Below are 113,830 nucleotides of genomic sequence, written 5' to 3'. Positions count from 1 at the left end.
CCCACACCGGTGGGTCGCCGAGATCGGCGAGCAGGCGGCCGGCGCCCTCGACGAGATGCCCGATGCGCCCGGTGTCCCCGAGTCGCACCGCGGCCAGCCACAACTCACCCAACGGCAGCAGCGAGAAGAGGTCGACCTCGGCCTCGGCGACCGTCGTCTGCGCGGCACGCCAGGCCGCACCGAGGGTGCCGGGATCACCGCGCCGACGGGCGACAGCAGCGCTGAGGGCATGGGCGAGGAGCAGATCGCGATGATGCAGCGGCGCGACGCCCCCGACGATCTCCGCGGTCTCGGTCAGATCGCCCGCCGCGAGCGCGATCCACGCCTCGAGCAGGCGCAGGCGGACCGACGGGGTCGGCTGGTCGATGCCGGCGCGGTCGACCACGGCGCGCGCACCGCCGAGATCCCCACTGTGCAGGTGCAGCAGCACCGCCAGGTCGGCGGCGTCCTCCACCGGGATCCCGACGTCGGTGCGCAGCGACATCGACCGCAACACCGACCCGACCGCCGCCGCTGCGGGGGAGTCCAGCGACTCGAGAACCCCCTCGGCGAGCAGGGCGTCGGCCGCGTTGTCGGTGGTGGGTGGCGCCGAGCGCGCGACGGTGGCGAAGTCCGTGGCGGCGGCTCGGTCCCCGGCACCGAGCAGTGCGACGACACCCGCGGCGGCCTGGGTCCCGGCGCGGTCGGCGCCGAGCCAGCGGAAGAGCTGTGCCGCACGGGAGTACGTTCCGCGACGCGCCGCGACCGCCGCTCCGACACGCACACCGAGCGCGACGACGTCGTCGTCGGTGGAGGCGAGGGAGTCGTCGGCGACCCGGGTCGCGACGGTGAGGTCGCCGGTCTCGAGGGCGGCGCGGGCGAGTTCGGGGTCCACCACCGCGTGATCGGCACCTGCGGCGCGCGCTGCCGACCACACGGTCATACGACGATGCCCGGTCGCGTCGCGCGCGGCGTCGACGAGGAGTGTGGCCAGACCGGGATCGGCGATGCCGGACTGCGCGGCCGCGATCGCGCCGTCGACGGTGAGAGTGTTGTGCGCCAGCCGGATCCGGACGACCGCCTCGCGGACCGCGGTGATCTGGTGTGCGCCGACCACCGCCGAGAGGGGGGAGACCGCGGCGGCGAGGAACCCGTCGGAGTCGCCCAGGAACCCCGACGCACGGGCCTCGTCGATGAGCGCGCGTGCGCGCGCGTCGTCGACCTCGCACACCGCGGACACAGTGTCGGGATCGAGGGTCGCGCCCGCGCCGGCGATCGCGAGGGTCCGCAGCACCAGACGGTCCAGGCGACGCAGGGCCTGGTGGTGGCGCGCGGCGACGGCCGCGGTCGCCAGGTCGGCGAGGACCCGCTGGTCTGTCTCCTCGGGATGGGTGGACAGTGCAGCCAGCCCGGCGTCGACGGCCGCACGGTTTCCCCCCGACGCGCGGACGACGGCGGCCGCCGCGGCGGTGAGGAGGCGACGGCGGGACCGTTCGACCACCCCGGCGACGGTGAGCGGTGCCAGGAAGACCACGCGTCCCCGTGCGGAGACCGCGGCGAGGGTGTCGTGCAGAGCGCGTCGGTGGTCGAGCGACCGGCCGCCGACGACGACCGAGATGTCCTGGCGCGACAGGAGTGTGGCGAGGTGTGCCAACGCGTCGTCGTCGAGGGTGTGGACGTCGTCGACCACCACGACGCGTCCGGGGTCGGGATCCACCGGGAGCCCGCGGACGATCCGGGCGGGGTCGTCGCCGGCCGCGGCGGCGGCGACCGCGGTGAGGACCGTGGACGTCCCCGATCCGGCCACCCCGACGACGCCGTAGGCGCACGGATGATCCGCCGACGCGGTCGCGTCGACCACCAACGACCGTGCGTCGGGCATGCCGGAGAGATCAGGCCCGGACGGACGCAGACCGGCGGTCACTGTCCGAGCAACCCGCCGACCGCGTTCCCGAGTCCGCCGACCGTGTCACGGGCACCGCCCACGATCGCGCCCGGCACATTGGTCACGCCACCGAGATTCGGCGGTGTGTAGGTGTAGGTGGGCAGGCTGGGCAGGGTCGGACGGCCGCCGGTCTCCGGCGGTGTGTAGCCGCCGCCCGAACCACCCGACGACGTGCCGCCACCGGACGACGTGCCGCCACCCGTGCTGCCGCCGCCCGAGGAGGTGCCCCCGCCCGACTGCGTCCCGCCGCCGGAGGACGAACCCCCGCCGGAGGAGGTCTGACTGCCGGACGACGTACCGCCGCCCGAACCCGACTGCGTCCCGCCGGATCCGCCCGACTGCGCGCCGCCGCCGGAGGTCCCCGCGGAGCCCGGTGTGCCGGGGTTCGTCCCGCCCGACTGCTGTTGCGGCGAGCGCTGACCCGCGCCGGACCCCGTCGAACCCTGCGATCCGGTCGGGTTCGTCGCGGATGCGGCAGGTGCGCCGGTCGAGGCGGACGGTGCGGTCGACGTCGTGGTGGGTGTGGTCGTCGAGCGTGCGGGCTCCTGGGTGAGCGCGGTGCCCAGTGACAGGCCGCCCGCGGTGAGCACCGCGATCGCGACGGCGGCACCGCCGATGATGGCCAGCCGCTTCGTCCGACCCATCGTGGTCTTCTCGACGACCGTCGTGCGCGGCGCCGGGGAGACGCGCGCCGAGCGGGCCGCGGCGAGCTCGGCGGCGGAGGCGGCGGCGTTGGCGGGCATGGCGTCGAGCGCGGCCGAGGCCGATGCGATCTCCGAGGCCAGCACCGCGGCGCCGAACGCCGAGGTGGTGACCGGGTCGGCGTCGGCGATCACCGGGACGCGCAGCGCGCCGGAGAGCACCTCGCTCACCAGCGGGATCGACGCGCCACCACCGGTCAGCACGACGGCGGAGAGGTCGCGCAGGCTGTGGTCGCTCGCCGCGACGGTCTCGCGCAGCAGCGTGAGCGAGGTGAGGATCGGTTCCCGCAGCAGGTCTTCGACCTCGTCGCGGACCAGACGGATGTCGGTGTGGACTCCGGGCAGGTCGACGCTGACGACGGTGTCCGTCTCGGAGGACAAGGCCTCCTTGGCCCGGGCGCACCGCTCGCGCAACTGCTCGAGGGCGGTCACCGTGCCGGGATCGAAGGGATCCATCGAGTCGGCGGCGTCGACCGACTCCACCACGTGTGCGAGGAGCAGCTGGTCGAACGCCGCGCCGCTGATGTCGTCGGTGTGCTGGGGGCGGCCGAGGATCTGCGACGCCTCGCCCGTCCGGACCAGGGTGATGTCGAGTGACGAGCCGCCCAGGTCGTAGACGGCGACGAGACCGGAGCCCGACGACGACTCCTCGGACGTCGCGGCGGCATGCGCGCCGTGTGCGGGGGCGGGGGCGTGGAACGGCTCGCCCCGCGTGGCCTCTGCGGCCGCGACCGCGGCGATCGCCTCGGGGACGAGGGTGAGGTCGGTCAGCCCGTGCGCGTCCGCCGCGGCCCGGAGGGCGTCGACGGTGTAGGCCTGCCATCCGTTGGGGCAGGCGACGACGACGGTGTCCGGATCGACGCCGGTCTCCGCGACCACACCGGCCAGGGCGATGGCGTAGAGGTCCTCGCCGGTGAACTGGCGGCCGTCGTCGGCGACGAGGGCCACCGGGTCGCCGACGCGGGCGGTGAACCCGGACAGCGAGGAGCCGGCCTCGGCCGACCCGCTGGTGGCGAGGGCCGGCTCTCGGCCGGGAGCGACCTCGAGCGCGGTCCGGCGGACCAGGGCGTCGTAGGTGCCCGACGGGGTGGTGCTGACGGCGACCGACGTGGTGGTCCCGACGGTGATCCCGAGTGCGGTGGGCATGGGGCGTCGCTCCTCATTGCGGATGGTGTCCATGGCGTTGTCGTCATCAAACACCCGTTCGTTACCGCACGTCACCGATGTGACGCGGAAAGGCGGGGGGATCCCCCGATCCCCTAACGACCCCCGGGGATCCCCTAATGCCCCCCATTCCCGGAGAAGGGGGATCGTCCCCGTTCACCCGGACACCCCGCCGGACCTAGCGTTCATCTCGACACCAGCGGTGCACCCCCCGGCACCCGGTGTCAGCCCCACGGAGCCCGCTCCCTGCCTCCCCCCTGCGGGGAGCGGGCCCGAACACTTGAGGAGTCCCGATGCCCACGAACGCCGTTCTCGATTTCATCCTGAACCTGCTCCGCGACGACAAGGCGGCCGCCGCTTACATGGCGGACCCGCAGTGCGCGTTGAACGACGCCGGCCTGAGCAACCTGTGCCACGCCGACATCGCGGCGGCGGCGCCGTTGGTCGCCGAGTCCGGCCTGTTCCCGGGCGGCTCGCGGCTCCCGCAGATCGTCAACGCCGGGGCGATCCCCGCGGCGGGCGGTCTCGGTGGCATCGGCGGCGGCGCGGGTGGCATCGGTGGCATCGGCGTCGGTGGCCTGGGCGGTGTCGCCGTCGGCGGGCTCGGCGGGATCAGCCTCGGCGGCTTCAGCCTCGGGGGCATCAACCTCGGTGGCTTCGGGGGCATCAACCTGGGCGGGCTCGGGGGCATCGACCTCAGCGGCATCGCGTTCCCGTCGCTGACGCTCGGCAACATCGGTCTCGGCCTGGGCGGCCTCACGCTCGGTGGCATCGCCCTCGGCGACCTCGGCGACCTCAACCTCTCCAACCTCGTCGGCCTCGGCCTGGGCAACATCGGCGTCGGTCTCGGCGACCTGGCGCTGGGGGCGCAGCTCTCCGCGGTCCTCGCCGCCGCTCTCGCCGGCGCGGTCCAGCTCGGTGGCGACATCGCCCTCGGGCTCGGCGCGGCGTTCGGTGCTTTCGTCGACGCGGTCGTCGCACTCGGCGGGAACATCGCGGCCGTCCTCGGCGTCGACGGCCTCCTGAACCTCGGGGCGACGGTCGCCGGCGTCTTCACCGGCGGCCTCGGTCTCGCCGCGGGCCTCGGTGCCCAGCTCGCCGGGACCATCAACGCCGCGGTCGACGCGGCCGGTGGCATCGGAGCGGTGATCGCCGCGAGCGGTGCCGCGACCGTCGGCGCCGCCCTCGGTGGCGCACTCGCCGTCGGTGGCTCGCTCGCCGCGAACGCGGGCGCCGCCCTGGGTGTCGCCCTCGGCGGGGTCCTCGCGACGGGTGGCGCGCTCACCGCGGACCTGGCCGCCGCACTCGCCGGGGGTCTCGGTGTCGCCGGGTCGCTGTCGACGGTCCTCGGCGGGGCACTGGGCCTCGGCGCCGACCTGACCGCCGGTGTGGTCGCCAACCTCTCGACGGCGCTCGGTGCGGCGCTCGGTGTGACCGGCGGCCTCGCCGGGACGCTGACCGGGTTGCTCGACGCCTCCGTCATCGCCGGGCTCGCCGGCGACCTGACCGCCACCCTCCAGACCGCCCTCGGCGGTGTGCTGACCGCCGGCGGGGCCCTGGGCGCCGACCTCGGTCTGGCCCTCGGCGCCACGCTCGGTGCCGTCGCCGGGCTCGGTGGCGCGCTCGACCTCGCCGGTGTGCTCGGGGCGGGCGGTGCGCTCTCGGCCGCCCTCACCGGTGCACTCGGACTCGGCGGCGGCGTCACCGCCGCTCTCGCCGGTGCCCTGGACGCCGCGCTCTCGGCGGCCGGCGGGATCGATCTCGCTGCCGTCCTCGCCGGCGGCGGCGATCTCGGCCTGGCCCTCGGCACCGCACTCTCGGGTGTCCTCGCGGCCGGCGGTGCCGTCGCGGGCAACCTCGGCCTCGCTCTCGGCAGCGTCCTCGGCGTCGCGCTCGGCGGAGGCATCGGCCTCACCGGCGCACTCGGGGCGCAGCTCGCCGGTCTGCTCGCCGGTGGCGCCGGTCTGGGTGCCGCCCTCGGCACCGTGCTCGGGGGCGCGTTGGATCTCGGTGCGGGCGCCGCGCTGCTCGGCACCGTCACCGGCGACCTCTCCGCTCAGCTGGGCGGTTCGCTCGCCGCGGTGCTCTCCGCCGGTGGTGTCCTGCCGGCCACGATCTCTGCGGTCCTCGACTCGACGCTCTCGGCTCAGCTGTCCACCGCGCTCGGTGGTGTCCTCGCCGCCGGCGGTGTCATCGGTGCCGACCTCGGTGCCGCGCTCGGCGGGACGTTGACCGCGCTCGTCGGCGTCGGCGGCGGACTGACCGCCATCCTCGACCCGTCGCTCGCCCTGGGACTGGGCGGGAGCCTCGCCGCCGCTCTCGGTGGCGCACTCGGACTGGACGGCTCGATCGTCGGTCAGCTCGGCGCGGCGCTGGACACCGCACTCGGTGGCGGCCTCGATCTCGCGGGCGTCCTCGCGGGGTCGGCCGATCTCGGCGCGGTCCTGGCCGCGACGCTGGGTGCGGGCGGCACGGTGGCCGCCGGTCTCGGCGCCTCGCTCGGGACGGCATTGGGGGCCGCCCTGAACGGCGCACTGGGCGCTCAGCTCGCCGGACTGCTCTCCGGCGGGCTGGGGCTGCAGGCCGCGCTCTCGACCGTGTTCGACGGTGCGCTCGGACTGGGTGCCGCCACCGGCCTGGCCGCCGATCTCGGCGGCGCCCTCACCGCGGCGCTCGGCGCGGGTGGTGTGCTCGGCGCCGACCTCGGTGCCCTGCTGAACGGTGGTCTCGCCGGCCAGCTGTCCACCGCGCTCGGCGCGACGCTCGCGGGCGGCGGATCGCTCGCCGCGGGCCTCGGTGCCGCGATCGCGCCGGTCCTCGGCGTCGCCGCCGGACTCGGCAGCACGGTCGTCATCGACCCGTCCCTCACCGCGAATCTCGGTGGCACGCTCGCCACCGGCCTCGGCGCCGTGCTCGGCGTCGACGGCACCGCGATCGGCGCCCTCGGCGCCTCACTGAACTCGCTGCTCGCCGGCAGTCTGGACCCCACGACCCTGCTGTCGGCGAGCAGCGACCTCACGGCCGTCCTCTCGGGCGCCCTCGGTGCGGGCGGCTCTCTCGCCGCCGGTGTCGGCGCGTCCCTCGGGACAGTTCTCGGCACGGCACTGTCCGGGTCACTCGGCACCCAGCTGGCGGGCGTGCTCGCCGGCGGTGCCGACCTCTCCACCGCGCTCACCGGTGTCCTCGGAGCCGCAGCCGGACTCGGTGGCGGACTGGGACTCGACGGGGCCCTCGGTCTCGCCGGCGACCTGGGCGCCGGCCTCGGGCTCGGTGGCGCTCTCGGCGTCCCGGACATCGGGGCCGCCCTGACCGGTGCCCTCGCCGCCGGTGGTCTCGGTGCCGCCGACTTCGGGGCCGCCCTCGGCGGTGTCCTCGGCGCCGGCGCCGGTCTGCAGACCACGCTCGCGGCCGCGCTCGGCTCGTCGCTCGCGGCCGGTGGAGACGTCGCCGGACAACTCGGTGCCGCCCTCGGTGGTGTCGCCTCCGGTGGGCTCGACCTCGGTGGCGCGCTCGGTGTCGGCGGTGCACTCGACCCGCTGGCGGTCGGCGGTGCCATCGCCTCCGGACTGACCGGTGCGCTGGACGTCGACCCCGCGCTGACCGCGCAGCTCGGCACCGCTCTCGGTGGTGCACTGGCGCTCGACCCCGGCGCGATCGGCGGCACGGCCGACCTCGGTGGAGCCCTGTCCACCGCGCTCTCGGCGGGCGGCCCCCTGGCGGGCGCCGTCGGTGCCGGCCTGGGTGCGGTGCTCGGCGGTGCGATCGCGGCCGACGGCGGTGCCCAGCTCATCTCGCAGCTCGGTGCAGGTGCCGGTCTCGGCGCCGCGCTGGCAGGCTCGGTGACCAACGCGCTCGCCCTGAACGGACAGCTCGGCGCGCAGCTCTCCGGCGCCCTCTCCGGTGCGATCTCCGGTGCCCCGGTGCTCGGCCTGCCCGATCTCGGCGGCCTGCCGAACGTCGGACTCCCGGACCTCGGCTCGCTGCCCGGTGGCGGTCTGCCCGGGATCGGCCTGCCCGACCTGCCGGCCCCGACCCTCCCCACCCCGGGTGTCCCCGACCTCGGTGGCGCACTGGGCGGTCTGATCGGCGGCCTGTCGCCGGAGTTGCCGTCGGGTCCCGACATCGTCGGTCCGATCATCAACGGCCCGAACATCATCGGCCCGGTGCTGAACGGCCCGGACATCGTCGGCCCGATCTTCCACGGTCCCGACATCGTGGGCCCCGTCTTCAACGGTCCCGACATCGTCGGTCCGGTGTTCAACGGCCCGGACATCGTCGGTCCGGTGTTCAACGGCCCCGACGTCGTCGGCCCGATCTTCCACGGCCCCGACCTCGTCGGACCCATCGTGAACGGCCCGAACATCATCGGACCGTCCGGCAGCGGACCCGACATCGTCGGTCCCTCGGGATCCGGGCCGCACATCGTCGGCCCGTCGGGATCGGGCCCGAACATCATCGGTCCCTCGGGATCCGGTCCGGACCTGATCGGTCCGTCCGGCTCCGGCCCGCACCTGGTCGGCCCGTCGGCCAGCGCGTCGGACCCGTCGGTCGCGCAGCACAGCACGGCCTTCCCGGACACGTCCGCGTCGCACTCCACCGGATCGGGATGGTCGGGACTGAACCCCGACAGCACCTTCGGCAGCACGACGGACCACTCGGACCTCTCGAGCGGCCTGCACAACGGGCTGACGAGCGGTCTGCAGGGTGGCCTGGGCGACCTCACGGGCGGTCTGTCCGATCTGGGCGGTGGCCACACCGACCCGTCGGCCGGCACGCACCACACCGACATCGGCCACGGCTGATCCCGCCGCCGGGCCCCTTCCCGGGCCCGGCGCCACAGAGCCGGTCACGGCCGAAGAGACGGTTGCCCCGAACTGCCGTCTCGAGGCCCTGTGACGGCATCGGCCCCGTACGCTGAGCGTGCGGGGCCGGTGTGGTTCCGGTGCCGCCCCAGCCGCCACCCGACGTCGTCGGAGCATCGCGCCGACTCGAGACAGGACCCCGCCGCGCCCACCATGCAGCCCACGCCTCCGCCCCACGGATCGTCCGCCCCACCGACCCCCACGGCCGGGGGTGCCGCCACATCGGGGCAGATGCCGGGTCAGCAGATGCAGGCGGCCGACCAGTCGTCGAGCCGCCAGCTGGAAGAACTTTTGCGGCAGATGTCCACCGTCGCCGCCGGTCTCGATCGCGAGGATCTCGTCGCCCGTCTCGACGGTGCCCGTACACGCATCATCGACCCGCGTCTGCGGATCGTCGTGGTCGGTCAGCTCAAGCAGGGCAAGAGCCAGTTCGTGAACTCCCTCCTCGACATGGAGGTCTGCTCGGTCGGCGACGACGAGACCACCGCCGTGCCCACCCTCGTGCAGCACGCGACGACGGCGTCGGCGCACCTCGTCCTCGACGAGCCCGGCGGTGAACCCGTCCGCGTCGAGATCCCGGTCGACGCCATCCGCGGCATCACCCCCGACACCCCGTACGCGGAGGGGCGTCCCGTGGTGCGTCTCGAGGTGTCGGCGCCCAACCCGCTGCTCGCCGACGGTCTCGTCCTCGTCGACACACCCGGGGTCGGCGGGCACGGCAACCCGCACGCGGCGTCGACCCTGGGTCTCATCCCGTCCGCCGACGCGGTGCTGATGGTGTCCGACGCGAGCCAGGAGTTCACCGAACCGGAGGTGCAGTTCCTCAAGCAGGTCACGTCGTTGTGCCCGACGGTGGCGTGCCTGGTGTCGAAGACGGATCTCTATCCCCACTGGCGCCGCATCGTCGACGCCGACCGCGCCCACCTGCAGCGCGAGGGCATCGACGTGCCGTTGCTGCCGATCAGCTCCCTGCTGCGCAGCCACGCCATCCGTCGCAACGACGCCGGCCTGATGGCCGAGTCGGGGTTCACCGACCTCTACGCGTTCCTGCGCGATCGCGTCGTCGCGCACGCCGAGCAGACCACCCGCGCATCCGTCGCACTCGACCTGCGGTCGGTGTCCGAACACCTCGCGCTCACCCTGGGCAGCGAACTCGCGGCGCTGCGCGACCCCGAGACGGCCGCGGTTGCGCTGGAGGGTCTGCGCCGGGCGCAGACCGCGGCCGAGGAGATGCAGCAGAAGTCCTCACGCTGGCAGCAGACCCTGTCCGACGGCATCGCCGACCTCGCCGGCGACGTGGACCACGATCTGCGGGACCGCCTGCGCGCGGTCACCCGCGAGGCCGAGAAGGCCGTCGACGAGGGCGACCCCGGCAAGGACTGGCCGCAGCTCTCGGAGTGGTTGGCCGACCAGATCGCGACCGCCGTCGGCGACAACTTCGTGTGGGCGCACGAGCAGGCCATCTGGTTGGCCGGCCGCGTCGCCGACCACTTCGCGGAGACGGCGAAGACCCACCTGCCCGATCTCGACATCGCCGACATCGACGGCGTCTTCGACCCGGTCACCGAACTGGCCGACCTCGAATCCGGTCGTCTCGGCATCGGACAGAAGGCGCTCATCGGTCTGCGCGGGTCCTACGGCGGTGTCCTCATGTTCGGTCTCATCACCACCCTGATGGGGTTGGCGTTGATCAACCCGATCTCCGTCGGCGCGGGTGTGCTGCTCGGGTCGAAGGCGTACCGCGACGACAAGGGCGCCCGCGTCGACCAGCGCCGGATCAAGGCCAAACAGGCCATCCACGCGTTCACCGACGACGTCAGCTTCCAGGTGGGCAAGGAGTCGCGCGACCGACTGCGGCATGTGCAGCGGGCACTGCGTGATCACTTCGTCGACGTCGCCGACCAGGCAGCCCGGTCGGTGTCGGAGTCGCTGCGAGCCGCCCAGGAGGCCGCGACGTCGGAGCACTCGCTGCGTGCGGCCCGCACCACCGAACTCGAACAGCAGCTGCGGGCGGTCGCCGCGCTGCGCACCGTCTCCGATCGCCTCGAGCTGGCCGCCGGACCGGTCCGCCCGGCGGTCGCGCAGGCGACGCCCACCCCGTCCGCCGCGACACCCGCGACGGGCCGGTCGGGTCGGCACGGCGCCGATCCGTCACCATGGCAGGCGTGAGGACGCTCGACCGCGCGCGGACGCTGATCGATGCGGCACTGCAGGCGCACGCCGACGACCCGACCACCTACGGCCGGTTGCTGGAGTGTTCCCGGCGCCTCGACGAGCCGCTGCGCATCGCCCTCGCGGGATCGTTGAAGGCGGGGAAGTCGACGCTGCTCAACGCGATCGTCGGGCAGGACATCGCCCCGACCGACGCGACGGAGTGCACCCGCGTGGTCACCTGGTACCGGCAGGGCCCCACCCCGTCGGTGACCGCCACCTACGACGAGAACCGCTCGACGTCCATCCCGGTTCTTCGTCCCGGTGGACGTCTGACCTTCGACTTCGGCACGCTCACATCCGATCGGGTGTCCCGTCTCGACGTCACCTGGCCGGCGTCGGCGCTGCGCACCACGACGATCATCGACACCCCCGGCACCGCGTCGCTGTCGCGGGAGGTGTCGGCGCAGACCGTCGACATGCTGACCCCCGAGGACGCGGAGTCCGGTGCTGATGCGGTCGTGTACCTGCTGCGCACGCTGTCCGCTGCCGACACCTCGATGCTGTCACGCATCAACGAGTCCATCGGCCGCGAGTCGGGACCCCTCGGTGTGGTCGGGGTGGTGTCCCGCGCCGACGAGATCGGTGCCGGCCGGATGGACGCGATGATGTCCGCGCGCGACGTGGCGGCCCGCTTCGCCGGGGAACTGGAACGGACCGGGCTGTGTCAGGCCGTCGTCCCCGTCGCCGGGCTCGTCGCCCTCGCGGCCCGCACCATGCGCGAGGTGGAGTACCGGGCCCTGGTCGCACTGGCCGGCGTCGCGCCCGAGGACCTCGATCTGGCGATGCTCTCCGTCGACCGCTTCGCCTCGGCGACGACGCAGCTACCGATCTCGCCGGCCGAGCGGTCTGGACTGCTCGATCGGTTCGGCATGTTCGGGATTCGTCTGGCGGTCACCCTGATCCGACTCGGAACACCTGATTCCCCCACGCTGGCAGCAGAACTCATCGATCGCAGTGGCCTCGACGAGTTGCGGTCTGTGATCGACGTGCAGTTCGGGCAGCGCGCCGAGCAGTTGAAGAGCCATTCCGCTCTCGTCGCGGTCGGGCGGATCCTGTCCGACAGTCGCGCCTCCGGAGCCGACGATCTCCGACACGACGCGGCGCGGATGCTGGCCGACGTCCACGGTTTCGCCGAGCTTCGTCTCCTCGGCCGACTGCGGTCGGGTCGTATCCATCTCCCCGAGGAGCACCTCGGAGACCTCACGCAGATCGTCGGCGGAATGGGCACCGATCCGGCCATCCGCCTCGGGCTCGCCGCCGAGAGCGACGAGGACGCCGTCCGCGCGGCCGCACTCGAGGCGGTCCGGATGTGGCGCGCCCGTGCGCGACACCCGCTCCTCGACCGGCCGACGGCACTCGCCTGCGAGGCTGCAGCCCGCAGCGCCGAGGGTGTTCTCGCCGGTCTGGCGCGCTAGGTCCGGACAGACCTCCGACGCCGACGAAACTCTGCAGTCAGCCGCCCGGCATGGACGTATCGTCCACGCCGACCTGGTGGGTGCAGAGTTTCGTCGCACCATGCTGCCGTCGGGATGACACGGCCGGCCGGTGACGTCGCCGGGCGACGACAGGGGCGAGATGGTGAATCGCGGAGTTCATCAGGCGGTTCACCGTTCGAAGCGAAGTCCCTGCGGAGGCACTTCGTACACCAGGAACTCGCCAGGGGTGTCGGTGACGACGGCGGCGAAGTAGATGGGGGCGCCGTCCACTGTTGCCACGCAGCCGGCGACGAAGCCGGGAGCGTCGGGTATCCACGGGATGATGGTCTGTGCATCCGTGACGCGCTCGGCACCGTACGTCGCTGCAGCAGAGTCCATCACGGCTCGCGACATGGAGTGGGTGTCGGCGCCGGGGTCGTCCGGTTCGTGGTCGGAGAGTGAGACCTCCGGGGAGTCGTAACCGGTGTGGATCACCACCGGTTCGAGTGGCGTAGGTGGCGGTGCGGCGTCGTGGGTGCCCTCAGGTAGCCAGTCGATGCGGCCGTCGACGACGCGCGGCTCCCAACCGTCGACGCTGGTCCTGTTCTCGATGCGCTGTCTCAGGTCGACCAGCATGGCGGTGATCGACTCCCAGGTGGGTTCGCCGTCGTCCGCTTCGTACTTGTCGTAGCTGCGGATGCACCCGTGTCGCGGTCCGGGACGGAGGTCGCAGAAGTAGAGGTAGCCGTCGCTTCCGCTCACCGGGATGTACTGGGGAAGGAAGGCCAAGGCCGACTGGCCGGCCTCGGGATACTCGACCGGCAGCGCGTCATAACCTCCCGCGTAGAGGACGGGATCGGCATCGGCCAGGCCCTGCCAGACCTCGATCATCATCGCGCGCTCGACGAGTGCGGCCTCGACGCCGAACAGGTCCTGAGCGGGCAGTACCTGTCCCGGGAGATCCGCGCCCTCGTCGCAGCCATCGTGCAGCGAGAAGTACTCGATCAGCTCGCGCGGCCAGTCCAGCCCCGTCGACGCCTCGGCCGAGGCGACCGTGTCAGGCGGGGGAGGTGGCAGAAGCGACGCCGCGGTCCGCGGCGCCTCCTCATGAAGCAGGGCGAGGAGGTCGGTCCAGGCCTCCGAAACGGACATGTCGGAACATTAACGAAGATGTGCGATCGCTGGGCCATTCCAGCGAATCGTGATGTGACGCCGAGCGGATGGGTCACCAGTTCCACAACAAACATTGCACAATGTGTCTTGTGCGAATACGGTGTACTCATGCCGCCCACTCCGAGGTCCGAGGTCTCGCGGATCACCAGCCCCGCGACGCTGAAGGCGATCAGTCACCCGCTCCGGATCCGGCTCCTCCACGCTCTGCGCGCACACGGGCCCATGACGGTGTCCGGGCTGGGCGATCTGGTCGACGAGTCGCCGGGGTCGGTCAGCTATCACCTCGGGCAGCTCGCCAAGCACGGGTTCGTCGTCGAGGCCGAGAACCCGACCGGCGACAAGCGTCAACACTGGTGGCGGTCAGTCGATCACGGGTGGGAGTGGTTCCCCGAGGACTTCGCCGGGGACCCTGAAGCCGCACAGGTCGCCGTGTCGGCGAAGCGGGCGATGCTCGACCATCACTGGTCGCGTCTCGTCGAGTTCGAGTCGACAGCGACGACGTGGGGGGACGACTGGTCCGCGGCAGCGTTCTCCGCCGACTTCGCACTCCGTCTCACGCCTGCGGAGATGCGAGCACTGTTCGTCGAGATCGACAGCGTCGTCGCCAGATACCGCACGAAGCCCGACGGCACGGCTCCTCGAGACGATGACGATGACCGCAAGACGGCGATGGTCCTGCTCCACGGCTTCCCGGTGGTTCCCTAGACCCGGTACTTCCCCAGAAAGGATCATCGTGCACCCTGATCCGCACGCCTGGTTGACCATCCACAACTTCGAGCGCGATCGACATCTGGAACACGTCGGCCGGTTGCGAACTGCATTGGCTCGCACGGAGATCGACCGAGACCGTCGCCGCGTCCTACGGCTGTGTGACGAGTTGGTCGACGCCGTGCGCGCACTCGAGGCCACGACGCGTGGCGTAGCTCATCGCTGAGGCGCCGATCGTCTCGCGCAGCGTCGAGTTCACCTCTCGAATCGCTGTCGTCGGAGTCGGCTGCCCCATGCCGGTCGGCCCAATGGATTCTGCCTGTCAGGCTCGGACGTGGTGGTCTACGAGTCTGCCCAGTGGACGACTGAGGCCGTGTCGGCGCGCTCGGTGCGGTAGGAGTTCGCCGGGTGGTCGTGGTCGGCCCAGCCGAAGGAGATGCCCAGCAGGACCGCACGGTCGGCGGGGATTGCGAAGTGGTCACGGACGAACGGGGAGTAGGTGGCCAGGGCTGCTTGCGGGATTGCCGCGACCCCGAGACTCTGCGCGGACAGGAGGAAGGCCGCGACATAGAGACCGGTGTCGAGTGCGCCGTAGGTTCCCTGTTCGGCGTCGACGGTGACGATTGCGCAATGCGGGGCGCCGAAGAGCCGGAAGTTCTGTGCTGCCTGGCGGGCTGACGCGTCGCGGTCGCCTCGCTCGATGCCCAGCGCGGAGTACAGCTGCCACCCGGCCGCGCGTCGTCGCTCCAGATGCACCCCGGTGTAGGCACTGGGCATCGGGATGTCGGGGTGCATGTCGTTGCCGTGACGCGCAGCGTGGTCGGACAGCGCCGCACGGAATCGTTCGGTCCCGGCGCCCTCGGTGACGATCACCTCCCACGGTTGGGTGTTGCACCACGATGCCGACCGCTGTGCCGTGGTGAGGATTCGCTGGATCGTCTCGTGCGGGACCGGTTCGGGCCTGTACGCCCGGCAGCTGTACCGGGAGCCGAGGAGGTCCTCCAGCACCGCGGCTGAGTGGGTGTCGTCGTACGTCATCGGTGTCCCCTTGTCGTCATGTCGTCAGCCTGCTCTGGTCATGCCACCCGGAACTGGGGCACGACGACACCGTTCGCCCGGGCCTCGAGGACGAGCTCCACCCGCCGGTCGATGGTCACCTTCTCCGGGACCGGGTCGATGATGTTGCACATCATCTGCGGGCCGTCGTCGAGACGCACGGTCGCCAACACATACGGCAGTTGCGTTGCGTAGCCGTCCATCGGCTGCAGGTACACCCAGGAGTAGGACACGATGTGACCGCCGCGTGCGGCCGGCACCCACTCCACCTCGACACCGGGTACGGCTCGTGTGGGAGACAGGAACTCACCGGTCGTCACATCACGCGGCAGCACGAACTCACCGCGACGCAACGCCTCCCAGTAGGGGACAGCGAACGGGTCGACCCGGGGGGCGGGCCGTTGAGGCTGGTTGATCGTCATCAGGCGTCCTGTCGTCCCAGGATGAGGGTGCAGTGCTCGGCCATCATCCCGCCGTAGCTGTGGATCAGAACGGTGTCGGCGGCGACCTGCCGCTCACCACAGTCGCCCATCACCTGGGCGGCCCCCTCGACGATCATCGACATCCCCGACGCGTCGCCGGTGTGTCCGTAGCCGATGAGGCCCCCGTAGGTGTTCACCGGGAATTCGCCACCGGGGGAGGTCTTCTCCGAGGTGAACCACCGGCCGCCCTCACCTGGGTCGGTGAAGCCGAGGTGTTCGAGCTGCACGATGGGGGCGAAGGAGAAGGCGTCGTAGAGCTGCGCATGGTCGATGTCGCCGTGAGTGATGCCGGCCATCGCGAATGCCGCTCGGCCGGACTCGGCCACCCCGGTGATCGCCATGCCGGGACTCTGGCTGACGTAGCCGTGCCCGTGATGCTGTCCGAAACCCAACACGTAGGCCGGCTGATCGGTGATCTCGCGGGCGAGAGCGCCGGAGGTCACGAGAACGGCGCCCCCGCCGTCGCACGGGATGGAGCAGTCGAGATAGTGGAACGGACTGGCGATCATGCGTGAGGCCAGGACGTCCTCGACGGTGATCGGTCCCTTGGCGTGTGTGATCGCCGCCGGGTTGCGAAGAGCCCACTGTCGCGCGGAGACCGACACCGCGGCGAGATCGTCCGGTGTCGTTCCCGTCTCGTGCATGTACCGGGTTGCGTACTGGGCGTACAGCGCAGGGATGACGGCGCCGTAGAGGAATTCGAAGTCCTCGTGACAGGCGTTGCGCACCATCTGTGCCGCCACGTCGGGCGCCATCTTCTCGAACTTGCCTGCACCGACACAGATCACGGCCTCGGCCATACCTGCCGCGACGGCCAACGATGCTTGTTGGACCATGTATCCGTAGGAGGCCCCGCCCGCGTTGACCATCATCGCGTACCGCGCGGTGATCCCGAGCTCTTCGGACAGCTTCTCGTGGAAGAAGGTGTCCGGGTGCGGGCCTCCCATGTCACGCGGCGGGGTGAGCAGCCCGTCTATCCGGGAGGCTGACGCACCGACCTGCTCGAGAAGAGCGGATGTCGCTGCCCGGTAGAGCTGGTGCGTGCTGAGATCGGGCCGACGACCGGGCGGTAGCTCGACCGCTGCCGCGATCGCAGGCGCGTTCGGGAGCGGGGAACGGTCACGGGTCGCCATGTGCGTCTGCCTCGGTCTCAGTAGGACTTCGGGAGGTTCAGTGCGTTCTGCGCGATGTGGCTGAGCACGATGTTGTTGTTCACAGGTGCCACCTCGTTCAGCTTGGCCTGCAGGAAGAACGGGATGATGTCCTGACCCATGTCGGCGAAGCCGCCGCCGAACACCGCTGCCGCGGCGTTGGTCGCCTGGCTGTAGGCGATGCTCGAGAGGTACTTGGCCATGTTCGCGTCGAGTCCGGCCTCGCCGCCGTCGTCGAAGTGGGCGGTGGCCTTGTAGAGCAACGCCCGTGCGGCCTCGATGTTCACCTTCGCGATGGCCAAGGGGTGTTGCACCGACTGGTACGCCCCGATGGGGGTGTCGAACGGGGCGCGGGTGTTCGCGTACTCCACCGCCCGGTTGAGCACGTACTCGGCCTGTCCGACGTTCGCGGCGGTGACCATCATGCGTTCGGGGTTGAGGCAGTCGAACATCACCGCCAGGCCGCGACCGTCGGTTCCCAGCATGCTGTCGGCCGACAGGCGTACGTCGTCGAAGGAGACGACGTAGTTGCGTTCGGCGAGATGGATCCCGATGTCCATCTGTGTCGCCGAGACCCCCTGCGCGTGCGGGTCGATCAAGAACAGGGAGATGCCCTTGGTGCGGTTGTCGGGGTCATAGGGTTGCGTCCTCGCGACCACGAGGCAGTCGGTGGAGTCGGCGAATCCCGTGATGTAGTGCTTGGTCCCGTTGAGGAGATAGGTGCCGTCCTCCTGCTCGATGGCCGTGGTGCGGATCTTGAACGTGTTGGTGCCGGCGTCGGGTTCGGTGATGGCGAACGAGAAGAGCACTTCGCCGGTCGCCGTCCCCGGGAGCAGACTCTTCTTCTGTACGTCGGTGCCGTACTTGACGAGCGGGATCCGGCACATGAAGTTGGGGACGACGTTGCCCAGGAACAGGCCGTCCTGTCCGAGCCAGTCGATGGCACTGGCGAGGTCGGTCATGTCGCCCCCGATGCCGCCGAACTCCTCGGGTAGGGCGATGCCGAGCAGTCCGGTCTCGGCCCACAGGTCCATGAGCTTCGTCGCCGGCTCGCGTTTGCGTCCCTGCTCCGCCATGTACGCGCGGTCGACACGCTTGGCGATGTCGGTGCAGATCTGACGGATGGCCTCGAGATTCTCGCTCATGATGTCCTCACTGTGGTGGCGGCGTCGTGCTGTCGGGATCGCGCCGGGTCTGTGTGTCGGTGCAGGTCGTATCGCTGTGCGGTCAGCTCGGCGGTGACCACGAGCCCTCGCGCCGTGCGTAGTTCGACACGTGCGTCGAGTTCCACGCCAGAGGTGGGTCGCCGCACCGCGAGGATCTCTGCGGCGGCGCGGATCTCGTCGCCGGGATAGACCGACCCGACCATCGTGATCTTTCGCCGACGGATCCATGTCTGTGCGCCCAGATGATCGGTGACGGTGCGGTCGACGAGTCCCTGCAGGGCGATGGTGTTGAGATAGATGTTCTCCTGGCCCTGCGCTCGGGCGTAATCCACCGAGTGGTGGCCGGGGAAGAGGTCCCAGGTCGACACCGGCACGAGGATGACCGTCAGTTCCGAGACCGCCAGAGACAGCTGCGGCAGCGTCGCGTCGGCCTCGAGTGTGTCCCAACTGAGGGTTGCGTCCGGATGGTCGACGCCGGCCGTGCTCATCGGCCCGCCTCGCCGAACCGGAACATGACGTTGGTGATGTCAGCGATCGCAGATCCGTCGCCCGCGCAGTAGTGGAAGACCGTGGTGATGAAATGGCCCGTGCCCAGACGCGTCGTCCGCTCCGGCGAGATGTCGACCACCTCGTCGTGATAGCTGATGGTCTCGCCGGCGAAGAAGGGACGGTGGTGGACCGCGTCGGTGCTGACGTTGATGAGCGTCTTTCCCGGCAGCGGGACCGCGAACACCGCGAGGGCCTGTACGGCGCCGCCGTCCGGTCGCCACGGCAGCGGCTGCACGGTCCCCTGGATCAGCGCAGGCGGAGCCACCGGCCCGCCGAAGCTCGCCTGTGCGACGTCGGTGTCCCAGTACGCGGGGTTCGGGTCCCCGATCATCGCGCAGTACATCGCGATCGCGCCCCGCTCGACGGGCACCTCCCCGGTGTGGATCTCGCTCCGGCGACCGAGATGTGTCAACGCCTCCTGATAGGTGCCGATCGCAGGATGGGCGGAAGTGTGGACACCCCGGGTGCCGGTGTGTGCCGTCGTGGATGACGGAGGCTCGGCGGTGGTCATGACGACGAGTCTGCGTCGTCGCACACTAGATTGTCAAGAACTTGACTATCTAGCTTTTGACTATCACGCCACTGTGATCATGAGTGTCCTGCAGGTGGCGGTCACCCGACCGTCCGCCGTGGACACTGCGCCGTCGACCCACATCTTGCGACCGGAGCTGTCGCCGACACGCGCCGTCACCGTCAAGGGTTCGCCGTACGGGGTGGCGTCGCGAAGATCGACGGTGATCGACACCGACATCGCCGGGATGTCGAGGCTGTGGACGGCGAAGCCGCTCGCGTGGTCGAGAATTCCGGCGACGACACCGCCGTGGACCCGCCCCGGGGGTCCCTCGAAAACCGGGGAGAGCGTGAACTGCGCCGTGTACAGGCCACCTGAGTTGTCCACCACGTACAGGGGGGCGGCGGTCGGGTTCTCCGCCGAGTCGTAGGGGTTGGCACTCCTCGCCCCGGTCTGCGTGATCCACGCTCGGTGCTCGGCCGCCGACCGGCCGTCGCCCAGGACGTCGAGTGCCTGATCGATCAGTGCTGCGGCGCGGCGGAAGGTCGCGTCGTCGGCGTCGTTCGTGACGGCGGATTCATGGAGTGCGCGGAGGCGATCGGCGAGTTCGACGCGGGCCGTCATGGGTTCTCAGTCCTGCGGGCTGATCGAGTTCAGGATGCGGCCGAGCCCGCGGACGTCCTTCTCTGCCAATCGGCTCAGCCCGAACTGTCGACGGGACAGTTCCGTCATGATCTCGTCGGCGCAGCGCGAGCCCTCCGCGGTGATCGCCGCCAACACGGACCGGCGGTCGTGCGCGCCGACGACGCGTTCGGCGAATCCGAGGTCGGAGAGGCGGTCGACCGCATTCGTGATGATCGTGCCGTGGACCTCGAGCGCTGTGGCGATCCGCCCCAGGGGGATCTGGTCCGCCGGCGCGAGATGGAGCGTTGTCAGCACCGACCATTGCGGGCGCGTCAGGCCGTGGGGGCGGAGGACGTCGGTGATGGTCGCGACCACATGGCGTTCGGCGAGCATGAGGTGAAGCGCAGCGGCGTAGCGTGCTCCGGATCCGTAGCGTGCCTGCACCTCGTCGCGATAGGCGCTGAGCGGGCCGACACCGCTGTCGGCAGATCGATCGGGGGTGCTCATGGCAGGTGGGTCCTGTTCGGTGGAGGGGGCGCCGGTCGTTCGAGCGTGAGTGTATCCCTGCGACCCGCGGTTCACCGGCATGCCGATACTCGCAACATTGATACTCGCGTTATTGATTAATTCGTCGTACTGTGTCTCGTACCACAGGGCCTTGGTGCCCGGAGAGGGAGGCCGCAATGGCGCAAACGGCAGCCGAGCTGGGGTACCCGACGGATGCCCAGGTCGACGGAATCGACGGAATCAACTCCGTCCCTGCGGCTTTCCAGCGCACAGCACACAGGTTCGCCGACGCGATCGCATATCGCACGGTCGACGACCGGATCCGGTGGACGTGGGGCGAGGTGCGCGAACAGGTCCGCACCTGGGCCTCGGCTCTGCACCAGGCCGGGGTGCGTCGACACCACACGGTCGGGATGTTGATGACCAACAGGCCCGAACATCTCGTCACTGATCTCGCGGCGTCGCACCTCGGTGCCGTGTCGACGAGCATCTACAACACGATGCCCGCCGTCGAGATGGCTTACGTCGTCGCGGACGCGGGGATCGACGTCCTGGTCACCCAGAGATCTCTCGTGGGCACGGTTCGTGACGCGGTCATCCGACACGGTCTGTCCCTCGATCACGTCGTGGTGTTCGACTCGCCGGCCGAGGATCTGCCGGCGATACCCGGTGTGGCGGTGTCCACCCCAGAGGACTTCACCCGCGCCGGCCGCGACGACGGGTTCGACTTCGAGGCCTCGTGGGCAGCGATCGGCCGCGAGGACATCTGCCACATCATCTACACGTCGGGCACCACCGGGACGCCGAAGGGCGTCGAACTGTCACACCGCTCGGCCCTGGCCGGCGCCGAGGTCTACCACGTCGTCGCGCCGGTCGCTCCGGGTCGCAGGCTGCTCAGCGCGTTTCCCCTCGCACATGCCGCCGAGCGTGCGGTCACCTACTACCTGCCGGTCGTGCAGGGGCACTGCGTCACCTTCTGCGACGACGTCCGCCAGCTCTCACACCACTACCTCGAAGTCCGGCCCGCCTACGTGTTCCTGACCCCCCGAAGCCTGGAACGGTTCAAGGGCATGATCGAACGCACCGTCGCACTCGAGGAGGACCCCGCCCGGCGGCGGGCGATGCGTGAGGCCGTTGACCTCGGCATCGAGGTCTTCACCGCAGAGCAGACCGGCACACAGGTCTCTGCGGACGTCCGCGCCCGGTGGCGTGCGGGAGAGAGCATCCGCCGCGACCTGCTCGCCGCCGTCGGCCTCGACGGCGTCGAGTACGCCGGGGTCGGATCGGCGCCGGTCACCCTCGAACTCATGGCGTTCTTCCACGGACTCGGTCTGCGCGCCCGGGAGGGCTACGGGCTCAGTGAGAGCGGCGGTACCACGGCTCTGGGCCGACTCGACCAGCCCTATCGCGTCGGTTTCGCCGGCTGCGCCAGCCCCGGCATGGAGATATCCCTGGCACAGGACGGCGAGGTCCTCGTGCGCGGCACGGGACTCATGACGCGGTACCGCAACAAGCCGGCCGAGACCGCGGCCGCCATCGACGAGCACGGCTGGTTGCACTCCGGCGACATCGGCGTCATGAACGAACTCGGGCAGCTGCGGATGGTCGATCGCAAGAAAGAACTCATCATCAACTCCAACGGCAAGAACATGTCGCCGGTGAAGATCGAGTCGAAGGTGAAGAACACCGGACTGTTGATCGGTCAGGTGATCGCTGTCGGTGACGCGCGGCCCTACGTGACCGCACTCATCACCCTGGATCCCGAGGGTCTGGAGGTGTTCCAGAAGGACCACGACATACCGGCGGACACGCCTCTGGACCGGCTCGCGAACAACCCCGATCTGCGTGCGGCGCTGCAGGATCAGATCGATCGGGCGAACGCCGATCTCTCTGATGCCGAACGGATCCGGGCGTGGGCCCTGCTCACCGAGGAGTGGCCGGTCGGAGGCGACGAGCTGACACCGACGATGAAGCTGCGTCGACGCTCCATCACCACCAAGTACGCCGATCACATCGACGGGCTCTACCGGTGAGCGACGGCCCTCTGCAGGGGCTGCGCGTGGTCGAACTCGCCGGCATCGGCCCCGGACCGTTCGCCGCGATGCTGCTCGCCGATCTCGGTGCCGATGTGGTCGGCGTCCATCGGCCCGGAACACCGGATGCGCCGGCGGCACACGACCTGCTCGCGCGAGGGCGCCGCCGCCTCGTCGTCGATCTTCGCACCCCTGCCGGACGCGAATCGGTGCTGACCCTCGTCGAGGTGGCCGACGTCGTGATCGAGGGCAATCGACCCGGTGTGGCCGAGCGGCTCGGAGTCGGTCCGGACGACTGCCTGGCGCGCAACCCCGGGCTCGTCTACGGACGGATGACGGGATGGGGACAGCATGGTCCTCGTGCTCACGCCGCCGGACACGACATCACCTATCTCGCACTGTCCGGCGCGCTGCACGCCATCGGTGCCGAGAACGGCCCACCGGTACCGCCCGTCAACCTGCTCGGCGACTTCGGCGGTGGATCGCTGTACCTGATCACCGGCATCCTCGCCGCGCTGGTGGAAGTGCAGCGATCCGGCCACGGCCAGGTCGTCGACGCCGCCATCGTCGACGGCGCCGCATCACTGACAACGCTGCTGCACGGCATGAACGCCGCGGGTGAGTGGTCCACGCGCCGCGGGACGAACATGCTCGACGGCGGCCGACCTTGGTACGACGTGTACGAGACGCTCGACGGTGAGTGGATGGCGGTCGGTGCCCTCGAGCCACAGTTCTTCGCCGAGTTCTGCCGACTTCTCCCCCTCCACGTCGACGACGCCGACCGGTCCGACGCAACCACATGGCCCGCGATGCGTCAGGCCATCGCCGCGACCTTCCGAACGCGGACGCGCGACGAGTGGGAAGCCGTCTTCGGTGACACAGACGCCTGTGTGGCACCTGTTCTCTCCCTGACCGAAGCCGCCGAGCACCCGCACAACCGGGCACGTCGGACATTCGTCGACGTCGACGGAATCCGCTGTCCTGCAACGGCGCCGCGCTTCAGCCGGACACCCGGATCGTCGGCGGAGGGCAGTCGGCCCGCCACGGTCGGCGAGATCGTCACCACATGGTCCTGATCGACGAGGTGGGAGTCGTGATCCCGTCCGGCGCCGATGTCTCCGCGGTCGCAGCGACACTGGAGCGGCTCGGATTCGCCCACGCGGCCGTCGACGGCGACTCGCCCACAGCCACGATCCTCGCTCTCGGGGCGACGCGCTCACTGCTCGTCCACGGCACCGTTCCCGCGGCCCTCGCCTCGACCCTGCCGCTCAACGCCGCCCAGCGTGTGCGCGAGAGAATCGACGACGACGTCGTGGATGTCACCACGGCCGACCTCGAGAACCCGGCGACGCTCCGGGAGAAGCTCTCCACCGCAGTCAGGTTCGTCGGAGACCGCCGTTGTACGCCGACCGTCCGCCTCCCCGCCGACAATCACCGCCGGGCGCTTCTCGCCCTCGCGCTCGACGTCCTGACCGACCGCGGACGCAGCCCCGACACCTGTTCGCTGGCTGTCGGTCAGGTCGTCGACCTCGGCACGCGCACCGTCACCGCAGAGGGCATTCTCGCGTTCGCCGAGCAATGGGACCCTCTGGACCTGCACCTGGACAGCGAGTTGGCCGAACGCACCGCACTCGGCACGTTGTGCGCCAGCGGAATCCAGACCCAGGCGGTGATGCAGGAGATGACCGCACGAGGACTTCTCCGGCACCTGCCCATCGTCGCCGGTCGCGGAATCCTCGGAATGCGACTGCGACGCCCTGTGGTCCCGGGGATGACCCTGCACGGCACGGTCGAGGTGATCGCGATCGAACCCCATCACAGCGGACAGACCCTCATCACCATCACCTCCCGCCTGCACGACCGCGGTGAACCGGTCCTCGAGCAGACCGGTCAACTCGTCGCCGCCCCGATACGAGAGGCCGAGAACCTGTCCTGAGACGACAGGATGTACTCACGCGGTGGATGCGCCGACTGCCCACAGATCGACGAAACCCTGCAGTCGCAGCGCCGGCGTGGACGTATCGTCCACGCCGACCCGCTCGATGCAGAGTTTCGTCACGGGCTCCACTCGTGAGTCGCGCGTGCAGGCTCGGAACGGAGGGTGACGGACGAGCGATCGGTNGCCGGCGTGGACGTATCGTCCACGCCGACCCGCTCGATGCAGAGTTTCGTCACGGGCTCCACTCGTGAGTCGCGCGTGCAGGCTCGGAACGGAGGGTGACGGACGAGCGATCGGTCTCGCCACCCGAAGGCGGGTTCGCCCGCGAGATCCGGGTGGCGAATCCGGTACTCGGTGGCGAGATGGTGAGGGCGCGGGCGAAACGTTCGTACCGCGCCGCGTCGACCTCACATCTTCGGCGCGGCCTCCAGCCAGCGGGAGACGGGTCGGAGGAAGAGGAGGACTGTCGCGATGACGGCGAGCGCTGCGACGGCGAACGGCAGGACGTTCAGGGCGGGGCTGACGTCGTCGCGAGCGGGGGACAGGACCGTCCAGAAACCGATCGACCCGACTGCGGTGAGCACACCCATCGTGGTCAGCGTCGTCCGCGATCCGCGCAGCCGTTCGCGGATGCGCACCGACCCGTAGACGACGAGCAGCGCGATGATCACCACCAGGGCGCCGGAGGCGATCAGGGTGATGTCGACCGCGGCTCGGATGTCGCCGGGCGCGGTCGTCGGATGGTCGTCCGTCAGGGACTTTCGCAACGTCGATCGCACCGTGTCCTGCCGCAGCGCGACGAGTACAGCGGACACGATCAGCCCGATCAGGGCGACAGCCCACAGTGCGATCGCCACATCGACGGGACGCGGTCGCGTCGGATCGACCGGGTCCCGCATCGGGGTGACGGACACCGGCGGCCGGGACGGGCGTGCGGGCGGCGGATCGGCGCTCATAGGACCCCGAGCCTAGACGCGCGACCTCTGCTCGGGGCCCACACCGGCGAGCCGGATGCCCCCGTGACCACGGCGGGCCGATAGTCTCGGGGCCGATCGGATGTCCGTGAGGAGGTGAGGCGCGATGAGCCAGGTGCTGGGTGTGTCGGTGACGGACCTGCAGGTCGCCTCCGTGATCATGGAGGCCGAGACCGGCAACGTGCTGGCGCGCAACACCGCCGACCTCGCCGACGCCACCCCCGATTCCGTCCTCGACGCCATCACCCAGCTCGCCGAGACGGTGCCGTTCGAGGTCGAGTCGATCACCGTCGCCTGCGCCGAACGCAGCACCCAGGTCGCGCTGCACAACACCATCACGGCCGGGAAATCGGGTGACCCCGAGTGGTACCGCCGGACGATCGTCACCGACACACCGTTCGCGTTCGCGAACGTCGCAGCCGCGCAGTCCGATCAGCGCGGGCAGGTCGTCGTCATCGATCTCGCCGACGACGCCGTCCCCTTCAACGAACTCTCCATCGCCGCCGTCGACACCGAGACCGCGACGGTCGTCGGCGCGGTGCAGCTGCCCGGCGGTGGGCAGCGTGAGCCGGTCACCGACCCGTCGGGTGCCGCGACCGTCGCCGAGGCGTTCCGACTGCTCCCGGTCACCGAGACCGGGCGGACCGGGGTATTCGTCGTCGGCCCCGGTGCGTCGATACCGGGTGTGGCGTCCGCGCTGGAGTACGAGACCCAGCTGCCGGTGCAGATCGCCGAGGCGCCCACCTATGCCGCCGCGCACGGGGCCGCGCTGCACGGCCGGACGCGACTGCGCTCGGGGTCGGCGCGGACGCGGTGGATCATGCTTGCCGCCGCCGCGCTCGCCGCACTGATCCTCGCGGTGGTCGTCGTGGTCGTGGTCCTCGTCGCCGACGCGGAGGACTCGCCGAGCCCGGCGAGCAACACGGCGTCCTCCAGCGCCACCCCGTCGACCACCACCTCCAGCCCGCGCACCACATCGTCGACACCCCGCCCGACGACCACGACGACGCAGGAGCAGGCCCCGGAGACCACCCAGGCCCCGGCCCAAGCGCCTGCCCCGCCGCAGACGGTGACCGTCACCCCGCCGACCCGGACCGTGACGCCGACGACGACCACGCCGCCGACCAGCTCGGAGCAGCCGGCGAGCAGCGGACCCTCGGACTCGCAGGCGTCGGGTGCGTCGTCGCCGGCAGCCGCATCCGTGACCAAGCCCTCGACGGGCGGCTGACGCAGCTCAGACGGGGTCGTGGTCGATGAGTCGACCCGGCACGCCGGCGATGATCAACGCTCGGCGGGTCGTCTCGATCATCGACGCGGACCCGGCCAGCAGCACCTGCCGCCCCGACCAGTCACCCGCGCGCACCACGACGTCGGCCAGTCGCCCGACGCGGTGGTCCGCACCGAGTGCCCGGACATCCACCGCGTCGCCCAACCACCACGGGTCGCTCTCCGTCTCCGACACCATCGTCACCGACAGCCACGGGTTCACGGCGGCGAGCTGCAGCAACCGCCGGGCGTCATAGAGCTCGCCGGGGTAACGCGTCCCCCAGAACAGGTGGGTGCGGCCCACGTCGACCCGACGGGCCAGGTCGTGCAGGATCGCCCGCAGCGGCGCGAGGCCGGTGCCCCCGGCGACCATGAGGGTCTCCTGGGTGCGGTCGACCCCGAGCGTGCCGTGCGACTGCGCGAACATCCATGTGTCGCCGACAGCGGTCTCGGTCACGATCGACGTGCTGACGCTGCCGCCCGGAACGGATCGGACGTGGAACTCGAGCTCCCCGTACGGGTTCGGGGGGATGGCGGGTGACAGGTGCCGCCAGATCCGGGGCCACTGCGGGATGGAGACCTCGAGGTACTGCCCGACGTCGAAGGCGCGAGCGACGTGGTCGTGGTCGTCGGCGACGAGGCGGACGACGGCGAGATCCCGGGACAGCCGGTACTTCTCGAACACCCGCGCAGACCAGGTCGGCGGGCCCGGCGCCGTCATCGCCGCACCGCGCATGACGCCGGTGACGAGGTTGGTCGCCTGCACGGTGACCGCGGCCGCGTCCTCGTCGGGCTCGATGTCGGCGACGGAGAGGAGCTGTGCCGCCAGCGCGCGCCCGAACAGGTCGTAGTGGCTGTCGGACACGCCGAACTTGCGGTGGTCGCGGCCGAGTTGGGCGAGTGTCTCGACGAGTTGTGGGTGGGTGGTGGTGTCGGGCAAGGACTCCAGCACGTGGTCGAGGATCCCGAACAGTGCGGCCCGCTGGTGGGCCAGGCTCACCGGGAAGAGGTCACGCAGGTCCGGGTCGACGGTGAACAGCCTCGTGTAGAAGTCGTCGACGAAACGATCGGGGTCCGCGCGGATCGCCTCGCGCACGGTCGCCAGTCCGTGACGTGCGTGACTCCCCATTGTGCGACCGGACCTCCTTCGCGCCGAGTACCCCGGATCGTAGAGGCCCACCGTACCCAGTCGCACTCAGCAGTTTTCCCCTCACCGCGAGCGCGATCGTCGTCGTCGCATCTCCACGACGGCCGGCGGGGGAGTGCGGTCGGGAGACGGTGGTCAGGCGGGAGGTTCCAGGTACGCGACGATCGCGTTGGTCAGTCCGCGGCGGGCGAGGTCGAGATCGTTGTAGGTGCCGAGCTGCTTCTCCGACGAGATGCCACGCATGGCACCGGGGATGAACGCGGCCACCTCGGCGAGCCTGTCGGGGTCGACGTCGAGCCCCGCGAAGGCGCGGGTGCACGTCGCCAACCAGGCGTCGCTCCACGAGGCGAACTCTGCGGCGGTGCGGGGGAACAGTCGCTCGAACTCGTCGCGGTCGCGCGGCATCGCGGCCCGCAGGGTCTCGATCGCCCGCGAATCCGTCCCGGACAGACCCTCGTACATGTTGTCGACGATCGCGGCCACCCGCTCCCGCAGGCTCGCATCCCGCGGTGCCGATGCCGGCAGATCACCCCGGCGCTCCGCCGTGTGGCGCAGCACGGCGGCCCACAGTCCGTCGATGTCCCCGAACTGATACTTGATCGCACCCCACGTCGCGCCGACCTCACGGGCGATCCGGTTGCCCGAGACGGCGCCGGGATCGCCGGACGCCAGTGCGCGGAGGGCGGCGTCGAGCATCGACCCGCGTGTGGCCTGACCACGTCTGTTCGGGCGCCGCTCCGACACTCCGGTGTCCACCATCGCACCGACTCTACGGCGCCTCGGATCGATTGACAGAACCCTCTGTCTTTTTATGACAGAGGGTTCTATGGTTGCCGCACAGGCATCGCAGGAGAGGAGCACGATGGCCAAGACGCCTCTGCCGATGCGGCCGACGGGATGGTTCCAGGTCGCCTGGTCGGCCGAGCTCACGGTCGGTGCCGTCCGCCGGATGCACTACTTCGACACCGAGATGATCGCGTGGCGGTCCGCGGCCGGGCACGTGACGGTGATGGACGCCTACTGCGAGCACCTGGGCGCGCACCTCGGTTTCGGCGGGACGGTGGACGGCGAGATCCTCCGCTGCCCCTTCCACGGCTGGGAATGGGACTCCGAGGGGCGCAACACCTGCATCCCGTATGAGAAGCGTCCGAACAGGGGCCGTCGGATCCGGACCTATCCGGTCGTCGAACACAGTGAGTCGGTCTTCATCTGGTACGACGAGCAGCGTCGTCCACCCCACTTCGAGGTGACCGACGTCCTCACCGGCTTCGACGACGGGAAGAGCGCCGCGGACTACTACCCGGCGTTCGGTCACTCGCATCTGTTCCGGCCGGGGTTGGAGATCCACCCGCAGTACGTGATGGAGAACGGGGTCGACTTCGCCCACTTCACGTACGTCCACGACACCCCGCTGGTCCCGGAGTTCACCAGACACGACTTCGACGCGCCGGTGTCCTACGTCGACTTCACCGTCGCGTTCGACGATGTGCCCGCCGACGAGATCAACAGCGGGGTCCAGGCGATCAACAGCGGGATCGGCGTGGCGGGGACGAAGAGCTGGGGGATGATCGACAACCGCACCCTGACGGCGGTGACCCCCGTCGACGACACCGTCTCCGACATCCGGTTCACGGTGTGGATCGGGCGCAAGCCCGGCGACGACAGCCCCGAGCCGACCAGCCGCGCGCTCGAGCACGCCGCGGGTGTCATCGAGCAGTTCGAGAACGACATCCACATCTGGGCGCACCAGCGTTACTCCGACCCGCCGGCCCTGTCGCCGCGGGAGTTCGCCGGGTTCACCGCGATCCGGCAGTGGGCGACCCAGTTCTACCCCGACGACTTCGATCCCGTCGCCGCAGCACGCAACCACCACGGTTCCCGCCCCTCCGCCACGAAAGGCACCCCATGAGCAGCACCCGCCCGATCCGTGTCTTCCAGGTCGCCACCGGCAACGTCGGGTCGGAGATGATCGGGCGCATCGGCGCCCATCGCGATCTGGAACTCATCGGTGTGCACTGCTATTCGCCGGACAAGGTGGGCCGCGACGTCGGCGAGCTGGTGGGCGGAGACCCGATCGGCATCACGGCGACCGGATCCGTCGACGAGATCATCGCCGCAGCACCGGATGTCGTCACCTTCCACGGTGTGTTCCCCGACGAGGACCTGTATGTCGCGGTGCTCGAGGCGGGCATCGACATCGTGACGACCGCCGACTTCATCACCGGCCACCACCGCAACGCCAACCACCGTCACCCGTCGGGGAAGCCGATCACCGAGGTCATCGAAGCGGCCTGTCGCACGGGTGGTTCGACGTTCTACGGCACCGGCATGAACCCGGGTCTCGCGCAGATCCTGAGCATCGTGCACACCGCCGACGTGGCCGAGATCGAGAACATCACCGTCACCGAATCGGTCGACGTGTCCTGTCATCACTCGGTCGAGACGTGGAAGGAGGTGGGCTACGGCACGCCCGTCGACGATCCGAGCATCCCCGGCTCGCTGTACAAGTACACCGCCGTCTTCGAGGACAGCGTGCGCTTGATGGCCGACGCGTTCGATCTCGAGCTCGACGACGTGGCCTTCTCGTACGAGCTGGGCGCGTGCACCAAGGATGTCGACCTCGGCTGGTACCAGATGCCGAAGGGCTCGTTGGGCGCCAACTACATCAAGTACCAGGGCATGGTCGACGGCGTGCCCCGCGTCGAGACCCACCTCGAATGGCAGATGACGCCGCACACCGACCCGTCATGGGACATCAAGGGCTGCTACATCACCCACATCCAGGGTGACCCGAACATCTACAGCAAGCACATGATCTTCCCGAAACCCGGTGTGCGCCTCGACGACCCCAGCGATTTCGCGTCGATCGGGATGACCGTCACCGGTCTGCCCGCCCTGAACGCGATCCGGTCCGTCGTCGACGCCCGCCCGGGCATCGTCACCAGCGCGGACCTGCCGCTGCGTGCGTTCGCCGGCCGGTTCGCCATCTGACCGCCACCGCGAGCCGCAGAGGCGCCGTCGATACCATCCCCCGATGAGCATCGACCCGTCGTGGGTGAGCATCGCCGAGCAGTTCCACGACCCCGCCGAGAGACGCTTCGCGATCGGACCGGCGCCCGACGCGTCGGCCGACGACCTGGTGATGCGGATGCCGATCGGGGACCTGCGCACCCCGTCGACCGGAACCGTGAGCGCGGGCCTGCTGGCCATGCTGATCGACTCCGCCGGAGGCACCGTCAACTTCCTGTCGTACGGCGCCGACCGGGCGACGGTCACGAGTGAACTCAGCATCGACCTCAACGTTCCGCTGCCCACCGTCGCCGACACCGCGACGTCGTCCGGCCGGACCGTGCTGCGCGACCGATCGACCGCGCTCGCACACGGCACGGTGTCGGTCGACGGGGAGATCGTCGGACACGGCAGCGTCCGGACCATGCCCGTCGGTGACGCCACCCCGCTCGACGCCGTCCCCGACGACGACCTCCCCGCCGACCGTCGATCCGACCTGCGGCTCATGCTCGGACTCGATGAGCCCTCCGACGACGGCGGGGACGTCGTCGCGGTACTGCCCGACCCCTGTCTGCAGAACGGCATCGGCATCGTCCACGGCGGGATCATCGTGGCCGCAGCCGAGACCGTCGCCGCCGCGACCATGAACCGCGGCCGGGCCACACCGTTGACGACAGGGGCCATCCGCGCGAACTACCTCCGGCCGATGGCCACCGGTGGGCAGGCCCGCTACGAGGCGACGATCGTCCGCGCCGGGCGTGGCACCGCCCTCGTCGACGTCGCCGCGATCAGCGCCGACGGGAAGACCGCCGCCGTCGTCCGCGTCACCGGATACGCCGCCACCCGGCCCTGACCGCCTCGCTCCCGGAGCGGGAGGGTCAGGTCCGGTGCGCGTAGGCCGCGCCGACGAACTCCATGTGCGCCTTCGACGGGCCTGCGAACATCGCCTGCGCCGACGGGTCGGCCTGCAGGTCGGCGTTGTCGTGCGCCACCTTGTAGAGCGACTCCTTCAGCCCGGGGTCGTTGCCGTGGAACTCCTCGAGCAGGCCCATCCACTCGACCGCCAGCGCCACCGCCCGCGGTGACGCGGGGTCGACCCCGTCGGCGATGGCCGCATCGACCTCGGCGATCAGGCTCGGCCACCTGTTCTCCACCTGCGCTATCCGCTCGTCGCCGACCGTCTCGCGCCGCTTGTTCAGCTCGCCGAGCTGGTCGGCGTCGAAGTACCGACTCATCGTCTCGTCCATCGTCATCACCTCTCTGATCACATCGAGGAGATCCGACGACGACCCACGGGCGTCCCGCACCGACGCCAACCCGATCGCGATCCGCGACCGCACGGCCTGCAACGCCGCGATCTGGTCCGCGACCGCCCGGTCGTGCTCGGCGAGCGTCGACGCCACCGACGACGCGTCGTCGAGCACGTCGGCGATCCGCTCCAGCGGCAGCCCCAGCGACCGCAGCGCGATCACCCGGTAGAGCCGCTCGACGTCGGACTCGTCGTACAGCCGGTACCCGGCAGACGTCCGACCCGAGGGCCGCACCAGTCCGAGCTCGTCGTAGTGGTGCAGCGCACGGACCGTGAGACCTGTCAGTTCGGCCAGCCGGCCCACCCGGTACGTCTCACCCGCGGTCATCTCGACATCTCCTCACCCGACGCACGGTGCGCCGGTGACATCGATCGTCGAGCCGCACGTCGCGTGAGGGTCAAGCGCGTGATCAGTAGATGAGTTTGCCGACCTCGGTCGGGCAGTAGGCGGTCACCGCGGCGCGGACGAAGCCGCGAGCCTTGGAGTCGTCGCCGTCGTACTTGTCCTTGACGTCGTTGCCGGCGTCGGCCGCGCTCTTGCCGTCCTTCAGGGACTCGCACACGTCGCGGGCCTCCGACGTCATGTCGGAGTCGCTGCCGAACTTCAGGTTCCCCACTCCGAGTGCGCCGATGAACGCGCTGTCGCGAGCTGAGGACGCAGCGTCGCCGACCGCGCCGGCCGCGCTGGAGGCGGCATCACCGATCGAGTCGGCCGCACGCGACGCCGACTGCGACGCGGAATCGGCGGAGGACGGGCTGCTGGAGTCGGAATCGGAACACCCGGCCAGGATCAGTGCCCCCGCCGCGATCGCTGCCATCACGAGCTTCTTCATGCCGCCCACTTCCTCCTTCGTCGACGCGGGTCGTCGCCGGCGTCCAGTATGACCGGTCCGGTGGTGCACCCGGGGCGACATCACGCATCGTTGATCGAGGCAAACCAGTGACGGAAGATTTTTCGTCGGCGATGTCGAGAACCGTGCGACGGTGACGTCCCAGGGGTACGAGCGACGCAGAGGGCGGCGCACGGGACGCGAGGAGACCACCATGAAGTACCTGATGCTCAAGCACTACCGCGGCGGACCCACCCCCGGCTTCCGCGGTGAACCGATGGACCGGTGGACACCGGCCGAGGTCGACGCCCACATGCAGTACATGAACGATTTCGCCGACAAGTTGAAGGAGACCGGCGAGTTCGTCGACGCCCAGGCGCTGTCGCCGGAGGGGACGTTCGTCCGCTACGACGGCCCGGGTCGGCCGCCGGTCACCGACGGCCCGTTCGCCGAGACCAAGGACCTCATCGCGGGCTGGATGGCGATCGACGTCGACTCTCACGACCGCGCACTGGAGCTCGCCGCCGAACTGTCCGCGGCGCCCGGCGCCGGCGGCGAACCGATCCACGAGTGGCTCGAACTCCGCCCGTTCCTCGAGAACCCGAGCCGCATCGACGAGTGAGACCCTCGGTGATAGGGGGCGACGCCTCGGGGGACGACGCGCTGCGCGCACTGGTGCCCGCGGTGATCGGTGTCCTCGTCCGGCGCGGTGCGGATTTCGCGTCGGCCGAGGACGCCGTCCAGGAGGCGCTGGTGAGCGCGCTCGCGTCCTGGCCCGACGACCCGCCGCGCGACCCGCGGGCGTGGTTGACCACCGTCGCGTGGCGGTCTTTCCTCGACGCGATCCGGTCGGAGTCGGCGCGGCGTCGTCGGGAGGACGTCGTCGCGGCCGAGCCCGAACCGGGTCCGGCCGCGGCCCAGGACGATTCGCTCGACCTCTACCTGCTGTGCGCCCACCCGGACCTGACGCCGGCGTCGGCGATCGCGCTCACCCTGCGCGCCGTCGGCGGGCTCACCACCCGTCAGATCGCCGAGGCGTACATGGTCCCGGAGACGACGATGGCGCAGCGGATCAGCCGAGCCAAGAGGACCGTCGCCGGCCTCGAGCTCGGTGGTGCGAGCGACCTGCGCACCGTCCTGCGGGTGCTGTACCTGGTGTTCAACGAGGGGTACGGCGGTGACGTCGACCTCGCGGCGGAGGCCATCCGGCTCACCCGCACCCTCGCGGGCATGACCGACGATCCCGAGGTCGCCGGACTGCTGGCGCTGATGCTGCTGCATCACGCCAGACGGGCGTCACGGACCGGCCCGAACGGCCGTCTCATCCCGCTGGACCGCCAGGACCGCAGCCGCTGGGACAGCACGCTGATCGCCGAGGGTGTCGCGATCCTCCAGTCGGCACTCGCTCGGGATCGCCTCGGCGAGTACCAGGCCCAGGCCGCAATAGCCGCGCTGCACGCCGACGCGCCCAGTGCCGGCGAGACCGACTGGCTGCAGATCGTCGAGTGGTACGACGAACTCGTCGCCCTGACCGACAGCCCGGTCGTGCGGCTCAACCGCGCGGTCGCCGTGGCGCAGGCCGACGGCGCACACGCCGGTTTCGCGGCCCTGGCCGATCTCGACCCGGGCCTGCCGCGGCACACCGCCGTGCGTGCGCATCTCACCGAGATGTCCGGGGACCGCGCGACCGCGGGTGATCTCTACGCGGCAGCCGCCGACGAGGCGACGTCCGTCGCCGAACGCGACCACCTGATCCGGGAGGCCGCGCGCGTGCGGTCGGAGGGTTAGTCGCCCTCGACGGCACGCACGCGGATGCGCATCGTGTGGTCGGCCTCGGCGACCACGGTCCCGCGGCCGTCGACGATCTCGACGTGGTGGACCACGTCGGTGGTGCCGTCCCGTTCGGTCGTCTCCCGCAGCGCGGCGGCCTCGTCGTGCGGCAGACGGACCGCGAGGGTGAGCGTGCCGGTGCCGGGTGCGTGGAACTCGATGGTCGCCGCCTTGGTCCACACCTCGAAACGTCTCCCGAGCTGCGCGGCGAGCATCATCCCGTAGAGGACGTCGGTGGCACTGAACAGCGCACCGCCGAACGCGGAGCCGTGTAGGTTCGCCGTCCACGGGCGGACCCGGACGGTCACCGTGCCCGCGGTCCAGTCGTCGCTGATGTGTGAGACACGCACCCCCGCTCCCAGCAACGGTGGATACAGACCGATGAGACGGCGGAAGCGCGACGGCTCGTACACCCATCGATGGAACGGTGTCTTGGTGCGACCGACCGTGGTCACCACGCGGGAGAGATCCACCGGTCCATGGAACCAGGCGTCCCGACGGGCACTCAGCTGAGGATGTTGATCGCGCGCGCCAGGACCATCGACACGGTCGCGAGGGCGATGACCGACTGCACCATCATCGCGAGCTTGGCCCATCGGGTCATCGGCATCGTGTCGGTGGGGCTGAAGGCCGTCGCGTTGGTGAACGAGACGTAGAGGTAGTCGGCGAAGCGGGGTTCCCAGTCGGGCGGGGCCATCTCCGGGGTGGCCATCTGCGGGAAGAGGAAGTCGGGGTGCTCGCGCACGCCTGCGGCGCGGGCCGCGGGTCCACCGCGATCGAGGTCCCAGAACCAGAGCCCGAACACGATGATGTTCGTCAGGTAGATCGCGGCACCCGTCCCGAGGAGTTCCGGCGCCTTCGCGTGGTGGGACGAGGAGACGATGTCGACGACGAGTCGCACGGCCGAGTACGCGTTCGCCAGGCTTGCGACCGCGATGAGACCGAGACTGACCACCCGGATCGGTCGGGAGCCCCGTTCGATGCGCAGTGGGTTGAACACCACCAGGGTCACCAGCAGCACGGCCTCGATGCCCGGCAGCAACCAGCGCGACGAGAGGTTGAGCCGTTCGGGCAGTGCGAGCTGCAGTGCGATCACCGCGACGACGGCGACCGCGGCGGCCCATCGCGGCTCACCGGTGGTGATGCGACGCCACGCGGGGAGCGCATCGTGTTCGACGCGGCGCAGGGGTGCGTCCGAGGAGGGCATGACGCTGATTGTGCCGGGAAGACGGCGCTGGACCGCGGCATCGAGGACGGCAGCTGTCCGGTATGCGAACCATGATCGGGATGTCCCGCAGAACGATTGAGGAGATCACATGACCGAGACCACGATCACCACCACCGACGACGGCCGTGCCGAGCTGCTGTCCGAACTCGCCCTGGCCCGCGCGACCCTCATCGGGACCACCGAGGGCCTCACGGACGAGCAGTTGGGACAGCGACCGACCGCCAGTTCGCTGTGTCTGGGCGGGCTGGTCAAGCACGTCGCGTCGACGGAGGCGGCGTGGGGCCGATTCGTCGTCGAGGGGACGGCGGCGATGGCGATGGAGTTGCCGGAGGGCGTCACCTGGCAGGACATCTTCGCCGGGACCGCGCGCACCTGGCCGCAGTGGGCGATCGACCGTCAGAACGACTTCCAGATGCTCGACGGCGACACGCGCGCGTCGATCGTCGAGCACTACCGGGACATCGCCGAACGAACCGACGAGATCATCGCCGGCGTGGACGACCTGTCACGGACGACGCCGCTGCCGGACGCGCCGTGGAACGAGCCGGGAGCGGCGCACAGCGTCCGCCGGGTGTTGATCCACCTCGTGGCCGAGACCTCCCAGCACGCCGGCCACGCCGAGATCATCCGCGAGAGCATCGACGGACGCACCACCATGTGATCGGGCCGGGCGTCGCCGGTCCGACGGTGCTCTCGGGTGTGCGCGAGGTGTTCGCGAACTGAACAATCCGCCCAGTTTCGGGAAGTCGAGACCGGACATCGGTGTTGCACCGCAGCGTGACCACTCAGCCCGCGACCGCAGCCACCGAGGACTACGAGCCCGATCCCAGGCGGTGGACCGCACTGTCCGTCTGCCTCGTGGTCGGGTTCATGACCCTGCTCGACGTGTCGATCGTCAACGTGGCGTTGCCGTCCATCGAGAAGGGGATCGGCGCGACGTCGGCGGACCTGTCGTGGGTGGTGTCCGGGTACGCGCTGGCGTTCGGGCTCTTCCTCGTCCCTGCGGGTCGGATCGGCGACGCCCGGGGCCGGAAGGTCACCTTCATCGTCGGGCTCGTCCTGTTCGTCGCCGCGTCGGCAGCCTGTGGGCTCGCGCTGGGGCCGTTGACCCTGGTGATCGCCCGTCTGCTGCAGGGCCTTGCCGGCGGAATCCTCAGTCCCCAGGTGTCCGGGCTGATCCAACAGCTCTTCCGCGGGGCGGAGCGCGCGAAGGCGTTCGGTCTGTTCGCCGCGACCATCGGCATCTCGACGGCGGTCGGGCCGCTGCTCGGCGGCGTGCTCATCCAGCTCGGCGGCGAGCAGCACGGGTGGCGGTACGTGTTCATGGTGAACGTGCCGATCGGCGTGGTCGCGTTCATCGCGGCGATCAAGCTGCTGCCGTCGGAGCCGAACGACGCGCGCCAGCCGCTGAAGCTGTCGTCGTTCGACCCGTTGGGCGTCGTGTTGCTGGGTGCCGGTGTCGTCGCCGTGATGTTGCCGCTGGTGCAGGAGCAGCAGTGGAAGGGCTCGGCGAAGTGGCTGTTGCTCCTCGTCGCCGCGGCCTTTCTGGGTGCCTTCTATCTGTGGGAGCGGCGTCAGGGTCAGCACGATCGGCAGCAACTTGTGGACCTGTCCCTGTTCCGTCTGCGGTCCTACTCGCTCGGCTGCATCATCGGTCTCGTCTACTTCGCCGGCTTCACGACGGTCTTCTTCATCTACACGCTCTATGTGCAACAGGGCCTGGGCTATTCGGCGCTCGCCGCAGGTCTGGCGGTGACGCCGTTCGCGGTCGGGTCCGCGGTGTCCGCTCGGATCGGTGGTGCGTTGGTCGGCCGGTTCGGACGGGCGCTGGTCGCCGTCGGACTGCTCATGGTGGTGCTCGGCATGGTCGGCGCCGTCGTGGCGTCGGTGTTCGTCCCCGGACACGGGGTCGGGTGGGCCGCCGCGTTCCCGCTGCTGATCGCCGGTCTCGGTTCGGGTTTCGTCATCTCGCCGAACATCACCCTCACCCTCGACGAGGTCCCGGTGAAGCGCGCCGGGATCGCCGGCGGTGTGTTGCAGACAGGCCAGCGCATCGGATCCGCGGCAGGGATCGCGCTCGTCGGCTCGGTGTTCTTCGCCCGCGTGGCCGCCAACCCCCGCGACTGGGCCCCGGCGTTCCAGGTTGGCCTGTCGGTGGCCGCGGCTCTCGTCACCGTCGGCCTGGTCATCGCCGTCATCGACGCAATCACGGCGCGCTCGAAGGAATCCCGCGAGACCGTCCCCGCGTGATCGGTAGCAGTTCGTGTCGCCGGACGACACGAACTGCTACGGAGGATCCGTCCACAGTTGTGCCGTAGCGGCGTTCGGCGGGCCGGTTGTCCACAGGGCCGGACGTCGGTGGCGGTTCTCTGACGGGTGTCGGCCCGACGCTGCGCACATGGGAATCCGCTATTACGCCTATCCGGTGCCGGCCGAGCTCATCGAGCAGGCACATGACGACCCGCGACTGTTCCTCTCGCACGATCCGCTGATGGATGCGTGGGGACCGGTCGACGAGCGACCGTTGATGCTCTACCTCGACAAGGCGTGGGGTCCGCTCCAGCAGCTCGTCGCCGGTCGGCGTGCCCTCGACCTCGTCGGCGGCCACGTGCGCTGGGTGGGCTACGAGTACGACCCGTACATCGCAGTGCTCGACCCCGACGAGGTGGCCGCCGTCGCCGACGACCTGCTGCTGGTGGAGGACGTCGACGAGGACACCGCCGCGAGGCTCGGCCCACACGACTGGTCGGCGGACCACATCAACCAGTACCTGACCGAGGCCCGTGCCTTCACCCGGGCCCTGTCGGACGCCGGCTGCGGCCTCGTCTACGTCATCGGATGACGGCTACGGTCGGAGGATGACGACACTCGGCCGGGGAGAGAACGTCCAGATCGACAGTCGCCGGTTCCCGGTGTCGGTGTCCGGCCCCTCGGCGGGGACCTGCGACCTGATGGTCTTCCAGGTGACCGCGGCCGGGCGGGTCCGCTCCGACGAGGACTTCGTCTTCTTCAACAACCCCGTCGCCCCCGAGGGCGGGGTGCGCCTCACCGGTCCCGACGGCGTCGACGTCGACCTCGCCGCAGTGCCCGCGGACGTCACCACGCTGCGCCTGGCCGTCGTGCTCGACGACTCGGCGTCGGGAACCCTCGCCGACGTGCGCGGACTCGCGGTGACGATCGGCGACGTGGCGATGCCCGCAACCGGGCTCACCACCGAGCGGGCGGCCGTGCTCGCCGAGATCTACCGGCGGGGCGACGCGTGGAAGGTGCGCAACGTGTCGGCGGGGTGGGACGCGGGCTTCACCGCCCTGGTGACCGAACACGGTGTGACCGTCGACGACGTGCCCCCGTCTGCACCGCCGCCACCGACCTCGCCGCCGAGCCCGGCTGTGCCGCCACCGGCCCCGATGCCCCCACCCGCCCCGGTGAACCTCGGCAAGATCACGCTGACCAAGGCGGCGCCGACCATCTCGTTGGCGAAGTCGCGGGACAAGCCCAGCGGCACCATGCGGGTGAACCTGAACTGGAGTCGGGGAGTTGCCGGCGGTGGTGGCCTGTTCCGCAAGAGGTCGTCCGGCATCGATCTCGACCTGGGGTGCCTCTATGAGCTGTCCGACGGCAGCAAAGGTGTGGTCCAGGCCCTCGGAAACAGTTTCGGCAGCCTCGGCGCACCGCCGTGGATCCTTCTCGACGGTGACGACCGCAGCGGGACGGTGTCGGGAGGCGAGAACCTCCTCATCGACCTCGCGCACCTCGACGAGTTCCGCCGGATCCTGGTGTTCGCCTTCATCTACGAGGGGACGCCGAACTGGTCGGCCGCGGACGGCGTGGTCACGCTGTTCCCACCGGGCGGTACCGAGGTGGAGGTCCGCCTCGACAGTGCCGACAACAGTGCAGTCACGTGCGCGATCGCGATGTTGGAGGTGCGTGCCGGCGATCTGAGCGTCACGCGGGAGGTGCGGTACATCAACGGCGGTCAACGACTGCTCGACGAGACCTACGGGTGGGGGATGAGGTGGGCGCGCGGCTCGAAGTGAGCCGGCTACGAGGGTGAGGGCGCGACGGAACGAACGTGCTTGCGCGGTTCGTCCGACTGACACATACTTGAGCGGAACAGACTCAACTGATACCGCGTTGAGTCTTGTGACGGGCCCCAAAACGCCCGGTACACGCCCAGACTTGTACGTCCCTCACTCAAGAAAGGTGAGCCCATGACCCAACCCACCGCCGGCGGGTTCAACCCGACCACCAAGACGCAGGCCGCGCTGTCTGCCGCGGTGCAGTCGGCGACCGCTGCCGGCAACCCGGACGTCCGCCCTGCGCACGTCCTCGTGGAACTCCTGCAGCAGCCCGACGGGATCGCCTCGCCACTGCTCAAGGCCGTCGGCGTCGACCCGCAGTCGGTGTTGACGCAGGCCCAGGCGATGGTGAAGCGGATGCCCTCGGCGTCCGGCGGTACCGCCGCGCCGCAGCTCACGCGCGAGACCATCTCCGCGATCACCGCCGCGCAGCAGTTGGCCGGCGAACTCGACGACGAGTACGTCTCGACCGAACACCTCGTCGTCGGCCTCGCCACCGGCGACTCCGATGTCGCGAAGCTCCTGCACGACGTCGGTGCGACCCCGCAGGCGCTGCGCGAGGCGTTCGTCGCCGTGCGCGGCACCGCACGCGTCACGTCGCCCGACCCGGAGTCGACCTATCAGGCGCTGGAGAAGTACTCCACCGACCTCACCGCGCAGGCCCGTGACGGCAAGCTCGACCCGGTCATCGGCCGCGACACCGAGATCCGTCGCGTCGTGCAGGTGCTGAGCCGCCGGACGAAGAACAACCCCGTGCTCATCGGTGAACCCGGCGTCGGCAAGACCGCCATCGTGGAGGGGCTCGCGCAGCGCATCGTCGCCGGCGACGTCCCGGAGTCGTTGCGCGGCAAGACCGTCGTCAGCCTCGACCTGTCGTCGATGGTCGCCGGCGCCAAGTACCGCGGTGAGTTCGAGGAGCGGTTGAAGGCCGTCCTCGAGGACATCAAGGGTTCGGCCGGTCAGGTCATCACGTTCATCGACGAGCTGCACACCATCGTCGGCGCCGGTGCCACCGGCGACTCGGCGATGGACGCGGGCAACATGATCAAGCCCATGCTCGCCCGCGGTGAGCTCCGCCTCGTCGGCGCGACCACGCTCGAGGAGTACCGCCAGTACATCGAGAAGGACGCGGCGCTCGAGCGCCGGTTCCAGCAGGTCTACGTCGGTGAACCGTCGGTGGAGGACACCGTCGGGATCCTCCGTGGACTCAAGGATCGCTACGAGGTGCACCACGGTGTGCGCATCACCGACTCCGCGCTGGTCGCCGCTGCGTCCCTCTCGGACCGGTACATCACCTCGCGCTTCCTGCCGGACAAGGCGATCGACCTCGTGGATGAGGCCGCGTCACGTCTGCGGATGGAGATCGACTCGCGACCCGTCGAGATCGACGAGGTCGAGCGCATCGTCCGTCGGCTCGAGGTCGAGGAGGTCGCTCTCGAGAAGGAGACCGACGAGGCATCCAAGCTGCGACTGGACAAGTTGCGCGGCGAACTCGCCGACCAGAAGGAGAAGCTGGCCGAGCTGACCGCCCGCTGGCAGGGCGAGAAGCAGGCGATCGACTCCGTCCGCGATCTCAAGGAGCAGCTCGAGACACTGCGCGGCGAGTCCGAGCGGGCCGAACGCGACGGCGATCTCGGCCGTGCCGCCGAGCTGCGCTACGGCCAGATCCCGGCGCTCGAGAAGCAACTCGAGGCCGCCGCGGACAAGGGCGCCATCGTGAACGAGGACGTGATGCTCAAGGAGGAGGTCGGCCCCGACGACGTCGCCGAGGTCGTCTCGGCGTGGACCGGTGTGCCCGCGGGCCGGATGTTGGAGGGTGAGACCGCCAAGCTCCTGCGGATGGAGGACGAACTGGGGCACCGGGTGATCGGCCAGAAGAAGGCCGTGACCGCCGTGTCCGACGCGGTTCGTCGCGCGCGGGCCGGTGTCGCCGACCCGAACCGCCCGCTGGGATCGTTCATGTTCCTCGGGCCGACGGGCGTCGGCAAGACCGAGCTGGCGAAGGCGTTGGCAGAGTTCCTCTTCGACGACGACCGTGCGATGGTCCGGATCGACATGAGCGAGTACGGCGAGAAGCACAGCGTCGCACGGCTCGTCGGTGCCCCTCCGGGCTACGTCGGGTACGAGGCCGGTGGTCAGCTGACCGAGGCGGTGCGGCGTCGCCCGTACACGGTGGTCCTGTTCGACGAGATCGAGAAGGCGCACCCGGATGTGTTCGACGTGCTGCTGCAGGTGCTCGACGAGGGCCGTCTCACCGACGGTCAGGGACGGACGGTGGACTTCCGCAACACCATCCTGATCCTGACGTCGAACCTCGGTGCCGGTGGTACCGAGGAGCAGGTGATGACGGCGGTGCGCTCGGCGTTCAAGCCCGAGTTCATCAACCGGCTCGACGACGTCCTCATCTTCGACGGGCTGAACCCGGAGGAGCTGACGCAGATCGTCGACATCCAGCTCGGCCAGCTCAAGGAGCGGCTCGCCCAGCGCCGGCTCGACCTCGAGGTGAGTGACAACGCCAAGAAGTGGCTCGCCGCACGAGGATTCGACCCGCTCTACGGCGCACGGCCGTTGCGTCGACTCGTCCAGCAGGCGATCGGTGATCAGCTGGCGAAGCAGCTCCTCGCGGGCACTGTCACCGACGGCGACGTGGTGCCGGTGAACGTCAGCGCCGACGGCGAGTCGCTCGTCCTGGGCTGACACCCGCACCTGTCACAAACGTCCGCCATACGTGCGTCGAGGGCAATGCTCCCTCAGTCGCCGTATGGCGGACGTTTCTGACCGCACCCCGTCAGTAGACGGGCCGGAAACCGCCGATCAGGGTCACGACGTTGCCGTCGGGGTCGGTGACGGGCGCGAGGCGGACACCTTTGTTCGCGTCGACGACGTCGCCGACCTCGACACCGCGCGCCGCCAGCGCGGTGATCTCGGCGTCCAGGTCGTCGACGGCGAGGTTCATCTGCGTCCCGCCGGCACGCTCGGGGTCGACATGCACCTGGACCCACGCCCCTGGCACCGGCTGCCATTCCACGAGAGACGGCATGGGGTTGTTGTCGGGCGCGCGACCCAGAAGGCGCGCGTACCAGTCGCGAGCTGTCGCGATGTCGCGGACGGGTACGGCTGCGAGCACATGCTGCACTGCCATCGGTCTCCACTCCTCGTCGCGGGGGTACACAGAGTCCGACCGGCTCGGGTCGCGAAACTCATCGTGGTCAGGAGAAGTCGCTGCTCGCGAGGTCTTTGTCGTCGCCGAGGAGCGCCTCGACGATGCGATCTGCGACGGCGTCGGGGTCTGCGCCGGACGGCATCTTCGGGGGGTCGCCCGCGATCGCGCGGTCGACGAGACCGGTCTCGGTGTGCGGCGGTCGGATGTCGACCACGCGGATCTTGCTCTTGCGCGCCTCCTTGGCGACTGCCGAGAACAGGGCAGCAGCAGCGGCTTTCACCGCGGAGTAGGTGGCCATGAAGGCGACCGGCTGCTCTGCCAGCACGGCACTGATGCTCGCGATGACGCCGCCCTGCTCCACGACCGGCAGCGCTGCGCGCGTGATGCGGAGCGGGCCGAGGAAGTCGATGAGGACGAGATCGTCGACGGTGTCGTCGTCGATGTCGGCGAGGGGGCCGAACGCTGCCACCCCCGCGGCGATGACCACACCGTCGATGCGTCCGTGGTGGTCGCGTGCCGCGTCGACGATCGCCTGACCGGCGTCGGGCTGACGAAGATCGGCGACGACGGTGTGCGCTCCGTCGACGTCGATCCGCCCCACCGACTCCTCCGACGAGCCGGTGAGCGTCAGCGCTACGCCCTTGTCGGACAGGCCTTTCGCGATCCTCGATCCCAGCGCACCCGTCGCGCCGACGACCACGAACACCTTCTCCTGTGCATCAGCCATGTCCCCATGGTGCCCGCCGAGAGCGGGTCCGAACCGTGTCCGGCGGATCGAACGGCGATCGTGACCGCGCCCGGCCCTCCGTGACCGTGCTGTTACCCCATCCCGTGGTGGGCGCGTGCGTTCGCCGCTTCGACGTCGGGGACGTGGGTCTCGGCCCACTCGCGGACGGCCGCGAGCGGCACCAACAGCGACCGCCCGAGCTCGGTCAGCGCGTACTCCACATGCGGTGGCTGGCCGCCGAGGTCGATGCGGTCGACGAGACCGTCGTGGTGAAGCGCCCGCAGCGTCTCGGTCAACACCTTCGGGGTGATGCCCTGGATGTGGGCCTTGAGCGCTGTGAAGCGCATCGGTCCGTCGGCCAGGGCGGTCACGACGAACACCGTCCAGCGCGCTCCGATCCGGTGCAGCACCACACGGCTGGGACATGTCGGTGCCATGACGTCATACGCGCGGGTGCTCATCGTCGCTACTCCTCGACGGTTTCGTTGTAGATACCGGTATGGAAACCATACCGTCCGGGTCGACAGCACACCGACTGCAGGAGGAAGCGACATGACACGACTCGACGGTTCGACCGTTCTGGTGATCGGAGGGGCGAAGAACCTCGGACTGGCCATAGCGCGACGGGCGGCCGACTGCGGCGCCGACGTCGTGATCGGTGCCCGCGACGGCGAGACGGCCGCCCGCGCCGCGAAGGGATCCGGCGGCACCCGGTCCGTGGGCATCGACGTCACCGACGAGGCGACCATCCGCGATACCGCGGCACAGCTCGGTGCCGTCGACCACGTCGTCGTCACGGCGGCGGCGCATCACAACGTCGCCGTGACCGACCTCGACCACGACGCGACCGTGCGTGCGTTCGAGGCCAAGGTGATCGGTCCGATGCTCGTCGCCAAGCACTTCGCGCCGTCGATGCCGGCCACCGGCTCCATCACCCTGTTCAGCGGCGTCGCGGCATGGAAGCCCGCGCGGGGACTCTCGGTCATGGGCATCACCAACGGAGCCGTGGCTCATGCCGCGAGTCACCTCGCCGCCGACCTCGCGCCGATACGGGTGAACGCCATCTCGCCCGGCATCGTCGACTCGGGCACCTGGGACGCCCGCCCCGACCGCGACGACTTCTTCTCGTCGGTCGCCGACGGTCTACCCGTCGGCCGGGTGGGCACGAGCGACGACATCGTCGACGCGGCACTCTGGGTGATGACCGCAGGCTTCGTCAGCGGCGAGACCATCCACGTCGAGGGAGGCGCACGCAGCGCATGAACACCGTCAACAGCTACGCAGTCGGCGAGAAGGTCGTGGTGGTGACCGGTGCGGGATCGGGGATCGGGCGGTCGATCGCCCGGGCCTTCCTCGCCAACGACGCGATGGTCGTCGTCACCGGTCGTCGTCGAGGACCGCTCGAGGAGACCGTCGACGGCGCCGACGAGGGCCGCGCCCTGGTGCTTCCGGGTGACGTCTCCCGCCGCGACGACGTCGACGCCATGGTCGCCGCGACCCTCGAGCGGTTCGGGCGGATCGACGTCGTCGTCTCCAACGCGGGAGTCCACGACGGCGGCGGCGACATCACCGAGCTGACCGACGAGAACTGGGCGCTGCTGCGCGGGGTCAACATCGACGGTTTCCTCCACCTCGCGCAGGCGACGTTGCCTGAACTCGTGCGTGCCGGCGGGAACCTCGTGGCCGTGTCGTCGGTGTCCGGGATCGCCGGGGACTGGGGCCAGGCAGCCTACAACGCCTCGAAGCACGCGATGACAGGGTTCGTGCGTTCTCTCGCCCTGGACTACGGAGGCCGTGGTGTCCGGATCAATGCCGTGCTGCCCGCGTTCACCCTCACCGACATGACATCGGGGATGGCCGACGACGACGAGGCGTTGGCGCCCTTCGTCAACCGGATCGCTCTCGGTCGACCCGGCGAGCCCGAGGACGTCGCGCCGGCGGTGCTGTTCCTCGCCTCCGAGGACGCGCGGTACATCACGGGCGCTCTACTTCCGATCGACGGTGGCACCTCGGCGTCGACGGGTCAGCCCCACGTCGAGTGAGGGCCTGCTGTTCGTCGCGCCATGGCGAGCAGCAGCACCAGTCCCACGGCGACGTCCCACACGATGATCGTGTAGACGCTGCCGCGTTCGACAGCACCTTCCACGCGGGTGCCGCGCCCGGCGATCACCAGCAGAGCGACGAAACACGCGAGCCCCACCACCCCGGCGACGCGACTGCCCACACAGAACCACCGCGGGCCACCGAGGTCCGCGAACAGGCCGGCGGCGACGATCATCACCGTGTTGCCGCCGACGATCGCGAGCAGCGCGCCGAACCCGTGCAGAGGTGAGGTGCCCGCGTGGAACGCGCCGACCAGGACGTTGCCGACGCCGTTCGTGACCGTCAGCGCGGGGAACACGATCCACGCCCGACCGCGCCGCCCGACGGACCGGGTCAGCAGCAGTCCGGCGATGGCGAAGAGGACGCCGTGCAGGACGAATGCGCCGGAGTTCATCAGCGTCGCCGACGGCGACCGGTCCGGGATCCCGAGTGCACTGATGTAGTCGCGGGCATAGTCGTATCCGGGACTCCGCTGCGCCGCAACGGTCTCGCAGATGATGTAGGCGACACCGGCGAGGAGCCATGCCCACCCGGCTGCCCGCACCGTCACGCGTCGTTGTCGGCGGCCGCGGCGAAGAACCACGCGACGACCAACGCGCCCGGGTCGACGACACCACGCGCCCGGTCGCCCACATAGCTCGCGCGACCTCGGGCTGCGACCAGCTCGCGGGTCGACTCCGCACCGTCGGCCGCTGCCGATGCCACGACCGAGAGCGACGATCCGGCCGCGAGGGCGTCCGCTGCCGGCGACAGCGCGTCGACGAGGGTGTTGTCACCGACCTGCGCTCCACCCAGTTCCTGGATGCGACGCAGTGCCTCGACGACCCCGGTGCGCAATGTGCCGACGAGATCGTCGGAGCCGGCCGCCGCGCGGGCGATCTCGTCGAAGAACACACCGAACAACGCACCGGACGTCCCGCCGGCGCGGACGAGGAACGACGTGCTGATCGCGCGCAGCACCTCGTCGTCGTGACCGCGCAGGGGCAGGGCGAAATGCCGCAGCGCCGCAGCCATGTTCGTGCCGAAGTCGCCGTCACCGGCTTGGCGGTCGAGGTCGGTGAGGTCGTCGACGGACTCCGTCACCCGGCCGACGAACGCACTGAGCCAGTCGGATTCGTCACCGGTCGCCGCGTCGTCGTCGGGTTCGGCGAAGCGCACGTCGACAGGCCGCGACCCGCCGCGAGCGGTCACCGCGGGCCACCCCGGGGCGGCCGTGGGGGCGTCGAACAGATCCAGCATCTCGTCGTCGCAGCCCAGCACGGTGATCGAGAACCCTGCCATGTCCAACGCCGTCACGAGCGAGGCGACGAGGTTGCGACGGACGGTGTACCCGCGGTCGGTGAGCGTACGGACGACCTGGTCGAAGACGACGTTCAGCTCCAGCGGGTGCGTCGCCCCCAGCCCGTTGACCACCACGACCAGATCCGCGCCGTCGGGCGGCTGCAACGACCCGAGGATGCGGTCCAGCATGCCCGCCACCAGTTCGTCGGCGGGTTGCTGCGGGATCCGGTCGACGCCGGGCTCGCCGTGGATGCCGACCCCGAACTCCATCTCGCCGTGGGGGAGATCGAAGCTGGGACGGCGTGCGCCGGGGACGGTGCACGGGGCGAACGCGACGGAGAAACTCCGTGCGGCGGCCGACACCCGACGGCCGATGTCGGCCACAGCGGTCAGGCTGTCGCCCCGTGCCGCGGCAGCGCCGCAGATCTTCTCGACGAGGACGGTGGCACCGGTGCCGCGTCTACCCGGTCCGTCGTCCCCGCTGTCGGTCTCGGTCGCCACGTCGTCGTCGACGAGGACGTACTCGGTGTCGACCTCGTCGCGCACCATCGTCCGCGCGACGCGGAAGTTCATGACGTCGCCGGTGTAGTTCTTCACGATGTGCAAAACGCCTGCACCCCGATCGACATGGCGTGTGGCCGCGGCGACCTGCAGCGCGTTGGGTGAGGTGAACACCAGCCCGGGGCAGGCGGCGTCGAGCATGCCCCCGCCGAGGAGACCGGTATGCATCGGTTCGTGGCCGGACCCGCCACCGGAGACCAGCGCGACGCCGTCATCGGTGCGATCGGTCCGGTACAGGAATCCGGGGTCGGGTTCCCAGGCGATGTGGTCGTTCGCGGCGACCAGGCCGGCGATCGCGTCGGTGAGGAAGCGATCGGGATCGACGGTGATCCAGGTGTGGGGCGCTCGGGTGTCGTCAGACACGCGTGTCCTTCCGTGTGTCGGTGGTGGTCCTGTCCCCTGTGTACTGGCGCCACACGCCCAGCGCGATGATCACGACCGCCGAGACGACGGAGAACCCGATGGCCTGCTGCTGACTCTTGTCGAACGCCATCAGGACGAGCACCGCGACGATGAACACGATGACCGCCGAGGTGAGGTACGGGAACAGCCACATGCGGACGGGTGGCCGCTCCCCGGACGCCCGGAGGGTCCGACCGAGACGCAGCTGACTGCAGGCGATCGCGAGGTAGACGAACAGTGCGACCGCACCGCTCGTCGCCAGCAGGTATCCGAAGATCTTGTCGGGCAGGACGTAGTTGCCGACGACGGCGAGGAACCCGACGACCATAGACAACAACACCGCGACCCACGGGACGCCGCGGCTGGTCAGCGACCGCACCACCGACGGGGCGTCGCCGCGGTCACCGAGGGAGAACATCATGCGCGACGCGGTGTACAGCGCGGAGTTGAGGCACGACGCGACCGCGGTGAGGATGACGACGTCCATGATCCGGCCGGACTGCGGGATCCCGATCGCCTCGAGGACCGACTGGTACGACCCGTCCTGCAACCGGTTGTAGGGAAGCAGCGCCACGACGACGAAGATCGAGCCGAGGTAGAAGATCGAGATCCGCCAGATCACCGAGTTCACCGCGCGGGTGATCCCGGCCTTCGGATCCGGCGACTCCGCAGCCGCGATGGTGACGATCTCGGTACCCATGAACGAGAACATCGTGACCAGCAGACCTGTGATCACCGCACCGAATCCGTTGGGCATGAATCCGTTCGGCTCCCACAACCCCTTCACGCCGCTGACGTCGGAGCCGGGGAACACGCCGACGATCGCGAGTACGCCGACGACGATGAAGGCGACGATCGACACCACCTTGATCAGGGCGAACCAGAACTCGAACTCGCCGTAGTTGCCGACGCTGACCAGGTTGGTCACCGTCAGCAGCAGGGTGACGGCCAACGCCCACACCCACTGCGGCCCACCGAGCAGATTCGCGAGGATCGATGCCGCCGCGGTCGCCTCGACGGGGATGACGAGCACCCAGAACCACCAGTAGAGCCAGCCGACGGAGAAGCCCGCCCAGCGGCCGAGGGCGCGCGTCGAGTACACCGAGAACGACCCCGTGTCGGGGTTCGCGGTGGCCATCTCGCCGAGCATCCGCATCACCAGGATGACCAGGGTGCCGGCCATGAGGTACGAGAGCAGGACCGCGGGCCCGGCCTTCTCGATGGCCGTCGCGGACCCCACGAACAGGCCCGCCCCGATGACGCCCGCGATCGAGATCATCGTGATGTGCCGGGGCTTGAGACCGGCGCCGAGCTGGGTGCCGGGAGTCGACTCGGTGTCCGACGTGGTGCTCATCCGATCGATCCTCGCGCATCCGTGGCGGCCGTGTGGCGTGAGCGGCGAACCGATCGGGCTCTAGGGTCGGTGCATGACGCCAACGAGGTACGACGACGTGCAGCGCGCCCGGGCCCGCACCGCCTACGAGACGCTCGAGCCCCTCAACGTGCTCGCCTACTTCCATCCCGGTATCGGGCAGGCGCAGTCCGACACCGGCCTCGACCCCTACGCCTGGTACGTGGGTGCGCGGGGCGCGCCGCTCGGTGACTGCGTCGGGTCGGTGGTGTCGGCGGCGTTCTTCAACTTCAACCCGGCGATCGTCGAACCGGGGTGGGCGGCCGCACGCCGGGTCGGACTCGACGTGGTGCACGCCCGCCGGGAGGAGATGCTCGCCGGTGCGCTCGGCGACATCTGGGGTGAGCGCGCCGCGAGCGACGAGGTCCGGGCGCTCGCCGACCGCCTGCTCGCCGTCGGCGGTTCGGTGCCGATGGCCGGTCGGACGCTGGCGTCGGCGTGGGCGGAGGCGACCCCGCCCGACGACCCTGCTGTCCGCCTCTGGCATGCCGTGTCGGTGCTGCGGGAGTGGCGCGGTGACGGCCACGTCGCGGCCCTGACTGCCGCCGGGTTCGATCGCGTCGAGGCGGTCGTGTTCCACGAGGCGTCGCACCCCGATCCGGCCGTCCGCAAACGCGGACTCGGCAAGAAGATCTCGCAGCTCACGCGCGGATGGTCGGACGGCGACTGGGACGCCGCGTCGTCGGCTCTACTCGATCGCGGTCTGCTTCGCGAGACCGGCCCCGACGAGCGCGACGCGCTGTCCGATGCGGGCGGGGCTCTGTACGACGAACTCGAGGTCATCACCGACGACGCCGCTGCGGCCGCGTGGAAGGACGTCGACGACTTCGACGACCTCATCCGCCGGATTCGGCCCTACATCAAGGCGGTCCTCGACGCCGGCGTGCTCCCGGGCACGAAGAAGAAATAGCCGACACCGTCACGAACGTCCGAAATCCGCCCCCTGAGTGGGCTCCGTGGTCGTGGTGACCACCCAGCCCGCTCTGGGTGCGGATTTCGGACAGGATGCGACCTCGTCGCCACCGGCTCCGGGAGTCAGGCGTCCTGGATGCGGGCGAATGGGGAGTCGGCCTCGAGTTCGTAGGCGAGCTCCAGCAGCGTGGCCTCGTCGCCGTGGTCGGCGGAGAGCTGGATGCCGAGAGGCAACCCCGTCGAGGTCGACGCCACCGGGAGGGACACCGCCGGTCCGCCGGTCGCGTTGTTCAACGGGGTGAAGGCGACCCAGCGGACGAGCCGGGGGAAGAGGACGTCGAAGCTGTTCGTCGGCGACAGATGACCCAGTTCCGGTGTCGTGTGGGCGACGGTCGGAGAGAGCATCGCGTCGAGGCCGCTGTCCCGGAAGACGCCGCGGTACTTCGCCTCCGAGGCGCGCAGGCGCCACAGGGCCGCCGGTGTCCGCCAGAAGTTGCGCTGGAACCGGCGGGCCAGTCCCGTCGTCAACGACTCCAACTCCGACGCCTCGAAGTCGGGGCTCATGATGCGTCGACCGAACTTCGTCAGGGCGAAGCCCAACAGTGACCAGTAGTGGACGAAGTCGTCCTTGAACGCCACGAGATCCTTCTCGGGCAGCGGCAGCCCGACGGGCACGACCTCGTGGCCCAGGGCCTCCAACCGTGCCGCGGTGGCGGTGACCGCGGCGCGTGTCTGGTCGTCGACGGGCAGTTCGCTGATGGACCGGTCGACGAGACCGATCCGCATACGGCGATCCGACGGCCCCTCCACGAGCCCGATCGGCCTCAGCCGCGGCGCCGGCCGGTACTTCTCCACCTGCGCGGCGAACGTGGCTGTGTCGCGGACGGATCGCGTGAGGGCGCCGTTGTTGACGAGGTTGATCGGCAACTGGCGCGCGTGGTCGTCGGGCAACTCCCGACCACGCGTGAACTTCAGACCGACGAGCCCGCACGCGGCGGCGGGGATACGGATCGAGCCGCCACCGTCGTTCGCATGGGCGATGGGGACGACCCCCGCTGCGACCAGCGCCGCGGACCCACCGGAGGAGGCGCCCGCCGAGAACCGCGTGTCCCAGGGGTTGGCGGTGGCCGGGGCGTCCTCGAACTCGGTACTGGCGTTCAGGCCGAACTCCGGCATCCGCGACTTGCCGAGGCTGATCACGCCGGTCGACAGGTACTGGTCGGTGACCGGCGCGTTCCGCGTGGCCGGCCGCGCGCGCACCGCGCGCGAGCCCTGATCCGACGGCAGCCCGGAGACGTCGGTGTTGTCCTTGACCACGCTCGGGACACCGGCGAACACGCCCTTACCCGGGCTGCGGGCGAACGCGCGGGCGCGATCGAAGTCGGTCAGCGCGAACCCGTGCAGGACGGTGAGGCGCTCGGCGCGGGTGATGGCCGCCTCGACGGCCTCGGCGGCCGAGATCTCGCCGGAGGCGATGCGCGCCGCGACTGCCGTCGCATCGTCGTCACCCAGGGCGTCGTCGGTGAAGGCGTGGACCCGGACATCGGTGTCGGGTGTGGCATCCGTCATCGTCCGACCATATCGGGCGTACGACGCCGACGGCCCCGGCCACATGGCTCGGGTTGGTCGGATTGTTGACAATCTACCGTGCTGCACCGCACCATCGGAGCACTGACCGAGACGACCATGGGGAGAGCACCCTGTCGACACATCTGAACGGGTACCGCCGCGGGGCGTGCGCATGAGCGAGACCGCCTCCGGCGCGCGCCGCCGTGTGCTGGCCCCACTGGTCCAGGAGTCGACGCCGGCGATCATCGCGCGGCAGCTCCGCGCAGCCATCGCCGACGGCGATTTCCCGCCGGGATCGCAGTTGACCGAGAGCGGACTCGCCGCTGACCTGGGCGTCAGCCGCGGCCCACTTCGTGAGGCGATGCAACGGCTCACGCAGGAGGGTCTGCTCGTCAGCCACCGCAACCGCGGACTGTTCGTCATCTCCATGGACGACGACGACATCAACGACATGTACGTGGCGCGCACGGCGATCGAGCGTGCCGCGCTGGCTCAGGTGGTGGCCGGCCACGACGACGCGGACATCGCGGTGCTGCGCGCCGCGATCCACCACATGCAGCAGTTCGCGGACGACCCCAACGGACGCGAGATCGCCGACGCAGACATGGCTTTTCACGCTCAACTCGTCGAATGTGCTCGTAGCCCGCGATTGTCGCGGATGCACGAGACGGTCCTCGTCGAGACGCGAATGTGCTTGGGCGCCATGCGCGGGACGTACGCGTCGGCGCAGGCGCGGATAGACGAACACGCGGAACTGCTGCAGGCCATCGAGAACGGCGACGCGGCGGCCGCCGACAGCTTGATGATCGACCACATGCGCGACGGGCTCTCGCGCATCATGCCCGACGAATCCACGGTCACCGCCCGCACCGTGCCGCCGCCCCACCCGAGCTGACCAGCGCAGGCGTCCGGATTCGACGCACGCATGGACCAAAGGGTCTACCGTCGAACAGTCAGAAAGTCCGGATCGAGACCGCGTCCGGCGAGTCGATGCCCCCGATGGCGGCGGAGGAATGATGACAACCAAGACAGCGTCCGACGGTCCGGCGCCGGACCTACCCGACTCCGATTCTCCGGAGGGGAGGAAGCTGCTGCGGAAGGCGATCGGTGCGTCCGCCATGGGCAACGCCACCGAGTGGTACGACTACGGCGTCTACGCCGCGACGGCGACCTACCTGACCCAGGCGTTCTTCCCCGGTGAACTCGGGACGATCGGCACGATGCTCGGATTCGCGGTCTCGTTCGCGCTGCGCCCGCTCGGCGGCATGGTGTGGGGGCCGATCGGTGATCGGATCGGTCGCAAGGCCGTCCTCGCGATGACGATCCTGCTGATCTCGATCGCGACCGCCCTCATCGGTGTCCTGCCCACCCACGCGGTCGCCGGTGTCTGGGCGCCGATCCTGCTGATCGTCCTGCGCGTCGTGCAGGGCTTCTCCACCGGTGGCGAATACGGCGGCGCGGCAACGTTCATGGCGGAGTACGCACCCGACGCGAAGCGCGGCCGCTACGGCTCGTTCCTCGAGTTCGGGACGCTCGCCGGCTTCGTCATGGGAACTGCCTTCGTCCTGTTCCTGGAGCTCGGCCTGACCGACGACCAGATGCAGACCTGGGGCTGGCGCATCCCGTTCTTCTTCGCGCTGCCGCTGGGTCTCGTCGGGCTGTACCTCCGCAGCCAGATGGAGGACACCCCGGTGTTCCGCGAGATGGAACAGAAGGGCGAGGTCGAGGGGACGGCGTGGAGCCGCTTCGTCGACCTCCTCCGCGACTACCGGCGTCCGATCATCATCATGTTCGGGATGGTCATCGCGCTCAACGTCGCGAACTACACGCTGCTCGCGTACTTGCCGACCTACCTGAAGAACACCATCGGACTCGACGGCAACAACAGCACCGTCACGATGTTGATCGGCCAGCTGGTGATGATGTCGCTCATCCCGTTCTTCGGTCGACTCTCCGATCGGACGGGTCGTAAACCGATGTGGTGGGGTTCGCTCATCGGTCTGTTCGTGTTCGCCCTGCCGATGTTCTGGTTGATGGGCAAGGGGTTCGGCTGGGCCATCGTCGGATTCGTCGTGCTGGGTGTGCTCTACATCCCGCAGCTCGCGACGATCTCGGCCACGTTCCCGGCCATGTTCCCGACGCAGGTGCGCTACGCCGGGTTCGCGATCTCCTACAACGTGGCGACAGCGGCCTTCGGTGGCACGGCGCCGTTGGTGAACGACGCTGTGGTGGAGAACAACTCGGGATGGGACCTGTTCCCGGCCGGGTACCTCATGATCGCCTGTGTGATCGGTATGGTCGCGATGCTCTTCCTCCGGGAGACCGCAGGCACGTCCCTCCGCGGGACCGAGATCCCCGGCGAGGCGACCGATGCCGAGAAGGCGCTCGCCTCGGCCTGAGATCCGCGCGACCGGTAGGAAATCCGCACCGAGAGCGGGTGCCGTGGACGTGTCGTCCACGGCACCCGCTCTCGATGCGTGTCTCGGACAGTCGTGACGGTCTAGCTCGGCCGCTCGAGATCGACGGTGGAACTCGGGAGTCCCCACTCCATGCGACCGAGACGGCTGACGGCGGCGAGCTTGGCGTAGTCGGGCATGCCGTCGTCGGCGAGGATCGCGGGGTCGATGCTCAGCGCGACGACCTCACCCATCACGACGACGCTGTTGCCGACCTCGATGCTCCGGTGCAACCGGCACTCGAACGCGATGGGGGAGTCCCGGACGCGGAGGCAGTCGACGACCGTGGCCGGGGCCGACGCGATGTCGGCTTCGACGAATTCGTCGATGTGCGAGTCGAATCCGGCTGAACTCGCGTTGGCCTTCTCCATCAGCGCCTGGGTGGCGATGTTGATGACGAAGTGCCCCGTCTCGATCGCGTTGCGGGCACTGTCCTTCGCACCCCCGACCGACGTGAACTGCACGACGGGCGGCGATGTCGACGACACCGAGAAGAAGCTGTACGGCGAGAGGTTGTCGACGCCGTCTGCACTGCGGCTCGACACCCATGCGATCGGCCGCGGCACGATCGAGGACGTCATCAGCTGATAGAAGCGGCCGGGATCGACCTCGGCGGGATCGTGGACGATGCGCTCGGTGGTCATGGGACCAGTCTGCCGCAGACCGGGATCGTCACGACGGGCGCGAGCGCCCTGTGAGCGCCGTCCCGATCGCCGAGAGCCGATACAGGACCTCACGACCGTGCCGTGAGCTCTCGACCAGGCCGTTCGCCCGCAACACCCTCAGGTTCTGTGACACCGCACTGGGCGAGACGCCGAACCGCTGGGCCAGGGCCGATGTCGACGTCGGTTCGGAGAGGGCCTGCAGGATGTCCGCTTTCGCGGTTCCGAGGAGTTCGCGGAGCGCGAGGTCGGGATCGACCGCGGGGCCGCCACCGGCCAGCGTGCCCTGACCGCGTGCGGGGTACGCGATCCACGACGTCCCGGTCCGGTACGACTGCCAACTCGCTGCCGCCCGTCGTGTGAACACGCTGGGCGTCAGCACGAGTCCCTGCCCGCCGGACACTCCCTCCGCCTCGACGTAGGACGTGAGGCTCACCTCGATGAGCCCCTCGTCGAGCCACCGGACGCTGTCGGTGAGTCCGTCGAAGAGCCCGACGGCACCGCGACGCACGAACTCGCGACCGCGGTACGTCACGTCGGATTCGAGGATGCGGGCGATGTCCGACCAGAACGGTGCGATCACGGCGGCGTGGTAGTCGCGCAGCGTGTCCGCGACCGTGCGGGCGAGGCGTGTGGGGTCGTCGGCCATCGAGGCCAGGGCGGGTGCGAGCGGTTTCCCCTCCGCCAGATCGACGAGGTCGCGTCTCACCTGGATCGGATCGGCGCGCGCGATGGACTCCACCTCGTGGTCGACCGACGGATGGGCTGACGTCGGCAGCGGGGTCACGAAGTCGGGGATCCGCTTGCCGGACGGCGAGACCAGGGCATCGACGATGTCGGCGTCGTAGGAGCCGGCCACCGAACGCACGTGCGCGTACCAGTCCGCGAGATGGGTGCGTCCCTCTGTTCCCCACCGGAGCGCCCACAGGCTCATCGAGGTCTCGAACATCGGTGAGTAGGCCAGGCGTACGCGCGCGAGGTCGTCGACTCCGAGGTGGTAGGTCAGCATGACGAGGACGACGCTAGGGCGCGCGACAGATCGGCGCCAGACCGTCGCATGCGACGCAGGAGCGATGCCAGGGACGACCGTCCCGGCCGGGCTGGTGTGCGCGCTGCGGCCACCCGCGTACGACGCGCCTCGTCATGGAGGTCCGCGAGGCGCGCGTACATCGCGGCGGCAGCGGGGTCGGCGGTCAGGTGGCCATGGCCTCGGTGGGGATCCATGCGCCCAGCGAAACGTGTGGTCGCGACGCGCGGAATGGATTTAGCGCCGGGCTACATGGTCCAGCGGGAACCCTGGAACCGGAGCGTCAGCCCAGGAGGCGCAGCGCGAGGACGGCGTAGGCGCGTGCTGCCGTGACGAGATCGTCGACGACGACGGACTCGTCGGGTTGGTGAGCCTGGCCGTTGATGTCACCGGGGCCCAGGACGATGCAGTCGACGCCGAGATCGCGGCTGACGAAGCCCCCGTCGCATGCGGCCGTCCAGCCGCCGATCGAGGTCTGCGCGCCGACGGCGGTGACAGCGTCGACGGCGGTGCGGACGAACCCGTGATCGGGTGCGGTCCGGAAACCGGGCATCGACATCGTGACGGTGACGTCGACCTCGATGCCGTCGGTGTCGATGCCACGGCGGCTCACCTCGGCGCGCAGGTCCGCGGCGATGGCCTCGGCGTCCTCGTCGGGCATGAGTCGACGGTCGATGCCGATGGAGCAGTTCGGGGCGACCGCCGAGATGCCCTGCCCGCCGGTGATGGTCCCGACGTTCCAGGTGCCCGCACCGAGGAGGGGGTCGAGGTCGGTCTGCATCGCGTCGTGGTCGGCGCGGATGATGTCGACGACCTTCGCCGCCGCGTCGATCGCGTTCCGGCCGTCCGCCGGTCTCCCGGAATGCGCTGCACGGCCACGGATCTCGACCTCGATGTACGACGCGCCGCGGCACGCGACGACGGTCTCCATCGCGGTGGGTTCAGCGACGACGCAGCCCGCGTACCCGCCGTCGTGCAGCGGATAGGAGGCCGGGTCGCCGACGAGATCCCGGACGCCGACGCCGTGTTCCTCCTCGTCGACGGTGCACACGAGTTGCACCGGTCCGGAGAGGGTCTCGCCCCGCAGGGCGTCCATGGCGGCGACGATCGCGGCGAGCCCGCCCTTCATGTCGGTGGTGCCGCGTCCGACGATCCGACCGTCGTCGAGCAGCGCCGTGAACGGGTCGCCCGACCATCCCGGTCCGGGCGGCACCACGTCGGAGTGTCCGAGGAACATCAGTCCCGGACCGGTTCCCCCGGGGAGCGTCGCGACCAGGTTCGGCCGTCCGGGGGCGACGTCACGGATCTCGACGGTCGCACCGGCACGCTCGGCGGCGGCCCGCAGGACCGCCACCGTCGCGGCCTCCGTGCCACCGGGGTTGACGCTGGGCGCCTCGACGAGGTCCGTGGTGAGCGCGACGATCCGCGCCCCGTCGACCCGGTCGCACACCGACCGCTCACGGTCGGTCACGGCGACGTCGGGCGAGGTCACGGCATCGGTCACGCGACCATCTTCTCAAGGCTCACCGTGAGCCGCCGGATACCCTCCTCGATGCGTTCGGGTGTGCTGGAGGCGAAGCAGAGCCGCAGGGCGTTGCGGAACCGGCCGCCCGGCGACAGCGCCGGACCGGGGATGAAGGCGACGCCGTCGGCGAGTGCGCGCTCGAACAACTCGCGCGTGTCGATCTCCCCGAACTCGCCGGTCAGCGTGAGCCACAGGAAGAACCCGCCCTCGGGGTTCGTCGTCGTCACGCGATCACCGAGGTGCCGGGCGATCGAGTCGAGCATCGCGTCCTTGCGCTCGCGGTAGAGGCCGCGGATCTCCTCGAGGTGGGCGTCGAGACCGCCGCGGGCGATGTACTCGGCCACGATGTGCTGGTTGGGCACGTTGGTGCACGTGTCCATCGCCTGCTTGCCGTTGATGAGCAACTGCCGCAGGGACGGATCGGCGTCGACCCATCCCACACGCCACCCGGGAGCCAGGATCTTCGAGAACGTGCGCACCGAGAACAGCAGCGGGTCCTCGGGGCTCAGGGTGCGGAAGGTCGGGATGTCGGTGCCGTGGAAACGCAGGAGCCCGTACGGGTCGTCGTCGATGATCACCGAGCCCCAACGATGGGCCAACTCCAGCAACGCCTTCCGTCGTTCCAGCGACAACGTCACGCCGGAGGGGTTCTGGAAGGTCGGGATGGTGTAGATCGCCTTCGGCGGTCGGTGGTGGTGCGCGACGAGGTCTTCCATGAGGTCGACGCGCATGCCCTCGTCGTCGACGGGCACCTCCAGCAGCTGCGCCCCGTAGGACAGCGCGGTGGCACTGCCGTTGGTGTACGTGGGCGATTCCACGACGACGAGGTCACCCGGGTCGACGAAGAGCTTGCACGCCAGGTCGAGTCCCTGCATCCCGCCGGTGGTGATGACGAGACGGTCCTCGCTCGACGGGTCCGGGGTGCCGGCCAGGTACTTCACCAGCAGCTCCAGCAGACGCGGTTCACCCTCGGTGGCGCCATAGGTGAACGACGAGCTGTCGAGGATGGACCCCGCGATCTCGCGGAACTCCTCCGACGGGACGGCCTCGTCGGCCGGCGAGCCCATCGCGAACCGCACGATGTCGTGCTTCTGCGCCGCGAGCAGGGACGTCGACGAGTCGATCATCGATCCGACGAGGTCCTTGGCCCGTCCGGCCAGGGGCAGTGTCGGACCCTGCCCCGTCAGGGGCATCTCTGGTCGACCGTGCGCCAGTTCGGTAGCGGTCATGGTCGCGCCTCCTCGATCTCGTACATGGTCGTGGTCACTTGCGGATCAGCTCGCGGGGTACCGAGGTGAACGTCTCGACGCCGGAGGCGGTGACGCGCACCGACTCCGAGACCTCGAAGCCGTACCCGTCCATCCACATGCCGCCGATCACGTGGAAGCACATGTTCTCCTCGAGCACCGCCTCGTCCTCGGTGCGGATGCTGATGGTCCGCTCGCCCCAGTCGGGCGGATAGGCGATCCCGATGGAATAGCCGAGGCGGGAGGGCTTCTCGAGTCCGTACTTCGCCAGCGTCCAGTTCCACGTCGATGCGAGTTCGCGGGTCGCGACGCCGGGACGGATGGTGTCGAGGACGTTGTTCAACCCCTCGATGGCCGCGCCGGCGACGTAGTCGACGTCGGGGTTAGGGGCCCCGATGGCCACGGTCCGCGCCAGCGGACAGTGGTAGCGGTTGTGGGCACCGGACAGCTCGACGACGACCGCCTCGTCCTTCTCGAACGTCCCCTGGTTCCAGGTGAGGTGGGGCGTGTCGGCGGCGGCACCGGTCGGCATCATCGGGACGATCGCGGGGTAGTCACCCCCGAACTGCTCGGTCCCGGTGATCTGGGCCTGAGAGATGACCGCGGCCGCATCGCATTGCCGCACACCGGCGTCGATGATCTCGACCGCCGCACGCATCGCCTCCGAGCAGACCATCCCGGCCTGCCGCATCAGCTGGATCTCGGCGTCGGACTTGATCGATCGCACCCAGTTGACGATCTCGAAGCAATCCACCAGCTTCCACTCGGGGATCGCGTTGAACAGTGCGCGATAGGCCTTCGGCGGGAAGAAGTGCGAGTCCATCTCGAGCCCGACGCTGCCCTGCTTGGACGCGGGGGCGATCAGGTGCCGTTGACGCAACGCCCAGGCGACCCAGTCGAACGGGTGGACGTGCGGGCGGTGCACATAGCTCTCCGGGTACCCGACGATCTGGTCCTCGGGCAGCCACGTGGTGCGGTGGGCGCCCTTGGCGTCCATCTCCCGCAGGAAGAACACCATCTCGCCCTCGATGGGGACGAACAGCATCTGCGGTGTGTAGAACGACCACGCGTTGTAGCCGATCAGGTAGAAGATGTTCGCCGGGTCGGTGACGATGACCGCCGAGAGTCCCTGGCGTTCCATGAGCTCCCGCACGCGGAGCAGTCGCTGGGCGTACTCCGCGTCGGTGAAGAGCTGGGATCCGAGGTACACGAGGCGCCCCTACGTCCGTGGGATCGCGAGGTACTTGGTCTCGAGGAACTCCTCGATCCCGACGCGACCACCCTCGCGGCCGAGTCCCGACTCCTTGATCCCGCCGAAGGGGGCGGCCGGGTTCGACACGAGACCGGTGTTCAGTCCGACCATGCCGACCTCCAGCTTCGACGACAGCCGCAGCGCCCGGTCGATGTCCTGGGTGAACAGGTAGCCGACGAGGCCCCACGGGGTGTCGTTGGCGAGACGGATCATCTCGTCCTCGTCGTCGAACGGCACGAGAGCGGCGACGGGGCCGAAGATCTCGGTCGCCATGAGGTCCGACTCGGCGCTCACGTCGGTGAGGACCGTCGGCGGGTAGAAGAAGCCGGGCCCGTCGGGCGCCGTGCCGCCGCACATCACCGTCGCACCGCGCGCGACCGCGTCGTCGACGAGCTCGCGGACCTTGGTGAGCGCCTTCTCCTCGACGAGCGGCCCCACCTGGGTGCCGTCGACGGCACCGTCACCGACGCGCAGCGCACTCATCTTGTCGGTGAGCTTGCGTCCGAACTCCTCGACGACGCTGCGGTGCACGAAGATCCGATTGGCCGCGGTGCAGGCCTCGCCCATGTTGCGCATCTTGGCGACCATCGCGCCGTCGACGGCGCGATCGATGTCGGCGTCGGCGCAGACGACGAACGGGGCGTTGCCGCCGAGTTCCATCGACGTGCGCATGACCGTGCCGGCAGCCTGCTCCAGCAGCAGTTTCCCGACGGCGGTCGAGCCGGTGAAGCTGATCTTGCGGGCCAGCCCGCTCGTCATCCACTCGGTGACGACAGATCCTGGGTCGTTGGTGGTGACGATGTTCAGGACGCCGTTCGGCAGACCCGCCTCGGTGAGGATCCCGGCGAGTGCCAGCGACGTGAGCGGGGTCAGCTCGGCGGGCTTGAAGACCATCGTGCAGCCGGCGGCGATGGCCGGACCGATCTTGCGGGTGCCCATGGCGAGAGGGAAGTTCCACGGGGTGACGAGCACGCAGGGCCCGACCGGCTCCTTCGTGACCACGATGCGGTTCGCGCCGTCGCCGGTGGTGGTGTGATCGCCGCCGATGCGGACGGCCTCCTCGGCGAACCAGCGGAAGAACTCGGCGCCGTAGGCGACCTCGCCCTTCGCCTCCGCGAACGGCTTGCCCATCTCGGTGGTCATCACCAGCGCCAGGTCGTCGGCGCGGTCCATGATCAACCGGTGTGCGCGGTAGAGGATCTCGCTGCGCGATCGCGGGGAGGTGGCGGCCCACGACTCCTGCGCGGCGGCGGCGGTCTCGATGGCGCGCCGGGCGTCGACCGCGCCGCCGTCGGCGACGGTCGCGATCTCCTCGCCGGTGGCCGGGTTGAGCACGCTGAACGTGGCGCCGGACTCGGCGGGGGTCCACTTCCCGTCGATGAACAGTCCGGTCTCCAGACCGCGGATCAGATCGGCTGCGGATCGGCCGGTGTCGCTCACGGTGTCTCCCTCTCGGTGCTCGTCGGGCTGGCGTGGTCTTCTCGTGCTGGGTCGATCAGTTCGGCGAGATGCGTACTGGTGACGGCGTCGATCGCGGCGTCGACCCCGGCGAGGTGGTCGACCGCCATCGCGCAGCTGAAACCGTCGGTGAGGACGGGTTCGCCGGACCGCCGGGATCGCAGCGCCGGCGCCAACGCCTGCTCGCCGACGGCCATCCCGACCTCGTAGTGTCCCCGCTCGAAGCCGAAGTTGCCCGCCACACCGCAACATCCGTCGGCCGAACGGACGTCGGCGACGCCCAGTCGGCGCAGGACCGAGGCCTGCGTGGACGGCCCGAACACCGCGTACTCGTGGCAGTGGGTCTGCACGGTGACGGCCGACGGCACCGGCGGGGGAGTCCAGCCCTCGTCGAGCATGACGCCGACGTGCGTGGCGAAACTGCGGACGCGGGCGGCGACCCGACGGGCGGCGTCGGTGTGCACCAGCTCGGGCAGATCCTTGCGCAGGGCGGCCGCACAGCTCGGTTCGGGGACGACGATCGGACGATCGGTGCCGTCGTCGAGGGCGTCAGCCGTGCGGGTCAACACCTTTCGGGCGCGGTCGAGCTGGCCCGTCGAGATCCAGGTGAGACCGCAGCAGTTGTCCTTCTCGCACCCGACCTTCTCGGCACCGCCCATGACGCGGGCTGCCGCCGCCGCGACCTCCGGTCGGAAGGCGCGGGTGAACGAGTCGACGAACAGCACGACGGGGGCGTCGTCGCGACGGACCAGTGCGGCCAGTGCGTCACGAACCCGCTTGCGGCGCGCGAAGCGCGGCATCGATCGGCGCGCGTCGAGACCGGCGACGCGGGCGGCGGGGACCGCGAGGCGCGTGCCCAGGACGGCGTTGATCACGGGAGCCGTCGCCGTCGCCATCCGCAGCCAGGCCGGCATCCAGCCGAGCGAGTAGTGCGACATCGGCCTCATGCGGCCCTTGTAGTGGTGGTGGAAGAACTCGGCCTTGTAGGTGGCCATGTCGACACCGGTCGGGCAGTCGGTCGAGCAGGCCTTGCACGACAGGCACAGCTCCAGCGACTCGCGGACATCGTCCGAGCGCCAACCCGATTCGACGTCCGGCGCCGAGCGCAACATCTCCTGCAGAACCCGGGCGCGGGCACGGGTGGAGTCCTTCTCGTCGCGGGTTGCCCGATAGCTCGGGCACATCACGCCGCCGGCGTGCGAGCGGCATCGGCCGACGCCGATGCACGCCTGGGTGGCATGCACGAACGGGTCGAGATCGGTGCCGGCCGGCACGTCGGTGCCGGGCGTGTGCGCCGACCCGGGGATACCGAGGTCGAAGGAGGTCTGCCAGGTGCGTCGCGGGATGCCGGCGAGCGCGAGGTCGTCGCCGATCGGCGCCGGGTCGACGATGCTGCCCGGGTTCAGCAGTGCCTCGGGGTCCCAGATGCCCTTGAACCGCTCGAACAGCCGGATCATCTCCGGCGAGTACATGATCGGCAGCAGCTCCGAGCGTGCCCGGCCGTCCCCGTGCTCGCCCGACAGAGACCCGCCGTGGTCGACGACGAGCTGCGCGGCGTCGCGCACGAAGGCCAGCATCGTCGCGCGACCGGACTCGGTGCGCTGGTCGAACGTGACGCGCACATGCATGCACCCGGCGCCGAAGTGCCCGTACATCACGCCGGTGAGGCCGTGGTGGGCGAGGAGGTCGCGGAACCCCTCGAGGTACTCGGGCAGACGTTCCGGTGCGACCGCCGAGTCCTCCCAGCCGGGCCAGGACTCGTATCCCGCGCCCGCGTCCGGGTCGTCGAGATCGACGAGACGCGACGACAGTCCGGCGCCGTCCTCGCGCACCCGCCACAACATCGCGCGCGCTGCCGGGTCGGCCACGGTGCGGGTGTCGACCAGTCGTCCGTTCGCACGCAGCTTGTCGGCGAGGTCGTCGAGGGCGCCGGCGATGTCGTCGACGCGTCCGCCGACGCTGTGCTCGTCGAGTTCGATGTAGATCCAGGCGTTCCCGTCGGGCAGCCCGTCCACCGACTCCCGCCCGCGGCGGGCGCGCATGGTGGCGACGATCCGCTCGTCGATGCCCTCGATCGCCGACGGCGCGAAATCGAGCATGGTCGGGACGTCGCGGGCGGCGTCGACGACGTCGCGGTAGCCCACGCACAGCAGCAGGGGGTGCTTCGACACCGGCACCAGCGCGACGGTCGCGGCGACGACGATCGCGCAGGTCCCCTCACTGCCCACCAGCGCGCGTGCGACGTGGAACCCGTGCTCCGGCAGGAGATGTGCGAGGTGATAGCCCGAGACCTGCCTCGGGATGCGCTCCAACTCCACACGCAGCGGGGCGAGGTTCTCCTCGGCGAGGTCGCGCAGCGACCGCTCGATCTCGGCGGCCCGCCGCACGGCGGCGGTGTCTGCGGTGTCGGCGGCGCGCAGGCCGGTCGCGGTGGCGACGAGAAGGTGTCCCTCGGCGGTCACGACCGTGACGTCGACGACGTGATCGGTGGTACGTCCGTACCGGACGGAGTGGTTGCCGCACGCGTCGTTGCCGATCGCGCCACCGAGGCAGGCGCGCGACTGGCTCGACGGGTCGGGAGCGAACGTCAGGGCGCCGTCGCTGGCCTCGCGGACGTGCTTCTGCAGGGCGGTGAGCACGAGTCCCGCCTGGGCGGTGGCGGTGGCGGACTCGGTGTCCACGTCGAGGACTCGCGTCATGTGCCGCGACAGATCGATGACGACACCCGATCCGATGGCGTTGCCGCCCATCCCGGTGCCGCCCCCGCGGGGGATCACCGGGACGTGGTTGCGGTGGCACCACGCGACGGCCGTGGCGACCTCGGCCTGGTCGCGGGGGAACACCACGCACAGGGGACGCAGCCGGTAGTTCGATGCGTCGTAGGAGTACTCGGCGCGGCGGCGCGACGAGTCGTCGGCGTGCAGGCCCAGCTCGCGCAGGGCTCTGCCGGCGGCGGCGGCGTCCACCGTCGTCGGCCCGGAGGTGGTGACGGTCATGCGCGCGGCGTCACGCCAGCGCGTCGTCGACGGCGTCGGAGAACCGTTGCAGCCCGGTCGTCATCTCGTCCTCGGTCACGACGAGCGCCGGGATGAGACGGACCACGTTGCCGAGCGGCCCGCACGTCAGCGTGAGCAGTTCGTGACCGATCGCCGCCTGCTGCACGGCCGCTGCCGCCGCCGCATCCGCGGCCGGAACGGCACCGGGGACAGAGGGATCGACGAACTCGACACCCCCCATGAGGCCCCGCCCGCGGACGTCGCCGATGCGGGGGTTGCGGGCCGCGATCTCCCGCAGTCCGGCGAGCATCTGGTCACCGCGCACGCGAGCGTTCTCGACGAGGTTCTCGTCGCGGATGACCGCGAGGGTCTCGACGCCGGCGGCCGCGGCGACCGCATTGCCGCCGTAGGTCCCGCCCTGCGAGCCCGGCCACGCCTTGCTCATCAGCTCGGTGGACGCGGCGATCGCGGAGATGGGGAAGCCCGAGGCGATGCCCTTGGCGGTGATGAGGATGTCCGGGACGACGCCCTCGGCGAACTGGTGGCCCCAGAACTTCCCGGTCCGACCGACGCCGGCCTGCACCTCGTCGACGATGAAGACGATGCCGTGCCGGTCGGCGCGCTCGCGCAGGCCCTGCAGGAAGGCAGGCGGGGTCGGCAGGTAGCCGCCGTCGCCGAGGACCGGCTCGATCAGCATCGCGGCGGTGTCGACCGGCGCCACGCGGGAGGCGAACAGGTAGTCCAGCTCGCGCAGGGCGAACTCCACGGCCGACGCCTCGTCCATCCCGTAGCGATAGGCGTACGGGAACGGCGCCATGTGGACGCCGCTCATCAGCGGGGAGAACCCGGCGGAGAACTTCGTCCCCGCGGTGGTGAGGCTCGCGGCGGCGACGGTCCGGCCGTGGAACCCGCCCTGGAACACGACGATGTTGGGTCGACCGGTGGCCATGCGGGCCAGTCGGATCGACGCCTCGACGGCCTCGGACCCGGAGTTGGCGTAGAAGACGGAGTCGAGTCCGTCGGGGAGTACCTCGCCGAGGGCGTCGGTGAGCGCGAGCAGCGGCTGATGCATCACCGTCGTGTACTGCGCGTGGATGATCTTGCCGCACTGCTCCTGTGCCGCGGCGACGACGCGGGGGTGGCAGTGACCGGTGCTGGTGACGCCGATACCGGTGGTGAAGTCGAGGTAGTCGTGGCCGTCGGTGCCGTGGATCCACGACCCTTTCGCGTGGTCGACGACGACGGGGGTGGCCTGTTTGAGCGCCGGACTCAACGTGGCGCGCGGCCGCTGCCCCGCAGCGTTCGTCGGGGCACTTGTCGAGGTGGAGCCAGAGGCCAACGTGGACGTCATGGGCACAGGGTGACCGCCCGATGGTCGGATTGTCAACAATTGGACCATCCGCCGGGTGCGGCGTCCGATCACCGCGATCCGCGGCCCGCTCTACGGTGGGCGCATGAGTGCCCGACCGGTGCGCCTGACCGTGCTCACCCGTGACGATCTGGACCCGCCGCACAATCTCGACGCCATCGCCGACCTCGCCGACGTGCGGCTCGCCACGGCCTCCACCCTGGCCGACGACCTGCGCGGAGCCGACGTCCTGCTGCTCTGGGACTACTTCTCCGCCGCACTGCGGGACGCGTGGTCGGGGGCCGATGCCCTGCGGTGGGTGCACGTGTGTGCGGCAGGTGTCGACGCGATGATGTTCGACGAACTGCGCGCCTCCGACGTCACCGTGACCAACGCCCGCGGTGTGTTCGACGGCCCGATCGCCGAGTTCGTCCTCGCCTCGATCCTCGCCCGTGACAAGCAGCTGCACCTCAGCCGGGCGCTGCAGCGGCGACACGAGTGGACGTGGCGGGAGACCCACCGGACGGCCGGGAGCACCGCACTCGTCGTCGGCACCGGCGGCATCGGGCGCGCCACGGCTCGCCTGCTCCGGGCGGCCGGACTGCACGTCACCGGCGCCGGACGCACCGCCCGCGACGACGACCCCGACTTCGGCACGGTCGTCGCCACCGACGACCTCGTCGAGCACGTCGGCGACGTCGACGCCCTCGTGCTCATCGCTCCTCTCACCGAACAGACCGCCGGTCTGGTCGACGCACGCGTCCTCGCCGCCATGAAGCCGACCGCCCACCTCGTCAACGTGGGGCGCGGCGCGCTGGTCGTCGAGAGCGACCTCGTCGACGCCCTGCGTGACGGGGTGATCGGCGCGGCCTCCCTCGATGTGGTCGAGACCGAACCCCTGCCCGACGACAGCCCGCTGTGGGACATGGACGACGTCGCGATCTCGCCGCACATGAGCGGCGACGTCGTCGGATGGCGCGACGAGCTCGCCGACCAGTTCCTCGAGCGACTGCGGTCGTACCTCGCCGGCGAGGAGCTCACCGGCGCCGTCGACAAGGAGCGCGGTTACGTGCACTGACGCTGTCGGGCGGGCGTCCGGCGCAGTTCACAGACGCATCTCAGGCTCGGCTCCTAGCCTCGGGAACCGAGCACGCCCGACGCGAACGAGGAGGTCGACGACATGCGCACACGCCTGCGTATGAAGACCTCGACATTCCTCTGCCTCGCAGGTCTGGTCGTCGCCGGACTCGGTCTCGCCTACTGCGTCCACCTCGGCGCACAGCGCGACGACTCCGAGGACTCGGAGACGTCCGCCGCGGCCCTCGAGTACCTCACCGCCAGCCCGTCCGAGAGCGCCGCCCCGGCCGCTCCGGGAGTGCCGCTCGCCACGGCCCCGGTGGAGGTCGCGCGGTCCAAGATGTTGCTCGGGACTGTCGACTCGGTCGGCGACTCCCACATCGTCCTGCAGATGAAGGACGGTCGGGTCCACACGATCGACCTGACCGAGGCCACCCACTACGAGTCGCCCCACACCGATTCGCCGGTCCCGGTGAAGGTCGGTGACCTCGTAGTGGTGCACGTGATGGTGACCGGCGACACCATGACCGCAGACCTCGTCGTCGACGGCCGTGTCCCCACACCGACCCCCTGACGGACGTGTCGTCCGCGCTCGCAGCCACCCGACACGACCCGCCGGATAGTCTGTAGCGCGATGACTGCCGTCTACTTCGTGATCGCGGCCCTCGCCGCCATCGGAGCCGCCGCCCTGCTGTGGCTCGATCGCCGCCGCATCGCGACCACACGGCGCGAGCGCGCCGTCTGGGGCGACGGCCACGGGTTCCGCTACGTCGCCGCCGAGGGCGACGGTGGGGAGAGCGAACCGCCCGTCCGCGAGCTGCTGCACCGCGCGACGATGGACCTCCCCGCCGACGCCGAGATCCGCGACCTCACCCACGGCCGCCACTACGGGGAGACCGCCGTCGTCTTCGACGTCGTCGACGTCGGGACCGTCGTCGCCGTCCGGCGGTCCTCCGAGTCGTCCGTCGTCATCGACGTGCGGCAGGAGAAGGTCCTCGCACCCGCCGAGGACGACGTGGAACTGCTCGGCGCGATGGGACGGCGGGTGATGTTCTCCACCCACCTCGACATCGCCCGCCGCGTCTGCGATCGCCGCATGGTGGCGCTGGCCACGAACGCGCCCGACTACATCGAGGTGCTGTGGAACGAGGGCCGGTGGTCGGCGGCCTCGATGCCGCTCACCAACGACCCCGAGCGCCTGGACACCGCGCTCGAGACGGTCCGACGGTTCACCGACCTGCTGCGGGTCCTCCCGCCGAGCTCCGAACTCGGCCCCCGGCCGGACCCGCGCGACCCGACGGCGCCCAGCGGGCGTGGCCGTCGCGGCCTGGCGGAGCCGAAGACGGAGTCGATCACCCGCGACCAGCTCCAGAACTCCCGCGCCGGCGCGCCGACACGCGAGCCGGAGCCCTCCGGGCCGCGCGCCGTGGCGCCGGCCCGCGACGTCCCGCCACCCCGCGCTCCCCGTCCGGGCCGGCCTGCCGGTCCCGAATCGGGTCCGCGGCCTGTCGGTCCTGACTCGGGTCCGCGGCCTGTCGGTCCTGACTCGGGTCCGCGGCCTGTCGAGGACGGTGCCCCGCGTCGGGGTGTTCAGCCGATGCCCGTGCGTCGTCGCGTCGACCGCCGCCCCGACATCGACCGCCGGCCCGACGAGGTCGACCGCCCGCGTGGTGAATGACACCCGCCCCCACCGAGAGGAACGGATGAGTCGAGAACGCCTGGCGGAGTTGGTGACCGACCTCGCCGTCGTCCACGGACGCGTCACCCTGTCCTCCGGCAAGGAGGCCGACTACTACGTCGACCTGCGCCGCGCGACCCTGCACCACGAGGCATCCCGTCTCATCGGCACCCTGATGCGCGAGCTGACCGCCGACTGGGAGTTCGACGCAGTCGGCGGACTGACGCTCGGGGCCGACCCCGTCGCCACCGCGATCATGCACGCCGACGGGCGTCCCATCGACTCGTTCGTGGTCCGCAAGGCGGCGAAAACTCATGGCATGCAACGCCAGATCGAGGGGCCGAGCATCGTCGGACGCCGGGTCCTGATCGTCGAGGACACCACCACCACGGGCAACTCGCCGCTCACCGCGGTGCGTGCCGCCCGCGACATCGGGGCCGAGGTGGTCGGGGTCGCGACGATCGTCGACCGCGCCACCGGTGCCGAGGACGTCATCGCCGCCGAGGGTATGCCCTACCGGTCGCTGCTCGGTCTCGCCGACCTGGGGCTGGCCTGAGCGGCTCAGACCTCTCCGATGGTCCGGGCGATCCCGTCGGCCCGACCGAATGGGTCACCGGCACATCCGAACCCGTCGGGGTCGGTCCCTGGTCGGACACGCACGACGAGCCGCCGCCCGACGACGACCGACTCGACCCCGAGCTGCTCGCCGACGGTGATCGGCGCAACGTCGTCGACCGCTACCGCTACTGGCGGCGCGAGGCGATCGTCGACGACCTCGACGTGCGCCGGCACGCCTTCCACGTGGCGATCGAGAACTTCACCCACGACGCCAACATCGGCACCGTCGTGCGCACGGCCAACGCGTTCGGTGCGGCGGCCGTCCACATCGTCGGCCGTCGTCGGTGGAACCGGCGTGGCGCCATGGTCACCGACCGCTATCAGCATCTCGAGCACCATCCGGACGTGGACACGCTCATCGCCTGGGCGCGTGAACGGGGACTGGCCGTGGTCGCCGTCGACAACACCCCCGGTGCACGCCGGCTCGAGACGGCCGACCTCCCGCGGGAGTGTGTCCTGCTGTTCGGTCAGGAGGGGCCCGGCGTCAGCGACGACGCCCACGCTCATGCGGACCTGACCGTCTCGATCGCGCAGTTCGGCTCCACCCGGAGCATCAACGCGGGCGTCGCGGCCGGTATAGCCATGCACGCCTGGATCCGGCAGCACGCCGATCTCGGTCAGGCGTGGTGACCCCGCGCCGCGACTGTGACCCCGCGCTGAGTGCGTCGCCCCGCACCGTGCACGACGCGGATCCGCGTGGCAGATGGGGTTCGGGGCGACCTCAGTCGCGCGGCAGTTCCGGCTCGGCGGCTTCCGGGACGCCGGCGGCAGCCGCGTTCGCCTTCTCGGCGCGACGACGCTTGTAGTACTCCCAGAAGATCGGGATGACCGACACGAGCACGATGAGGATGAAGATCGGCTCGATCAGCTTCTGGATGATCGCGAACTGGCCCAACCAGTAGCCGAGCAGCGTGATGCCGCAGCCCCAGACGATCGCGCCGATCACGTTGTAGGCGGTGAACAGGGCGAAGTTCATCCGCGCCGCGCCGGCGACGATGGGGGCCAGGGTGCGGACGATCGGGACGAACCGCGCCAGGAAGATGGTGACGGGCCCGCGACGCTCGAAGAACTCGTGCGCCTCGGCGAGGTACCGCTCCTTGAGGAAGCGGTTGCCCGGCTTGAACATCGTCGTCCCCGCGTAGCGCCCGATCCAGTAGCCGATCTGACCGCCGATGATCGCCGCGACAGGGATGAACACCAACAGTTGCCACAGCGAGGCGAAGCGGGCGACCTCGGCCGACTCTCCGGCGGCCACCAGACCGGCGACGAACAGCAGCGAGTCACCCGGCAGGACCGGGAACAGGACACCGGACTCGATGAGGATCACGGCGAGCAGGCCCACCAGTGCCCACGTGCCGAAGTACCCGAGCAGCGTGATCGGGTCCAGGAAGCCGGGCAGCAGGGCCTGGTTCACGGTGGTCGAGGCGGCCGCGTCGGCGAGGGCGCTGGAGGTCACGGGTACACACCCTAGACGGTTCGACCTGAGGAAACCCTGTGCGCGGGGCGCGCACACCCGTGCCAGCATGGTCGTCATGCCCGGCACCAATCTGACCCGTGACGAAGCCCGCGAGCGCGCCTCCGTCGTCTCCGATCCCGTCTACCGCGTCGAGCTCGACCTCACCCTCGACGCCCCCGAGTCCGGCCCGCATCGGTTCGGCTCGGTCACGACGCTGACGTTCTCCGCGACACCGGGCGCGTCGACGTTCGTCGATCTCGTCGACGCCGAGGTGGACAGCATCGTCCTGAACGGCACCGAGATCACGACCGACGCCTACGCCGACAACCGCATCGCGCTGACCGACCTGGCCGCCGACAACGAGCTGGAGGTGACCGCCCGCTGCGCCTACTCCCACTCCGGTGAGGGCCTCCACCGGTTCGTCGACCCCTCCGACGACCGCGTGTACCTCTACACGCAGTTCGAGGTGCCCGACGCCCGCCGTGTGTACGCCACCTTCGAGCAGCCCGACCTGAAGGCGACCTTCTCGTTCACGGTGACCGCGCCTGCGCACTGGCAGGTGGTGAGCAACTCCGCGACACCTGACCCCGACGTGATCGGCAACGGCAACGCCGTGTGGCGCTTCGACGAGACCAAGCGCATGTCGACCTACATCACCGCGCTCGTCGCCGGTGAGTACCACGTCGTGCGGGACGTCTACTCCGGTGAGTACGCCGACATCCCACTGGGCGTGTTCTCTCGGCAGTCCCTCGCCGAGCACCTCGACGCCGAGGAGATCCTCGCCGTCACCAAGCAGGGGTTCACGTTCTTCGAGAACGCCTTCGCCATGGGCTACCCGTTCGGCAAGTACGACCAGCTTTTCGTGCCCGAATACAACATGGGTGCGATGGAGAACGCCGGTGCGGTGACATTCCGTGACGAGATGATCTACCGCAGTCGGCAGACCCGCGCCGCCTACGAGCAGCGCGCGAACACGATCCTGCACGAGATGGCGCACATGTGGTTCGGCGACCTCGTCACCATGAAGTGGTGGGATGACCTGTGGCTCAACGAGTCCTTCGCGGAGTGGGCCGCCCACCACGCGTCGGCCGAGGCCACCGAGTTCACCGACGCCTGGACCGGATTCACCAACAACCGCAAGAACTGGGCGTACCGGCAGGACCAGTTGCCCTCGACGCACCCGATCGCCGCGGACAACTTCGACCTCCATGCGGTGGAGGCCAACTTCGACGGCATCACCTACGCCAAGGGCGCGTCGTCGTTGAAGCAGCTCGTCGCCTGGGTCGGCATCGACGACTTCCTGACCGGCCTGCGCGCGTACTTCACCCGGCATGCCTACGGCAACACCGAGCTGTCGGATCTGTTGCGCGAGTTGGAGACCGCGTCGGGACGGGAACTGGACGGCTGGTCGGCCGAGTGGCTGCAGACGACCGGCGTCAACACGTTGCGTGCCCGCTTCGACGTCGACGACGACGGGGTGTTCACGTCGTTCGCCGTGGACCAGTCGGCGCATCCGGACCATCCGACGCTGCGCCGGCACCGGATCGCCATCGGCCTCTACGACCTGGTCGACGGCGCCGTCGTGCGCACCGACCGCATCGAGACCGACGTCGAGGGCGAGAGCACCGACATCGCCGAGCTCGTCGGCCGGAAGCAGCCGGATCTGGTGCTGCTCAACGACGACGACCTCACCTACGCGAAGATCCGGCTCGACGAGCGCTCGCTCGCGACGCTCCTCGAGCACATCCATCACATCAGCGAGTCGCTGCCGCGTGCGCTGTGCTGGAGCGCGGCGTGGGACATGACCCGTGACGCGCAGCTGCCGGCCGCGCGATTCGTGGACCTGGTGCTGGCGGGCGTCGGGTCGGAGTCGGATCTGACCGCCGTCGCCTCGCTGCTGCGGCAGGCGCAGAGCGCGGTCAGCCTGTTCACGCCGGAGGGTGACATCGACGCGCTGCAGGCGCGGTGGGCGCAGGGTGTGCACGACCTCCTCCTCGCGGCGGAGCCGGGCAGCGACCACCAGCTGGCTCTGGCGCGGGGGTTCGCGGCTGCGGCGACGGAGGCGTCGGCTGTGCGGTCGCTCCTCGACGGCGGACTCGGCGGCCTCACCGTCGACCCCGATCTGCGCTGGACGTTCGTCGGGGCCCTGGCTCGCCTCGGCGACCTCACCGACGGTGAACTCGACGACGAACTGCAGCGTGACCCGACGAACTCCGGGGCCGAACGCGCGGCCGGTGTCCGTGCGATGCGTCCGACCGCCGAGGCCAAGGCCGACGCGTGGGAGAAGGCGGCGCTGGATCCGTCAACGCCGAACGAGACCCGCCGCGCCTACGCGGGAGGGTTCCAGATGGCGGGCCAGGCCGACGTGCTCGAGCCGTACGTCGAGAAGTACCTCGACCTCGCATCGACCGTGGTGCCCACGATGGGTGTGTGGATCGGTCGGATCGTGCTGGTCAGCATGTTCCCGCTGGCGAACCCGAGCCAGACGACCCTCGACAGGGTCGACGCGTGGCTCGCCGACACCTCCGCCGACGCGACCGCCCGGCGCTACGTCAGCGAGGGTCGTGACGACCTCGCCCGCGCACTCGCCGCCCGCGCCGCGGGGTGAGTCGTCTCGGCGCCGTTGTCGCCGAGATCCGCGTCGAGGAGTGGCGTGGTGGTCACCATGACCACGCCGGGTCGTGAGGATGCGGATTCAGACCACCGGGAGGCGACGCTCGCGATGAGCCGGAACGTCGTCCTGTCGGGATGTTCGGGTGGTGGCAAGTCCACGCTCCTCGCGAGCCTCCGAGCTCGCGGGTACCCCGTCGTCGAGGAGCCGGGCCGTCGGATCGTTCGCGAGCAACTCCTGACCGGTGGAACCGCGCTCCCGTGGCTCGACGGAGCCGAGTTCGCGCGTCGATGTGTCGCCTGCGCCTCCGACGATCTGGAGTCGACGTCGGACAGCCGCTGGACATTCTTCGACCGCGGTCTCGTCGATGCGGCGAGTGCGCTACGCCATTACGGCGGTACGACGGGGTGTGCGCGGGACCTGCTGACCCGATACCACCGTCAGGTGTTCCTCGTCCCACCCTGGGAGGAGTTGTTCAGCAACGACGCGGAACGACAGCTCGACTTCCACGATGCCGTCTCCGAGTACGACCGGCTGGTCGATGAGTACACGACGCTCGGCTATCAGTGCGTTGTGCTGCCTCGAGTCGGGGTGGACGACCGGGTCCGGTCGGTACTGCGGGCGCTGAACCTGCCTGTCGATTGACCTCGAGTGTGTCGACCCCGAGTCGGCGCCGTCGTCGCCGAGATCCGCGTCGAGGAGGGGCGTGGTGGTCACCATGACCACGCCGGGTCGTGAGGATGCGGATCTCGACCGCGTGCACCGGCACTGCGGAGTGGTCGTGACCCCGGGCCTCGGTAGTTGACATACTGGTCCCGACCAGCAGTCGGGGGCGGAGACCCCCTCCCCGCTGTTCACGGAATCGCCGACCGGTTGGAGGACCGTCACATGCCCATCGCCACCCCGGAGCAGTACGCGCAGATGCTCGACAGCGCCAAGAAGGGCGGCTACGCCTTCCCGGCCATCAACTGCACGTCGTCGGAGACGATCAACGCGGCGATCAAGGGTTTCGCCGACGCCGGGAGTGACGGCATCATCCAGTTCTCCACCGGTGGCGCGGAGTTCGGCTCGGGCCTCGGCGTGAAGGACATGGTGACCGGCGCCGTCGCGCTCGCCGAGTTCGCCCACGTCGTGGCCGAGAAGTACGACGTCTTCGTCGCGCTGCACACCGACCACTGCCCCAAGGACAAGCTCGACACCTACGTCCGCCCGCTGATCGCCATCAGCCAGGAGCGCGTCGACGCCGGCAAGAACCCGCTGTTCCAGTCGCACATGTGGGACGGCAGCGCGGTCCCGCTCGACGAGAACCTCGAGATCGCCAAGGATCTGCTGGCCAAGGCCGCGGCGGCGAACATCATCCTGGAGATCGAGATCGGTGTCGTCGGCGGCGAGGAGGACGGCGTCGAGAACGAGATCAACGACAAGCTCTTCACCACCGCGGAGGACTTCGAGAAGACCGTCGACGCGCTCGGCGCCGGCGACTCGGGCAGCCGCTACCTGCTGGCCGCCACGTTCGGCAACGTCCACGGCGTCTACAAGCCGGGCAACGTCAAGCTGCGTCCCGAGGTGCTCAAGACCGGCCAGGAGGTCGCCGTCCGCAAGCTCGGTGACGGCGCCGGCGACAAGCCCTTCGACTTCGTGTTCCACGGCGGCTCCGGCTCGCTGAAGAGCGAGATCGACGAGGCGCTCGGTTACGGCGTCATCAAGATGAACGTCGACACCGACACCCAGTACGCCTTCACCCGCCCGATCGCCGGCCACATGCTCGGCAACTACGACGGCGTGCTCAAGATCGACGGCGAGGTCGGCAACAAGAAGGTCTACGACCCGCGCAGCTACCTGAAGAAGGCCGAGGCGAACATGAGCGAGCGCGTCGTCGAGGCCTGCAACGACCTCAAGTCGGCCGGGAAGTCGATCGCGAACTAGTCCCTCGTCCCGGCCGGCGGGTTCCACCCATCGGCCGGGAACGGGTCACCCGGTGGGCCGGGTCCCTGCGGTCGAGGAACACACCTTCCACGTGCCGTCCTCCGACTGGAGCCGCAGCACGACGTTCGAGGTCTTCTCCGGCGAGCCGGTCAGCGCAGCGCTCATCTCGACGAGGGCGTTCGTGGGGTCCACCACCCGCGCCGCCGTCACAGCCTTCACCTGGATGAGCTGACCCGCAGTCTTCTGTGCCTGGTACTGCGCGGCGAACTGCGTCGGGTCGGTCGTGTCGAAGAACTGTTTGCGGTTGCCGCAGGTGATGTCACGCAGCGTCGTCAGGTCACCGTTCTCGAGCGCCATCGCGTACTTCTTGGCGGTGTCGGCGGCCCGATCGGCCTGGGGTTCGGCCGGCTTCCCACGGCTGGCGAGGACCGCGACCACGACGACGGCCACGGCGATCACGATGGCCGCGATCGAACTCACCCACAACAGCACCTTGCGGCGACGCGGACCCGCCGGCGACGACGACTCCGGCGCTGTGCCGGCGGTGACCGGCGGGATGTACTGCGGCGTGGCCTTCTCCGGCTCGGTCGCCTTCGGCGGGATCGAAGCCGGTTCGGCGCGGGCCGGTGTGGGTTCCGGCTCCGGCTGTGACTCCGGCTGCGACTCCGACGTCGGCTCGGGCGTCGGCTCCGGCTCCTCGGCGGCTGCCGCCACGGTGCTCTCGTCGTCCGCGTTCTCGTCGTCGGTGGTCTCTCCCGAGTCGTCCGCCTGTGGCGTCTCTTCACCGACCTCGGGCGTCTCGGTGTCGGCAGGGGTGTCGTCTGACGCGTCGTCGTCTGCTGCGGTGTCGTCGCCGTCGCCTGCGGTGTCGCCGGTCTCGGCGGTGTCGTCGGGGACGTCCTCGGCTGCCGTCTCGTCCGGCTCGGCCTCGGCTGTCTCCGGCTCGGTCGGCTCCGGCTCGGCGGTCTCTGATTCCTCGGGAACGTCCTCGGACGCTGTCTCGTCGGCCTCCGCCGTGTCACCCAGCGACTCGGTGTCGTCCGGCGACTCGGTGTCGTCCGGCGACTCGACGTCACCCGACGAGCCCGTGTCTTCCGACGGCTCCGTGCCCTCGGTCTCGGTCTCTGTCGATGTCGACTCGGGTTCGGACGGGGTCGCATCGGCGTCCGGTGCGGCGGCGGGTTCGGACGGCTCGGGGTCGGACTCCGGTCGCTGCGGCGACGCAGAAGCGTTCGCCGCGCCCTCGTCGGACGGGCTCGGTGTCGTCCTGCGGCGCCGCAGCGAGCGCGCCACGCGTCCGAGCGCGGAATCGCCGGCGTCGTCGGGATGCGACATCGTGTCTCGCCTTCGTTCGGTGTGGTGATCCCCGGTGCGTCCCCCGGCGCCCAGCCAGACTAACGAACTCCAGCTCCGGGTCCCGACGACGTCGTCGGCGACGTGCACAATGAGGCGGTGACGTCATTCGGAGACCTGCTCGGACCCCAACCGACCCTGCTGACCGGCGACGACGAGGCCGAGTCGGAGCTGTTGAACGGCACCGCCCCCGAGACCGTCGCCGCCGCGCACCCCACCGCGTCGATCGCCTGGGCGCAGCTGGCCGAGGACGCCCTCGCCGGCGGCGCGACCATCACCGCCTACGCGTACGCGCGGACCGGCTACCACCGCGGACTCGACCAGCTCCGTCGCCACGGGTGGAAGGGTTTCGGCCCGGTGCCGTGGAGCCACGAACCGAACCGCGGCTTCCTCCGCTGCGTCGGTGTCCTCGCCCGTGCGGCGCAGGCGATCGGCGAGCAGGACGAATACCTCCGGTGCCTCGACCTGCTGAACGACAGTGATCCGGCCGCGGCCGGCGAGCTCGGACTCGCCTGAGCCGGACCCCGCGACGCACTCGGCGTCGCGGGCGTCCCGTCGTGTGGACTCCGCCGCCGACTTCGTCCGGCGCCGCCACAACGCGCTTCCCGAACCGATCCGGACGCGGACCCGGCGGGTCTGGTACTCGCTGATACCGGTGGCCCAGTGCGCCATCGCCGCCGGTGCGTCGTGGGCGGTCGCAACCGACGTCATCGGCCACAAGCAGCCGTTCTTCGCGCCGATCGCCGCGGTCATCTCCCTCGGACTCTCCCTCGGCCAGCGGTGGCGGCGCGCGGTCGAGATGGTGGTCGGGGTGACCGTCGGCATCGGTGTCGGCGACCTGATCGTCAGCCTGATCGGCTCGGGGGCGTGGCAGATCTCGGTGGTCGTGGCGCTGGCGATGACCGTCGCTGTCGCCGTCGACCGCGGGCCGCTCGTCCCGCTCCAGGCCGGCAGCTCGGCGGTCCTGGTGGCGACTCTCTTGCCGCCCGGTGGCCCGGCCGGCGTCAACCGCATGATCGACGCGCTCGTCGGTGGCGTCATCGGAGTGGTGATCGTCGCGCTCATCCCCACCCACCCCGTCCTGCGGGCCCGCCGGGACGCGGCGTCGGTGCTGCACACGATGGCGCGCGTCGTCGACGGCATCGCCGACGGACTGCGCGCCCGTGACGTGGAGATGGTCTCCGACGCCCTGAGACGCGTGCGGTCGACGCAGGGCGCCATCGACACGATGCGATCGGACATGAACGGCGGCCGCGAGATCAGCCGGATCTCCCCGCTGTACTGGAACTCGCGCCGGCGTCTGAGTCGGTTGGAGGCGACCGCCGACCCCATCGACAACGCGGTCCGCAACCTGCGGGTGCTGGCTCGGCGCGCGGTGTCGGCGATCCAGGCCGACGAACCCGTGCGCGACGAGATCATCGAAGTGGTCGCCGATCTCGTCGGTGCGCTCGACATCCTGCGGTCCGTGCTCCTCGCCGACCCGGGGGAGTCGCCCGACGGCGCCGACGCGGCCCGGGTGTTACGCACCATCGCGCGCAAGGCGAAGCCGGAGTTGGTCGCCGGGGGAGGGCTGTCGGAGACGGTCGTCCTGGCACAGGTGCGCTCGATTGTCGTCGACCTGCTCATGGTCGCCGGCCTCAAGCGGGAGTCCGCGCTGGCCACGTTGCGCTGACGGTCCGGGTCTTGCGACACATGCGCGAATGCGCATATGTTGGGCGCATGGGACTCGGACACGACCACGGGCACACCGCCCCGGCGACCGATGCCGCGCGACGTCGGCTGTGGCCCATGGCTGTCGGCATGGCCGCCATCGGCGGCTTCTTCGTCGTCGAACTCACCGTCGGGATCGCGGTGAACTCGCTGGCCCTGATCGCGGACGCGGGGCACATGCTCACCGACGTCGTAGCGATGGCGATGGGCCTGACGGCCCTGCTCCTCGCCCGGCACGGTGGTACGGCGGGGGAGAAGACGTTCGGGTGGCACCGGGCAGAGGTGTTCACCGCTGTCGCCAACGCCGTCCTGCTCATCGGCGTCGCGGTGTTCGTGCTCTACGAGGCCGTCGAACGGCTCGGCACCGACCCGCAGGTGCCCGGGCTGACCCTGATCATCGTGGCGTCGGTGGGCCTCGCCACCAATCTCGTCGTGATGCTGGTGCTCCGCGCCGACGCCGAGGGGAGCATCGCCGTCCGCGGCGCGTACATGGAGGTCCTCGCCGACGCGGTCGGCAGCATCGGCGTGCTCGTCGCGGGTGTGATCGCACTGACCACCGGGTGGGGGTACGCCGACATCGTCGTCGCCGTGGTGATCGCGCTGTGGGTCGCACCGCGGGCCATCAAGCTCGCCGCCGATGCGCTGCGCATACTGAGCCAACGTGCCCCCGCGCACGTCGATGTCGACGCGGTCCGGGCCGACCTCGCCGCACTGCCCCAGGTCCACGACGTGCACGACCTGCACATCTGGACCCTCACCACCGGAATGGACGTGGTGACGGTGCATCTCGGCAGTGACGCCGACAACGCCGACGTGCTCAGCGCCGCACGGACGGTGCTGAGCGACCACGGTCTCGAGCACGCGACCGTCCAGATCGACCCGGTCGCCATGCAGAAGGACTGCCACCGCGACCTGACATGGTGAGGCGATAAGCGGTGGCATCGCGACGGCCGATCGCGTCAGGATGTGCCGCGTGACCGCCGAACTCGACCGCCTGCACCGCAAACCCGACCGGGCCGGTGACCGTGCCCTCCTCGACGATCTGCTCGACGAGGTGACCGTCGGGACCCTGAGCACCGTCGTCGACGGTCTCCCGTGGTCGGTGCCGATGCTGTTCGCCCGCGACGGCGATCGCGTCATCCTGCACGGCTCCACCGGCGCCGGCGCGCTCCGTCATGTCGCCGACGGCGCCCCGGCAACGTTCACGGTGTTCGCGCTCGACGGGATCGTCGTGGCCGACGTCCTCTTCGACCACTCCGCCAACTACCGGTCGGCGGTGATCCGCGGGGCGCTCGAGACCGTCCGAGACGAGGCCTCGTCGACGCTGGATGTGCTGAGCGACAAACTCATCCCCGGTCGGGTGGCCGAGGTCCGCGACCATTCGCGCAAGGAGATCGCCGCGACGACGACGCTGGTCCTGCCCATCGTGGACGGGCAGTGGATCGCCAAGGCCCGTAGCGGACCTCCCGGCGAGCCGGAGGACCCGACGTTCTGGACCGGCGTGGTGCCGGTCCGGACCGTCTACGACCCGCCGGTCACCGCGACCGGCGCAACGCCGCCCGACTCGGTTCGTCGGCTCGTCTCGGGCCGTGAGACGCGGACCACCGTCGAGGATCAGCGCCAGAACACGACAAGTTGATAGCCCAGCGAGGCCAATGTCGACGGCACACCCGAGCGGTCGAAGATCCAGTAGATGACGTCGAAGAAGGCGCGGTTGACGGGCGGCAGGATCAGCAGGACGAAGACGATGAGGAAGCCGTACTGGCCGATCTGCGCCATGGACCGTCGTGTCTGCGGTGACAGATACGGCTCGACGGCGCCGTACCCGTCGAGTCCGGGCACCGGCAGCAGGTTGAGCACGGCCGCCGTGATCTGGAGGAAGGCGAGCATCCCCAGGGCGGACCACAGATTGATGGTCCCGAAGTCGATGGAGTCGATCCGTGAGCGGAGCACGGCGAGCAGTGCCACCGCGAGGAGGATGTTGGCCGCCGGGCCCGCAAGGGACACCACGGTCCGCTGCCCCTTGCTCATGGCGGCGGTGTTCACGTAGACCGCCCCGCCGGGGAACCCGATGCCCCCCAACAGGATGAGTACCAACGGCAATGTGAGCGACAGGCCCGGATGGGCGTACTTGCGGGGGTCGAGCGTCAGATAGCCCCGCAGTTCGGCGTTCGCGTCACCGAACGCGAAGGCGGTGACGGCGTGGCCGAACTCGTGCAGGCACAGCGACACCACCCAGCCGCCGACGACGAGCATCAGCGCCCCGACGATCGACGTCGCGTTGCGACCCGGGTCGGAGTGCGCGAGCACGACGCCGCCGACGACGGTCACGGCGACGACGCCGAGGAAGACCGGGCCGGGCCGCACCGAGCGGGCGATCGCCGTCGCGGTGCTCACGGGCGCACCAGCGTCCAGTCGTCGGCGTGCCGGTAGACCGTCGAGCGGGGGACGGGTCGGGGCGCACGCACGCCGTCGCGGTCGACGACGATGTCGACGCCACCGGTCTGCACGGCGCGACCGGCGATCCAGCGTGTGCGGAGACGACGCGGGATCGCGCCCTCGACGCCGGGTTCGTGCGCGGTGGGCCGGATCCGCACCTCCCGTGTGCGGCCGGAGAACAGCCGCTCGCTGTCGACGTAGGTCTCGCCGGTGAACGGACCGTCCACCCCGTGCTGCGACACCTCGCCGACGATCACCACCGCGGCGTCGTCGCGGATGAGCGGGACCGTCGTCGCCGTGCCGGTGAGCGCGAGTTCCGCGGCCGCCTCGCCGTGGGGGAGGCCGTAGACGCGGGTCGCCGGCGTCGCGACGGGCGCCACGTACGCGACCTCGAGGTCGAGGCGCTCGGCGATCATCAGCCGTGAGAGCACCCCGGAGAGCACGGCGTCGGGCCGGTCCACACCGCCCACGACGACGACACGGACGACGTCGAGCGGGGCTGCCGCCTTCGCGACGGCCGCACGCATGTCGTCGCGGGCGAGGGTGGTGCGGATGACCGGGAGGTCGGCGAGGGACGCCGGCAGATCGGCGTCGGCGGCAGCGATCACCGCCGGTCGGGCGGGGCTCGGCGCAGTCATGGCCCGATCTCCGTCTCGTTCGTCTGCGCGGCCGCCGCGAGTCAGTGTGACCGGCGACGCACCGAGCCAGTAGGGTTGTCCCACGGTTCGGGTGACACCCGTGCCGGAAGGAGCACGATGCCTGCGATCGTACTGATCGGCGCGCAGTGGGGGGACGAGGGCAAGGGCAAGGCCACCGACCTCCTCGGCGAGAAGCTGCAGTGGGTGGTCCGCTATCAGGGTGGCAACAACGCGGGCCACACCGTCGTCCTCCCGAGTGGCGACCAGTTCGCCCTGCACCTGATCCCCTCCGGGATCCTGACGCCCGGCGTGAAGAACGTCATCGGCAACGGTGTCGTCGTCGACCCGGGTGTCCTGCTCACCGAACTCGGTGGCCTCGAGGAGCGATCGGTCGACACCAGTGGTCTGCTGCTCTCGGCCGACGCCCATCTGCTGATGCCGTACCACGTCGCCATCGACAAGGTGACCGAGCGCTTCCTGGGCAACAAGAAGATCGGCACCACCGGCCGCGGCATCGGACCCTGCTACCAGGACAAGATCGCCCGCGTCGGAGTCCGCGTCGCCGACGTCCTCGACGAGAAGATCCTCAGCCAGAAGGTCGAGGCCGCGCTGGAGATCAAGAACCAGATCCTCACCAAGATCTACAACCGGCGTGCGCTGGAGTCCGATCGTGTCGTCGACGAGGTGCTCGGGCAGGCCGAGGGGTTCAAACACCGCATCGCCGACACCCGACTGCTGCTGAACCAGGCGCTCGAGCGCGGTGAGACGGTCCTGCTGGAGGGGTCGCAGGGAACGCTCCTCGACGTCGACCACGGCACCTATCCCTATGTGACGTCCTCGAATCCGACCTCCGGCGGCGCGGCCGTCGGGTCCGGCATCGGTCCGACGCGCATCACCACCGTGCTCGGCATCCTCAAGGCGTACACGACGCGCGTGGGGTCGGGCCCGTTCCCGACCGAGCTCTTCGACGAGTGGGGTGCCTACCTCGCGAAGAACGGTGGTGAGGTCGGTGTGACCACCGGTCGCGCCCGTCGGTGCGGGTGGTTCGACGCGGTGATCGCGCGCTACGCGACCCGGGTCAACGGCATCACCGACTACTTCCTCACCAAGCTCGACGTGCTCTCCAGCCTCGACACCGTGCCGATCTGCGTCGCCTACGACGTCGACGGCGAGCGTGTCGAGGACATGCCGATGACGCAGACCGGGTTCCACCACGCGACCCCGATCTACGAGGAGATGCCCGGGTGGTGGGAGGACATCTCCGGCGCACGCACATTCGCCGACCTGCCGAAGAACGCACAGGACTACGTCCTGCGTCTCGAGGAGCTCTCGGGATCGCACATCTCGTGCATCGGTGTGGGTCCGGGACGCGACCAGACCATCGTGCGGCGCGACATCCTCTGACAGTCGGGCAATACGGTCGGGGTTCGGTCACCCTCGCCGTCAGACGGCTGCGCGACCGCGCTCGCCGTGCCAGAGTGGGAGATGGCTGCCGACGCCCCAGCCCGGCGTCGTCGCAGCCGTCGACAGCACCGTGTGGTGAGCAGAGTCCACACGGACACCACCGTGACCGCCTGCCCGCACGTCGGAGGTGCGGGCCGGACGTGCGCGCCGGCCCCAGGAGCGTCCGTGCCCGACGAACCCGATCGTCCAGTCGCCGAATCTTCCGCTTCCCGAGCCGATTTCCGGCCATTGTCGCAGGACGCGGCGGCAGATCCGCCCCGCGACGTCGAGATCGTGGTCGACGGACGCGTCATCCCCGCCGTGGCCGACCGGCCCGCGATCGAGGCGCTCATCGCCGACGCCGGTGAGAAGTGGCCCCGGGTCTGCTATCACCCCGCGCTGGGCGCACTGCAGACCTGCGACACGTGCATGGTCGAGGTCGACGGACAGGTGGTGCGTGCCTGCGCGACCACCACGACCGCAGGCCTCGAGATCGGCACCGAGGGAGAGTCGGCCGCGGCCCGTGAGGAGGCGGCGCAGCGGTTGATACGCAAGCACGTCCTCTACTGCACCGTCTGCGACCACAACGACGGTGCCTGTGAACTTAAGAAGGGCGTCGAGGCGTCGGGACTCACCCACGAACGGAACCCGTTCCAGCCGAAGCCGTATGAGATCGACGACTCGCACCCGTTCTACCGCTACGACCCCGACCAGTGCATCCTGTGCGGACGCTGCGTGGAGGCCTGTCAGGACGTGCAGGTCACCGAGACACTGTCCATCGACTGGGAGTCGGACAATCCCCGCGTGCTGTGGGACGGTGGTGCGCCCGCGGGCGAGTCGTCGTGTGTGTCCTGCGGCCACTGCGTGACGGTGTGCCCGTGCAACGCACTGATGGAGAAGACGATGCTGGGCAGGCACGGCCTGTTCACCGACTGGCCGGAAGAGACCCGCGAACCGGCGATCGACATCGTCAAGGGGGTCGAGCCGACCACCGGTTACCTGCCGCTGTACGCCCTGAGCGACGCCGAGGCGACCGCGCGTCAGGCCGTGACCTCGGTGACCAAGACGGTCTGCACCTACTGCGGTGTCGGGTGCAGCTTCGACGTCGAGACCCGCGGCCGCGAGATCCTCCGCATCCAACCGCAGTTCGAGGGACCGGCGAACTCCATCTCCACCTGCGTCAAGGGCAAGTTCGGCTGGGATCACATCAACGCCCCCGACCGGCTGACCCGCCCGCTCGTCCGGCGCGGCAACCGTTTCGCCGAGGTGTCGTGGGCCGAGGCGATGGACACCATCGCCGAGCGGATGACAGCGATCATCGATCGCGACGGATCCGACGCGGTGGCCGTCATCGGGTCGTCGAAGGCGACGAACGAGGAGTCGTACCTGACGCAGAAACTCGCGCGTCAGGTCTTCGGGACCCACAACACCGACAACTGTTCGCGCTACTGCCAGGCGCCGGCGACCGAGGGGCTGTGGCGCACGGTCGGATACGGCGGTGATGCCGGGTCGATCAGTGACATGGAACGCGCTGCGCTGGTGCTGATCGTCGGGTCGAACACGTCGGATTCACACCCGGTGATCGCCGCCCGGCTCCGCCGCGCACACAAGTTCTCCGACCAGCAGCACATCGTGGCCGATCTGCGCGAGCACGGATTGGCCCAGACCGCAGACGTCTTCATCCGACCGGAACCGGGTACCGACCTGATCTGGCTGTCGGCGGTGACCAGGCACATCCTCGACGAGGGCTGGGCCGACGAGGACTTCCTCTCCGACCACGTCAACGGTCTCGACGAGTACCGGGAATCGTTGGCGCAGTTCACCATCGCCTACGCCGAAGAGCGCACCGGCATCCCGGCCGAGAAACTGCGCGACGTCGCGCATCGGGTGGCCACGGCGGACTCGGTGGTCGGGTTGTGGGCGATGGGTGTGACCCAGCACCACATGGGGTCCGACACCTCGACGGCCATCTCCAACCTGTTGCTCGTGACCGGCAACTACGGCCGACCCGGCACCGGTGGGTATCCGCTGCGGGGCCACAACAACGTGCAGGGCTGCAGCGACTTCGGCACCATCAACTCGTTCTACACCGGGTACCAGCCCCTCGGGGACGACGAGGTGCGCGCCAAGTTCGAACGTGCCTACGGGCGTGAGTTCTCCACCGAACCCGGCATGGACAACCACGAGATGGTCGACGCCGCGCACGACGGTCGGCTGAAGGCGCTCGTCGTGGTCGGCGAGGAACTCGCCCTCGTCGACGCGAACATCCACTACGTGCAGGAGGCGATGGAGAAGCTGGAGTTCTGCGTCGTGTCCGAGCTGTACTTCTCCCGCACCTGTGAGTTCGCCGACGTGGTGCTGCCCGCGGCGGCGTCACTGGAGAAGGACGGGACGTTCACCAACACCGAGCGTCGGATCCAGCGGTTGTACAAGGCGATGGAACCCGTCGGCGACGCGAAACCCGACTGGCAGATCCTGCAGGACATCGCCTCGCACATGGGCTACGAGTGGGGGTTCACGCACCCGTCGCAGATCATGGACGAGATCGCCGGGCTCACACCGTTGTTCGCCGGCGTCCGCTACGACCGACTGGAAGGGTACGACTCGCTGCAGTGGCCGGTCGCCGAGGACGGCACCGACACCCCGCTGCTCTACACCGACGGCTTCCACTTCGACGACGGCATGGCCCGCCTGCACCCGGTGGACTTCCGCGAGCCGGTGGAGAAGCCCGACGACAAGTACCCGTTGCACGTCAACAACGGTCGGGTGCTCGAGCACTTCCACGAGGGCAACCTGACCCTGCGGTCGGCCGGGCTCACCCACATCGTCCCCGACACCTACGTCGAGATGAGCAGGCGGACCGCCGAGTCGTACGGCGGCCTCGCCACCGGTGACTGGGTGCGGCTGGTCTCGCGCCATGGCGAGATCACCGCGCGGGTGCTGCTGTCGGAGCAGGTCGCCGACGGGCAGCTCTGGGTGCCGATGCAGGCCGCCGAGATCAACTCACTCACCTCCAACGAGGTGGACCCGGACTCGCACACCCCCGCCTACAAGGAGATCGCGGTGTACCTCGAACGTGCCGACGGCCCGCAGGAGGTGCGCGGTGGGTCCCGCCGCGGGGCCGACCGGGGACGCAAGGGAGCCCGTGACCTCGAGGCTCATCCCGACGGCTCACCCCTGCCGCGCCATCACCACCGCTACGGGAACCCCACGCCGCAGGTGGGTGTGGAGGTCGAGCGGAAATGGGCACGTGCCGACTACGTTCCGCCACCCGAGCCCGAACCCGACGGGGCGACGGCGTGAGGAGGGATCACTGATGGCTCGCTCACTGGGGTACACCCCGCCCACACCGCCGGACACGGCCGCATCGGACGAACTCGACGACCTCGTCGAGGCATTGCACGACAGTGGACTGCTCCGCGCGCTGGCCGGCGGTGCACGGGCCTACCCGACACTGCTGAAGACGCTGCTCGACGCGATCGACGCCGACAGCCTGCGCGCGGTGCTCGCGGTCGCGGGCGGACTGCGTGACCTCGACCCGGACGAGGCCGAGCGTCTCGCCGGGGGGATCCGCCGGGCACGGTCGGATGCGGCGGCCGCCGCGACCGCGAAGCCCGAGGGCCCCGTGGCGCTGGCGCGTCGTCTCCGCGATCCCGACACACGTCGCGGACTGTCGGCCGCACTGGCCGCGTTGGCCGCCATCGGGGGCGCCCTGCGCGACGACAAGTGCTGAGGCCGCGGGCGGTCGTCCGCGGTCGGTACAGCTAGCCGAGACCGAGGACGAGCCCGGCGACGACGAGGACGACCGCGGTCCCGCCGTGCACGCTCAGGGCGTGGCGGCGGGTGCCACCGTTGGTGACGACGATGATCGCGTCGCCGATGGGGGTGACCGCCGCTGCGAGCAGGGCCCACCCGAACACATGCGTCCCGCCCGCGGCGAGGACGACCAACGGCACGAGGCCGGAGGTGATGTCGCGGACGCCCTTGATGCTGGTGAATGCGCGGCGGCGGTCCTCGGGGACACCGAACCCGGCGGTGGCGATCGCCGGCGCCACCAGGAAGCGGCCACCGATGAACAGGATGAACAGACATCCGAGGACAGCGACTATCAGTGCGGCGATGGTCATGACGTAACCCTTCGTTCGTTGTCTAACGTCGTTCTGTAACGACGTTAGACTCAGAGGCACGTCGTTGTCTACTGCTGTTACATAACCTGGCTATGTATCATCGGGGCATGAGTCCCCGGCCCGCACCCGACCTCGACCGCCGTCGCGAACAGATCACCCGCACAGCGCGCGCGGTGGCCGACGTCGAGGGATGGGACGCCGTCACCATGCGGCGGCTCGCCGCCGACTTGGGGGTCACCCAGCCCGTCATCTACTCGGCCTTTCCGGGCGGTCGGCAGGCGCTTCTCGACGCGGTCGCGCTGAGCGGTTTCGAGGCGATCGCGGACGCACTGAGCAGCGTTCCCTCCGAGCCGCGCGCGCGGATGCAGGCGTACCTCGAGTTCGCCACCGACCGACCCCGCCTGTACGAGGCGATGTTCCTGATGCCCTCTGGGCTGACATTCGGCAGCGACACGGGCCCCGATCCGCTGCGCCGGGCGTTCGCCGCGTTTCAGGACGCATTCCCCGGCCCGGATGACACCGAGGCGGAAGTCGCGTGGGCGACCGTCCACGGCCTGGCGACGCTCGAGATCGGCAAGCGACTTCCCGCCGTCCGGTCGCGCGACCGGCTCGACCACGCCTCCCGAGTGTTGTCCGGGAACTGAGCCGTCGATGGCCACAGGTGCCGCGCCTGCCCTACCGCGGAGGCACTGTCAGGGCCACCTCCACCCGCCGAGCACTCCCGCGCACCGAGTCTCGGGACACGACCGTGACCCGCCTGCACCGGATCGATACCCCCGAGAGTGCCGCCGTGACCGGGTAGGTTGCTCACGGGTACCCGGACGTGCCGGGTGGACGAGACCGGAGTGGGTGACGTGTGCGGCTGATCCGTCGCGACTACGACTACGGCTCGATGCTCCTGGGGTCGACGAGCGAGAACCGCCGTACGCAGCGGATCCGCATCCAGATCCTCCTCACCTTCTCCATCGTCGTGTCGAACGCGATCGGCGCCGTCATGGCCGTCGTGCTGGCGAGTGTCGGGATCCCGGAGCCGAGCGTCTTCCACGCCAAGTTCTGGTGGGTGAACTTCATCGCGCTCCCGGTGTACGTCGGTGCCGCACTCGTGGTGGGGGCCGTCACCGGGACCACGATCATCGTCCGGCAGTTGCGCTGGGCCATCCGCGACCAGGTCCCCACCCCGACGGAGGCGCGTCGCGCGCGGTGGATCCCGTGGAAGCTCACCGCACTGCAGGCCGTGTTCTGGATCGCCGCGGTCATCATGTTCACGATCTGCTACGGCGTGCTCGAGCCCATCCTCATCCCGAAGATCTTCCTCGTCGTCGGACTCTCCGGCACCGTCGTCTGCGCGATCTCCTATCTCCTCAGCGAGTTCTCGCTGCGTCCGATCGCAGCGCGGATCATCGCCGCCGAGGCCGGCTCCGCCCGTCGCCGTCGGGGTGCGCTGCGCACCCGGGCGTTCATCTCGTGGTCGGTGGGCTCGGGCATCCCGATCGTCGGGATGTTCCTGGTCGTGTCGTTCTCGCTGCTGCGCGACCAGACCACGAAGACCGACGTGTTCGTGGGCATCACGGTGCTCGCGGCGACGGCCCTGTTCACCGGTGTGTTGCTGACGGTCCTCAACACCACGCACGTCATCGCCCCGGTCCGCACCGTCGCCTCGGGGATGACGAAGGTCAGCCGGGGTGACACCGACGTGTCGGTCGTCATCTTCGACGACACCGAGCTCGGCGAACTGCAGGCCGGTTTCAACGCGATGGTCGAGGGGTTGCGCGAACGCGAACGGTTGCAGGACCTGTTCGGGCGTCACGTCGGTCGCGATGTCGCCGAGGCCGCACTCTCCAGCGACCCCGAGCTCGGGGGGACCGAACGCACCGTCGCGGTGGTGTTCGTCGACGTCATCGGCTCGACGACGCTGGCCACGGAACGCGAACCCGCAGAGGTGGTGCGGATCCTCAACCGGTTCTTCGCGGTCATCGTGACCGAGGTCGAGGAACGCAAGGGTCTGGTCAACAAGTTCGAGGGCGACGCGGTCCTCGCGGTGTTCGGCGCACCGATCGACCTCGACGACTCCGCGGGTGCCGCCCTGGCCGCGGCCCGCGCCATCTCGTCGCGCCTGGCGCAGGAGGTGCCGGAGCTCTCGGCCGGGATCGGCGTCGGCTACGGGCCCGTGGTCGCCGGGAACGTCGGCGCCATCCAACGATTCGAGTACACCGTCATCGGTGACACGGTGAACGAGTCGGCCCGCCTGAGTGAGCTCGCCAAACGTGATCCCACCCATCCCCTCGCCAGCGGTGCCGCGATCGACGCCGCCCACGACGAAGGGCGGTACTGGGAGGAGCAGGAGACCATCACCCTCCGTGGGCGTACCGCGGAGACGGTCGTCCACGTCGCGCGCTGACCGACGTCAGCTCCCCGATCCGCGCGAACCGCGATCCGAGAGCCCTTCGGCGAGGTCGAGTTGGCGCAGGACCCGTCGGAGGACCTCGTCGTCGATGCGCCCGGCGTCGCGCTCACCGATGAACACCTCGCGCTGGGTCTGCAACAACTCGGTGCGCAGGCGACTGAACACCATCGACGGACTCTCGCCGATCTCGTCCTCGCCGCGGCCGAGTTCCTCCCAGGCGAGGTTCTTGCGGGACTTCAGCCAGCGCCGCAGCACCTGCACCTGGTCGTCGTTGGCCTCGCTCGGCGGCAACTCCGCGGCGAGCTCGTCGAGACGCGCGCCGGCTGCGCGCCCGGCGCGGTCCTGCGCCGCGGCCAGCGCCAACAGGTCCGATCGGCGCTCGTTGCCGGTGACCCCGAGGCGACGGATCAGCCACGGCAACGACAGGCCCTGCAGCAACAGGGTCCCGACGACCACCACGAACGTCAGGAAGATGATCTCGTCGCGGGCGGGGAACGGGTCGCCGGAATCGGTGGTCAGCGGGATCGCGAAGGCCGCGGCGAGGCTGACCACACCCCGCATCCCCGACCAGGCGAGGACGAACACCGCCGCCGGGGTCGGCGGCGACTCCCGGTCGCGGATCCGCCGCGACAGCAGTCGTGGCACGTAGGTCGCCGGGAACATCCACACGATCCGCACCAGGATGACGGCCGCGAGAACCGCGACGGCAGTCCAGACGATCGCGCCGAGGGAGTGGCCTCGTAGCCCGCGGATCACCTCGGGCAGCTGCAACCCGATGAGCAGGAAGACGAACGACTCGAGCATGACGTCGATCGAGCGCCACACCGCGTTGTCCTGCAGGCGGGTGGCGTAGCCGTCGCGGGCCGATCGCTGCCCGAGGTACAGCCCGACGACGACCACCGCGATGACCCCGGACGCCTGGAGTTCCTCGGCGACGAAATAGGTGGCGAACGGGATGACGATCCCGACCGCGGTCTCCATCGGGGGATCGGTGAGCCACAGGCGGATCCGCGAGACGACCACACCGAAGGCCAACCCGACGACGACGCCGCCCACGGCCGCGAGGGCGAACAGTCCGATGCCGCCCCAGGCCGTCGTGGTGGCGCCGACCGCGGCCCCGAGGGCCAGTCGGTAGGCGGTGAGCGCGGTCGCGTCGTTGAGGAGACTCTCGCCGCCGAGCAGGGTGGTGATCTTGCGCGGCAACCCCAGTCGCCGACCGATCGCGGTCGCCGACACCGCGTCCGGGGGCGCGACGACGGCGCCGAGCACCATCGCGGCCGCGAGCGGCAACTGCGGCAGCGACCAGTACGCCACGAACCCGACGACGACGGCACTCACCAGCGGCAGGGCGACGGCGAGCAGGCCGATGGCCCGGGCGCTGCGGCGCAGCGCGACATAGGAGCTGTCCTGCGCCGCGGAGTACAGCAGCGGCGGGAGGATGACGAAGAGGACGACGTCGGGGTCGAGCACGAGCGTCGGCAGTTGCGGGATGAAGCCGACCCCGAGGCCGACGACGACCAGGATCAGCGGCGACGCCAGCTGGTAGCGACGGGCGAGTGCCGCGACGCCGAGCGCGATGACGGCGACGGCGATCAGGGAGGCATCCACGGGGACCTCTCGGTTCGGAGCGGACGGCGGGACGAGGATATCGCCGCGCCGGACCCGTGGCGTGCCGGTGTCTAGCGGGCGGCCCCGTTCATGGCGGGCTCGTCGGAGGGCAGCTGGTCGTCGTCGTGCATGGCCACCACCAGCTGCTGGACCGCTCCGCGCAGCGCAGCGATCTCTGTCTCCGACAGTTTCGTCCGGCAGGCGACGTCCGCGGCGATGCGGCTGCCCTCGTGCCGGAGTTCGTGACCGGCATCGGTCAATCGCATGCGGTGGACGCGGCGGTCGGACGGGTCGCGGTGCCGTTCCACCAGACCGGCCTTGGCGAGGCGGTCGAGAACGGGGGCGAGGCCGTTGGCGGGCAGGTCCAGTCGGTCGGCCAGGGTGCCGACGGAGATGTCGTCGTCCTCCCAGAGCACGATCATCACCAGGAACTGCGGGTAGGTGAGCCCGATCTTCTCGAGCAACGGGCGGTACGCGCGGACGATGGTCGCCGACGCCGAGTAGAGGGCGAAGCAGAGCTGGTCGTCCAGCCGCAGGTCGGTGGTCTCGCTCATGTGTTCTCCGAAACTCCCGTCGACGGGATCGTCGGACAAATCGCCGGTTTCTCGGATCGACCTGTTCTGATCCAGACCAGCGTACGACGTGTGTACTGCGGTGGTGGTATACGGCCCACCCGCGGGGCGGGTCGACGGCCGCCGGTGGCCGGGCCGCGCGCGGATACGGGACAATGCAGTGTGCGATCGATCAGGAGATCCGTCCGCCACCGGCTCATCGGCGACCGCGAGGTCGCCGGACAGCCCGTGGACGACGGCATGTGCGCCCACCTGCGGGATGCGCCCGCGTCGGAGTCCGATCTCGACGCGGAACGGCTCTGCCAGGGATGCGCCGAGGAGGGTGAGCAGCACTGGGCCCACCTACGGCAGTGCCTGAGCTGCGGCTACATCGGCTGCTGCGACTCGAGCCCACGTCGTCACGCGACCGCCCACCACATGTCCACCCACCACCCGGTGATGCGCTCTGCGGAGCCGGGGGAGTCGTGGCGCTGGTGCTACGTCGACGCGCAGATCGGATGAGGAACCGGACATGAGCACACCCGAGGACCGTCCCACCGGCGGCGAGCCGCCACGAGTCACCGGCGGCGAGCCGCCTCGTGTGGCAGGAGGCGAGCCGCCCCGTCCGGCGCCGTCCCGCCCGTCGACCGCGGGTCGACCGGTGCCGCCGCGCGCGCCTGCGGGGCGTCCGGTTCCCCCGCGTGGACCGGTACCGCCCCCGGTCGGCGGGCCGTTCCCGGGTGTGCCGCCGCGGTCGGGTGCACCGGCCCGGCCCGGTCCGCCGCCCCGCGGTCCCCGACCCGGCCCGCCGCGACCGCCGACATCTCGACCGCCGCTCGGACGCACCACCGCCGGCCCCGCACGGATCGGGACGCCGTTGTCGCCGTCGGCGACGCGGGTGATGCTGCTCGGCGCCGGCGAACTGGGCAAGGAGGTGGTGATCGCCTTCCAGCGGCTCGGCGTCGAGGTGATCGCGGTCGACCGCTATCACAACGCGCCCGGCCATCAGGTCGCCCACCACGGGTTCGTGATGGACATGACCGACCCGGACGCACTCCTCGCCCTCATCGAGGACCAGCGGCCGCACTTCGTCGTCCCCGAGATCGAGGCCATCGCGACCGGAGCGTTGGAGGAGGCCGAGCGACGCGGGATCACCGAGGTCATCCCGACCGCCCGCGCGACGGCGCTGACGATGAACCGCGAGGGCATCCGGCGGCTCGCCGACGAGCAGTTGGGCCTGCCGACGTCGGCATACGCCTTCGCCGACTCCGTCGAGCAGCTCACCGAGGCGACCCGCCGCGTCGGGTTCCCCTGTCTGGTGAAGCCGACGATGTCGTCGTCGGGCAAGGGGCAGTCGATGCTGCGCGGGCCGCAGGACATCCAGTCCGCCTGGGACACCGCGGCATCGGGGGCGCGGGTGTCCGGTGGGCGGGTCATCGTCGAGGGGTTCGTGGACTTCGACTACGAGATCACCCTGTTGACCGTGCGCGCCGTCGACCCCGCCACGGGCCGCCTCACGACGCACTTCTGCGCGCCGATCGGGCATCGGCAGGAACGCGGCGACTACGTCGAGAGCTGGCAGCCGCAGGCGATGAGCCCGGTCGCGCACGGCGCGGCCATGTCCATCGCCGCACGCATCGTCACCGCCCTCGGTGACGGCGGGCTCGGTGGTCGCGGCGTGTTCGGGGTCGAGATGTTCGTCAAGGGTGACGACGTCTACTTCAGCGAGGTGAGTCCCCGTCCGCACGACACCGGACTGGTCACCCTCGCGACCCAGCGCCTGTCGGAGTTCGAGATGCACGCCCGCGCGATCCTGGGCCTTCCCGTCGACGTCACCCTGGCCAGTCCCGGCGCCTCGGCCGTCATCTACGGCGGCCGTGAGGAGAAGGCGATCGCGTTCGAGAACATCGGTGCCGCACTGGCGATCCCGGAGACCGACATCCGACTGTTCGGCAAGCCGGAGAGTCACATGCGACGACGGATGGGCGTCGTGGTCGCGACCGCCGACGACGTCGGCGAGGCGCGTCGACGCGCGACCGAGGCGGCGGCCGCGGTCCGCCCCGTGAGCACCGCGCCGCCGGAGCCGGGCGATCGGCCGGCGGGACCGCCGGCCGAGGTGCCCCTCGTCGACCCCGGATCACCGGACTCGACGGGTCCGAGCACCGATCGGTTCCGCGACCGCAGTGTCCGCGCCGAACCCGTCGGCGAGGACGGGTCGGCCGTGCCTGCCGACGACGCGGAGACCTCGGACGCCGATCCGCCGACGACGGCGGCATTCGACGCCGCCGCGGCGGCCCGCGACGAGGAGGCCGCGACCGCCGACGGACGGTCGGACCGTGACGAGACCGGCTCCGCCACCGACCCGGTGAGCGAGGTCGACCTCCCGCGTGGCGACGAGGGGAGCTCCGACCGGACCGACTCCGGTCGCAGTGTGACCGTGGAGAAGTAGGTGCCCGTCTGGGGCGACCTCCTGGTCGCGGTGGTGATCGCGATCGGACTGGTCGGGACGGTCGTCCCGCTGCTGCCCGGTCCCACGCTGGTGCTGGCGGGGATCGTGGTGTGGGCGATCGTGACCGGTGGCGCGGCCTGGGCCGTCGTGGCGGTCGCCGCTGTGCTCATCGTGGGAGCGATGGGCCTCAAATACGTCGTCGCCGGCCGCAGCATGCGCCGGTCCGGCATCGCCGACCGCACCATCGTCGTGGGCGGGCTCGTCGGCATCGTCGGGTTCTTCGTGGTCCCGGTGATCGGGTTGCCGATCGGATTCCTGCTGGGTGCGGCGGTATCGGAGTGGGTGACCCGTCGGGATCCGCGCGCGGCCGGTCGGGGTGCGGTGGCCGCGGCGCGGGCGGCACTCGTCGCGATCGGGATCGAGCTCACCGCATCGCTGTTCGCCGCGGGCTCCTGGACGATCGGGGCCGTCGCGCTCTAGGTGCCGCGTTCCCGCGACCGATCCTGCCGTTCGCGCGACCGTTCCCCACTCCGGCGACCGTTGCGACGGTCGCGGGTGGTGATTCCGGTCGCGGGAGCGTCAGCGCCCGAGCGGCACCACGAGCGGCCCGTCGGTCACCGGGTCGCGGATCACCATCGACCGCAGCCCGAACGCCTTCTCCAGCAACTCGGGGGTGATGACGTCGCCGGGTGTCCCCTGCGCGAGCACCGCGCCGTCGCACATCACGACGATGTGATCGCTGTAGCGCACAGCGAGATTCAGGTCGTGCAGGACGGTGACGACGGTCTTGCCGTGCTCGGCGCTCAGTGTCCGCACCAGGTCCAGGACGTCGACGGCGTGGGCGAGGTCGAGGAAGGTCGTCGGCTCGTCGAGCAGCAGGATCTCCGTCTGCTGCGCGAGGACCAGTGCGATCCACACCCGACGCCGCTGCCCACCGGACAGCGCATCGACAGGCCGGTCGGCGAGATCGGAGACACCCGTCAGGGCCATCGCCTCGGCGACCGCGACGTCGTCCTCCGGTGTCGACTGCCGGTACCAGCGCTGGTGGGGGTGTCGTCCGCGTTCGACGAGTTCGGCGACGGTGAGGCCCGACGGGGCGATCGGATCCTGCGGGAGCAGCCCGAGGATCCGTGCGAGATCGCGGGGACGGTGATCGGCGAGGTCGGTGCCGTCGAGCCGGACGACACCCGCCCGCGGGCGCAGCAGGCGTGAGATCGACCGCAGCAGTGTCGATTTCCCGCACCCGTTCGGGCCGACGATCGTCGTGACGACGTCGTCGGGGATGTTCAGGGTGAGGCCGTCGAGGACGACGCGGTCGTCGTAACCGACGGTCAGCTCCTGCGCGGTCAGTCGGCTCATCGGGATGCCTTCCGTGACACGGCGATCATGAGGTAGACGAGGAACGGGCCGCCGACCGCCGCGGTGACGACGCCGACGGCGATCCCGCCCGGCAACACGCTGCGACACAACAGGTCTGCACCCGACACCAGGACGGCTCCCAGCAGAGCGGAGAGAACCGGCGGTGGTTGCGGTGTGCGGCCGAGCCGCAGCGCGATCTGCGGCGCGAGCAGCGCGACGAACGCGACCGGCCCCGCCGCGGCGACCGTCACCGCCGAGACGACGACGGCGACGGCGAGCGCGATCACGCCGACGCGGCCCGCGCGCACGCCGAGACCCCGCGCGAGGTCGTCGCCGAGCGCCAGCAGCGACAGGCCCCGCCCGATGCACGCGACGACCAACACTCCCACCGCCAGGACCGCGGCGAGGGTGATCACCGACGACCATGTCGCCGCCGACACCGACCCGACGAGCCACCGCTGTGCCCGCGCGACGTCGTTGATCTGCGCACGGGTCAGCCCGAACGAGACGACCGCCTGGAACACCCAGGTCAGGGCGACGCCGACGAGGACGAGGCGGAACGGCTCGATCCCGCCCCGCCACGCCAGCGCGTACATCAGGACCGCGCCGACGACCCCGCCCAGCAGCGCCGCCACCGGCAGTCCGAGGTCGGCGAGCCAGGCGCCCGACCCGGACCCCAGGGCGATCGCCATGACGGCCGCGGCGCTCGCCCCCGCGGTGATGCCGAGGATGTCGGGCGTCGCCAGCGGGTTGCGGGCGACCGTCTGCGTGAGCGACCCGGCCAGCCCGAGTCCCGCACCGACGAGCACCGCGAGCAGCGCGCGGGGGAGGCCCACGTCGAAGACGACGACGTTCTCGACGCGGGTGCCGCCGCCGAACAGGATCCGGAGGACGTCGAGGGGGCCGAGTGGGAAGTCGCCGACACCGAGCCCGACGACGAGCAACACCACGGCGAGCACACCGGCGACGAACGACGCGACGACGAGTCGGGGTCGGAGGACGACGGTGATCGGCCCGACGCGCGCCACCCGTCGCCGCGGCGGGGGTGTCGGCGTCGTCGAGCGGCGGTCGGCGACCGCGGTCGCGGTCACACCGACACCAGCCGACGGGAGCGGACGAGGTGGATGAGCATCGGCGCACCCACGACGGCCAGGACGATGCCGACCTGGATCTCCCCGGGGCGGGCGACGACGCGGCCGATCACGTCGGAGGTCAGCAGCAGGATCGCGCCGATGAGTGCCGAGTAGGGGACGATCCACCGGTAGTCGGCGCCGACGACGGCGCGGGCCAGATGCGGTGCGACGAGCCCGAGGAAGACGATCGGCCCGCAGGACGCGGTCGCGGCGCCGGCCAGCAGCGTGATGGCCAGTATCCCGACGATCCGCACGACGACGATCCGCGACCCCAGGGCACGGCTCATGTCGTCGCCGAGTCCGAGGACGTTGAGGAAGAAGCCGCTCCCGACGGCCAGGACGAGCCCTGCGGCGATGAAAGGCAGTGCAGCCCAGATGACATCGGGACCACGGCCGACGATGGAGCCGACGTTCCAGAACCGCCACGCATCGAGGGACGCCGTGTCGACGAGGACGATGCCGGACGTGATCGCCAACAGCAGCGCGGACAGTCCGGTGCCCGCCAGCACGAGGGTGATCGGTGAGGCGCCGCGCGTCGCGGCCGACGCGCCGAACACCGCCATCGCGGCGACCACGGCACCGAGCAGCCCGAACCCCATGTACTGCAGGGGCGTCGTGATGCCGAGCGTGTAGACGCCGATCACGACGGCGCATGCCGCGCCCGCGTTGACGCCGAGCAGTCCCGGGTCGGCCAGCGGATTGCGGGTGTGGGCCTGGGTGAGGGCGCCCGCAGCGCCCATCGCGAGCCCGACGAGCAGCCCGAGCAGGGTTCGGGGCACGCGGAGATCGCGGACGATGCCGACGACGTCCGGTGTCCCCTGTGCCGACCAGAGTGCGTCCCAGACGGCCCCGAGGCCGAGTGCACGGGAGCCGATCGCGACGGATGCCATCGCCGCGACGGCGAGCAGTCCGACCCCGCCGACGAGGCCGAGGAGACGTCGCCGTCGTCCCCGTGGGGCGGACGTCGTGCCAGGTGGCCGGTCGGTCCGAGGCGGTGAGAGGGCGGGCGAGGTCATTGGTAGGAAAGGATACCCTTACTTCACGATTCGATGACATCCGGTAACGAACGTCCCGCAAATGCGATGAAGTGGACAGTGCGGTGATTGATCCCACACCGCATCCATCACGAGGAAGTGAGTTCGAGATGTCGAATCGTGCACAGGTACTCCGCCGCGCCGCCGCCGGCACCCTCGCGGCCGCCGCCGTCGCCACCACCGGTTTCGTCGCCGCCGCACCGGCCAATGCCGTCGCCCCGCCGAACCTGCGACTCACCGGCGTCGTGTTCTGTGACCGGACGTTCTTCGTGCCGAAGCTGGTGCGTCAGATGACCGCGACGAACACCGGCGGCATCACGATGCGAAACGTGACACTGCAGGAGATCAACGGGCAGTCGCGGTTCTCGCCGAACCTCGCCCCGGGGGCCACGCTGCAGATCCGGACCGAGCAGCCGGGTTGCTTCGCGTCGTCGATCTCGGGCTACGTGATCTCCGACAACCGCGAGGACCTGCTCGACAACTACGGCTTCTACTACACCTTCGGCACGCCCTGACGCACTCGGTGACGTCGACAGACGCTCCACCTACACGAGGACGCTCCGCCTGCAGGCGGAGCGTCCTCGGGTAAGCGGAGCGGGAACCCTGGAAGCGGAGCGAGAACCCTGCAAGCGGAGCGGGAACCCTGGAAGCGGAGCGTCACCCCTGCAAGCGGAGCGTCAGGTCAGCGCTGGACCTTGTCCGGCTCGGCGGCGGCGAGCATGTCCTCGCGCTCGACGACCTTCACGCGCTCACGGCCCTGCGCCTCACCGAGCTTCCGCTCGTGCTCGTCGAGGCGGTACCAGCCGTCCCAGGTGGTGAACGGGATCCCGCGGCTCTCCAGCAGCGCGACCGCGTCGTCCTCGCCGGGCGACGTGGGCTCGTTGAGGAGCCCGTCCTTCATGTCGGTGAGGATGCAGTCGACGGTCTCGTTCGCGTCGCCCTTGGTGTGCCCGATGAGCCCGATCGGCCCGCGCTTGACCCACCCGGTGGTGTACAGGCCGGTGAGGTGCTCGCCCTGGTCGAAGATGCGCCCGGCCTCGTTCGGGATGACACCGGCCTGGTCGTCGAACGGGATGGCGGGCAGGTTGTCCGACAGGTATCCGACGGCACGGTAGACCGCCCCGACCTCCCAGTCGGTCATCTTCCCGGTCGGCTTCACGTTGCCGGTCCCGTCGAGTTGGGTGCGCTCGGTCCGTAGTCCGACGACCTTGCCGTCGGAGCCGAGGACCTCCACCGGCGACTCGAAGAAGTGCAGGAACAGCTTGTGCGGACGGTCGCCGGGCTCACGGATCGCGTAGTTCTCGATGATGGTCGCGACCTGGTCGGTGATCTTCGACCCGCGACGGGCGACGGCGGAACCCTCGTCGTAGTCGATGTCCTCGGGGTCGACGATGACCTCGATGGTCGGCGAGTGGTCGAGCTCCTTGAGCTCGAGCGGGGTGAACTTGGCCTGCGCGGGCCCACGTCGACCGAACACGTGCACCTCGACGGCCTTGTTCGCCTTCAGGCCCTCGTACACGTTCGGCGGGATCTCCGTCGGGAGCAGCTCGTCACCGGTCTTCGCCAGCACGCGGGCGACGTCGAGCGCGACGTTGCCGACGCCGATGACGGCGACCTTCTCCGCCTCCAGCGGCCAGGTGCGGGAGAAGTCGGGGTGACCGTCGTACCAGGCGACGAACTGCGCGGCGCCGTAGGAGCCGTCGAGGTCGATGCCGGGCAGGTCCATCAACCGGTCGTCGGTGGCACCGGTGGAGAACACGACCGCGTCGTAGAGGCTGCGCAGGTCGTCGAGACCGATGTCGGTGCCGTAGTCGACGTTGCCGAGGAGGCGGACCTGCGGCTTGTCGAGCACCTTGTGCAGTGCGGTGATGATGCCCTTGATGCGCGGGTGGTCCGGCGCGACGCCGTAGCGGATCAGGCCGAACGGGGCGGGCATCCGCTCGTAGAGGTCGATGCTCACGCCGCGCTCGGAGGCGGTGTCGGACTTCATCAGCGCGTCGGCGGCGTAGATCCCGGCGGGCCCGGCACCCACGATGGCGACCCGTAGCGGGCGGTCCTGCGTACTCATGGCTCGTACACCTTCTTCTCGCGGACGACAGTGCGGTCCTGGTGATCGACCTACCACGGTAGGCGTCGCCCGTGCTGGAGGGCCAATCGCGTGTGTGGGTAACCCGAGGTCAGCGGGCGAGCTGCGGCACGAGGCGCTGCAGGACGTACGGGATGGTGAGCACGGTCGGCACCGACATCGCACTGCCGAGACCCTGGTCGACGTAGACGACGTCGCCGCGCTTGACGATGTCGAGGTTCGCGAACGCGGGGTTGGCCTTCAGCTTGTCGGTGGCGCCGGCGTAGTCGACGACGACGAGCTTGTCCAGGCTGTTCAGCATGGTCAGGTTCTCGTCGGAGATCGATCCGTAGAACCCGTCGGTGATCGCCGACTGCAGTGACGACGGGAACGTCATGCCGAGGTTGGTGAGCATCTGCCCGCGTCCGTCACCGGGGCCGTAGATGTACACGCCGCCGGCGTCGGAGCCGATGACCACCGCGCTGCTGCGGCCCACGAGCTGCGGGTTCGCAGCCTTGGCGTCGGTGAACTGTTTCTCGGTGTCGGCGATGATGCGGGCGGTCTCGGCCGGCTTGCCCACGGCCGTACCGATCTCGGTGGTGGCCGCCTGCCACGGGACCTGCCAGTTCTCGTACTGCTTCCCGCGCACGATCGTCCCGGCGACCTTGGCGAGGTTGTCGTAGACCGGGCGCGTCACCGCGTTGTTCACCGCGACGATCAGCTGCGGGTCGGAGGCGAGCACCTTGGTCACTTCGCCCGCGAGATCCGACGTGGCGTTCGTGAGCACCGTGGGCCTGGCACCCCGGAGGAGGTCCGAGTTCCACGGGGTGACCACCGAGCTGTTGGTGGGGTCGTAGAACGGCGCCATCGTCGTCGGGACGATGCCCAGCTTCAGCAGGATGTCGCTGTCACCGGGGCCCAGTGTCGCGATGCGTGCGGGTGTCGAGTCGATCGTCGTCGAGCCGTACTCGTGGTCGACGGTGACCGGGAACGCGCCGGGCTCGGCCGCGACCGAACTCGCCCCGGCCGTCGACGACTCGTCGGGTGCCGAGCACGCCCCGACGCCGACGACGAGAACGGCTGCGGCGACGGCCACGCCCAGGCGACGGTGCATGCGAGAACCTCCGTGAGTGCGATCGGGCGGATGCAGGCAAGGTTAGGCTCCGCTTAGTCGTCGAGGATGACATCAGTACCGCGAGCGCGGCAAATCCGGTCCGTCGGCGGCCGATCGCGGCCCACCTACAATCACGGCCATGGCGACCAGCAACGACACGACGGCGCAGCCCGCACCCGACCCCGACGACCCCGGGCTCCGGGCGGCGTGGCCCTTCGTGGTCGCGGTCGTGATCGTGGTGCTGGTGATCGGCGGCGTCGTCGCCTCACAGCTGCTGCGTCCGGCCGAGGATCGACTCCCGGACAACGCAGCCGTGCAGGCCGCCGTCAACGACTTCTACACCGCGAAGAACGCCGTCAACTACACCGCGTTCCGCGATGCGACGTGCAGTCGCGTCGTCGACGGGGGGTCGTTTCCGACCGCCACCGCGTTCCGGTCCGCGGCCCAGGCGTCCCGGGACGCCCACGGGAAGGTGATCGTCACCACCATCGCGGACATCGCGGTCAGCGGCACGTCGGCCACGGCGTCGATGACCTGGCGATACGAGAAGAATCCCGCTCTGACGACGCAGTCGGTTCCGTTGGTCAAGGACGCCGACACGTGGAAGGTCTGCGGCCTCAGCGCACCCTGACCGCCCACCGCGGTCACCCCGGGCGCGATGTGGGATTCTGGAAAACGTGACCTACGCAGGTGATCTGTCCGTTCAGCAGGCATGGGACATCCTCACCGAGGACCCCGACGCCGTCCTCGTCGACGTGCGCACCCAGGCCGAGTGGAACTACGTCGGTGTCCCGGACCTGTCGTCGATCGGCAAGCGCGCCCTCCTCCTCGAATGGGTGAGCTTCCCCGACGGCGCCCGCAACACACGCTTCGCCGACCAGCTCCGCGAGGCCGGCGTCTCCGACGACCAGACGGTGCTCTTCCTGTGCCGCTCGGGCCAGCGCTCGATCGGTGCGGCGGAGACGGCCACGGCGGTCGGCGTGCAGAAGGCGTACAACATCGCCGAGGGGTTCGAGGGCGGCCTCGACGCCGACGGGCACCGCGGGGCCGTCGGGTGGAAGGCCCAGGGCCTGCCCTGGCGCCAGTCGTGATCCCCACCTGGCGCGAACTCCCCGACGGTGTCGCCCCCGACACCGTCGGCGTGCGCGGTGGGTTGATGCGGTCGGGTTTCGACGAGACGTCGGAGGCGATGTTCCTCAACTCCGGCTACGTCTACGACAGTGCCGCCGCCGCGGAGCGCGCCTTCACCGGGGAGGACGAGCGATTCGTCTACTCCCGCTACGGCAATCCGACGGTCGCCATGTTCCAGGAGCGGCTGCGTCTGCTGGAGGGCTCCGAGGCGTGCTTCGCCACCGCCAGCGGTATGGCCGCGGTGTTCGTCGCGCTCGGTGCGCTTCTCGGCGCCGGCGATCGACTCGTCGCCTCCCGCAGTCTCTTCGGGTCGTGCTTCGTCGTGTGCAACGAGATCCTGCCGCGGTGGGGTGTCGAGACCGTCTTCGTCGACGGTGAGGACCTCGAACAGTGGGAGCAGGCGCTCTCGGTGCCGACCACCGCGGTGTTCTTCGAGACCCCGTCGAACCCGATGCAGTCGCTGGTCGACGTTCGCGCGGTCTCTGAGCTCGCCCACGCGGCCAGTGCAAAAGTGGTGCTGGACAACGTCTTCGCCACACCGCTCCTGCAGCGCAGCCTGGACCTCGGTGCCGACGTCGTCGTCTACTCCGGCACCAAGCACATCGACGGTCAGGGCCGCGTCATGGGCGGCGCGGTCCTCGGGTCGAAGGAGTACATCGACGAGCCGGTGCAGAAGCTGATGCGTCACACCGGCCCCGCGATGAGCCCGTTCTCGGCGTGGACCCTGCTCAAGGGTCTCGAGACCCTGCGGCTGCGCGTCGATGCCTCGGTGGCGGCGGCCCTGCGGGTCGCGCAGTTCCTCGAGGACGACTCGCGCGTCAAGTGGGTGAAGTACCCGTTCCTGCAGTCGCATCCGCAGTACGAGCTCGCGACGTCGCAGATGTCCGGCGGTGGCACCGTCGTGACGTTCGAACTCACCGACCGCGACGGGATCACCGGCAAGGAGCGCGCCTTCGAGGTCCTCGACGCGTTGCGGGTCATCGACATCTCCAACAACCTCGGCGACTCGAAGTCGCTCATCACGCACCCGGCGACCACCACGCACCGCGCGATGGGTCCCGACGGGCGCGCCGCGATCGGCCTCTCGGACAGCGTCGTCCGGCTGTCCGTCGGCCTCGAGTCGATCGACGACCTGCTCACCGATCTCGACCAGGCCCTGTAGGCCCGGCGCGCACCGCATGCGATCGACAGGTGGTGCCGCGTGCAGTCGGTGATCGACTGGTTGGTCGATGTCATCCAGACCACACCTCCATGGGTGGTCTATCTCGTGGTGTGGGCGCTGGTCTACTGCGAGTCCGCCGCGCTGCTCGGGTTGATCCTCCCCGGTGAGACCGCGCTGCTCGCAGGGGGAGTGGCCGCTGCGATCGGCGAGACCTCCGTGGGCTGGCTGATCGCGGGTGCCTGTGTGGCCGCCGTCGCGGGTGATGCGACGGGCTTCTCGCTGGGGCGGTGGTCGGGGCCGCGGATGATGCGATCCCGCCTCGGTCGCCGGATCGGTGAGGAACGATGGGACAGGGTGTCCCATGCCATCCAGACCAACGGTGTCCCCACGGTGGTCGGGGCACGGTGGATCGGCTACGTCCGCACACTCACCCCGTTCGTCGCCGGGATGTCGCGCATGCCGGTGCAGAAGTACCTGACCGCCAACATCGTCGGGGGTGTCCTCTGGGTGACCGCGGTCGGGATGATCGGCTACCTCGTCGGCGCGGCCGTCGGCGCGCGGCTGCTGCTGTACGGGGGCGTCATCGTGGGAGTCTGCGCCGTCGCGTACTTCGCGTTCTCGTGGTGGCGTTCACGACGCCGTCGGGCCGACCCCACCTGACGTCGACCGGGTCCGGTCCTCGGCCTCGAGCAGCTCCGACGCCCCGAGTGCCCGCAGTACCGTCGCGAACTTCGCTGTCGTCTCGTCGAGTTCGGCGTCGGGGTCGGAGTCGGCGACGATGCCGCCGCCGGACCATGCCCGCAACGCGCGGCGATCGGGGGCGAGTTCGGCGCATCGGATGCTGACCATCCATTCGCCGTCTCCGGCGGCGTCGCACCAACCGAGTGCCCCCGCGTAGAACCCGCGTGGCTCCTCGACCTCGCGGATGATCGCCCGGGCCGCGTCCGTGGGGGTCCCGCAGATCGCGGGTGTCGGGTGCAGCAGCATCGCGAGATGCAGTGCGGTGAGGCTGTTGTCGACGAGGGTGCCCTCGATCGGTGACGCGAGGTGCCACATCTCGCCGGTGCCGATCACCACCGGTTCGTCGGGTACCCGCAGGTCGCGGGTCACCGGTTCGAGTGCGGCGGCGATGTGTTCCACGACGAATCGGTGCTCGCGGTGGTCCTTGCCGGACGCGAGGAGCGCATCGGCGTTGCCGCGATCGACCTCGGGGTCGGGCGATCGGGGCGCCGAGCCGGCGTACGGGTGGCAGTACACCCGCGACCCGTCCCTGCGCACCAACGACTCCGGGCTCGATCCGACGAGTGCGGCGCCGTCGTGGACGCCGCCCGCCGCGGAGAGGTCGACGGCGAAGCCGTTGCCCTCGGGGCTGCCACCGACGAACGCGGCGAGGACGTCCTCGAGATCGAGAGGCTGGTCGGCGACGAGCTCGATCGCCCGTGCCAGCACCACCTTTCGTGCATCGTCGGCGGCGATCCGATCGATGACGGCGGCGATGCGCGCGCGGTGCTCGGCGGGTGACGGCACCGACCGCACCACCCGCATCCCCGGCAACGGCTGCGTCGGTGGGCCGGGAGCCGTGGTGACGGTCAGGTCGACCGGTTCGTACAGGGCGTCGGGGGCATCGGCATCGAAGGACAGCGCCCCGACGATCGGCGGTCGTGACGGGCCGGACCCGACCGCGTCCACCGCGTCGGCCGCGCGTGAGAACGACCGGGCCGCGCGGGTCGCCCGGACCGTCCGCGACGGCCGGGACAGGTGGAACAACACCCATTCACGCTACCCGCGCTGTGGTTGTCTCTGCGGCCCGCGCCTTCTCGACATCACAGCCGGCGCTCCGGTGGGTGCGCGACGGCGCCGGCGCCTTCGGCGACCATCTCGACTGCGTCGTCGTCGCTGCTCAGACGGCTGTTTGCACCGGTCTCCGGCGACCGGGCATACTTGCGACGTTCAAGCAGTTGCACGATGAAACTCATTCGAGGAAAGAATCAGTGACGAGGCTTCACCACGTCGACGATCTCCTCGCGGTGCTGTCCCGCTACGGCCGCATCCGCGAGCGGCTCGCCGTCACCAAGTTCAAGACCCCCGAGGGCATCGTCGAGACGGCGGCGTTCTCGTGCCTGTTCACCCTGAACGAGAAGCCGATGCGCTCGGGCGAACTGGCCGAGCACCTGTTCGCCGACCCGTCGACGGTCAGCAGGCACATCGCCTCACTCGTCGGACTCGGCTACGTACGGCGTGAGGCCGATCCCCGTGACGGTCGGGCGACGATCCTCGTCCTCACCGACTCCGGGCGGGCGCAGGTCACGGCCGTCCGCGAACACCGGATGAAGGCCGTCGACGCGATGCTCGACGACTTCAGCACCGAGGAGATCGCCGAGCTCGCACGACTGATGGGTCGCGTCGTGGAGGCCGCGGAGGATCTCGCCTCCCGAGTGCACGACGCCACGGCATCCGAACAGACGGGTGCAGGCGGCGCGGGAATCGACGACGACCCCGCCGTGGTTGGCTCCCCACAGAACGACGGCGGCGACGTCGCAGCACCACAGGTCACCGCCCCACGACGCGAAAAGGCATCCCGATGAGCAGCAGTACAGCAGTACCGGATTCGACAGGCGCGGCGACGCCGAGCGCGCCGCCGTCGGGCCCGTCGGTCTCCCTGACCCACCGCCAGATCCTGACGATCCTCGGCGGGCTCATGATCGGCATGTTCCTGGCGGCGCTCGACCAGACGATCGTCTCGACGTCGATCCGCACCATCGCCGACGACCTCAACGGCTACTCCGAACAGGCGTGGGTGACCACCGCGTACCTGATCACCTCGACGCTGGCGACGCCGATCTACGGCAAGTTGTCCGACATGTACGGCCGCAAGCCGTTCTTCATGGCCGCGATCTCGATCTTCGTGGTCGGGTCGCTGCTGTGCTCGACGGCGACCTCGATGTACGAGCTCGCCGGGTTGCGGGCGCTGCAGGGCATCGGTGCCGGTGGTCTCTTCTCCCTGGCGCTCACCATCATCGGTGACATCGTCGCGCCGCGGGAGCGCGCGAAATACCAGGGCTACTTCCTCGCGGTGTTCGGTACGTCGAGCGTGCTGGGCCCGGTGCTCGGCGGCCTGTTCGCCGGCCAGGACACCATCCTGTTCATCAGTGGCTGGCGCTGGGTCTTCCTCGTCAACGTCCCGATCGGTCTCGTCGCGCTGGTCGTGGTGTTCCGGGTCCTCAACTACGACCGCATCCAGGCGGTTCGTCGTCGCATCGACTGGTGGGGTGTGCTCACGCTCGCCATCGGCGTGGTGCCCGTGCTCGTGGTGGCCGAGCAGGGTCGCGACTGGGGGTGGGGGTCGGTCCGGTCCGTGCTCTGCTACGTGATCGGTGTCGTCGGCGTCGCGGCGTTCATCTGGGTCGAGAAGGCGATGGGCGAAGCCGCGATCATCCCGCTGCGCGTGTTCAAGAACCGGGTCTTCGCCCAAGGCATCGTCATCTCGGTCGTGATCGGCATGGTGATGTTCGGCGCGATCACGATCCTGCCGCAGTACTACCAGGTGCTGCGCGGCTCCAGCCCCACGGTGGCCGGCCTGCAGTTGCTGCCGATGGTGCTCGGTCTGATGAGTGGGTCGATCATGTCCGGCCAGCTGATCGCGCGGACAGGGCGCTACAAGATCTTCACCATGATCGGCGTCGTGCTGGTCAGCGCGATGACGTTCGTGCTGCACTTCGTCTCCCCGGCGACGTCGCTGTACGTGGTGATGCTGATGACGTTCGGACTCGGGTTCGGCCTGGGCAACCTGATGCAGCCGCTGACCCTGGCCATGCAGAACGTCCTCCCCGCTCGGGACATGGGCATCTCGACGAGCTCGGCCACCTTCTTCCGTCAGATCGGCGGCACCCTGGGTGTCGCGGTGTTCTTCTCGGTGTTGTTCTCCCTCATGGGGCCGAACATCGCCGACGAGTTCGAGAAGGTCGCGCCGACACAGTCGTTCCAGGAGGGCGTCCGTGAGGCCGCCTCGTCCAGCGACCCGACCGTTGCCGGCTTCGGCAAGGGCCTCATCGAGGCCGCGCAGCAGGGTGGGGGCGGCGCCACCAGTTCTGTCATGAACGACACCTCGGTCATCCAGAAGCTCCCCGAGGCGGTGGCCGCACCGATCAAGCAGGGCTTCTCGGAGTCGATGGACGCGGTGTTCCTCACCGTCTCGATCGTGTCGCTGATCGCTCTGATCGGCGTGTTCACCTGGAAGGAGCTGCCGCTCCGCAAGACCTCGGGCACGCAGGCAGCGGCCGAGGACGCGATGGGGACCGGTCCCGACCCCGATGCCGCGCCGGGGTCGGACGCCGGTCGCGACGGCACGCAAGCGCGAGTCGTCGGTGCCGCGGACGACGGCACGACGACGGGCGGACCGGACGACCCGACCGTGCACGGTCGGCACACGGCCGTCGCCGAGGAGGGCGGTCCCGTCGTCGCCGACGACCACGGCGGTCGTCACGAGGCCGCGCCCGAGGGCGACTCGCCGCACCCGGGTCGTCACGAGGCCTGACCCACCGACACAGACCGGCCCCGAGCGGAATCCGCTCGGGGCCGGTCTGGTCCGTGGGTGTCGGCGTCAGCCGCGGGAGGGGTCGTTCGCCTCGTGCGGGTGCCGGGCGAGGCGCTCGATGGCCTCCTGTGCGACCTTCTCGGCGGCCTCACGGCCGACCCAGCCGCCGGGCTGGACCTCCTTGCCGGGCTCGAGATCCTTGTAGTGCTCGAAGAAGTGGGAGATCGCGTCGAGCTCGAACTTGTCCACGTCGCCGACATCCTGGATGTGGTCCCAGCGGACGTCGCCCGCAGGGACGCACAGCAGCTTGTCGTCGCCGCCGGCCTCGTCGGTCATCGTGTACATCGCGACGATCCGGGCGGAGACGATGACACCGGGGTAGACCGACTCCGGGAGCAGGACCATGGCGTCGAGCGGGTCGCCGTCCTCGCCGAGGGTGTTGTCGATGTAGCCGTAGTCGGCGGGGTAGCCCATCGAGGTGTACAGATAGCGGTCGAGGTGGACCTTGCCCGTCTCGTGGTCGACCTCGTACTTGTTGCGCCGGCCCTTGGGGATCTCGATGGTGACGTCGAACTCCACGACTCGCATCCTCACTCTCTGTGACGGTTCGTGCGGGCAGGCCGTTGCGTCGGCCGAGCCGCGATCGGGTCGAGGATACTGTTGGGCGCCAGGACCACGGTGGGCGGAGGAGCTGAGTGAACGCACGGGCAGGCCGACGCGCGAGCGTGTGGTGGACCGTCATCCCGGTACTCGTGCTCCTCGTCGTCGCCGCGGTGGTCGCCGTCGTCGCCGTGACCGTCGACTCCGACACGTCCGACGCCGCGGCGAACGCGCCCGCCCGTCCGGCTGCGGCCTCGCTCGCCCCGGCGATCACACCGGTGGCCTCGACGGCCCCGGAACCGACCGCGGGGGGCGTCACGACGGCGTTGGCCTCGCTCAGCCGCGATCCCCGTCTGGGCACGCTGACGGGCGAGGTGTCCGACGCACTGACCGGCCAGACGCTGTGGTCGGAGAACCCGGGCGTGCCGCTGACGCCGGCGTCGACCACCAAGATCCTGACCGCGGCGGCCGTCCTGCTCACACTTCCGCTCGACGCCACCCTCACCACGAAGGTGGTCGACGCGGGCAACGGTCGGATCGTCGTCGTCGGAGCCGGTGACCCGACGCTGTCGGTGCAGCCGGACGGCACACCCACCTTCTTCACCGACGCACCCCGCGTCGCCGACCTCGCCGCCCAGATCCGCCGGTCGGGGGTACCCGTGTCGTCGATCGCCGTCGACGGCAGCCTGTTCACCGGCCCGGACTTCGCCTCCACCTGGGAGCGGGCCGACATCGCCGGTGGGAGCATCGCGCCGATCCAGGCGCTCATGACCGACTCCGGTCGCGTCGACCCGACGCAGCTCTACTCGCCGCGCAGCTCGACGCCCGCCGTCGCCGCCGCCACCGACCTCGCCCGCGACCTCGGGCTCGGGTCGGACGCAGTGTCGACGGGAACGGCGCCGCAGAATGCGCGTGTGCTCGCATCCGTGACCTCCGCCCCGCTGCGGACTCGGCTGCGCGACATGCTCGTCGACTCCGACGACGTGATGGCCGAGACCCTCGCGATCGAGGTCGCCCGCGCCCGCGGCCTGCCCGCGAGTCTTCAGGGCGCGACATCCGCGGTGACCTCGGTGCTCGGCGAGGCCGGGTTCGACATGTCCCGGGTCACCCTGCGCGACACGAACGGGCTCTCGACGGAGGACCGGATCCCGGCCGGGGTGCTGGACACCGTGCTGCGGACCGCCGCGGGCACCCAGAACCCGAAGCTGCGGCCGCTGTTGGACATGCTCCCCATCGCCGGGGCGACCGGGACGCTGAGCGATCGTTTCTCCTCGGTGTCGGGCGTCGCGAACGCGGCCGGGTGGGTGAAGGCGAAGACAGGCACCCTGGACGGGGTGAGCGGACTCGCAGGAATCGTGCAGACCCGGCAGAACCGGGTGTTGACCTTCGCGCTGCTGTCGAACGGGACGAACCCCGCCGACGCGCGCCCGGCCCTGGACGCCATCGCCGTGCGTCTACGGGAATGCGGGTGTCAGTGAGTGCCGACGGCCCGGCAGGCGACCGCGACCTGCCCGGCGCCCGCATCGACTGGTCGCTGGCGGCCGGCGTCGGCAGACGACTGACCCGGCCCGGTCCGGCCACCACCGACTACACCCGCACTGCGGCCCGCGAGGAACTCTCCGTGCTGGCCGCGCGCGCCGAGGGGCCGGTCCGCGAGACCACCGGCCTCGCCGACGGGCTGCCCGTCCCCGCCGCGTCGGTGCTCGACCGGCCCGAGTGGATCGACGCCGCCGCGCGGTCGATGTCGGCGATGCTGGGCGGCGGGACGTCGGCGTCCCCGGGTGTCGCCGGCCGTGTCGGGGGACTGCAGGCCGGCGGGCTGCTTGCGCTGCTGTCGGGAGCGATTCTCGGTCAGTACGACCCGTTCTCACCCGACCCCGCGACCGGTGCGGACGGGGTGCTGATGCTGGTGACGCCCAACATCATCGCCGTCGAACGGTCCCTGAAGGTGGTCCCCTCCGATTTCCGCTACTGGGTCTGCCTGCACGAGGTGACCCACCGGGTCCAGTTCTCCGCGACGCCGTGGCTGCGGGATCACATGCTCACCAACATCGCCACCATCAGCAGCGAGAACGACGAGACCGGTGCCGAACTCGCGGCGCGGGTCGTCGGCATCATCCGCTCGGACACGCCGCGCGAGAAGGGTGTCCTCGGTGCCATGCAGCTGCTGCAGACGCCCGAGCAGTACGAGGCGTTCAGCCGCCTGATGATGCTGGGCACCCTGCTGGAGGGTCACGCCGATCACGTCATGGATGCCGTCGGCCCCGCCCACGTACCGACCGTCGACCGGATCCGCACCGCCTTCGACGCCCGGCGCCGGCGCAGACAGAACCCCATGCAGCGGGTCCTGCGGGCGTTGATCGGCATGGACGCGAAGCTGGCGCAGTACATCCGGGGCAAGGCGTTCGTCGACGAGGTCGTCGGCACGGTCGGGATGACGCGGTTCAACGCGATCTGGTCCGGTCCGGACACGCTGCCGCGCCCCGAGGAGATCGACACCCCCCGTCTGTGGGTCGACCGGGTCCTCTGAGGTCGACGGGTCCGCTGACATGGGTTCCGCACTGGACGCGATCGGCCGTGCCGTCGGCGCTCTCGTCGAACGGCGGGGTCTCGGCGACCAGGTGTGCGTGGCCCTGTCCGGCGGGCCCGACTCGACGGCTCTGCTGGTCGGTGCGCGGCATGCCGGACTGACGGTCACGGCGCTCGTCGTCGACCACGGTCTGCAACCGGGCTCGGCGGAGGTGGCCGCCGCGGCCGCACGTGCTGCGACGGACCTGGGGGCGACGGCGACGGTTCTCCCGGTGACCGTCGACGACGTCGGCGGACCGGAGGGCGCCGCCCGACGGGCCCGTCGCGCGGCTCTCGACGGGGCGCGGGACGGGCTGCCGGTGATGCTGGGGCACACGCTCGACGATCAGGCCGAGACGGTCCTGCTGGGCCTCGCGCGGGGATCGGGGCCGAGGTCGATCGCCGGGATGGTCGCCTGGGACGACCCGTGGGCGCGGCCACTGCTCAATGTGCGCCGCGCGACGACGGTCGCCGCCTGCGCGGAGGCGGGACTGACGCCCTGGCTCGACCCACACAACGCCGACCCGCGGTTCCTGCGGTCGCGGCTGCGGTCGCAGGTGCTGCCGGTGATGGAGGAGGTGCTCGGGGACGCGGTGGCCCCCGCGCTGGCCCGCACCGCCGATCTGCTGCGAGACGACCTCGAGGCCCTCGATCTCCTGGCCGCCCAGGCGATGGCGGCGGCGGTCGAGCACGGTGCGCTGCGTCGCGCACAGGTGACCGGCCTGCCGCGGGCGCTCCGCAGGCGCGTCGTCCGACGGTGGCTGCTCGACGGGGGTGCGACCGAACCGACCGCTCGCGTCATCGCTGCGGTCGACGGGCTTCTCGACGACGACGCCCACGGCACGGTGGCCGTGGGCGGCGATATGGACACGCGTGTGAACGCGGTGTCCGACGGGGTGATGCTGCGCCTGCGCGCGGATCCGCGGTGACGCCTCGTCGCCGAGGCGTCACCGCGATCGCGTCAGGACTTCGGGGGGACGAACGGCGAGTTGATCGTGTTGAAGTAGTTGATCACGTTGCCGATCAGCGTCGGTCCGCCGGCGATGATGGTGCCGCCGAGCGCACCGATGCTGCCGCCGGTCACGCAGCCCGTGAGGATCGGCACCGGGGGCAGGGTCGAGAGCAGGATGCAGCCGACGGCCGCACCGATGATCGTCCCGACCAGGCCGCCGATGGCGGTCGCGGTGCTGATGTTGCTGCCCAGCTGGTTCAGCGCCTGCTGATCGCGCTCCTGCCGGGTCGCGGGGGCGTCCACGAGGACCTTGCCCGGCAGCTGCGGCGTCAGGGTCGCGGAGCGCCCGTTCGCCGAGGCCTGGATCGGCAGCGCGACGTTGTTGAACTTGTAGGTCAGCGGGTACGCGACGGCCACGTGGCCGGACGAGTCGACGACCTGCAGCTGGTTGTTCGCGGTCCGCAGCGAGCCGGCGGTCGTCGAGAAGATGATCGACTGACCCTGCACCTGGGCGGAGTAGCCGATCTTCTCGGCGGGGGCTGCGTTCGCGGGTGCGCCGGTGACGACGCCCGCCACGCAGGCGAGCGACACGCCTGCGGAGACGAGTGCGGTTCTGAACTTCATCGGTCGATCCATTTCCTGTGGTTGGTGCTGTCCCGAGACCAGCGCCCGCCCCCCACATGTCGGCTGAACAGCCGACCCTGAACCCTGGGCGAATGTGTATGGCGCACGAGCACATTCGCTGGAATTCCGTGCATGCGTCCGGGTGTGGACAACTCGATGTTAACGTCACCAAATCCATAAATGGAAACGAACGACGAAAAGAAGTCGTGATCTGCACGAAATCGTCGCGTGACCGGCCCTCCACCCGGGGAATCCCGCGTCGGGGCGGCATGACAAGGTTGTCCTCGCAGGCGTGGTGGTCGGCGAAAGGCGAGACAGGTGGCCGTGGCGGCAGATCCCTACGGCGACGACATCGAAGCGGTCGTCGTCTCCGAGGAACAGATCGAGAGACGGACGGCGGAGCTGGCGCAGGCGATCGCCGCGCGGTACGCCGACATCCCCGACGACCTCGTGCTCATCGGCGTCCTCAAGGGCGCGATCATGTTCATGACGGACTTCGCCCGGGCGCTGCCGATCCCGTCGCAGATGGAGTTCATGGCGGTCAGCTCGTACGGATCGTCGACGTCGTCGTCCGGCGTCGTGCGGATCCTCAAAGACCTCGACCGCGACATCGCCGGCCGTGACGTGCTGATCGTCGAGGACATCGTCGACTCCGGTCTCACGCTGTCCTGGCTGCTCAAGAACCTGCGCTCACGCCAGCCGCGATCGCTCGCGGTGTGCACGTTGCTGCGCAAGCCCGACGCCGTCCGCCGTGACGTGGACATCGCCGAGGTCGGATTCGACATCCCCAACGAGTTCGTCGTCGGCTACGGACTCGACTACGCCGAGCGCTACCGCGACCTGCCCTACATCGGACGGCTGAACCCGCAGGTCTACGAACAGTGACCGAGACCGCGGTCGAGATCGCCGCCGACGTCGCCGCCGGCCGGCGGACCCCGCGCGAGGTCGTCGACGCGGCGCTCGCGCGCATCGCCGACCGTGACGGACAGGTCAACGCCTTCGTCCGGGTGCGTGCGGACGCTGCCCGCGCCGAGGCCGATGCGCTCGCCGGTCGGGACCTCACCGGTCTGCCGCTCGCGGGCGTGCCGATCGCGGTCAAGGACAACGTCCCGGTCGCCGGCGAACCGCAGCGCATCGGGTCGCAGGCCACCAGCGACCGCCCGTCGGAGCAGGACCACGCGCTCGTCGCACGTCTGCGCGCGGCGGGTGCGGTCGTCGTCGGTCTCACGGCGGTGCCCGAACTGTGTCTGTGGGGCGCCACCGACAGTCCCGGCCGCATCACCCGCAACCCGTGGAACCCGGAGCTGACGCCCGGCGGGTCGTCGGGCGGATCCGCCGCGTCGGTCGCGAGCGGTCAGGTCGTCCTCGCCCACGGCAACGACGGCCTCGGCTCCATCCGCATCCCCTCCGCCGACTGCGGACTGTTCGGGATCAAGCCCGGGTCCGGCGTGGTGCCCCCACAGACCGGCGGCAACGGCTGGTACGGGATGGCCGAGAACGGTCCACTCGCGACCA

104 protein-coding genes (2 of these 104 only partly in view) are annotated in these 113,830 nt (G+C 70.1%); 55 read left to right on the top strand and 49 right to left on the bottom strand.

From position 1 onward, the window contains the following. Positions 1-1,861, bottom strand: the 5' portion of a protein-coding gene (locus tag ACXVUM_RS05175; protein ID WP_458520772.1) for a LuxR C-terminal-related transcriptional regulator. Its footprint begins 575 nt before the window's first position; 1,861 of the gene's 2,436 nt are visible here — the first part of the coding sequence; it begins with the start codon at positions 1,859-1,861; the stop codon falls past the left edge of the window. A 38-nt stretch (positions 1,862-1,899) separates the two neighbouring features. Beyond that, positions 1,900-3,771: an Hsp70 family protein gene (locus tag ACXVUM_RS05170; RefSeq protein WP_458520771.1), complete on the bottom strand. Its 1,872-nt coding sequence runs from the start codon at positions 3,769-3,771 to the stop codon at positions 1,900-1,902. A 311-nt stretch (positions 3,772-4,082) separates the two neighbouring features. Between ACXVUM_RS05170 and ACXVUM_RS05165 the strand changes: the two genes are divergently transcribed. From ACXVUM_RS05165 to ACXVUM_RS05155, 3 genes are all read left to right on the top strand, one after another. After that, entirely contained in the window at positions 4,083-8,591 is a 4,509-nt protein-coding gene (locus ACXVUM_RS05165) for an IniB N-terminal domain-containing protein (RefSeq protein WP_458520770.1), read from the top strand. Positions 8,592-8,882: 291 nt separating this feature from the next. Then, positions 8,883-10,820 carry a dynamin family protein gene (locus tag ACXVUM_RS05160; protein ID WP_458520769.1) on the top strand — a complete coding sequence of 646 codons (1,938 nt, stop codon included), beginning with the start codon at positions 8,883-8,885 and terminating at the stop codon, positions 10,818-10,820. After that, positions 10,808-12,280, top strand: coding sequence for a dynamin family protein (locus tag ACXVUM_RS05155; protein ID WP_458520768.1), 1,473 nt, complete (start codon positions 10,808-10,810; stop codon positions 12,278-12,280). Before ACXVUM_RS05160 ends, ACXVUM_RS05155 begins: the two co-directional genes overlap by 13 nt. Positions 12,281-12,469: 189 nt before the next feature. On the opposite strand, the gene ACXVUM_RS05150 is transcribed toward ACXVUM_RS05155, so the two are convergent. Then, positions 12,470-13,432: a hypothetical protein gene (locus ACXVUM_RS05150; RefSeq protein WP_458520767.1), complete on the bottom strand. Its 963-nt coding sequence runs from the start codon at positions 13,430-13,432 to the stop codon at positions 12,470-12,472. A 129-nt stretch (positions 13,433-13,561) separates the two neighbouring features. Here ACXVUM_RS05150 and ACXVUM_RS05145 point away from each other — a divergent pair, with 129 nt between their 5' ends. Then, positions 13,562-14,158 (top strand): ArsR/SmtB family transcription factor, encoded by a 597-nt coding sequence (locus ACXVUM_RS05145; protein ID WP_458520766.1) that lies wholly within the window; start codon positions 13,562-13,564, stop codon positions 14,156-14,158. 345 nt (positions 14,159-14,503) lie between these two features. On the opposite strand, the gene ACXVUM_RS05140 is transcribed toward ACXVUM_RS05145, so the two are convergent. From ACXVUM_RS05140 to ACXVUM_RS05105, 8 genes are all read right to left on the bottom strand, one after another. Further along, positions 14,504-15,199, bottom strand: a complete 696-nt coding sequence (locus ACXVUM_RS05140) for a nitroreductase (protein ID WP_458520765.1) — start codon at positions 15,197-15,199, stop codon at positions 14,504-14,506. A 38-nt stretch (positions 15,200-15,237) separates the two neighbouring features. Continuing rightward, complete coding sequence (locus ACXVUM_RS05135; RefSeq protein ID WP_458520764.1) at positions 15,238-15,639, bottom strand: Zn-ribbon domain-containing OB-fold protein; 402 nt, start codon at positions 15,637-15,639, stop codon at positions 15,238-15,240. Next, entirely contained in the window at positions 15,639-16,832 is a 1,194-nt protein-coding gene (locus ACXVUM_RS05130) for a thiolase family protein (RefSeq protein WP_458520763.1), read from the bottom strand. The genes ACXVUM_RS05135 and ACXVUM_RS05130 overlap by 1 nt, the downstream gene beginning before the upstream one ends. A gap of 17 nt (positions 16,833-16,849) precedes the next feature. Continuing rightward, positions 16,850-17,995, bottom strand: a complete 1,146-nt coding sequence (locus ACXVUM_RS05125; protein ID WP_458520762.1) for an acyl-CoA dehydrogenase family protein — start codon at positions 17,993-17,995, stop codon at positions 16,850-16,852. Next, entirely contained in the window at positions 17,992-18,504 is a 513-nt protein-coding gene (locus ACXVUM_RS05120) for a hypothetical protein (protein WP_458520761.1), read from the bottom strand. The genes ACXVUM_RS05125 and ACXVUM_RS05120 overlap by 4 nt, the downstream gene beginning before the upstream one ends. Beyond that, positions 18,501-19,076 (bottom strand): MaoC family dehydratase, encoded by a 576-nt coding sequence (locus ACXVUM_RS05115; protein ID WP_458520760.1) that lies wholly within the window; start codon positions 19,074-19,076, stop codon positions 18,501-18,503. Before ACXVUM_RS05115 ends, ACXVUM_RS05120 begins: the two co-directional genes overlap by 4 nt. Before the next feature lie 63 nt (positions 19,077-19,139). Continuing rightward, positions 19,140-19,700 (bottom strand): PaaI family thioesterase, encoded by a 561-nt coding sequence (locus ACXVUM_RS05110; RefSeq protein WP_458520759.1) that lies wholly within the window; start codon positions 19,698-19,700, stop codon positions 19,140-19,142. Between the two features lie 6 nt (positions 19,701-19,706). After that, entirely contained in the window at positions 19,707-20,207 is a 501-nt protein-coding gene (locus tag ACXVUM_RS05105; protein ID WP_458520758.1) for a MarR family winged helix-turn-helix transcriptional regulator, read from the bottom strand. A 176-nt stretch (positions 20,208-20,383) separates the two neighbouring features. Here ACXVUM_RS05105 and ACXVUM_RS05100 point away from each other — a divergent pair, with 176 nt between their 5' ends. The 3 genes from ACXVUM_RS05100 to ACXVUM_RS05090 are packed head-to-tail and all read left to right on the top strand — an operon-like array spanning position 20,384 to position 24,176. Further along, positions 20,384-22,240: an AMP-dependent synthetase/ligase gene (locus tag ACXVUM_RS05100; RefSeq protein WP_458520757.1), complete on the top strand. Its 1,857-nt coding sequence runs from the start codon at positions 20,384-20,386 to the stop codon at positions 22,238-22,240. Next, a complete protein-coding gene (locus tag ACXVUM_RS05095) occupies positions 22,237-23,316 on the top strand; it encodes a CaiB/BaiF CoA transferase family protein (RefSeq protein WP_458520756.1) in 1,080 nt (359 codons plus the stop codon). Before ACXVUM_RS05100 ends, ACXVUM_RS05095 begins: the two co-directional genes overlap by 4 nt. Then, positions 23,307-24,176, top strand: a complete 870-nt coding sequence (locus ACXVUM_RS05090; protein WP_458520755.1) for a MaoC/PaaZ C-terminal domain-containing protein — start codon at positions 23,307-23,309, stop codon at positions 24,174-24,176. The genes ACXVUM_RS05095 and ACXVUM_RS05090 overlap by 10 nt, the downstream gene beginning before the upstream one ends. Before the next feature lie 410 nt (positions 24,177-24,586). Here ACXVUM_RS05090 and ACXVUM_RS05085 read toward each other — a convergent pair whose 3' ends face one another. After that, positions 24,587-25,135: a hypothetical protein gene (locus tag ACXVUM_RS05085; RefSeq protein ID WP_458520754.1), complete on the bottom strand. Its 549-nt coding sequence runs from the start codon at positions 25,133-25,135 to the stop codon at positions 24,587-24,589. Between the two features lie 124 nt (positions 25,136-25,259). Between ACXVUM_RS05085 and ACXVUM_RS05080 the strand changes: the two genes are divergently transcribed. Further along, complete coding sequence (locus ACXVUM_RS05080; RefSeq protein ID WP_458520753.1) at positions 25,260-26,381, top strand: hypothetical protein; 1,122 nt, start codon at positions 25,260-25,262, stop codon at positions 26,379-26,381. Between the two features lie 6 nt (positions 26,382-26,387). Here the strand turns inward: ACXVUM_RS05080 and ACXVUM_RS05075 are convergent, their stop codons facing one another. Both ACXVUM_RS05075 and ACXVUM_RS05070 read right to left on the bottom strand, forming a co-directional pair. Further along, positions 26,388-27,548, bottom strand: a complete 1,161-nt coding sequence (locus tag ACXVUM_RS05075; protein WP_458520752.1) for an FAD-binding oxidoreductase — start codon at positions 27,546-27,548, stop codon at positions 26,388-26,390. Positions 27,549-27,701: 153 nt separating this feature from the next. Beyond that, on the bottom strand, positions 27,702-28,325 hold the full coding sequence (locus tag ACXVUM_RS05070) for a TetR/AcrR family transcriptional regulator (protein WP_458520751.1): 624 nt from the start codon (positions 28,323-28,325) through the stop codon (positions 27,702-27,704). A 103-nt stretch (positions 28,326-28,428) separates the two neighbouring features. Between ACXVUM_RS05070 and ACXVUM_RS05065 the strand changes: the two genes are divergently transcribed. The 3 genes from ACXVUM_RS05065 to ACXVUM_RS05055 are packed head-to-tail and all read left to right on the top strand — an operon-like array spanning position 28,429 to position 31,428. Next, on the top strand, positions 28,429-29,475 hold the full coding sequence (locus ACXVUM_RS05065; RefSeq protein ID WP_458520750.1) for a Rieske 2Fe-2S domain-containing protein: 1,047 nt from the start codon (positions 28,429-28,431) through the stop codon (positions 29,473-29,475). Continuing rightward, positions 29,472-30,557, top strand: a complete 1,086-nt coding sequence (locus tag ACXVUM_RS05060; RefSeq protein WP_458520749.1) for an NAD(P)H-dependent amine dehydrogenase family protein — start codon at positions 29,472-29,474, stop codon at positions 30,555-30,557. The genes ACXVUM_RS05065 and ACXVUM_RS05060 overlap by 4 nt, the downstream gene beginning before the upstream one ends. Positions 30,558-30,600: 43 nt before the next feature. Continuing rightward, positions 30,601-31,428 carry a PaaI family thioesterase gene (locus ACXVUM_RS05055; RefSeq protein ID WP_458520748.1) on the top strand — a complete coding sequence of 276 codons (828 nt, stop codon included), beginning with the start codon at positions 30,601-30,603 and terminating at the stop codon, positions 31,426-31,428. 25 nt (positions 31,429-31,453) lie between these two features. On the opposite strand, the gene ACXVUM_RS05050 is transcribed toward ACXVUM_RS05055, so the two are convergent. Together ACXVUM_RS05050 and ACXVUM_RS05045 are read right to left on the bottom strand one after the other, a co-directional pair. Next, positions 31,454-32,212, bottom strand: a complete 759-nt coding sequence (locus ACXVUM_RS05050; RefSeq protein ID WP_458520747.1) for a MerR family transcriptional regulator — start codon at positions 32,210-32,212, stop codon at positions 31,454-31,456. A gap of 82 nt (positions 32,213-32,294) precedes the next feature. Next, positions 32,295-32,717 (bottom strand): DUF732 domain-containing protein, encoded by a 423-nt coding sequence (locus tag ACXVUM_RS05045; RefSeq protein ID WP_458520746.1) that lies wholly within the window; start codon positions 32,715-32,717, stop codon positions 32,295-32,297. Positions 32,718-32,928: 211 nt separating this feature from the next. Here ACXVUM_RS05045 and ACXVUM_RS05040 point away from each other — a divergent pair, with 211 nt between their 5' ends. Then, the gene (locus ACXVUM_RS05040; protein WP_458522785.1) at positions 32,929-33,336 is read left to right on the top strand and encodes a YciI family protein; all 408 of its coding nucleotides are present in this window, start codon (positions 32,929-32,931) and stop codon (positions 33,334-33,336) included. Positions 33,337-33,344: 8 nt separating this feature from the next. Then, positions 33,345-34,502 (top strand): RNA polymerase sigma factor, encoded by a 1,158-nt coding sequence (locus ACXVUM_RS05035; protein WP_458520745.1) that lies wholly within the window; start codon positions 33,345-33,347, stop codon positions 34,500-34,502. Here the strand turns inward: ACXVUM_RS05035 and ACXVUM_RS05030 are convergent. Both ACXVUM_RS05030 and ACXVUM_RS05025 read right to left on the bottom strand, forming a co-directional pair. After that, complete coding sequence (locus tag ACXVUM_RS05030; RefSeq protein WP_458520744.1) at positions 34,499-35,017, bottom strand: DUF4442 domain-containing protein; 519 nt, start codon at positions 35,015-35,017, stop codon at positions 34,499-34,501. The genes ACXVUM_RS05035 and ACXVUM_RS05030 overlap by 4 nt on opposite strands. Positions 35,018-35,049: 32 nt before the next feature. Next, entirely contained in the window at positions 35,050-35,751 is a 702-nt protein-coding gene (locus ACXVUM_RS05025) for a hypothetical protein (protein WP_458520743.1), read from the bottom strand. Positions 35,752-35,860: 109 nt separating this feature from the next. Between ACXVUM_RS05025 and ACXVUM_RS05020 the strand changes: the two genes are divergently transcribed. The 5 genes from ACXVUM_RS05020 to clpB all read left to right on the top strand — a co-directional run bounded on the left by ACXVUM_RS05020 (position 35,861) and on the right by clpB (position 42,548). Further along, complete coding sequence (locus tag ACXVUM_RS05020) at positions 35,861-36,433, top strand: DinB family protein (protein ID WP_458520742.1); 573 nt, start codon at positions 35,861-35,863, stop codon at positions 36,431-36,433. Positions 36,434-36,549: 116 nt separating this feature from the next. Continuing rightward, the gene (locus ACXVUM_RS05015; RefSeq protein ID WP_458520741.1) at positions 36,550-38,022 is read left to right on the top strand and encodes an MFS transporter; all 1,473 of its coding nucleotides are present in this window, start codon (positions 36,550-36,552) and stop codon (positions 38,020-38,022) included. A gap of 148 nt (positions 38,023-38,170) precedes the next feature. Then, positions 38,171-38,614, top strand: coding sequence for a hypothetical protein (locus tag ACXVUM_RS05010; protein WP_458520740.1), 444 nt, complete (start codon positions 38,171-38,173; stop codon positions 38,612-38,614). Between the two features lie 16 nt (positions 38,615-38,630). Beyond that, positions 38,631-39,809 carry a TerD family protein gene (locus tag ACXVUM_RS05005; protein ID WP_458520739.1) on the top strand — a complete coding sequence of 393 codons (1,179 nt, stop codon included), beginning with the start codon at positions 38,631-38,633 and terminating at the stop codon, positions 39,807-39,809. 174 nt (positions 39,810-39,983) lie between these two features. Next, a complete protein-coding gene (clpB, locus tag ACXVUM_RS05000) occupies positions 39,984-42,548 on the top strand; it encodes an ATP-dependent chaperone ClpB (protein WP_458520738.1) in 2,565 nt (854 codons plus the stop codon). A 91-nt stretch (positions 42,549-42,639) separates the two neighbouring features. Here clpB and ACXVUM_RS04995 read toward each other — a convergent pair whose 3' ends face one another. The 3 genes from ACXVUM_RS04995 to ACXVUM_RS04985 all read right to left on the bottom strand — a co-directional run bounded on the left by ACXVUM_RS04995 (position 42,640) and on the right by ACXVUM_RS04985 (position 44,202). Continuing rightward, on the bottom strand, positions 42,640-42,993 hold the full coding sequence (locus tag ACXVUM_RS04995; protein WP_458520737.1) for a VOC family protein: 354 nt from the start codon (positions 42,991-42,993) through the stop codon (positions 42,640-42,642). 67 nt (positions 42,994-43,060) lie between these two features. Continuing rightward, positions 43,061-43,741 (bottom strand): SDR family NAD(P)-dependent oxidoreductase, encoded by a 681-nt coding sequence (locus ACXVUM_RS04990; protein ID WP_458520736.1) that lies wholly within the window; start codon positions 43,739-43,741, stop codon positions 43,061-43,063. 92 nt (positions 43,742-43,833) lie between these two features. Continuing rightward, a complete protein-coding gene (locus ACXVUM_RS04985) occupies positions 43,834-44,202 on the bottom strand; it encodes a winged helix-turn-helix transcriptional regulator (RefSeq protein WP_458520735.1) in 369 nt (122 codons plus the stop codon). Between the two features lie 91 nt (positions 44,203-44,293). Here ACXVUM_RS04985 and ACXVUM_RS04980 point away from each other — a divergent pair, with 91 nt between their 5' ends. Both ACXVUM_RS04980 and ACXVUM_RS04975 read left to right on the top strand, forming a co-directional pair. After that, entirely contained in the window at positions 44,294-45,004 is a 711-nt protein-coding gene (locus ACXVUM_RS04980; RefSeq protein ID WP_458520734.1) for an SDR family oxidoreductase, read from the top strand. After that, positions 45,001-45,783 (top strand): SDR family NAD(P)-dependent oxidoreductase, encoded by a 783-nt coding sequence (locus ACXVUM_RS04975; protein ID WP_458520733.1) that lies wholly within the window; start codon positions 45,001-45,003, stop codon positions 45,781-45,783. Before ACXVUM_RS04980 ends, ACXVUM_RS04975 begins: the two co-directional genes overlap by 4 nt. Here ACXVUM_RS04975 and ACXVUM_RS04970 read toward each other — a convergent pair. Genes ACXVUM_RS04970 through ACXVUM_RS04960 form a run of 3 tightly spaced genes read right to left on the bottom strand, consistent with a single transcriptional unit; the run spans position 45,765 to position 49,442 of the window. Further along, entirely contained in the window at positions 45,765-46,394 is a 630-nt protein-coding gene (locus ACXVUM_RS04970; RefSeq protein ID WP_458520732.1) for a DUF998 domain-containing protein, read from the bottom strand. The genes ACXVUM_RS04975 and ACXVUM_RS04970 overlap by 19 nt on opposite strands. Beyond that, complete coding sequence (locus tag ACXVUM_RS04965; RefSeq protein WP_458520731.1) at positions 46,391-48,049, bottom strand: dihydroxyacetone kinase family protein; 1,659 nt, start codon at positions 48,047-48,049, stop codon at positions 46,391-46,393. Before ACXVUM_RS04965 ends, ACXVUM_RS04970 begins: the two co-directional genes overlap by 4 nt. Further along, positions 48,042-49,442, bottom strand: coding sequence for an amino acid permease (locus ACXVUM_RS04960; RefSeq protein WP_458520730.1), 1,401 nt, complete (start codon positions 49,440-49,442; stop codon positions 48,042-48,044). Before ACXVUM_RS04960 ends, ACXVUM_RS04965 begins: the two co-directional genes overlap by 8 nt. 73 nt (positions 49,443-49,515) lie before the next feature. Between ACXVUM_RS04960 and ACXVUM_RS04955 the strand changes: the two genes are divergently transcribed. Further along, entirely contained in the window at positions 49,516-50,409 is an 894-nt protein-coding gene (locus tag ACXVUM_RS04955) for an SCO6745 family protein (RefSeq protein ID WP_458520729.1), read from the top strand. A gap of 125 nt (positions 50,410-50,534) precedes the next feature. On the opposite strand, the gene ACXVUM_RS04950 is transcribed toward ACXVUM_RS04955, so the two are convergent. Then, positions 50,535-51,980, bottom strand: coding sequence for an amidase (locus ACXVUM_RS04950; protein WP_458520728.1), 1,446 nt, complete (start codon positions 51,978-51,980; stop codon positions 50,535-50,537). Between the two features lie 172 nt (positions 51,981-52,152). Here ACXVUM_RS04950 and ACXVUM_RS04945 point away from each other — a divergent pair, with 172 nt between their 5' ends. Together ACXVUM_RS04945 and ACXVUM_RS04940 are read left to right on the top strand one after the other, a co-directional pair. Beyond that, on the top strand, positions 52,153-52,875 hold the full coding sequence (locus ACXVUM_RS04945) for a GntR family transcriptional regulator (protein WP_458520727.1): 723 nt from the start codon (positions 52,153-52,155) through the stop codon (positions 52,873-52,875). 121 nt (positions 52,876-52,996) lie between these two features. Further along, positions 52,997-54,379, top strand: a complete 1,383-nt coding sequence (locus ACXVUM_RS04940) for an MFS transporter (RefSeq protein ID WP_458520726.1) — start codon at positions 52,997-52,999, stop codon at positions 54,377-54,379. A 101-nt stretch (positions 54,380-54,480) separates the two neighbouring features. On the opposite strand, the gene ACXVUM_RS04935 is transcribed toward ACXVUM_RS04940, so the two are convergent. The 8 genes from ACXVUM_RS04935 to ACXVUM_RS04900 form a co-directional block, all read right to left on the bottom strand. Next, positions 54,481-55,080 carry a flavin reductase family protein gene (locus tag ACXVUM_RS04935; RefSeq protein WP_458520725.1) on the bottom strand — a complete coding sequence of 200 codons (600 nt, stop codon included), beginning with the start codon at positions 55,078-55,080 and terminating at the stop codon, positions 54,481-54,483. Between the two features lie 28 nt (positions 55,081-55,108). Continuing rightward, positions 55,109-56,107 (bottom strand): ArsR/SmtB family transcription factor, encoded by a 999-nt coding sequence (locus ACXVUM_RS04930; protein WP_458520724.1) that lies wholly within the window; start codon positions 56,105-56,107, stop codon positions 55,109-55,111. 301 nt (positions 56,108-56,408) lie between these two features. Then, entirely contained in the window at positions 56,409-57,629 is a 1,221-nt protein-coding gene (locus tag ACXVUM_RS04925; protein ID WP_458520723.1) for a M20 family metallopeptidase, read from the bottom strand. Then, on the bottom strand, positions 57,626-58,879 hold the full coding sequence (locus ACXVUM_RS04920) for an aminotransferase-like domain-containing protein (RefSeq protein ID WP_458520722.1): 1,254 nt from the start codon (positions 58,877-58,879) through the stop codon (positions 57,626-57,628). The genes ACXVUM_RS04925 and ACXVUM_RS04920 overlap by 4 nt, the downstream gene beginning before the upstream one ends. A gap of 34 nt (positions 58,880-58,913) precedes the next feature. Continuing rightward, complete coding sequence (locus tag ACXVUM_RS04915) at positions 58,914-60,107, bottom strand: M24 family metallopeptidase (RefSeq protein WP_458520721.1); 1,194 nt, start codon at positions 60,105-60,107, stop codon at positions 58,914-58,916. 9 nt (positions 60,108-60,116) lie between these two features. Then, positions 60,117-61,589 carry an NAD-dependent succinate-semialdehyde dehydrogenase gene (locus ACXVUM_RS04910; RefSeq protein ID WP_458520720.1) on the bottom strand — a complete coding sequence of 491 codons (1,473 nt, stop codon included), beginning with the start codon at positions 61,587-61,589 and terminating at the stop codon, positions 60,117-60,119. Continuing rightward, positions 61,586-64,603, bottom strand: coding sequence for an FAD-binding and (Fe-S)-binding domain-containing protein (locus ACXVUM_RS04905; protein WP_458520719.1), 3,018 nt, complete (start codon positions 64,601-64,603; stop codon positions 61,586-61,588). Before ACXVUM_RS04905 ends, ACXVUM_RS04910 begins: the two co-directional genes overlap by 4 nt. A 10-nt stretch (positions 64,604-64,613) precedes the next feature. After that, positions 64,614-65,954 carry an aspartate aminotransferase family protein gene (locus ACXVUM_RS04900; protein ID WP_458520718.1) on the bottom strand — a complete coding sequence of 447 codons (1,341 nt, stop codon included), beginning with the start codon at positions 65,952-65,954 and terminating at the stop codon, positions 64,614-64,616. 103 nt (positions 65,955-66,057) lie between these two features. Here ACXVUM_RS04900 and ACXVUM_RS04895 point away from each other — a divergent pair, with 103 nt between their 5' ends. The 5 genes from ACXVUM_RS04895 to ACXVUM_RS04875 all read left to right on the top strand — a co-directional run bounded on the left by ACXVUM_RS04895 (position 66,058) and on the right by ACXVUM_RS04875 (position 69,954). After that, on the top strand, positions 66,058-67,029 hold the full coding sequence (locus tag ACXVUM_RS04895; RefSeq protein ID WP_458520717.1) for a D-2-hydroxyacid dehydrogenase: 972 nt from the start codon (positions 66,058-66,060) through the stop codon (positions 67,027-67,029). Between the two features lie 102 nt (positions 67,030-67,131). Next, positions 67,132-67,602, top strand: coding sequence for a hypothetical protein (locus ACXVUM_RS04890; RefSeq protein WP_458520716.1), 471 nt, complete (start codon positions 67,132-67,134; stop codon positions 67,600-67,602). A 60-nt stretch (positions 67,603-67,662) separates the two neighbouring features. Then, positions 67,663-68,706: a hypothetical protein gene (locus ACXVUM_RS04885; RefSeq protein WP_458520715.1), complete on the top strand. Its 1,044-nt coding sequence runs from the start codon at positions 67,663-67,665 to the stop codon at positions 68,704-68,706. Between the two features lie 25 nt (positions 68,707-68,731). Further along, positions 68,732-69,262: an orotate phosphoribosyltransferase gene (pyrE, locus tag ACXVUM_RS04880; protein WP_458520714.1), complete on the top strand. Its 531-nt coding sequence runs from the start codon at positions 68,732-68,734 to the stop codon at positions 69,260-69,262. Continuing rightward, positions 69,259-69,954 carry a TrmH family RNA methyltransferase gene (locus tag ACXVUM_RS04875; protein ID WP_458522784.1) on the top strand — a complete coding sequence of 232 codons (696 nt, stop codon included), beginning with the start codon at positions 69,259-69,261 and terminating at the stop codon, positions 69,952-69,954. Before pyrE ends, ACXVUM_RS04875 begins: the two co-directional genes overlap by 4 nt. A 91-nt stretch (positions 69,955-70,045) precedes the next feature. On the opposite strand, the gene ACXVUM_RS04870 is transcribed toward ACXVUM_RS04875, so the two are convergent. Further along, positions 70,046-70,780 carry a DedA family protein gene (locus ACXVUM_RS04870; protein WP_458520713.1) on the bottom strand — a complete coding sequence of 245 codons (735 nt, stop codon included), beginning with the start codon at positions 70,778-70,780 and terminating at the stop codon, positions 70,046-70,048. 76 nt (positions 70,781-70,856) lie between these two features. Between ACXVUM_RS04870 and pepN the strand changes: the two genes are divergently transcribed. From pepN to fbaA, 3 genes are all read left to right on the top strand, one after another. Next, positions 70,857-73,388, top strand: a complete 2,532-nt coding sequence (pepN, locus tag ACXVUM_RS04865; RefSeq protein WP_458520712.1) for an aminopeptidase N — start codon at positions 70,857-70,859, stop codon at positions 73,386-73,388. 57 nt (positions 73,389-73,445) lie between these two features. Further along, positions 73,446-74,036 carry an AAA family ATPase gene (locus ACXVUM_RS04860; protein ID WP_458520711.1) on the top strand — a complete coding sequence of 197 codons (591 nt, stop codon included), beginning with the start codon at positions 73,446-73,448 and terminating at the stop codon, positions 74,034-74,036. Positions 74,037-74,279: 243 nt separating this feature from the next. Next, a complete protein-coding gene (gene fbaA / locus ACXVUM_RS04855) occupies positions 74,280-75,317 on the top strand; it encodes a class II fructose-bisphosphate aldolase (RefSeq protein ID WP_458520710.1) in 1,038 nt (345 codons plus the stop codon). Between the two features lie 45 nt (positions 75,318-75,362). On the opposite strand, the gene ACXVUM_RS04850 is transcribed toward fbaA, so the two are convergent. Then, positions 75,363-76,652, bottom strand: coding sequence for an Rv0361 family membrane protein (locus tag ACXVUM_RS04850; RefSeq protein ID WP_458520709.1), 1,290 nt, complete (start codon positions 76,650-76,652; stop codon positions 75,363-75,365). A 117-nt stretch (positions 76,653-76,769) separates the two neighbouring features. Here ACXVUM_RS04850 and ACXVUM_RS04845 point away from each other — a divergent pair, with 117 nt between their 5' ends. The 4 genes from ACXVUM_RS04845 to ACXVUM_RS04830 are packed head-to-tail and all read left to right on the top strand — an operon-like array spanning position 76,770 to position 80,019. Continuing rightward, positions 76,770-77,186 carry a DUF3151 domain-containing protein gene (locus tag ACXVUM_RS04845; protein WP_458520708.1) on the top strand — a complete coding sequence of 139 codons (417 nt, stop codon included), beginning with the start codon at positions 76,770-76,772 and terminating at the stop codon, positions 77,184-77,186. Between the two features lie 43 nt (positions 77,187-77,229). After that, complete coding sequence (locus tag ACXVUM_RS04840) at positions 77,230-78,342, top strand: FUSC family protein (protein WP_458520707.1); 1,113 nt, start codon at positions 77,230-77,232, stop codon at positions 78,340-78,342. A gap of 47 nt (positions 78,343-78,389) precedes the next feature. Then, complete coding sequence (locus ACXVUM_RS04835) at positions 78,390-79,304, top strand: cation diffusion facilitator family transporter (RefSeq protein WP_458520706.1); 915 nt, start codon at positions 78,390-78,392, stop codon at positions 79,302-79,304. Between the two features lie 49 nt (positions 79,305-79,353). After that, positions 79,354-80,019: a pyridoxamine 5'-phosphate oxidase family protein gene (locus ACXVUM_RS04830; RefSeq protein ID WP_458520705.1), complete on the top strand. Its 666-nt coding sequence runs from the start codon at positions 79,354-79,356 to the stop codon at positions 80,017-80,019. Here the strand turns inward: ACXVUM_RS04830 and ACXVUM_RS04825 are convergent. Then, positions 79,995-80,777, bottom strand: a complete 783-nt coding sequence (locus ACXVUM_RS04825; protein ID WP_458520704.1) for a site-2 protease family protein — start codon at positions 80,775-80,777, stop codon at positions 79,995-79,997. The genes ACXVUM_RS04830 and ACXVUM_RS04825 overlap by 25 nt on opposite strands. Continuing rightward, positions 80,774-81,457 carry a hypothetical protein gene (locus tag ACXVUM_RS04820; protein ID WP_458520703.1) on the bottom strand — a complete coding sequence of 228 codons (684 nt, stop codon included), beginning with the start codon at positions 81,455-81,457 and terminating at the stop codon, positions 80,774-80,776. The genes ACXVUM_RS04825 and ACXVUM_RS04820 overlap by 4 nt, the downstream gene beginning before the upstream one ends. Positions 81,458-81,574: 117 nt before the next feature. On the opposite strand from ACXVUM_RS04820, the gene ACXVUM_RS04815 reads away from it, so the two are divergent. The 3 genes from ACXVUM_RS04815 (at position 81,575) to ACXVUM_RS04805 (ending at position 86,633) form a co-directional block, all read left to right on the top strand. Continuing rightward, positions 81,575-82,861, top strand: a complete 1,287-nt coding sequence (locus ACXVUM_RS04815; protein ID WP_458520702.1) for an adenylosuccinate synthase — start codon at positions 81,575-81,577, stop codon at positions 82,859-82,861. A 162-nt stretch (positions 82,862-83,023) separates the two neighbouring features. Beyond that, positions 83,024-86,203 carry a formate dehydrogenase subunit alpha gene (gene fdhF, locus ACXVUM_RS04810; RefSeq protein ID WP_458520701.1) on the top strand — a complete coding sequence of 1,060 codons (3,180 nt, stop codon included), beginning with the start codon at positions 83,024-83,026 and terminating at the stop codon, positions 86,201-86,203. A 13-nt stretch (positions 86,204-86,216) separates the two neighbouring features. Further along, on the top strand, positions 86,217-86,633 hold the full coding sequence (locus tag ACXVUM_RS04805) for a DUF1641 domain-containing protein (protein ID WP_458520700.1): 417 nt from the start codon (positions 86,217-86,219) through the stop codon (positions 86,631-86,633). Positions 86,634-86,664: 31 nt separating this feature from the next. Here the strand turns inward: ACXVUM_RS04805 and ACXVUM_RS04800 are convergent, their stop codons facing one another. Beyond that, on the bottom strand, positions 86,665-87,027 hold the full coding sequence (locus ACXVUM_RS04800) for a DUF4267 domain-containing protein (RefSeq protein ID WP_458520699.1): 363 nt from the start codon (positions 87,025-87,027) through the stop codon (positions 86,665-86,667). A 107-nt stretch (positions 87,028-87,134) separates the two neighbouring features. Here ACXVUM_RS04800 and ACXVUM_RS04795 point away from each other — a divergent pair, with 107 nt between their 5' ends. After that, entirely contained in the window at positions 87,135-87,671 is a 537-nt protein-coding gene (locus tag ACXVUM_RS04795) for a TetR/AcrR family transcriptional regulator (RefSeq protein WP_458520698.1), read from the top strand. A gap of 248 nt (positions 87,672-87,919) precedes the next feature. Continuing rightward, on the top strand, positions 87,920-89,425 hold the full coding sequence (locus tag ACXVUM_RS04790; RefSeq protein WP_458522783.1) for an adenylate/guanylate cyclase domain-containing protein: 1,506 nt from the start codon (positions 87,920-87,922) through the stop codon (positions 89,423-89,425). A gap of 6 nt (positions 89,426-89,431) precedes the next feature. On the opposite strand, the gene ACXVUM_RS04785 is transcribed toward ACXVUM_RS04790, so the two are convergent. Then, entirely contained in the window at positions 89,432-91,039 is a 1,608-nt protein-coding gene (locus tag ACXVUM_RS04785; protein ID WP_458520697.1) for a Na+/H+ antiporter, read from the bottom strand. 71 nt (positions 91,040-91,110) lie between these two features. Next, positions 91,111-91,593, bottom strand: coding sequence for a MarR family winged helix-turn-helix transcriptional regulator (locus ACXVUM_RS04780; protein ID WP_458520696.1), 483 nt, complete (start codon positions 91,591-91,593; stop codon positions 91,111-91,113). Positions 91,594-91,851: 258 nt separating this feature from the next. Here ACXVUM_RS04780 and ACXVUM_RS04775 point away from each other — a divergent pair, with 258 nt between their 5' ends. The 3 genes from ACXVUM_RS04775 to ACXVUM_RS04765 are packed head-to-tail and all read left to right on the top strand — an operon-like array spanning position 91,852 to position 94,519. Further along, the gene (locus ACXVUM_RS04775) at positions 91,852-92,112 is read left to right on the top strand and encodes a UBP-type zinc finger domain-containing protein (protein ID WP_458522782.1); all 261 of its coding nucleotides are present in this window, start codon (positions 91,852-91,854) and stop codon (positions 92,110-92,112) included. Between the two features lie 10 nt (positions 92,113-92,122). Beyond that, complete coding sequence (purT, locus tag ACXVUM_RS04770; protein WP_458520695.1) at positions 92,123-94,039, top strand: formate-dependent phosphoribosylglycinamide formyltransferase; 1,917 nt, start codon at positions 92,123-92,125, stop codon at positions 94,037-94,039. Then, entirely contained in the window at positions 94,040-94,519 is a 480-nt protein-coding gene (locus tag ACXVUM_RS04765) for a DUF456 family protein (protein ID WP_458520694.1), read from the top strand. Positions 94,520-94,618: 99 nt separating this feature from the next. On the opposite strand, the gene ACXVUM_RS04760 is transcribed toward ACXVUM_RS04765, so the two are convergent. From ACXVUM_RS04760 to ACXVUM_RS04750, 3 genes are read right to left on the bottom strand one after another with little or no spacing between them, the layout of a single operon-like run. Next, entirely contained in the window at positions 94,619-95,398 is a 780-nt protein-coding gene (locus ACXVUM_RS04760) for an ABC transporter ATP-binding protein (protein WP_458520693.1), read from the bottom strand. Continuing rightward, positions 95,395-96,489 carry a FecCD family ABC transporter permease gene (locus tag ACXVUM_RS04755; protein ID WP_458520692.1) on the bottom strand — a complete coding sequence of 365 codons (1,095 nt, stop codon included), beginning with the start codon at positions 96,487-96,489 and terminating at the stop codon, positions 95,395-95,397. The genes ACXVUM_RS04760 and ACXVUM_RS04755 overlap by 4 nt, the downstream gene beginning before the upstream one ends. Next, positions 96,486-97,421 (bottom strand): FecCD family ABC transporter permease, encoded by a 936-nt coding sequence (locus tag ACXVUM_RS04750; RefSeq protein ID WP_458522781.1) that lies wholly within the window; start codon positions 97,419-97,421, stop codon positions 96,486-96,488. Before ACXVUM_RS04750 ends, ACXVUM_RS04755 begins: the two co-directional genes overlap by 4 nt. Before the next feature lie 254 nt (positions 97,422-97,675). Between ACXVUM_RS04750 and ACXVUM_RS04745 the strand changes: the two genes are divergently transcribed. After that, positions 97,676-98,080, top strand: a complete 405-nt coding sequence (locus tag ACXVUM_RS04745) for a hypothetical protein (RefSeq protein ID WP_458520691.1) — start codon at positions 97,676-97,678, stop codon at positions 98,078-98,080. A gap of 167 nt (positions 98,081-98,247) precedes the next feature. On the opposite strand, the gene ACXVUM_RS04740 is transcribed toward ACXVUM_RS04745, so the two are convergent. Together ACXVUM_RS04740 and ACXVUM_RS04735 are read right to left on the bottom strand one after the other, a co-directional pair. Beyond that, on the bottom strand, positions 98,248-99,633 hold the full coding sequence (locus tag ACXVUM_RS04740) for an FAD-dependent oxidoreductase (protein ID WP_458520690.1): 1,386 nt from the start codon (positions 99,631-99,633) through the stop codon (positions 98,248-98,250). 109 nt (positions 99,634-99,742) lie between these two features. Further along, positions 99,743-100,744: an ABC transporter substrate-binding protein gene (locus tag ACXVUM_RS04735; RefSeq protein WP_458520689.1), complete on the bottom strand. Its 1,002-nt coding sequence runs from the start codon at positions 100,742-100,744 to the stop codon at positions 99,743-99,745. A gap of 139 nt (positions 100,745-100,883) precedes the next feature. Here ACXVUM_RS04735 and ACXVUM_RS04730 point away from each other — a divergent pair, with 139 nt between their 5' ends. The 4 genes from ACXVUM_RS04730 to ACXVUM_RS04715 are packed head-to-tail and all read left to right on the top strand — an operon-like array spanning position 100,884 to position 103,697. Further along, positions 100,884-101,375 (top strand): Rv0361 family membrane protein, encoded by a 492-nt coding sequence (locus ACXVUM_RS04730; RefSeq protein ID WP_458520688.1) that lies wholly within the window; start codon positions 100,884-100,886, stop codon positions 101,373-101,375. A 46-nt stretch (positions 101,376-101,421) separates the two neighbouring features. After that, positions 101,422-101,835 carry a rhodanese-like domain-containing protein gene (locus ACXVUM_RS04725; RefSeq protein WP_458520687.1) on the top strand — a complete coding sequence of 138 codons (414 nt, stop codon included), beginning with the start codon at positions 101,422-101,424 and terminating at the stop codon, positions 101,833-101,835. Beyond that, entirely contained in the window at positions 101,832-103,037 is a 1,206-nt protein-coding gene (locus ACXVUM_RS04720; protein ID WP_458520686.1) for an O-succinylhomoserine sulfhydrylase, read from the top strand. The genes ACXVUM_RS04725 and ACXVUM_RS04720 overlap by 4 nt, the downstream gene beginning before the upstream one ends. A gap of 39 nt (positions 103,038-103,076) precedes the next feature. Then, entirely contained in the window at positions 103,077-103,697 is a 621-nt protein-coding gene (locus tag ACXVUM_RS04715; protein WP_458520685.1) for a DedA family protein, read from the top strand. Here ACXVUM_RS04715 and ACXVUM_RS04710 read toward each other — a convergent pair. Together ACXVUM_RS04710 and ACXVUM_RS04705 are read right to left on the bottom strand one after the other, a co-directional pair. Further along, entirely contained in the window at positions 103,668-104,807 is a 1,140-nt protein-coding gene (locus tag ACXVUM_RS04710) for an isochorismate synthase (protein ID WP_458520684.1), read from the bottom strand. The genes ACXVUM_RS04715 and ACXVUM_RS04710 overlap by 30 nt on opposite strands. A 53-nt stretch (positions 104,808-104,860) precedes the next feature. Then, positions 104,861-105,013, bottom strand: a complete 153-nt coding sequence (locus ACXVUM_RS04705) for a hypothetical protein (RefSeq protein WP_458520683.1) — start codon at positions 105,011-105,013, stop codon at positions 104,861-104,863. 15 nt (positions 105,014-105,028) lie between these two features. Between ACXVUM_RS04705 and ACXVUM_RS04700 the strand changes: the two genes are divergently transcribed. Both ACXVUM_RS04700 and ACXVUM_RS04695 read left to right on the top strand, forming a co-directional pair. Further along, a complete protein-coding gene (locus tag ACXVUM_RS04700) occupies positions 105,029-105,622 on the top strand; it encodes a MarR family winged helix-turn-helix transcriptional regulator (protein WP_458520682.1) in 594 nt (197 codons plus the stop codon). Continuing rightward, positions 105,619-107,571 carry an MDR family MFS transporter gene (locus ACXVUM_RS04695; protein ID WP_458520681.1) on the top strand — a complete coding sequence of 651 codons (1,953 nt, stop codon included), beginning with the start codon at positions 105,619-105,621 and terminating at the stop codon, positions 107,569-107,571. Before ACXVUM_RS04700 ends, ACXVUM_RS04695 begins: the two co-directional genes overlap by 4 nt. A 66-nt stretch (positions 107,572-107,637) precedes the next feature. Here ACXVUM_RS04695 and ACXVUM_RS04690 read toward each other — a convergent pair whose 3' ends face one another. Next, entirely contained in the window at positions 107,638-108,150 is a 513-nt protein-coding gene (locus tag ACXVUM_RS04690; RefSeq protein WP_458522780.1) for an inorganic diphosphatase, read from the bottom strand. Positions 108,151-108,266: 116 nt separating this feature from the next. Between ACXVUM_RS04690 and dacB the strand changes: the two genes are divergently transcribed. Genes dacB through tilS form a run of 3 tightly spaced genes read left to right on the top strand, consistent with a single transcriptional unit; the run spans position 108,267 to position 111,668 of the window. After that, the gene (gene dacB / locus ACXVUM_RS04685) at positions 108,267-109,649 is read left to right on the top strand and encodes a D-alanyl-D-alanine carboxypeptidase/D-alanyl-D-alanine endopeptidase (protein ID WP_458520680.1); all 1,383 of its coding nucleotides are present in this window, start codon (positions 108,267-108,269) and stop codon (positions 109,647-109,649) included. Beyond that, positions 109,634-110,701, top strand: a complete 1,068-nt coding sequence (locus tag ACXVUM_RS04680; protein WP_458520679.1) for a zinc-dependent metalloprotease — start codon at positions 109,634-109,636, stop codon at positions 110,699-110,701. The genes dacB and ACXVUM_RS04680 overlap by 16 nt, the downstream gene beginning before the upstream one ends. 19 nt (positions 110,702-110,720) lie before the next feature. Continuing rightward, positions 110,721-111,668 (top strand): tRNA lysidine(34) synthetase TilS, encoded by a 948-nt coding sequence (tilS, locus tag ACXVUM_RS04675; RefSeq protein ID WP_458520678.1) that lies wholly within the window; start codon positions 110,721-110,723, stop codon positions 111,666-111,668. Positions 111,669-111,700: 32 nt separating this feature from the next. Here the strand turns inward: tilS and ACXVUM_RS04670 are convergent, their stop codons facing one another. Next, positions 111,701-112,315, bottom strand: a complete 615-nt coding sequence (locus ACXVUM_RS04670) for a hypothetical protein (RefSeq protein ID WP_458520677.1) — start codon at positions 112,313-112,315, stop codon at positions 111,701-111,703. 324 nt (positions 112,316-112,639) lie between these two features. Between ACXVUM_RS04670 and hpt the strand changes: the two genes are divergently transcribed. After that, positions 112,640-113,200 carry a hypoxanthine phosphoribosyltransferase gene (gene hpt, locus ACXVUM_RS04665; protein WP_458520676.1) on the top strand — a complete coding sequence of 187 codons (561 nt, stop codon included), beginning with the start codon at positions 112,640-112,642 and terminating at the stop codon, positions 113,198-113,200. After that, a protein-coding gene (locus ACXVUM_RS04660; protein WP_458520675.1) for an amidase crosses the window boundary here: on the top strand, positions 113,197-113,830 show its beginning. It continues 734 nt past the right edge of the window; the window shows 634 of its 1,368 coding nt (coding positions 1-634); its start codon is at positions 113,197-113,199; its stop codon lies beyond the right edge, outside the window. The genes hpt and ACXVUM_RS04660 overlap by 4 nt, the downstream gene beginning before the upstream one ends.

The sequence above is a fragment of the Williamsia sp. SKLECPSW1 genome, from assembly GCF_054332755.1.
This window is presented reverse-complemented; position numbering and strand designations above follow the sequence as displayed.

What these genes read in the sequence shown, in the direction of transcription:
- ACXVUM_RS05140 (WP_458520765.1), bottom strand. Translation starts at nt 15,199, where the DNA reads ATGACGTACGACGACACCCACTCAGCCGCGGTGCTGGAGGACCTCCTC.
- ACXVUM_RS04905 (WP_458520719.1), bottom strand. Translation starts at nt 64,603, where the DNA reads ATGACCGTCACCACCTCCGGGCCGACGACGGTGGACGCCGCCGCCGCC.
- ACXVUM_RS04835 (WP_458520706.1), top strand. Translation starts at nt 78,390, where the DNA reads ATGGGACTCGGACACGACCACGGGCACACCGCCCCGGCGACCGATGCC.
- ACXVUM_RS04975 (WP_458520733.1), top strand. Translation starts at nt 45,001, where the DNA reads ATGAACACCGTCAACAGCTACGCAGTCGGCGAGAAGGTCGTGGTGGTG.
- ACXVUM_RS04680 (WP_458520679.1), top strand. Translation starts at nt 109,634, where the DNA reads ATGCGGGTGTCAGTGAGTGCCGACGGCCCGGCAGGCGACCGCGACCTG.
- ACXVUM_RS04890 (WP_458520716.1), top strand. Translation starts at nt 67,132, where the DNA reads ATGCGCACACGCCTGCGTATGAAGACCTCGACATTCCTCTGCCTCGCA.
- ACXVUM_RS04860 (WP_458520711.1), top strand. Translation starts at nt 73,446, where the DNA reads ATGACCACGCCGGGTCGTGAGGATGCGGATTCAGACCACCGGGAGGCG.
- ACXVUM_RS04980 (WP_458520734.1), top strand. Translation starts at nt 44,294, where the DNA reads ATGACACGACTCGACGGTTCGACCGTTCTGGTGATCGGAGGGGCGAAG.
- ACXVUM_RS04815 (WP_458520702.1), top strand. Translation starts at nt 81,575, where the DNA reads ATGCCTGCGATCGTACTGATCGGCGCGCAGTGGGGGGACGAGGGCAAG.
- ACXVUM_RS04940 (WP_458520726.1), top strand. Translation starts at nt 52,997, where the DNA reads ATGACAACCAAGACAGCGTCCGACGGTCCGGCGCCGGACCTACCCGAC.
- purT (WP_458520695.1), top strand. Translation starts at nt 92,123, where the DNA reads ATGAGCACACCCGAGGACCGTCCCACCGGCGGCGAGCCGCCACGAGTC.
- ACXVUM_RS05090 (WP_458520755.1), top strand. Translation starts at nt 23,307, where the DNA reads ATGGTCCTGATCGACGAGGTGGGAGTCGTGATCCCGTCCGGCGCCGAT.
- clpB (WP_458520738.1), top strand. Translation starts at nt 39,984, where the DNA reads ATGACCCAACCCACCGCCGGCGGGTTCAACCCGACCACCAAGACGCAG.
- ACXVUM_RS04820 (WP_458520703.1), bottom strand. Translation starts at nt 81,457, where the DNA reads ATGACTGCGCCGAGCCCCGCCCGACCGGCGGTGATCGCTGCCGCCGAC.
- ACXVUM_RS05115 (WP_458520760.1), bottom strand. Translation starts at nt 19,076, where the DNA reads ATGACCACCGCCGAGCCTCCGTCATCCACGACGGCACACACCGGCACC.
- ACXVUM_RS05085 (WP_458520754.1), bottom strand. Translation starts at nt 25,135, where the DNA reads ATGAGCGCCGATCCGCCGCCCGCACGCCCGTCCCGGCCGCCGGTGTCC.
- ACXVUM_RS05025 (WP_458520743.1), bottom strand. Translation starts at nt 35,751, where the DNA reads ATGCCCTCCTCGGACGCACCCCTGCGCCGCGTCGAACACGATGCGCTC.
- ACXVUM_RS05145 (WP_458520766.1), top strand. Translation starts at nt 13,562, where the DNA reads ATGCCGCCCACTCCGAGGTCCGAGGTCTCGCGGATCACCAGCCCCGCG.
- ACXVUM_RS04995 (WP_458520737.1), bottom strand. Translation starts at nt 42,993, where the DNA reads ATGGCAGTGCAGCATGTGCTCGCAGCCGTACCCGTCCGCGACATCGCG.
- ACXVUM_RS04730 (WP_458520688.1), top strand. Translation starts at nt 100,884, where the DNA reads ATGGCGACCAGCAACGACACGACGGCGCAGCCCGCACCCGACCCCGAC.
- ACXVUM_RS04930 (WP_458520724.1), bottom strand. Translation starts at nt 56,107, where the DNA reads ATGCTGACCTACCACCTCGGAGTCGACGACCTCGCGCGCGTACGCCTG.
- ACXVUM_RS04920 (WP_458520722.1), bottom strand. Translation starts at nt 58,879, where the DNA reads ATGACCGCTACCGAACTGGCGCACGGTCGACCAGAGATGCCCCTGACG.
- tilS (WP_458520678.1), top strand. Translation starts at nt 110,721, where the DNA reads ATGGGTTCCGCACTGGACGCGATCGGCCGTGCCGTCGGCGCTCTCGTC.
- ACXVUM_RS05100 (WP_458520757.1), top strand. Translation starts at nt 20,384, where the DNA reads ATGGCGCAAACGGCAGCCGAGCTGGGGTACCCGACGGATGCCCAGGTC.
- ACXVUM_RS04990 (WP_458520736.1), bottom strand. Translation starts at nt 43,741, where the DNA reads ATGGCTGATGCACAGGAGAAGGTGTTCGTGGTCGTCGGCGCGACGGGT.
- ACXVUM_RS05105 (WP_458520758.1), bottom strand. Translation starts at nt 20,207, where the DNA reads ATGAGCACCCCCGATCGATCTGCCGACAGCGGTGTCGGCCCGCTCAGC.
- ACXVUM_RS05150 (WP_458520767.1), bottom strand. Translation starts at nt 13,432, where the DNA reads ATGTCCGTTTCGGAGGCCTGGACCGACCTCCTCGCCCTGCTTCATGAG.
- ACXVUM_RS04945 (WP_458520727.1), top strand. Translation starts at nt 52,153, where the DNA reads ATGAGCGAGACCGCCTCCGGCGCGCGCCGCCGTGTGCTGGCCCCACTG.
- ACXVUM_RS04780 (WP_458520696.1), bottom strand. Translation starts at nt 91,593, where the DNA reads ATGAGCGAGACCACCGACCTGCGGCTGGACGACCAGCTCTGCTTCGCC.
- ACXVUM_RS05020 (WP_458520742.1), top strand. Translation starts at nt 35,861, where the DNA reads ATGACCGAGACCACGATCACCACCACCGACGACGGCCGTGCCGAGCTG.
- ACXVUM_RS05010 (WP_458520740.1), top strand. Translation starts at nt 38,171, where the DNA reads ATGGGAATCCGCTATTACGCCTATCCGGTGCCGGCCGAGCTCATCGAG.
- ACXVUM_RS05040 (WP_458522785.1), top strand. Translation starts at nt 32,929, where the DNA reads ATGAAGTACCTGATGCTCAAGCACTACCGCGGCGGACCCACCCCCGGC.
- ACXVUM_RS04760 (WP_458520693.1), bottom strand. Translation starts at nt 95,398, where the DNA reads ATGAGCCGACTGACCGCGCAGGAGCTGACCGTCGGTTACGACGACCGC.
- ACXVUM_RS04935 (WP_458520725.1), bottom strand. Translation starts at nt 55,080, where the DNA reads ATGACCACCGAGCGCATCGTCCACGATCCCGCCGAGGTCGATCCCGGC.
- ACXVUM_RS05005 (WP_458520739.1), top strand. Translation starts at nt 38,631, where the DNA reads ATGACGACACTCGGCCGGGGAGAGAACGTCCAGATCGACAGTCGCCGG.
- ACXVUM_RS04985 (WP_458520735.1), bottom strand. Translation starts at nt 44,202, where the DNA reads ATGAGCACCCGCGCGTATGACGTCATGGCACCGACATGTCCCAGCCGT.
- ACXVUM_RS05130 (WP_458520763.1), bottom strand. Translation starts at nt 16,832, where the DNA reads ATGGCGACCCGTGACCGTTCCCCGCTCCCGAACGCGCCTGCGATCGCG.
- ACXVUM_RS05075 (WP_458520752.1), bottom strand. Translation starts at nt 27,548, where the DNA reads ATGGGGAGTCACGCACGTCACGGACTGGCGACCGTGCGCGAGGCGATC.
- ACXVUM_RS05120 (WP_458520761.1), bottom strand. Translation starts at nt 18,504, where the DNA reads ATGAGCACGGCCGGCGTCGACCATCCGGACGCAACCCTCAGTTGGGAC.
- ACXVUM_RS04805 (WP_458520700.1), top strand. Translation starts at nt 86,217, where the DNA reads ATGGCTCGCTCACTGGGGTACACCCCGCCCACACCGCCGGACACGGCC.
- ACXVUM_RS05080 (WP_458520753.1), top strand. Translation starts at nt 25,260, where the DNA reads ATGAGCCAGGTGCTGGGTGTGTCGGTGACGGACCTGCAGGTCGCCTCC.
- ACXVUM_RS05060 (WP_458520749.1), top strand. Translation starts at nt 29,472, where the DNA reads ATGAGCAGCACCCGCCCGATCCGTGTCTTCCAGGTCGCCACCGGCAAC.
- ACXVUM_RS04950 (WP_458520728.1), bottom strand. Translation starts at nt 51,980, where the DNA reads ATGACGGATGCCACACCCGACACCGATGTCCGGGTCCACGCCTTCACC.
- ACXVUM_RS05170 (WP_458520771.1), bottom strand. Translation starts at nt 3,771, where the DNA reads ATGCCCACCGCACTCGGGATCACCGTCGGGACCACCACGTCGGTCGCC.
- ACXVUM_RS04795 (WP_458520698.1), top strand. Translation starts at nt 87,135, where the DNA reads ATGAGTCCCCGGCCCGCACCCGACCTCGACCGCCGTCGCGAACAGATC.
- ACXVUM_RS04900 (WP_458520718.1), bottom strand. Translation starts at nt 65,954, where the DNA reads ATGACGTCCACGTTGGCCTCTGGCTCCACCTCGACAAGTGCCCCGACG.
- ACXVUM_RS05055 (WP_458520748.1), top strand. Translation starts at nt 30,601, where the DNA reads ATGAGCATCGACCCGTCGTGGGTGAGCATCGCCGAGCAGTTCCACGAC.
- ACXVUM_RS05135 (WP_458520764.1), bottom strand. Translation starts at nt 15,639, where the DNA reads ATGACGATCAACCAGCCTCAACGGCCCGCCCCCCGGGTCGACCCGTTC.
- ACXVUM_RS05050 (WP_458520747.1), bottom strand. Translation starts at nt 32,212, where the DNA reads ATGACCGCGGGTGAGACGTACCGGGTGGGCCGGCTGGCCGAACTGACA.
- pepN (WP_458520712.1), top strand. Translation starts at nt 70,857, where the DNA reads ATGCCCGGCACCAATCTGACCCGTGACGAAGCCCGCGAGCGCGCCTCC.
- ACXVUM_RS04800 (WP_458520699.1), bottom strand. Translation starts at nt 87,027, where the DNA reads ATGACCATCGCCGCACTGATAGTCGCTGTCCTCGGATGTCTGTTCATC.
- ACXVUM_RS04705 (WP_458520683.1), bottom strand. Translation starts at nt 105,013, where the DNA reads ATGAGTTTCATCGTGCAACTGCTTGAACGTCGCAAGTATGCCCGGTCG.
- ACXVUM_RS05070 (WP_458520751.1), bottom strand. Translation starts at nt 28,325, where the DNA reads ATGGTGGACACCGGAGTGTCGGAGCGGCGCCCGAACAGACGTGGTCAG.
- ACXVUM_RS05110 (WP_458520759.1), bottom strand. Translation starts at nt 19,700, where the DNA reads ATGACGGCCCGCGTCGAACTCGCCGATCGCCTCCGCGCACTCCATGAA.
- ACXVUM_RS04735 (WP_458520689.1), bottom strand. Translation starts at nt 100,744, where the DNA reads ATGCACCGTCGCCTGGGCGTGGCCGTCGCCGCAGCCGTTCTCGTCGTC.
- fbaA (WP_458520710.1), top strand. Translation starts at nt 74,280, where the DNA reads ATGCCCATCGCCACCCCGGAGCAGTACGCGCAGATGCTCGACAGCGCC.
- ACXVUM_RS05065 (WP_458520750.1), top strand. Translation starts at nt 28,429, where the DNA reads ATGGCCAAGACGCCTCTGCCGATGCGGCCGACGGGATGGTTCCAGGTC.
- ACXVUM_RS04885 (WP_458520715.1), top strand. Translation starts at nt 67,663, where the DNA reads ATGACTGCCGTCTACTTCGTGATCGCGGCCCTCGCCGCCATCGGAGCC.
- ACXVUM_RS04895 (WP_458520717.1), top strand. Translation starts at nt 66,058, where the DNA reads ATGAGTGCCCGACCGGTGCGCCTGACCGTGCTCACCCGTGACGATCTG.
- ACXVUM_RS05155 (WP_458520768.1), top strand. Translation starts at nt 10,808, where the DNA reads ATGGCAGGCGTGAGGACGCTCGACCGCGCGCGGACGCTGATCGATGCG.
- ACXVUM_RS05045 (WP_458520746.1), bottom strand. Translation starts at nt 32,717, where the DNA reads ATGAAGAAGCTCGTGATGGCAGCGATCGCGGCGGGGGCACTGATCCTG.
- ACXVUM_RS05125 (WP_458520762.1), bottom strand. Translation starts at nt 17,995, where the DNA reads ATGAGCGAGAATCTCGAGGCCATCCGTCAGATCTGCACCGACATCGCC.
- ACXVUM_RS04695 (WP_458520681.1), top strand. Translation starts at nt 105,619, where the DNA reads ATGAGCAGCAGTACAGCAGTACCGGATTCGACAGGCGCGGCGACGCCG.
- ACXVUM_RS04745 (WP_458520691.1), top strand. Translation starts at nt 97,676, where the DNA reads ATGTCGAATCGTGCACAGGTACTCCGCCGCGCCGCCGCCGGCACCCTC.
- ACXVUM_RS04740 (WP_458520690.1), bottom strand. Translation starts at nt 99,633, where the DNA reads ATGAGTACGCAGGACCGCCCGCTACGGGTCGCCATCGTGGGTGCCGGG.
- ACXVUM_RS04955 (WP_458520729.1), top strand. Translation starts at nt 49,516, where the DNA reads ATGACGCCAACGAGGTACGACGACGTGCAGCGCGCCCGGGCCCGCACC.
- ACXVUM_RS04790 (WP_458522783.1), top strand. Translation starts at nt 87,920, where the DNA reads ATGCTCCTGGGGTCGACGAGCGAGAACCGCCGTACGCAGCGGATCCGC.
- ACXVUM_RS04850 (WP_458520709.1), bottom strand. Translation starts at nt 76,652, where the DNA reads ATGTCGCATCCCGACGACGCCGGCGATTCCGCGCTCGGACGCGTGGCG.
- ACXVUM_RS04670 (WP_458520677.1), bottom strand. Translation starts at nt 112,315, where the DNA reads ATGAAGTTCAGAACCGCACTCGTCTCCGCAGGCGTGTCGCTCGCCTGC.
- ACXVUM_RS04775 (WP_458522782.1), top strand. Translation starts at nt 91,852, where the DNA reads ATGTGCGCCCACCTGCGGGATGCGCCCGCGTCGGAGTCCGATCTCGAC.
- ACXVUM_RS04750 (WP_458522781.1), bottom strand. Translation starts at nt 97,421, where the DNA reads ATGGCATCCGTCGCGATCGGCTCCCGTGCACTCGGCCTCGGGGCCGTC.
- ACXVUM_RS05160 (WP_458520769.1), top strand. Translation starts at nt 8,883, where the DNA reads ATGCCGGGTCAGCAGATGCAGGCGGCCGACCAGTCGTCGAGCCGCCAG.
- ACXVUM_RS04960 (WP_458520730.1), bottom strand. Translation starts at nt 49,442, where the DNA reads ATGAGCACCACGTCGGACACCGAGTCGACTCCCGGCACCCAGCTCGGC.
- pyrE (WP_458520714.1), top strand. Translation starts at nt 68,732, where the DNA reads ATGAGTCGAGAACGCCTGGCGGAGTTGGTGACCGACCTCGCCGTCGTC.
- ACXVUM_RS05165 (WP_458520770.1), top strand. Translation starts at nt 4,083, where the DNA reads ATGCCCACGAACGCCGTTCTCGATTTCATCCTGAACCTGCTCCGCGAC.